The sequence below is a fragment of the Pseudomonas sp. LAM2023 genome, from assembly GCF_016620375.1.
Taxonomy (GTDB): Bacteria; Pseudomonadota; Gammaproteobacteria; order Pseudomonadales; family Pseudomonadaceae; genus Aquipseudomonas; species Aquipseudomonas anuradhapurensis.
This window is the reverse complement of sequence record NZ_JAENHV010000036.1, coordinates 115,016-230,358: the sequence shown is the minus strand read 5'-3', so window position 1 is coordinate 230,358 and position 115,343 is coordinate 115,016. Positions and strand designations below refer to the sequence as shown.

Annotated in this window: 96 protein-coding genes and 1 tRNA gene (2 of these 97 running past the window's edge); 40 read left to right on the top strand and 57 right to left on the bottom strand. The window is 63.6% G+C overall.

The annotated features are described in order from the left end of the window. Positions 1-581: the beginning of a long-chain-fatty-acid--CoA ligase FadD2 gene (gene fadD2 / locus JKP78_RS20820; protein WP_186690569.1), read on the bottom strand. The gene continues 1,108 nt to the left of window position 1, outside the view; the window shows 581 of its 1,689 coding nt (coding positions 1-581); it begins with the start codon at positions 579-581; the stop codon falls past the left edge of the window. Between the two features lie 216 nt (positions 582-797). Here fadD2 and JKP78_RS20815 point away from each other — a divergent pair, with 216 nt between their 5' ends. Together JKP78_RS20815 and JKP78_RS20810 are read left to right on the top strand one after the other, a co-directional pair. Then, positions 798-1,742, top strand: coding sequence for an alpha/beta hydrolase (locus JKP78_RS20815; RefSeq protein ID WP_186690567.1), 945 nt, complete (start codon positions 798-800; stop codon positions 1,740-1,742). 34 nt (positions 1,743-1,776) lie between these two features. After that, positions 1,777-2,247, top strand: a complete 471-nt coding sequence (locus JKP78_RS20810; RefSeq protein ID WP_170031341.1) for a MaoC family dehydratase — start codon at positions 1,777-1,779, stop codon at positions 2,245-2,247. A 124-nt stretch (positions 2,248-2,371) separates the two neighbouring features. Here JKP78_RS20810 and JKP78_RS20805 read toward each other — a convergent pair whose 3' ends face one another. The 7 genes from JKP78_RS20805 to JKP78_RS20775 all read right to left on the bottom strand — a co-directional run bounded on the left by JKP78_RS20805 (position 2,372) and on the right by JKP78_RS20775 (position 6,740). Continuing rightward, complete coding sequence (locus tag JKP78_RS20805; RefSeq protein WP_186690565.1) at positions 2,372-3,610, bottom strand: RNA polymerase sigma factor; 1,239 nt, start codon at positions 3,608-3,610, stop codon at positions 2,372-2,374. Continuing rightward, complete coding sequence (locus JKP78_RS20800; RefSeq protein ID WP_200627466.1) at positions 3,610-4,095, bottom strand: SRPBCC family protein; 486 nt, start codon at positions 4,093-4,095, stop codon at positions 3,610-3,612. Before JKP78_RS20800 ends, JKP78_RS20805 begins: the two co-directional genes overlap by 1 nt. Positions 4,096-4,115: 20 nt before the next feature. Further along, entirely contained in the window at positions 4,116-4,460 is a 345-nt protein-coding gene (locus JKP78_RS20795; protein WP_186690563.1) for a YciI family protein, read from the bottom strand. A 43-nt stretch (positions 4,461-4,503) separates the two neighbouring features. Next, the gene (locus JKP78_RS20790; protein WP_170031349.1) at positions 4,504-4,929 is read right to left on the bottom strand and encodes a YybH family protein; all 426 of its coding nucleotides are present in this window, start codon (positions 4,927-4,929) and stop codon (positions 4,504-4,506) included. A gap of 135 nt (positions 4,930-5,064) precedes the next feature. After that, a complete protein-coding gene (locus JKP78_RS20785) occupies positions 5,065-5,691 on the bottom strand; it encodes a LysE family translocator (RefSeq protein WP_170031351.1) in 627 nt (208 codons plus the stop codon). Between the two features lie 75 nt (positions 5,692-5,766). Next, a complete protein-coding gene (locus JKP78_RS20780; RefSeq protein ID WP_200627464.1) occupies positions 5,767-6,099 on the bottom strand; it encodes a type II toxin-antitoxin system HicB family antitoxin in 333 nt (110 codons plus the stop codon). Positions 6,100-6,482: 383 nt separating this feature from the next. Continuing rightward, positions 6,483-6,740: a DUF2790 domain-containing protein gene (locus JKP78_RS20775; protein ID WP_186690561.1), complete on the bottom strand. Its 258-nt coding sequence runs from the start codon at positions 6,738-6,740 to the stop codon at positions 6,483-6,485. A gap of 353 nt (positions 6,741-7,093) precedes the next feature. On the opposite strand from JKP78_RS20775, the gene JKP78_RS20770 reads away from it, so the two are divergent. Further along, on the top strand, positions 7,094-7,462 hold the full coding sequence (locus JKP78_RS20770; protein ID WP_186690559.1) for a GNAT family N-acetyltransferase: 369 nt from the start codon (positions 7,094-7,096) through the stop codon (positions 7,460-7,462). On the opposite strand, the gene def is transcribed toward JKP78_RS20770, so the two are convergent. From def to JKP78_RS20755, 3 genes are all read right to left on the bottom strand, one after another. Next, positions 7,417-7,953 (bottom strand): peptide deformylase, encoded by a 537-nt coding sequence (gene def / locus JKP78_RS20765; RefSeq protein WP_186690558.1) that lies wholly within the window; start codon positions 7,951-7,953, stop codon positions 7,417-7,419. The genes JKP78_RS20770 and def overlap by 46 nt on opposite strands. Further along, positions 7,950-8,909 (bottom strand): YihY/virulence factor BrkB family protein, encoded by a 960-nt coding sequence (locus tag JKP78_RS20760; protein WP_186690557.1) that lies wholly within the window; start codon positions 8,907-8,909, stop codon positions 7,950-7,952. The genes def and JKP78_RS20760 overlap by 4 nt, the downstream gene beginning before the upstream one ends. A 151-nt stretch (positions 8,910-9,060) precedes the next feature. Then, positions 9,061-9,240, bottom strand: coding sequence for a CsbD family protein (locus JKP78_RS20755; RefSeq protein WP_114168292.1), 180 nt, complete (start codon positions 9,238-9,240; stop codon positions 9,061-9,063). 198 nt (positions 9,241-9,438) lie between these two features. Here JKP78_RS20755 and JKP78_RS20750 point away from each other — a divergent pair, with 198 nt between their 5' ends. After that, positions 9,439-9,819, top strand: coding sequence for a hypothetical protein (locus JKP78_RS20750; RefSeq protein WP_186676182.1), 381 nt, complete (start codon positions 9,439-9,441; stop codon positions 9,817-9,819). Here the strand turns inward: JKP78_RS20750 and JKP78_RS20745 are convergent, their stop codons facing one another. After that, positions 9,820-10,656 carry a CvfB family protein gene (locus JKP78_RS20745; protein ID WP_186690556.1) on the bottom strand — a complete coding sequence of 279 codons (837 nt, stop codon included), beginning with the start codon at positions 10,654-10,656 and terminating at the stop codon, positions 9,820-9,822. A gap of 131 nt (positions 10,657-10,787) precedes the next feature. Between JKP78_RS20745 and JKP78_RS20740 the strand changes: the two genes are divergently transcribed. After that, positions 10,788-11,681, top strand: coding sequence for a DUF6279 family lipoprotein (locus JKP78_RS20740; RefSeq protein ID WP_200627462.1), 894 nt, complete (start codon positions 10,788-10,790; stop codon positions 11,679-11,681). A 95-nt stretch (positions 11,682-11,776) separates the two neighbouring features. Here the strand turns inward: JKP78_RS20740 and aceK are convergent, their stop codons facing one another. After that, complete coding sequence (aceK, locus tag JKP78_RS20735; protein ID WP_186690555.1) at positions 11,777-13,492, bottom strand: bifunctional isocitrate dehydrogenase kinase/phosphatase; 1,716 nt, start codon at positions 13,490-13,492, stop codon at positions 11,777-11,779. 247 nt (positions 13,493-13,739) lie between these two features. Here aceK and JKP78_RS20730 point away from each other — a divergent pair, with 247 nt between their 5' ends. Beyond that, positions 13,740-14,615, top strand: coding sequence for a DMT family transporter (locus JKP78_RS20730; protein WP_186690554.1), 876 nt, complete (start codon positions 13,740-13,742; stop codon positions 14,613-14,615). A gap of 13 nt (positions 14,616-14,628) precedes the next feature. Then, positions 14,629-15,087 carry a DUF4265 domain-containing protein gene (locus tag JKP78_RS20725; RefSeq protein ID WP_186690552.1) on the top strand — a complete coding sequence of 153 codons (459 nt, stop codon included), beginning with the start codon at positions 14,629-14,631 and terminating at the stop codon, positions 15,085-15,087. A gap of 12 nt (positions 15,088-15,099) precedes the next feature. On the opposite strand, the gene JKP78_RS20720 is transcribed toward JKP78_RS20725, so the two are convergent. Next, complete coding sequence (locus tag JKP78_RS20720) at positions 15,100-15,981, bottom strand: DMT family transporter (RefSeq protein ID WP_200627460.1); 882 nt, start codon at positions 15,979-15,981, stop codon at positions 15,100-15,102. 116 nt (positions 15,982-16,097) lie between these two features. Continuing rightward, complete coding sequence (locus tag JKP78_RS20715) at positions 16,098-16,262, bottom strand: hypothetical protein (RefSeq protein ID WP_225931893.1); 165 nt, start codon at positions 16,260-16,262, stop codon at positions 16,098-16,100. Positions 16,263-16,541: 279 nt separating this feature from the next. On the opposite strand from JKP78_RS20715, the gene pvdO reads away from it, so the two are divergent. Both pvdO and JKP78_RS20705 read left to right on the top strand, forming a co-directional pair. Then, positions 16,542-17,402 carry a dihydropyoverdine dehydrogenase gene (gene pvdO, locus JKP78_RS20710; protein WP_200627458.1) on the top strand — a complete coding sequence of 287 codons (861 nt, stop codon included), beginning with the start codon at positions 16,542-16,544 and terminating at the stop codon, positions 17,400-17,402. A gap of 127 nt (positions 17,403-17,529) precedes the next feature. After that, positions 17,530-19,989, top strand: a complete 2,460-nt coding sequence (locus JKP78_RS20705) for a TonB-dependent siderophore receptor (RefSeq protein WP_200627456.1) — start codon at positions 17,530-17,532, stop codon at positions 19,987-19,989. A gap of 188 nt (positions 19,990-20,177) precedes the next feature. Here JKP78_RS20705 and JKP78_RS20700 read toward each other — a convergent pair whose 3' ends face one another. The 5 genes from JKP78_RS20700 to JKP78_RS20680 form a co-directional block, all read right to left on the bottom strand. Next, a complete protein-coding gene (locus JKP78_RS20700) occupies positions 20,178-31,988 on the bottom strand; it encodes a non-ribosomal peptide synthetase (protein WP_200627454.1) in 11,811 nt (3,936 codons plus the stop codon). A gap of 12 nt (positions 31,989-32,000) precedes the next feature. Then, positions 32,001-35,345, bottom strand: a complete 3,345-nt coding sequence (locus tag JKP78_RS20695) for a non-ribosomal peptide synthetase (protein WP_200627452.1) — start codon at positions 35,343-35,345, stop codon at positions 32,001-32,003. A 1-nt stretch (position 35,346) separates the two neighbouring features. Continuing rightward, positions 35,347-43,164: a non-ribosomal peptide synthetase gene (locus JKP78_RS20690; RefSeq protein WP_200627450.1), complete on the bottom strand. Its 7,818-nt coding sequence runs from the start codon at positions 43,162-43,164 to the stop codon at positions 35,347-35,349. A 1-nt stretch (position 43,165) separates the two neighbouring features. Next, complete coding sequence (locus JKP78_RS20685; protein WP_200627448.1) at positions 43,166-49,633, bottom strand: non-ribosomal peptide synthetase; 6,468 nt, start codon at positions 49,631-49,633, stop codon at positions 43,166-43,168. A 360-nt stretch (positions 49,634-49,993) separates the two neighbouring features. Then, positions 49,994-50,977 (bottom strand): TauD/TfdA family dioxygenase, encoded by a 984-nt coding sequence (locus tag JKP78_RS20680; protein ID WP_186687810.1) that lies wholly within the window; start codon positions 50,975-50,977, stop codon positions 49,994-49,996. A gap of 181 nt (positions 50,978-51,158) precedes the next feature. On the opposite strand from JKP78_RS20680, the gene azu reads away from it, so the two are divergent. Together azu and JKP78_RS20670 are read left to right on the top strand one after the other, a co-directional pair. Beyond that, the gene (gene azu / locus JKP78_RS20675) at positions 51,159-51,608 is read left to right on the top strand and encodes an azurin (RefSeq protein WP_200627446.1); all 450 of its coding nucleotides are present in this window, start codon (positions 51,159-51,161) and stop codon (positions 51,606-51,608) included. Positions 51,609-51,635: 27 nt separating this feature from the next. Continuing rightward, positions 51,636-53,288, top strand: a complete 1,653-nt coding sequence (locus JKP78_RS20670) for a cyclic peptide export ABC transporter (RefSeq protein ID WP_200627443.1) — start codon at positions 51,636-51,638, stop codon at positions 53,286-53,288. A 154-nt stretch (positions 53,289-53,442) separates the two neighbouring features. Here the strand turns inward: JKP78_RS20670 and JKP78_RS20665 are convergent, their stop codons facing one another. Both JKP78_RS20665 and cysK read right to left on the bottom strand, forming a co-directional pair. Next, positions 53,443-54,378, bottom strand: a complete 936-nt coding sequence (locus tag JKP78_RS20665; RefSeq protein ID WP_200627441.1) for an aspartyl/asparaginyl beta-hydroxylase domain-containing protein — start codon at positions 54,376-54,378, stop codon at positions 53,443-53,445. Between the two features lie 172 nt (positions 54,379-54,550). Then, positions 54,551-55,525, bottom strand: a complete 975-nt coding sequence (cysK, locus tag JKP78_RS20660) for a cysteine synthase A (protein ID WP_186687821.1) — start codon at positions 55,523-55,525, stop codon at positions 54,551-54,553. 134 nt (positions 55,526-55,659) lie between these two features. On the opposite strand from cysK, the gene JKP78_RS20655 reads away from it, so the two are divergent. From JKP78_RS20655 to JKP78_RS20645, 3 genes are all read left to right on the top strand, one after another. After that, positions 55,660-56,733, top strand: coding sequence for a DUF748 domain-containing protein (locus tag JKP78_RS20655; RefSeq protein WP_170031397.1), 1,074 nt, complete (start codon positions 55,660-55,662; stop codon positions 56,731-56,733). A gap of 220 nt (positions 56,734-56,953) precedes the next feature. After that, positions 56,954-57,799 (top strand): AAA family ATPase, encoded by an 846-nt coding sequence (locus tag JKP78_RS20650; RefSeq protein WP_186676126.1) that lies wholly within the window; start codon positions 56,954-56,956, stop codon positions 57,797-57,799. A gap of 13 nt (positions 57,800-57,812) precedes the next feature. Then, a complete protein-coding gene (locus JKP78_RS20645; RefSeq protein WP_186687825.1) occupies positions 57,813-58,991 on the top strand; it encodes a vWA domain-containing protein in 1,179 nt (392 codons plus the stop codon). Positions 58,992-59,105: 114 nt separating this feature from the next. On the opposite strand, the gene JKP78_RS20640 is transcribed toward JKP78_RS20645, so the two are convergent. The 4 genes from JKP78_RS20640 to JKP78_RS20625 are packed head-to-tail and all read right to left on the bottom strand — an operon-like array spanning position 59,106 to position 62,778. Further along, on the bottom strand, positions 59,106-60,023 hold the full coding sequence (locus JKP78_RS20640; RefSeq protein WP_186687828.1) for a biotin-dependent carboxyltransferase family protein: 918 nt from the start codon (positions 60,021-60,023) through the stop codon (positions 59,106-59,108). Then, entirely contained in the window at positions 60,020-60,706 is a 687-nt protein-coding gene (pxpB, locus tag JKP78_RS20635; RefSeq protein ID WP_186687840.1) for a 5-oxoprolinase subunit PxpB, read from the bottom strand. Before pxpB ends, JKP78_RS20640 begins: the two co-directional genes overlap by 4 nt. Next, positions 60,703-61,482, bottom strand: a complete 780-nt coding sequence (locus JKP78_RS20630) for a 5-oxoprolinase subunit PxpA (protein ID WP_200627438.1) — start codon at positions 61,480-61,482, stop codon at positions 60,703-60,705. The genes pxpB and JKP78_RS20630 overlap by 4 nt, the downstream gene beginning before the upstream one ends. Positions 61,483-61,491: 9 nt before the next feature. Then, on the bottom strand, positions 61,492-62,778 hold the full coding sequence (locus tag JKP78_RS20625) for an MFS transporter (RefSeq protein WP_186687844.1): 1,287 nt from the start codon (positions 62,776-62,778) through the stop codon (positions 61,492-61,494). A gap of 128 nt (positions 62,779-62,906) precedes the next feature. On the opposite strand from JKP78_RS20625, the gene JKP78_RS20620 reads away from it, so the two are divergent. Next, complete coding sequence (locus tag JKP78_RS20620) at positions 62,907-63,818, top strand: LysR family transcriptional regulator (RefSeq protein ID WP_186687847.1); 912 nt, start codon at positions 62,907-62,909, stop codon at positions 63,816-63,818. A 187-nt stretch (positions 63,819-64,005) separates the two neighbouring features. Here the strand turns inward: JKP78_RS20620 and JKP78_RS20615 are convergent, their stop codons facing one another. Genes JKP78_RS20615 through JKP78_RS20605 form a run of 3 tightly spaced genes read right to left on the bottom strand, consistent with a single transcriptional unit; the run spans position 64,006 to position 65,822 of the window. Then, positions 64,006-64,527, bottom strand: a complete 522-nt coding sequence (locus JKP78_RS20615) for a DUF2937 family protein (RefSeq protein WP_186687850.1) — start codon at positions 64,525-64,527, stop codon at positions 64,006-64,008. 9 nt (positions 64,528-64,536) lie between these two features. Next, the gene (locus tag JKP78_RS20610; RefSeq protein WP_186687852.1) at positions 64,537-65,310 is read right to left on the bottom strand and encodes a class II glutamine amidotransferase; all 774 of its coding nucleotides are present in this window, start codon (positions 65,308-65,310) and stop codon (positions 64,537-64,539) included. A 14-nt stretch (positions 65,311-65,324) separates the two neighbouring features. Then, on the bottom strand, positions 65,325-65,822 hold the full coding sequence (locus JKP78_RS20605; protein WP_186687855.1) for an MFS transporter: 498 nt from the start codon (positions 65,820-65,822) through the stop codon (positions 65,325-65,327). 92 nt (positions 65,823-65,914) lie between these two features. On the opposite strand from JKP78_RS20605, the gene JKP78_RS20600 reads away from it, so the two are divergent. After that, a complete protein-coding gene (locus JKP78_RS20600) occupies positions 65,915-67,957 on the top strand; it encodes a S9 family peptidase (RefSeq protein ID WP_200627436.1) in 2,043 nt (680 codons plus the stop codon). A 94-nt stretch (positions 67,958-68,051) separates the two neighbouring features. Here the strand turns inward: JKP78_RS20600 and JKP78_RS20595 are convergent, their stop codons facing one another. Then, positions 68,052-68,330 carry a hypothetical protein gene (locus JKP78_RS20595; RefSeq protein WP_186687859.1) on the bottom strand — a complete coding sequence of 93 codons (279 nt, stop codon included), beginning with the start codon at positions 68,328-68,330 and terminating at the stop codon, positions 68,052-68,054. Positions 68,331-68,462: 132 nt separating this feature from the next. Between JKP78_RS20595 and JKP78_RS20590 the strand changes: the two genes are divergently transcribed. The 3 genes from JKP78_RS20590 to JKP78_RS20580 all read left to right on the top strand — a co-directional run bounded on the left by JKP78_RS20590 (position 68,463) and on the right by JKP78_RS20580 (position 69,779). Then, the gene (locus JKP78_RS20590) at positions 68,463-68,834 is read left to right on the top strand and encodes a YajD family HNH nuclease (protein ID WP_003259546.1); all 372 of its coding nucleotides are present in this window, start codon (positions 68,463-68,465) and stop codon (positions 68,832-68,834) included. Between the two features lie 70 nt (positions 68,835-68,904). Further along, a complete protein-coding gene (locus JKP78_RS20585; protein ID WP_028693028.1) occupies positions 68,905-69,375 on the top strand; it encodes an RNA methyltransferase in 471 nt (156 codons plus the stop codon). Between the two features lie 62 nt (positions 69,376-69,437). After that, complete coding sequence (locus JKP78_RS20580) at positions 69,438-69,779, top strand: YgaP family membrane protein (protein ID WP_170031429.1); 342 nt, start codon at positions 69,438-69,440, stop codon at positions 69,777-69,779. A gap of 70 nt (positions 69,780-69,849) precedes the next feature. Here the strand turns inward: JKP78_RS20580 and JKP78_RS20575 are convergent, their stop codons facing one another. After that, positions 69,850-71,055: a hypothetical protein gene (locus tag JKP78_RS20575; RefSeq protein WP_170031433.1), complete on the bottom strand. Its 1,206-nt coding sequence runs from the start codon at positions 71,053-71,055 to the stop codon at positions 69,850-69,852. A gap of 39 nt (positions 71,056-71,094) precedes the next feature. Next, positions 71,095-71,544 carry a YcgN family cysteine cluster protein gene (locus JKP78_RS20570; protein ID WP_170031436.1) on the bottom strand — a complete coding sequence of 150 codons (450 nt, stop codon included), beginning with the start codon at positions 71,542-71,544 and terminating at the stop codon, positions 71,095-71,097. Positions 71,545-71,688: 144 nt separating this feature from the next. Between JKP78_RS20570 and JKP78_RS20565 the strand changes: the two genes are divergently transcribed. Then, on the top strand, positions 71,689-72,282 hold the full coding sequence (locus JKP78_RS20565; protein ID WP_186687861.1) for a nitroreductase family protein: 594 nt from the start codon (positions 71,689-71,691) through the stop codon (positions 72,280-72,282). Positions 72,283-72,350: 68 nt separating this feature from the next. Here JKP78_RS20565 and JKP78_RS20560 read toward each other — a convergent pair whose 3' ends face one another. The 5 genes from JKP78_RS20560 to JKP78_RS20540 all read right to left on the bottom strand — a co-directional run bounded on the left by JKP78_RS20560 (position 72,351) and on the right by JKP78_RS20540 (position 77,104). Next, positions 72,351-73,283, bottom strand: a complete 933-nt coding sequence (locus tag JKP78_RS20560; RefSeq protein WP_186687863.1) for a D-2-hydroxyacid dehydrogenase — start codon at positions 73,281-73,283, stop codon at positions 72,351-72,353. A 2-nt stretch (positions 73,284-73,285) separates the two neighbouring features. After that, positions 73,286-73,579, bottom strand: a complete 294-nt coding sequence (locus tag JKP78_RS20555) for a YcgL domain-containing protein (protein ID WP_170031445.1) — start codon at positions 73,577-73,579, stop codon at positions 73,286-73,288. Further along, positions 73,576-74,709 carry a ribonuclease D gene (rnd, locus tag JKP78_RS20550; protein ID WP_186687865.1) on the bottom strand — a complete coding sequence of 378 codons (1,134 nt, stop codon included), beginning with the start codon at positions 74,707-74,709 and terminating at the stop codon, positions 73,576-73,578. The genes JKP78_RS20555 and rnd overlap by 4 nt, the downstream gene beginning before the upstream one ends. A gap of 228 nt (positions 74,710-74,937) precedes the next feature. After that, entirely contained in the window at positions 74,938-76,575 is a 1,638-nt protein-coding gene (locus tag JKP78_RS20545; RefSeq protein WP_186687868.1) for a phosphoethanolamine transferase, read from the bottom strand. Positions 76,576-76,738: 163 nt separating this feature from the next. Continuing rightward, positions 76,739-77,104 (bottom strand): 5-carboxymethyl-2-hydroxymuconate Delta-isomerase, encoded by a 366-nt coding sequence (locus tag JKP78_RS20540; protein WP_186687871.1) that lies wholly within the window; start codon positions 77,102-77,104, stop codon positions 76,739-76,741. A 115-nt stretch (positions 77,105-77,219) separates the two neighbouring features. On the opposite strand from JKP78_RS20540, the gene JKP78_RS20535 reads away from it, so the two are divergent. Beyond that, entirely contained in the window at positions 77,220-77,456 is a 237-nt protein-coding gene (locus JKP78_RS20535; RefSeq protein WP_170031457.1) for a YdcH family protein, read from the top strand. Positions 77,457-77,595: 139 nt separating this feature from the next. Here JKP78_RS20535 and JKP78_RS20530 read toward each other — a convergent pair whose 3' ends face one another. Next, entirely contained in the window at positions 77,596-78,780 is a 1,185-nt protein-coding gene (locus JKP78_RS20530; RefSeq protein ID WP_186688135.1) for a trans-sulfuration enzyme family protein, read from the bottom strand. 92 nt (positions 78,781-78,872) lie between these two features. Between JKP78_RS20530 and JKP78_RS20525 the strand changes: the two genes are divergently transcribed. Next, entirely contained in the window at positions 78,873-79,331 is a 459-nt protein-coding gene (locus JKP78_RS20525) for an Lrp/AsnC family transcriptional regulator (RefSeq protein WP_186688134.1), read from the top strand. An 89-nt stretch (positions 79,332-79,420) separates the two neighbouring features. Here JKP78_RS20525 and JKP78_RS20520 read toward each other — a convergent pair whose 3' ends face one another. Further along, positions 79,421-81,751, bottom strand: a complete 2,331-nt coding sequence (locus JKP78_RS20520) for an FdhF/YdeP family oxidoreductase (RefSeq protein WP_186687874.1) — start codon at positions 81,749-81,751, stop codon at positions 79,421-79,423. 214 nt (positions 81,752-81,965) lie between these two features. On the opposite strand from JKP78_RS20520, the gene moaA reads away from it, so the two are divergent. Both moaA and JKP78_RS20510 read left to right on the top strand, forming a co-directional pair. Continuing rightward, a complete protein-coding gene (gene moaA, locus JKP78_RS20515; RefSeq protein ID WP_186687877.1) occupies positions 81,966-82,970 on the top strand; it encodes a GTP 3',8-cyclase MoaA in 1,005 nt (334 codons plus the stop codon). 20 nt (positions 82,971-82,990) lie between these two features. Next, positions 82,991-83,890, top strand: coding sequence for a bestrophin family protein (locus JKP78_RS20510; RefSeq protein WP_186687880.1), 900 nt, complete (start codon positions 82,991-82,993; stop codon positions 83,888-83,890). Positions 83,891-84,050: 160 nt separating this feature from the next. On the opposite strand, the gene moaB is transcribed toward JKP78_RS20510, so the two are convergent. Next, positions 84,051-84,590 (bottom strand): molybdenum cofactor biosynthesis protein B, encoded by a 540-nt coding sequence (moaB, locus tag JKP78_RS20505; protein ID WP_170031469.1) that lies wholly within the window; start codon positions 84,588-84,590, stop codon positions 84,051-84,053. A gap of 140 nt (positions 84,591-84,730) precedes the next feature. Between moaB and JKP78_RS20500 the strand changes: the two genes are divergently transcribed. Then, entirely contained in the window at positions 84,731-85,618 is an 888-nt protein-coding gene (locus JKP78_RS20500; protein WP_186687882.1) for a LysR family transcriptional regulator, read from the top strand. Positions 85,619-85,760: 142 nt separating this feature from the next. After that, on the top strand, positions 85,761-86,663 hold the full coding sequence (locus JKP78_RS20495; protein ID WP_186687883.1) for a DUF6216 family protein: 903 nt from the start codon (positions 85,761-85,763) through the stop codon (positions 86,661-86,663). Here the strand turns inward: JKP78_RS20495 and JKP78_RS20490 are convergent. After that, entirely contained in the window at positions 86,629-87,399 is a 771-nt protein-coding gene (locus JKP78_RS20490) for an AraC family transcriptional regulator (RefSeq protein WP_186687884.1), read from the bottom strand. The two genes, JKP78_RS20495 and JKP78_RS20490, sit on opposite strands and share 35 nt — an antisense overlap. Before the next feature lie 344 nt (positions 87,400-87,743). On the opposite strand from JKP78_RS20490, the gene JKP78_RS20485 reads away from it, so the two are divergent. The 5 genes from JKP78_RS20485 (at position 87,744) to JKP78_RS20465 (ending at position 94,311) form a co-directional block, all read left to right on the top strand. Then, the gene (locus JKP78_RS20485) at positions 87,744-89,354 is read left to right on the top strand and encodes an APC family permease (RefSeq protein WP_200627434.1); all 1,611 of its coding nucleotides are present in this window, start codon (positions 87,744-87,746) and stop codon (positions 89,352-89,354) included. A 23-nt stretch (positions 89,355-89,377) separates the two neighbouring features. After that, a complete protein-coding gene (locus JKP78_RS20480; protein WP_200627432.1) occupies positions 89,378-90,304 on the top strand; it encodes a 4-hydroxyproline epimerase in 927 nt (308 codons plus the stop codon). Positions 90,305-90,347: 43 nt separating this feature from the next. Further along, positions 90,348-91,295 carry a dihydrodipicolinate synthase family protein gene (locus JKP78_RS20475; protein WP_186687887.1) on the top strand — a complete coding sequence of 316 codons (948 nt, stop codon included), beginning with the start codon at positions 90,348-90,350 and terminating at the stop codon, positions 91,293-91,295. Positions 91,296-91,483: 188 nt separating this feature from the next. Further along, complete coding sequence (locus JKP78_RS20470; RefSeq protein WP_200627429.1) at positions 91,484-93,061, top strand: aldehyde dehydrogenase (NADP(+)); 1,578 nt, start codon at positions 91,484-91,486, stop codon at positions 93,059-93,061. A gap of 2 nt (positions 93,062-93,063) precedes the next feature. Next, the gene (locus JKP78_RS20465) at positions 93,064-94,311 is read left to right on the top strand and encodes an NAD(P)/FAD-dependent oxidoreductase (RefSeq protein WP_200627427.1); all 1,248 of its coding nucleotides are present in this window, start codon (positions 93,064-93,066) and stop codon (positions 94,309-94,311) included. Between the two features lie 123 nt (positions 94,312-94,434). Here JKP78_RS20465 and xenA read toward each other — a convergent pair whose 3' ends face one another. Then, entirely contained in the window at positions 94,435-95,526 is a 1,092-nt protein-coding gene (gene xenA / locus JKP78_RS20460; RefSeq protein WP_200627425.1) for a xenobiotic reductase XenA, read from the bottom strand. A 50-nt stretch (positions 95,527-95,576) separates the two neighbouring features. Here xenA and JKP78_RS20455 point away from each other — a divergent pair, with 50 nt between their 5' ends. Continuing rightward, the gene (locus JKP78_RS20455) at positions 95,577-95,912 is read left to right on the top strand and encodes an ArsR/SmtB family transcription factor (protein ID WP_186687896.1); all 336 of its coding nucleotides are present in this window, start codon (positions 95,577-95,579) and stop codon (positions 95,910-95,912) included. A gap of 167 nt (positions 95,913-96,079) precedes the next feature. On the opposite strand, the gene mqo is transcribed toward JKP78_RS20455, so the two are convergent. Together mqo and JKP78_RS20445 are read right to left on the bottom strand one after the other, a co-directional pair. Further along, positions 96,080-97,717, bottom strand: a complete 1,638-nt coding sequence (mqo, locus tag JKP78_RS20450) for a malate dehydrogenase (quinone) (protein WP_186687899.1) — start codon at positions 97,715-97,717, stop codon at positions 96,080-96,082. Between the two features lie 328 nt (positions 97,718-98,045). After that, complete coding sequence (locus tag JKP78_RS20445) at positions 98,046-98,237, bottom strand: YhfL family protein (RefSeq protein ID WP_046616491.1); 192 nt, start codon at positions 98,235-98,237, stop codon at positions 98,046-98,048. 461 nt (positions 98,238-98,698) lie between these two features. Between JKP78_RS20445 and JKP78_RS20440 the strand changes: the two genes are divergently transcribed. The 3 genes from JKP78_RS20440 to JKP78_RS20430 all read left to right on the top strand — a co-directional run bounded on the left by JKP78_RS20440 (position 98,699) and on the right by JKP78_RS20430 (position 101,054). Further along, on the top strand, positions 98,699-98,962 hold the full coding sequence (locus JKP78_RS20440) for a hypothetical protein (protein ID WP_200627423.1): 264 nt from the start codon (positions 98,699-98,701) through the stop codon (positions 98,960-98,962). Positions 98,963-99,100: 138 nt separating this feature from the next. Then, on the top strand, positions 99,101-99,373 hold the full coding sequence (locus JKP78_RS20435) for a DUF3077 domain-containing protein (protein ID WP_186676016.1): 273 nt from the start codon (positions 99,101-99,103) through the stop codon (positions 99,371-99,373). A gap of 178 nt (positions 99,374-99,551) precedes the next feature. Continuing rightward, the gene (locus JKP78_RS20430; RefSeq protein ID WP_065759246.1) at positions 99,552-101,054 is read left to right on the top strand and encodes a tyrosine-type recombinase/integrase; all 1,503 of its coding nucleotides are present in this window, start codon (positions 99,552-99,554) and stop codon (positions 101,052-101,054) included. Between the two features lie 120 nt (positions 101,055-101,174). Here JKP78_RS20430 and JKP78_RS20425 read toward each other — a convergent pair whose 3' ends face one another. Next, complete coding sequence (locus JKP78_RS20425) at positions 101,175-101,792, bottom strand: recombinase family protein (protein ID WP_065759245.1); 618 nt, start codon at positions 101,790-101,792, stop codon at positions 101,175-101,177. Positions 101,793-102,079: 287 nt separating this feature from the next. Next, positions 102,080-102,337: a helix-turn-helix domain-containing protein gene (locus JKP78_RS20420; RefSeq protein WP_200627421.1), complete on the bottom strand. Its 258-nt coding sequence runs from the start codon at positions 102,335-102,337 to the stop codon at positions 102,080-102,082. Positions 102,338-102,439: 102 nt separating this feature from the next. On the opposite strand from JKP78_RS20420, the gene JKP78_RS20415 reads away from it, so the two are divergent. Both JKP78_RS20415 and JKP78_RS20410 read left to right on the top strand, forming a co-directional pair. After that, on the top strand, positions 102,440-102,658 hold the full coding sequence (locus tag JKP78_RS20415; RefSeq protein WP_125862923.1) for a hypothetical protein: 219 nt from the start codon (positions 102,440-102,442) through the stop codon (positions 102,656-102,658). Positions 102,659-102,693: 35 nt separating this feature from the next. Then, positions 102,694-103,524, top strand: coding sequence for a TonB family protein (locus JKP78_RS20410; protein ID WP_200627419.1), 831 nt, complete (start codon positions 102,694-102,696; stop codon positions 103,522-103,524). Positions 103,525-103,627: 103 nt separating this feature from the next. On the opposite strand, the gene JKP78_RS20405 is transcribed toward JKP78_RS20410, so the two are convergent. From JKP78_RS20405 to dapA, 8 genes are all read right to left on the bottom strand, one after another. After that, positions 103,628-104,233 carry a YagK/YfjJ domain-containing protein gene (locus JKP78_RS20405; protein WP_065759242.1) on the bottom strand — a complete coding sequence of 202 codons (606 nt, stop codon included), beginning with the start codon at positions 104,231-104,233 and terminating at the stop codon, positions 103,628-103,630. Positions 104,234-104,710: 477 nt separating this feature from the next. Further along, positions 104,711-105,844 carry an HAD family hydrolase gene (locus JKP78_RS20400; RefSeq protein WP_065759241.1) on the bottom strand — a complete coding sequence of 378 codons (1,134 nt, stop codon included), beginning with the start codon at positions 105,842-105,844 and terminating at the stop codon, positions 104,711-104,713. A 16-nt stretch (positions 105,845-105,860) separates the two neighbouring features. After that, a complete protein-coding gene (locus JKP78_RS20395; protein ID WP_176717417.1) occupies positions 105,861-106,943 on the bottom strand; it encodes a DNA-processing protein DprA in 1,083 nt (360 codons plus the stop codon). 247 nt (positions 106,944-107,190) lie between these two features. Next, positions 107,191-107,280 (bottom strand) — tRNA-Ser (locus JKP78_RS20390). 91 nt (positions 107,281-107,371) lie between these two features. Then, positions 107,372-108,082 carry a phosphoribosylaminoimidazolesuccinocarboxamide synthase gene (gene purC, locus JKP78_RS20385; RefSeq protein WP_004375217.1) on the bottom strand — a complete coding sequence of 237 codons (711 nt, stop codon included), beginning with the start codon at positions 108,080-108,082 and terminating at the stop codon, positions 107,372-107,374. A 30-nt stretch (positions 108,083-108,112) separates the two neighbouring features. Beyond that, positions 108,113-108,871: an MBL fold metallo-hydrolase gene (locus JKP78_RS20380; protein ID WP_170031508.1), complete on the bottom strand. Its 759-nt coding sequence runs from the start codon at positions 108,869-108,871 to the stop codon at positions 108,113-108,115. After that, positions 108,872-109,993: an outer membrane protein assembly factor BamC gene (gene bamC, locus JKP78_RS20375; RefSeq protein ID WP_170031511.1), complete on the bottom strand. Its 1,122-nt coding sequence runs from the start codon at positions 109,991-109,993 to the stop codon at positions 108,872-108,874. It abuts the gene before it with no gap. 15 nt (positions 109,994-110,008) lie between these two features. Then, complete coding sequence (gene dapA, locus JKP78_RS20370; RefSeq protein ID WP_170031514.1) at positions 110,009-110,896, bottom strand: 4-hydroxy-tetrahydrodipicolinate synthase; 888 nt, start codon at positions 110,894-110,896, stop codon at positions 110,009-110,011. Positions 110,897-111,155: 259 nt separating this feature from the next. Here dapA and JKP78_RS20365 point away from each other — a divergent pair, with 259 nt between their 5' ends. Next, the gene (locus JKP78_RS20365; RefSeq protein ID WP_013973793.1) at positions 111,156-111,716 is read left to right on the top strand and encodes a glycine cleavage system protein R; all 561 of its coding nucleotides are present in this window, start codon (positions 111,156-111,158) and stop codon (positions 111,714-111,716) included. Positions 111,717-111,725: 9 nt separating this feature from the next. Further along, the gene (locus JKP78_RS20360) at positions 111,726-112,199 is read left to right on the top strand and encodes a peroxiredoxin (protein WP_170031516.1); all 474 of its coding nucleotides are present in this window, start codon (positions 111,726-111,728) and stop codon (positions 112,197-112,199) included. 116 nt (positions 112,200-112,315) lie between these two features. Here the strand turns inward: JKP78_RS20360 and JKP78_RS20355 are convergent, their stop codons facing one another. Next, entirely contained in the window at positions 112,316-113,386 is a 1,071-nt protein-coding gene (locus tag JKP78_RS20355) for an AI-2E family transporter (protein ID WP_170031519.1), read from the bottom strand. Positions 113,387-113,406: 20 nt separating this feature from the next. Beyond that, positions 113,407-113,646, bottom strand: coding sequence for a sulfurtransferase TusA family protein (locus tag JKP78_RS20350; protein WP_012273752.1), 240 nt, complete (start codon positions 113,644-113,646; stop codon positions 113,407-113,409). Positions 113,647-113,768: 122 nt separating this feature from the next. On the opposite strand from JKP78_RS20350, the gene JKP78_RS20345 reads away from it, so the two are divergent. Next, complete coding sequence (locus tag JKP78_RS20345) at positions 113,769-115,205, top strand: M48 family metalloprotease (protein ID WP_186687913.1); 1,437 nt, start codon at positions 113,769-113,771, stop codon at positions 115,203-115,205. A 120-nt stretch (positions 115,206-115,325) separates the two neighbouring features. Here JKP78_RS20345 and nadA read toward each other — a convergent pair whose 3' ends face one another. Next, positions 115,326-115,343: the 3' end of a quinolinate synthase NadA gene (gene nadA / locus JKP78_RS20340; RefSeq protein WP_200627417.1), read on the bottom strand. The gene runs 1,041 nt beyond the window's last position; only the last 18 of its 1,059 coding nucleotides appear in the window; the start codon falls outside the window, past its right edge; the stop codon is at positions 115,326-115,328.

The window sequence follows — 115,343 nt, the reverse complement described above, 5'->3', positions numbered from 1 at the left end:
CCCTGGCGCAACACCTGCTTGAACGGTACCGCCTGCGGCAGCCGGTAGGCCGGTACCATTTTCTTCAGTTTGTCGACCACGGTGTTGACCAGCCAGCCCTTGGCGGCGGGCAGCATGTCGCCCATCTTGGCCTCGATCAGGTAGTCGATGCCGGTATCCGGCAGTACCTCCTGGACGTGCTTGCCGAACATGTTCAGGTATACCAGCGCGCGCGCGCCGCTGTCGGTGAACTGGTGACGCATCTCACGCGCGGTGTACAGCGGGTTGGTGTTGACCACGATCAGGCCCGCCCGCAGGGCGCCGAACACGGCGATGGGGTACTGCAGCACGTTGGGCATCTGTACCGCGATGCGGTCACCCGGCTTGAGGTCGGTGTGCTGCTGCAGCCAGGCGGCGAAGGCCGCCGAATGGCGCTCCAGAGCCGCGTAGGTCAGGGTCACGCCCAGGTTGCTGAAGGCCGGGCGATCGGCAAAGCGCTTGCAGGAGCGCTCGAACACCTCGACAACCGAGGTGTAGGCGTTGATGTCGAGGGTGGATGGCACGCCCGCTGGGCGCTTGTCGTTCCAGAAATCGGCTTGCATTTATTATTGTTCCTCTGCCTGGACCCGCTGAGTGTCCTGTCCTTTTACCTGCCCGCCCAAGAGCGAAAAGGCGTTGGCCCGACGTTAACAGGTAAGCCCGAGGTGGCATATACGCCAAGTGCCGCCATTAACATTGTGAATCTTATTTGTGCCCTTCCTGCAATCCGGCCGGTTGTGCATACACTGTTCGGGTACCCGTGCGCATAAGGACCCGCCATGCCTCACGACGCCTTCTGGCTGCCTGCCAGCGAGCATTGCAGCCTGTACGTACACCAATGGCTGCCGGCCACGCCGGTCAAGGCCGTGGTGCTGCTGGCCCACGGCATGGCCGAGCATGCCGGGCGCTACCAGCCGCTGGGCGAGGCCCTCAGCGCGGCGGGCTTTGCCCTGATCGCCGCCGACCAGCGCGGCCACGGGCGCACCGCCGAACTGGGCAGCCTCGGCCTGTTCGCCCGCCATCATGGCTGGGATGCCGTGGTCAATGATCTCGGGCTGCTGGCCCAGCACATCGGCCAGCAGTACCCATGCACGCCTTTATTCCTGTTCGGCCACAGCATGGGCAGCTACATCGCCCAGGCCTACCTGCTGCACCACAGCGGCAGCCTGCATGGGGCGATCCTCAGTGGCTCCAACTACCAGCCGGCGATGCTCTACCGCGTGGCTCGGCTGATTGCCCGGCTGGAAGCCTGGCGCCAGGGGCCGTTGGGCAAGAGCGCGCTGCTTGAATGGTTGTCGTTCGGCTCGTTCAACAAGGCCTTCAAGCCCAACCGCACGGCATTCGACTGGCTCAGCCGCGACCCGGCGCAGGTCGACCTGTACCTCAACGACCCATTATGCGGCTTTCGCTGCAGCAACCAGTTGTGGCTCGACCTGCTGCAAGGCTTGGCGCAGATCAGCCAGCCGGGTAACCTCGCGCAGATCGATCCAAACCTGCCGCTGCTGGTGATCGGTGGTGAATGTGATCCGGTCAGTGCCGGCAAGCGTCTCACCCACCTGGCCGACGCCTTGCGCGCGACCGGCAATCGACATGTACAGCTGCGCGTCTACCCCGAGGCGCGGCATGAAGTGCTCAACGAACTCAATCGAGACGAGGTCACTGGCGATATTCTCGCCTGGCTCGAACAGGCGCTGGCCCTTGGCCGGCCTGCCCGCAGCGAATGAAAGGCGCCCTCGCCCGCCCCTTAAGGAAGCCCCGATGACCCAGGTCAGCAACACGCCCTACGAAGCCCTCGAAGTCGGCCAGAAGGCCGAATACCAGAAGTCCGTTGAAGAACGTGATATCCAGCTGTTCGCCGCGATGTCCGGCGACCACAACCCGGTGCACCTGGATCCCGAGTTCGCCGCCAAGAGCATGTTCCGCGAGCGCATTGCCCATGGCATGTTCAGCGGCGCGCTGATCAGCGCTGCAGTGGCCTGCACCCTGCCCGGCCCGGGCACCATCTACCTCGGCCAGCAAATGAGCTTCCAGAAGCCGGTGAAGATTGGCGACACCCTGACCGTGCGCCTGGAAATCCTCGAGAAGCTGCCCAAGTTCAAGGTGCGCATCGCCACCAATGTGTACAACCAGAACGATGAGCTGGTGGTCGAAGGTGAAGCCGAGATCCTGGCACCGCGCAAGCAGCAGACCGTCGAGCTGGTATCGCCGCCGAACTTCGTGGCTAGCTGAAGTCGAATGTAGCCAGTACGGCCCTGTCGCCGGCCAGCCAGCACCCACAGCACCGCCACAGGCTTGGGCACTGTGGTGATTCTGTTAGAGCTGGCTGGCCGACGACAGGGCCGGTGTAGCAAAATCATTCGATCGCCTGCAGGCGCCGCTCGATATGCCTGCGCTCCGGCTCCTGCCGGGTCAGCGCCAACGCCTGCCGCCAGGCCGCACGCGCTCGCTCCACCTGCCCCAGCTGAAAATGCAGCTCGGCCCGCGCCGCATGCGCCAGGTGGTAATCCTGCAGTTCTCCCCGCGCCAGAATCCGTTCGATTTCCCGCAGGCCAACCGCCGGCCCATCCCGCTTCGCCAGCGCCACCGCGCGGTTCAGCGCCACCACGGCTGACGGCCAGTGCCGCTGCAGGACATCATACAGCCCGACAATCTCGGCCCAGTCGGTGTCCTCGGCCGTGGCCGCTTCGGCATGCACCGCGGCAATCGCCGCCTGCACGGTATAGGCACCGAATGCCCGGCTTTGCAGGGCCTGGCGCACCAGTTGGCAGCCTTCGGCAATGCGCTGCCGGTCCCACAGGCTGCGGTCCTGCTGCTCCAGCACCACCAGGTTGCCTTGGCCATCGGTACGCGCGCGCTGGCGGGACGCCTGTAGCAGCATCAAGGCCAACAGGCCGACCGCCTCCGGGTCAGGCAGCAACTGCACCAGCAGCCGCGCCAGGCGAATGGCCTCGTCACTCAGCGCCTGCTGCAACAGCGCTTCGCCCGACGACGCCGAATAGCCTTCGTTGAACACCAGGTAGATCACCCGTAGCACGCTTTCCAGGCGCTCAGGCAACTCGCTCAGCTCCGGTACCTGGTAGGGGATGCCGGCATCGCGGATCTTGGCCTTGGCACGCACGATGCGCTGGGCGATGGTGGCCGGGCTTTGCAGGAAGGCACGGGCGATCTGTTCGGTGGTCAGGTCACAGACTTCGCGCAGGGTCAGCGGTACCTGGGCATCGGCAGACAACGCCGGGTGGCAACAGGTAAAGATCAGCCGCAGGCGGTCGTCCGCCAGCAGTTCTTCTTCGCTGGGGTCCTGCGCCTGGCCGTCGAGGAGCATGCTCAGGTCTGCCTGGGAGCGGTCGAAACGGGCCCGCCGGCGCAGCGCATCGATGGCCTTGAAGCGCCCGGTGGAGACCAGCCACGCCCGTGGGTTGACGGGTATGCCGTCGCGCTGCCAGCGCTCCACCGCGATGAAGAAGGCATCGTGCATGGCCTCCTCGGCCAGGTCGAAGTCGCCCAACAGGCGGATCAGCGTCGCCAGGATGCGGCGCGACTCCTGCAAGTAGACCGCCTCGACCTCGGCGCGCACCTGGGCCATGGCCAGCATCAGTCAGGCATCCGCTGGGTCACCACCTCCACCAGCCGCTCCAGGCTTTCTCCCCACCCCTGATGGAAGCCCATCTCCTCATGGGCACGGCAGTCGGTGGCGCTCCAGTGCCAGGCACGGGCGGTGTAGCGGGTCTTGCCCTGTTCCTCGTCGAAACTGATCACGGCGGTCATGAAGGCCTTGTCCGAAGGCACCCAGCCCGGGCCGAAGGCATCGGTGAATACCAACCGGCGCGGCGCGGCAATTTCCAGGAACACGCCCTGGTTCGGGTACTCGCTGCCGTCCGGTGCCCGCATCAGGGTGCGGAACAGGCCACCAGGCCACAACTGCATTTCGCATTCCGGGGTGGTCATGCCGTGCGGGCCCCACCACTGCATCAACCACTGGGGTTCGGTCCAGGCGCGGAACACCTTGGCCGGTGGCGCGTCGATCAGGCGGCTGATGGACAATTCGTGTTGCGCTTGCGCAGGCAGTGCAAGGGTCATGCTCAGGCTCTCCGTCGCTGTCAGGGTTGCAGTTCACGCACTGGCCGCACCTCGACACTGCCAACCCGCGCAGCGGGGATGCCCTTGGCGATGTTCAGCGCCTCGTTCAGGTCGCGGGCTTCCACCAGGTAGAAGCCGGCCAGTTGCTCCTTGGTCTCGGCGAACGGGCCATCGGTCAGGCTCATCTGGCCGTTGCGCATGCGTACCGTGGTGGCGGTCTGCACCGACTTCAGCGCTTCGGCCGCCAGCATTCGCCCGGTGCCCTGGATGGATTCGGCGTACGCCATGCATTCGGCGTCTTCCGGGCTGTCGGGCAGGCTGTGCAGCAGCCCCTCGTCACAATAGACCAGGCACAGGTATTTCATGGTCGCCTCCAGGCATTGGCAACGTATGTTTGGCGATAACCGCTCAGGGTTTGAGATCGAACAGCGCTTTCTGGGTCTGCATGTCGAATGGCGCCGACCAGTGTTCATGGATGACCTGCCACTGGCCGCCCTGACGACGATAGCCTACGGTGGCACGCATGAAGCCGCACTGGCTTTCGTTGTCGGCCGGGCCACAGCGGTTCAGCCAATGGGCCAGGGCCAGGTCGCCAGCGGCATGCACGGTGAGTTCGGCGAGTTCGAAGACCATCGGGCCGGTACACAGGCCCATGCACATTTCCCAGTGCGCCTGGTAATTGGCCTTGCCTTTGAATTGCAGGGCCTGGATGGCATCGAAGGCGACGATGTCGTCGGCATAAGGGGCGATGATGTTGGCGATGTCGCGGTCGCGCACGGCCTGCATCCAGCGCGCGATCAGTTGGCGGATCTCGGTTTCGGCTGTAGTGCTCATCGGGGGTTGCTCCGACAGGTCATGGGTGGTGGCAACGCCGGCAGCGTGCCTTCACCTATGGTCGAACCGAGGGCGGGGGAATCGACAAGGCCTGGAAATATTTCTGCCAGCGAAGCCGGCAACGGGCCGACCTGCTCAAACGAATTCCCGATACCCCGACACGATCACATACACCGCGAAATAACAGAAGATCGCCGCCGACAGCAGATATGACCAGGTCAGCAGCCGGTCACCCAGCAAGCGCCCGCCATGGCTGGCAATGCCACACAGGCCAACGCACCAAACCAGCCCGGCCGCGAAGAAGCCACCGAGGAACAACCCGGCCTCCACCAGGCTGCCGCCGCCGGAACGGGAAATCAGCACGCCACCCACCGCGGCAAACCACAAGATGGCGCTGGGCGACGACATGGCCAGAAAGATACCGCGCAGGAATTCGCGCCACCCCGACTCCACCACCACCTCGCCCCGCGCCTCCATGTGCCCGCCGCGCCACGCGGCCAGGAGCATTTTCAGCGCGAACCACACCAGCAACACCGAGCCACCCAACCACAGCGCCCAGCGCACGCTTTCGAACTGCAGCAGCACGGTCATTCCGGCCAATGCGGCAATGGCATACAGCAGGTCGCCGACGCAGGTACCGAGGCCCAGCCAGAAGCCCTGGAGGAAACCACGCTGCATGGCCAAGGTAATCATGGCGATATTGGCAATGCCGATATCCAGACACAGGGAAAGACTGAGGAGAAAACCATTGGAGAAAGGCATGCAAGGCTCGGCTGCGGCTCAAGAAAGCGGCCTAGAGCGTGCCATGACTGCGCAGCGGATGGGAAGTGCGTGGGCTCAGGCCATGGCGGCTTGCTCGAAGACTTCGTCCGCCCATTGGTTCAAGCTCTTGCCGGCGGCGCATGCGGCGATACTCGCCGCGGCATGGACTTCGGGGCGGATGCGCAGCATGATTTTGCCAGAGGCAGGTTTTTCTGGCGTTATGCCCTGCTCTGCACAATCGGCCAGGTAATCCTCCAACGCATCGCGGAAAGCCTCATGCAGCTCCGGCACCGACCCCGCGTGAAAACTGATGATGTCACGCATACCAAGCACTCGGCCGACGAAGATATCGTCACGCTCGTCATACTCGATACGGGCAGCGTAGCCTTTATAGCGCATGCAACTCATATCCTGACTCCTGCCCGCAAGAGGAATTCGCGAGCCTCTTCAATTGATACCGCTTGGCTTCCTTACCAGGATGAGACCGGTGGCCTCGCCCGCATTGGCCAGCCAGCACAAGCTTGACCCTGGATCCTTGCCGCTCCAATACCTGGCCACCCAAGTGGAGCGTCAATGCCTCGATTTCGGAAAAAGCCAACGACACCGTAGTCGGCGTGCGGAAAATTGCATCGAGGATCTTGCGGTATCGAGTATTCATCGAAAAATGCTATCAAAATAAGATAGCACTTTTTCCTCGATATTCATTCAGGATTTTTCTATCGCTCGAAGAGCATGCGCGGCTGGCCCCGGGGCAGATCGCCGCAGGGGCCACCCATCAGGCAACGACCTGATCAACCCTGCTGGCAACCCTCACCCATGGCACGGTACTGGATGGTATGCACCTGCCCCTGGTGATCCTCGTAGGTCATGGTCGCCGGGACCACTTCGCACACGTTGGGGATGGTCGAAAGGTTGATCACCCGCTTGATATCCAGGTTCATGGAGTAGTCGTATTGCTGGGTCAGGGGTTCGCTGTTGACGGGTTTGGCCTCATCGGCGAGGGCGAACGAGGACATACCGACCAATGCAAGAATCAGTAGTGGTTTCATGTGAGTCTGCCTTTCACGCGTTCAAGCTGATCGATTGACTTCTATTGCCGTGACGGCGCGGAGAAGTTGCCATCTACGCTGAAGATGGCACGAAGTACCGATCCCGCTTCGTACTGCCAGGGGGGATGAGTGAAAGTCTACTCCCGACCCTGAATAGTTGAACCCCACGGTCGGATATTCAGCCTTGCAGTATTTGCAACAATCTGCGACAACGTGGCCGCAAATAGTCAGGCCAGAGCGTTTGGTCACTTTTCAGGGCGGGCCCCACCATTTCTCTCAATCTGCAGTGTTCGCCACTGTCGGCCAGCGAACGCCGGCTACTGGACCATTTTTACCGCCAGCATGGCACGCGCATGCGTGCTGCGGGCGACGGGCAACTATGGGTGGCCAGGGCGCCTGGGATCATCGCCGGGTTGAGCCTGAGCCCGGTAGACAACGGCTTCTGGCTGACCGGACTGTTCGTCGCCCCGCAGCACCGCGGCCAGGGGGTAGCCGGGCGTTTGATCGAGGCGGCGCTGGCGCAGGCAGGCGGCCCGACCTGGCTGTTCTGCCATACGGACCTTGCAGCCTTCTATCAGCGCCTGGGCTTCGCCACTGCCGGGCACTTGCCGCAAGCCCTGGCTGGCCGCCTGCAGCGCTACCAGCGCAGCAAACGCCTGGTGGCCCTGCAGCGGGGTCAGTCGTCGCTGGGGTCAAGCCCGGGAAACAGCACCTCGGTGTAGCCGAACCGGGAGAAGTCCTGGATGCGTGACGGGTACAGGCGGCCGATCAGGTGGTCGCATTCGTGCTGCACCACCCGGGCTTGGAAGCCTTCGGCAAAGCGCTCGATCGGCTTGCCCTGGGGGTCGAGGCCGGTATAGCAGATATGCTTGAATCGCGGCACCACGCCGCGCAGGCCAGGTACCGACAGGCAGCCTTCCCAACCATCCTCCAGTTCGCTGGAGGTTGGCGTGATCACCGGGTTGAGCAGGATGGTCTGCGGCACCGGCTCGGCATCCGGGTAACGCTCGCTGCGCTCGAAGCCAAAGATCACCAGCTGCAGGTCGATGCCCACCTGCGGCGCCGCCAGGCCGACACCGCCGACGTGATGCATGGTTTCGAACATGTCGTCGATCAGTTGCTGCAACTCGGCGCTGCCGAACATGTGCTGGGGTACGGGCGGCGCGATGCGCAGCAGGCGTTCGTCACCCATCTTGAGAATGTCGCGGATCATCGGGAGTTCGGCTCGGTAGGTTGGTGCTCGCTGGGTACCGGGTGTTCATGGCCCAGCACGGTAATGGTGGCGTGGGGGGTGTGCTCGGCAGCTTCCTTCTCGCCCGGGTTCTTGCCCTCGCTGGACATGTGCTCGATCACGGCGTTCATTTCCGCGCCCAGCAGCAACACCGCAGCGGAAATATAGAAGTACAGCAACAGCACGATGATTGCACCAATACTGCCGTACATGGCGTTGTAGTCGGCAAAGGTCTTCACGTAGTAGGCAAAGCCCAGCGACGCCACGATCCACACCACCACCGCCAGCACCGAGCCCGGGGTGATGAAGCGAAACTCCTGTTTCACATCCGGCATCACGTAGTAGATCACCGCCACTGCAACCATCAGCAGAATCACGATCACCGGCCAGCGCAGCACGGTCCACAAGGTGACGATGAACTCCTGCATGCCAACCTGCGCCGCGATCCATTCCATTACCTGCGGGCCCAGCACCATCAGCGCCGCCGCCACCAGCAGCATGCCGGCCAAGCCTACCGTGTAGATGATCGACAGCGGCATGCGCTTCCAGGCCGGGCGCCCCTCGGGCACGTCGTAGGCGGCGTTCATCGCGCTCATCATCAGGCGCACACCGGCCGAGGCGGTCCACAGGGCAATCACGATACCTACCGACAGCAGCCCGCCCTTGGACTGTTGCAACTGGTCGATCACCGGGTTCACCTGCTCCAGCGCCTGGGGCGGCAGCACCAGTTCCGACTGCAGGCGCAACCAGGAGAAGAAGTCCGGCAGGTGCAGGAAGCCGATCAGCGCTATCAAGAACAGCAGAAAAGGAAACAGCGAGAACAGCGCCTGATACGCCAATGCCGAGGCGTAGGTGGACATCTCGTCGTCAAGGAATTCCTTGACCGTACGTACCAGCACGCGGTGCAAGGGCAGGCCGCGCAGGTCGGGGAAAATCATAGCGTCTCCTTTCGCCGCTTGATCGGTTCAACGGACAAGTCTAATAGACCCTGTCGGCGCTGTGCTGCTCCCGGCAAAACTGCAAGAATTTTCTTACAGCAGTATCAGCCTCTTCGCGGGCCAGCGCGAAGAGGCTGCTTGGCGAATCACATCAAGGCTTTTTCACTGCATCCTTCACATTGCCCTTGATCTGTTGCCCTTCACCTTTCAACTCCTGCGCCTCGCCCTCGGCGCGCAGCCTGTCATTGTCGGTGGCTTTGCCAACCCCCTGCTTGACGTTACCGATCGCTTCGTTGGCCAACCCTTTCGCTTTGTCTTTGGTACCGCTCATGGCAAAACTCCTGTAACTGGAGACACGTGGACCGTGTCGACAGTCGGTGGACCCGGGCCCTTCGCCAGGAGTTTCAATGAATCACCCGCGCATGAGCCAAGCGGCAACCTTGCAGGCATGGCAGACGGCAAGCCTTGCCGCGCCCGGTGCCACCCCTCACAATGCAGGCCTTCGTAGCGTCAACCCGCAGGAACCTGCATGAAACTCGACAAACCCGCCGCCATCGCCCGGCGTAACCAAGCATTGGCCCGGCCGGTGCTGACCAGCGCCAATACCCTGTTCGCCATTCTCGACCGCAAACGCAACCTGTGGTGGTTCGAGGTGCCGGTGGCGCTGCTGCGCAAGGGCCAGCCCGACTGGGTCAACCTGCTGCTGCACACCCCGGAAAGCGATGAGCTGCAGCACCTGAAGGTGCCGACCAACTTCCTGCGCGCCCACCAGGAGCAGATGGAGGTGCGCAACCCCGGCAAGCGCCGCTCGACCATCAGCCTGGCGCTCAGTGCCGACCGCGACTCGCTGCTGCGCGACACCCGCCCGGGTGGCGAGCAGCTGGACTTCCGTACCTTCGTGCAGGCCTGATCAGGCCTTCTCGATCCGATCGTCATGGATGACGATGCGGCCCTGCTTGAACAGGCCGCCAATGGCCTTCTTGAAGTTGCCCTTGCTGACGTTGAACAGCTTGCTGATCAGCGCCGGGTCGCTCTTGTCGCACACCCCCAGCACCCCGCCTTCGGCCTCCAGGCGGGCCATGATCTGCTCCTGCAGGCTGTCGGCCAGGGCCGCGCCCACCGGTTGCAGGCTGAGGGCGATCTTGCCGTCGTGGCGTACTTCCTTGATGAAGCCCTTTTCGTGCATGCCGGAACGCAGGAACTTGAACACCTCGTTCTTGTGGATCAGGCCCCAGTGGCGGTTGTTGATGATGGCCTTGAAGCCCATCGGCGTTTCGCCGGCCACCAGCAGCTCGACCGGCTGACCAGCCTGGTAGTCCGCCGGGGTGCGGTCCAGGTAGCGGTCCAGGCGCGAAGTGGCGGTGATGCGGCGGGTGCGCTTGTCGAGGTACACGTGCACCACGCAGTAGTCGCCGATCTTCAACGGCCGCGCCTCTTCCGAGTACGGCATCAGCAGGTCCTTGGACAGGCCCCAGTCGAGGAAGATGCCGGCGCCGTTGATGTCCTTGACCTTGAGGCTGGCGAATTCGCCGACCTGCACCTTGGGCTTTTCGGTGGTGGCGATCAGCTGGTCTTCGCTGTCCAGGTAGATGAACACGTTCAGCCAGTCATCGACTTCGGTTTCGGCGTTTTTCGGGATGTAGCGCGCGGGCAGCAGGATCTCGCCGTCGGCACCGCCATCCAGGTACAGGCCGAAGTCCACGTGTTTCACGATTTGCAAACTGTTGTAACGCCCAAGCAGAGCCATTTCCGATGATCCTCAAGACAAGGCGGCTATTCTACACCTGAAGCCAGCGCGCCGCCCGACCGCTGATGCAGTGGAACCGCCAGCCGCGCCCTTGCGTCTACCGTCTGGCAAGCCTCAGCAAGGAACAGCCCATGCCGCTACGCCTGTCCAAAGCCCTGCTCATCGCCATCGGCTTCGCCCTGGCCATGGCCGCCTGCAGCCGCATCGACCTGGCCTACCGCAACCTCGACCGCCTGGTGCCATGGTCGCTGGGCGACTACCTGGACATGAACCGCGAGCAGAAGGCCATGCTCGACGACCGCCTGCGCGAGCACCTGGCCTGGCATTGCCAGACCCAGTTGCCTGGCTACCTCGACTGGCTGGACCGGGTACGTGACATGGTGGCCGACGACCAGGTAACCGACCAGGCCCTGCAGCAACGCACCCGCGAAGCGCGCGAGGCGATTGGCCGGGTGGCGGAGGAGATCACCCCGTCGGCCATTGAACTGCTACGCGGCATGAGCGACGCCCAGGTGGCGGAGATGCGCGAGGCGTTCCGCGACGACATCGCCGAACGGCAGAAACAGTATGTCGATACGCCGCTGTCGAAACAGATTGCCCGCCGCGCCGAACGCATGGAAAAACGCCTCACGCCCTGGTTTGGCGAGCTGACCCCGGTGCAGCAGCAACGGGTACGGGCCTGGTCCGAGGCGCTGGGCGACCAGAACCGCGCATGGATCGCCAACCGCGCCCACTGGCAGCAACAACTGCTGCTGGCAATGAACCAGCGTAACGACGCCAGCTTCGAGCCGCGCCTGGCGACCTTGCTGCAGCGCAAGGAGAGCTTGTGGACGCCGGAATATCGCGCGGCATTCCAGAATACCGAGCGGCAGGCGCGTAGCCTGCTGGTCGACCTGGTGCAACAGAGCACCCCGCAGCAGCGGCGGTTCCTGCAGGAGCGGCTGGGCCAGGTGCGGACGAATTTCAGTGACTTGAAGTGTTTGAGGGGTGAAGGTGAAAAGCAGGCCCGGCCTCTTCGCGGGTAAACCCGCTCCCACAGGCACCCCACTGGTTTCGCGTACTGTGCCGTATCTGTGGGAGCGGGTTTACCCGCGAAGAGGCCGGGCCTGCCAAAGCACAGTCACCGCCCCTTGCGCCGATACGGAAACACATCGATCACTTTCCCGTCGCGTATCGCCGCCTGCAGCCGCTTCCAGTAATCCGCGTCGTACAGCTCACCATGCAAGCGGCTGAACAACCGGCGCTGGCCGATATCGGCGAACAAAAACGGCGGAAATTCTTCGGGAAACACATCATGCGGCCCGATCGAGTACCATGGCTCGCCCGACATCTCGTCTTCGGGATAGCGCGGCGGTGGAATGTGGCGGAAGTTGACCTCGGTCAGAAAGCTGATTTCGTCATAGTCGTAGAACACCACCCGGCCATGCCGGGTAACGCCGAAATTCTTCAGCAGCATGTCGCCAGGGAAGATATTCGCCGCCGCCAGCTGCTTGATGGCCAGGCCGTAATCCTCCAGCGCCTCCAGCACCTGGGCCTCGCTGGCATGCTCCAGGTACAGGTTCAGGGGCGTCATGCGCCGCTCGGTCCAGCAGTGGCGAATCAGCACCGTGTCGCCCTCCAGCGCCACGGTCGAGGGTGCCACCTCCAGCAGTTCGGCCAGGCACTCCGGCTCGAACTTGCTGCGCGGAAAGCGAAAATCGGCAAACTCCTGGGTATCGGCCATACGCCCCACCCGATCGACACTCTTCACCAGCCGGTACTTGTCGATCACCGTGGCACGGTCGACCGTCTTCGATGGCGAAAAACGGTCCTTGATGATCTTGAACACGGTATTGAAGCCCGGCAGGGTGAACACGCTCATGACCATGCCACGGACCCCGGGCGCCATGACGAAGCGGTCGTCGCTGCTGGCCAGGTGGTTGATCAGCGCCCGGTAGAACTCCGACTTGCCGTGCTTGTAGAACCCGATCGAGGTGTACAGCTCGGCAATGTGCTTGCCCGGCAGAATGCGCTTGAGGAAGTTGACGAATTCCGCAGGCACCGGCACGTCGACCATGAAGTACGAGCGGGTGAAGGAAAAGATGATCGATACCTCGGCCTCGTCGGTGATCAGCGCATCGGCCTCGATGCCGTGCCCTTCGCGGTGCAACAGCGGGATCACCAGCGGCCACTGCTCGTCGCTGTTGTATAGCCGGCCGACCAGGTAGGCCCCCTTGTTGCGGTACAGCACCGGCACGAACAGCTCCAGGGCCAGGGCCGGGTCCTTGCAGACCCAGTCCGGCAGGCAGTCGCGCAACTGCTCCTCCAGGCGCGCCAGGTCGCCTTCCAGGTCGCCATACGGCACATCGAACGGGTAATCGGCAAATACCGCCCGCAGCAAGCCCTTCAGGCCACCGTCAGGTCGATAGGTGCGGGTTTGCGCGGCCCGTTCGCGGCCGCGCATCGAGGGCCGGGTGGTGTGGATGAACATGCAGCCGTCGCTGATCAGGTCGTGGCTGAACAGGCTGCAGAACAGCGAGTTGTACCAGGTCTCGGCCAGCTCGTCGTCCAGACGCGGGTCGATCAGGTGGATGTAGGCGTCCTTCACCAGCGGCCATTGCGCCACGTCCAGCAACACATCCTCGGCAAACCCTTGGCGCAGCCAGCCGTTGACCTCGGCGACCTTTTCTTCATAGAGGTTGATGCGGGCGGCAGCGGCACGCTGGATATCCTGCCAGCGCGCTTGTTCGAAGCGCTCGCGGGCGCCGAGGGTGATGCGCTGGAAATGGTCGCGGTAATCGTCGAAGCCGGCGAGGATCATCCGGGCGATTTCGACGGCGGGCCAGGGCTGGGGCATGCGAAGACCTCGATGCGGTGTTGAGTTACAGAGCTTAGTCGCCTCTTGGTTTTTGCGGAGCCTGTGCCGGCCTCTTCGCGGGTAAACCCGCTCCCACAGGTTCTCTGCAATGCTCGGCCCGGTGGCAACCCTGTGGGAGCGGGTTTACCCGCGAAAGGGCCGACACAGGTTTACAGCGCAAGAAAGCACAAGAATCCCCCCGCCCCCTGGCGTACACTCGCGCCCTGCCCTGCCGCCGGAGACCGTTGTGAGCCCCATCGCCCTAGCCCGCCTGCTGACCCTTGCCGCCGTCTGGGGGGCGAGCTTCCTGTTCATGCGCATCATCGCCCCGGCGCTTGGCACGGTACCGACCGCGTTTTTCCGCGTGTCCATCGCCTGCCTGGGCCTGGTCGCGCTGTTTGCTGCCGCCCGGGTGCGCTGGGACTTCCAGGGCAAGCTCGGCGCCTGCCTGGTGCTGGGCATGATCAACTCCGGCATTCCGGCCACCTTCTATTCCGTGGCCGCCCAGGTGTTACCGGCCGGTTATTCGGCCATCTTCAACGCCACCACGCCGCTGATGGGCGTGCTGGTCGGCGCGCTGTTCTTCCGCGAACCGCTGACCCTGGCCAAGCTGTGCGGCATCTTCCTCGGCCTGTTCGGCGTCGGCATCCTCAGCGGTGCCGGCCCAGTGGCCCTCGACCTGGCCCTGCTGCAGGGCGCCCTCGCCTGCCTGGCAGCCACCACCTGCTACGGCTTTGCCGGTTTCCTCGCCCGCCGCTGGGTCAGCGGCCTGGACAGCCGCCTGTCGGCACTGGGCAGCATGCTCGGCGCTACCCTGATGCTCAGCCCGCTGTTCGCCTGGAGCGCACTGAGCCAGCCACCGGCCAGCTGGGGCGGCTGGCAGGTGTGGCTGTCGCTGCTGGGCCTGGGCTTGCTGTGTACGGCATTCGCCTACATCCTGTACTTCCGCCTGCTGGAGGAAATCGGCCCGGTCAAGGCCAGCACCGTGACCTTCCTGATTCCGGTGTTCGGCGTTTTGTGGGGGGCGTGGCTGCTGGACGAACCGCTGTCGATGGCGCACCTGTACGGCGGCGTGCTGATCGGTGCGGCGTTGTGGCTGGTACTGCGCCCGGCGCGCAGGTGAAGCGGAGCAGACTGTGAACAGCGCATACAAGAAGGTCTTGTTCCGCCTGGAACAGGACGCCAACGGCTATCCACCGGCCTCGGTCGAGGGGCTGTGGGCCAAGGCCGTGGACGGTGGCTATGCCGTCGACAACATTCCCTTCCATGTCTACGGCATTGCCCCGGGCGACGTGATCGCCACCCGTGAACAAGCCGGCGAAACCTGGTTTGCCGCACTACGCCGCAGCGGCGGCAGCTCGGTGTTCCGGGTTATTGTCAAGCCCCCGGAAACCTTGGACCAGGTACGCGCGGCGCTGCAAGACTTCGGCTGCAACTGCGAGACCGAGCAAGCGGTGAAGATGCTGGCGCTCGAGGTCCCGCCGCAGCGTTCGCTCGATACCCTGCTCTACTACCTGCTCACCCAGCGCGACGCCGGCCTGCTGGACTTCGAGGAAGGCGTGCTGCGCCACGCGATCCCCGAAGAATTCCGCTAGGACCGCCAGGGCCTAGGCCTCGGCCAGGCGCGCGGCGGGCTTGCGAAACACGAACAGCAGGCCCACCACGATCAGCCCCATGCCCAGCAGGCCAAGCGGAGCCAGGCGGTTACCGAAGATCAGCAAGTCCATCACCGCAGTCACGGCCGGCACCAGGTAGAACAGGCTGGTGACATTGACCAGGTTGCCCTTGGCGATCAGCCGGTACAGCAGCAAGGTCGCCAGCAGCGAGACCACCAGGCCCATCCACAGCAGCGCGCCGACGAAGCTGCCGCTCCACTGCACATGCAGTGGCTGCAGCGGCGCGAACAGTGCGCACATGGCAAAGCCGGCCAGGTACTGCAGCGGCAGGGTGCCCATGGGGTTGTCGGTGATGCGCTTCTGCAGGATCGAACCGAAGGTCATGCAGGCCAGCGCCAGCAGGGCGAACAGCATCCCGGCCAGCGATACCCCACCCAGGTTGATGCCCTGGTAGACCACCATGACCAAGCCCGCCAGCCCCAACCCCAGGCCGAACAGACGGCTCCACGAGCGTTGGCGCTCCATCAGCACCACGGTCAGGATCGGTTGTACCCCCATCACCGTGGCCATGATGCCCGGGGTGACCTGGGTGTCGAGCGCCAACAGGTAGAAGATCTGGTAGGCGCCGAGCAGCACGCAGCCGGTGCCCAGGGCCCGCAGCACGGCACCACGACTGCGCGGCCAGCGCAGCCCCAGCAGCGGCCCGACCAGCAGCACGCCGGCCAGGGCCAGCGCCGAGCGCAGCAGCAGGAAGGCGAACGGGCTGGCCTGCGCCAGGCCCAGCTTGGAAACGATCGCCCCGCTGCTCCACAGCAGGACGAACAGGCAGGTAGTGGCCGCCGAGGCCACGGAGGTTTTGCTAAAGACAGACATGGATTGCCACCTGATATAAGGCAAATAAGCCAGACGGACGACGTGCGCTTCAGCGAGGGAAGTCGCCGACCGTGTTCAGTAGGTTGCGTGTGCGAAGGGCAGCGGCCAGCAGCCGATCAGCCCAGCACGACCACGCAGCGAGGCGGAGCTACGCCGCCCACGACGCCACTGACAGGTGGTGGTGGATAGTGACTGATCATGACCGGCTGCTGGCTGCCACGCACGACCATGCCCGCGACTGGCGCGATGGCAAAGCAAGTGGTGGAAGGGCTGGCTGACATGAGCAGGTCTTCGGGAAGAGGGCAATGGGCTGGACTATAGCCCGGGGTTTGCTGGCTGGCAACCACCCCGCCGCCCACGCTCCCGTTGTAGGAGCGGCCTTGCGTCGCGATGGGCTGCGAAGCGGCCCCATTTCTTTGCATTCACGCCGATATTGCCGGGGCCGCTTCGCGCCCCATCGCGACGCAAGGCCGCGCCTACAACGACTGGTTAATTTTTCACCGCCTCGGCTCGTCTGAATGCGAAACGCAGCCCGCATTCACCCGTTCCGAGGACCGCTGATGAACGTCTCCACCTGGCTCTGCCGGCCAGCCCAGATCACCTGCCTGCTGCTGGTCAGCGCCCATGCCCACGCCGCCAAACCCGGCGACGTGTTCAAAGACTGCAAGGACTGCCCGGAAATGGTCGTGCTGCCCGCCGGCAGCTACCTGATGGGCGCCCCCGACGACGAAGTCGGTCGCCAGCCCGACGAGGGCCCGCTGCACACCGTGACCTTCACCAAACCCTTCGCCATGAGCCGCTACCAAGTTACCGCCGGCGAACTGGACGCCTATATCAAGGCCACCGGCACCGTGATCAAGAGCGGCGACGATCGCCCCGGCCGCTGGTGCCAGGCGAGCAAGCCCAGCTACCCGCAAGGCCCCCGCCAACCCGCGGTGTGCGTGGACTACGACGAAGTGCAGGCCTACACCCGCTGGCTGGCGAACACCACCGGCAAAGCGTACCGCATGGTCAGCGAAGCCGAACGTGAATACGCCGCCCGTGCCGGGTCCAGCGGCCCGTTTCCGTTCCCCTTCGACGAACCGGGCAAGTACGAGATCAGCAAGCACGCCAATACCTATGGCCCCAAGGATGGTTACACCTACACCGCCCCGGTGGGCAGCTACCCGGCCAATGCCTTCGGCCTGTACGACATGCACGGCAACGTCTACGAGTGGGTCGCCGACTGCTACCACGACAGCTACCAAGGCGCCCCCAGCGACGGCAGCGCCTGGGTCCAGGACCCCCAGTGCATTCGCGCGCACATGCGTGGCAACGACTGGGGCGAGCCGCCGATCTTCTCTCGCTCGGCCAACCGCAACGACCGCCTCAAGACCACCCGCGGCGACTTTCTCGGTTTCCGCGTAGCACGTGAATTGTGAAGTTGTGACGCGGTTGACGCAGCAGCCTGGAAAAAAAATCGGCAATAAGAATCGTTCCGGTTTTTACCAGGTGCTGCGTCCTATTGCTGACACCGATAAAAACCCTCTGCCAACGAGACCGCAATAGATGTCCAAGCCCCTGCCCGGCCCGCTCAACCCACTGGCCAAAGCGTTACTGATCCGTCACTCCTTTCGCCCCCGGGATGCGTTGACACGCGTCGGCCTGGGCCTGGCAATGTGCACCGCCATGGTCGCCCAGGTGCAGGCGCAGGAATGGACCCTGGACATTCCCGCGCAGTCGATGAACTCGGCATTGCAGGCACTGGCCAGACAGACCGATACCCAGTTGCTGTACAGCCCGGAGGACATCGGCGGGTTGCGCTCCAGCGCCCTCAAGGGCCAGCACGACCTCGCTTCGTCACTGGCCATCCTGCTGGGTGGCAGCGGGCTGCGTTACCAGATCGACGGCAACACCGTGACCGTCAGCGCAGCTACAAGCGCAAAGGACGGCCAGGTCGAGCTTTCGGCGACCAACGTCAGTAGCACGGGCCTGGGGGCCACCACCGAAGGCACGGGGTCGTACACCACCGGGGTGACCAGCACCGCCACCAAGATGAACCTGTCGATCCGCGAAACGCCGCAAACCATCAGCGTGATCACTCGCCAGCGCATGGATGACCAACACCTGGCGACGATGACCGAAGTGCTCAACCAGACGCCCGGCATCACCATGTCCCAGGACGGCGGTGAGCGTTTCAACATCTACTCCCGTGGCAGTGCGATCAACACCTACCAGATCGATGGCGTGACCACCAACCAGGAAAACCAGACCCGCAACATGCCCAGCACCCTGCTGGACATGGCGCTCTATGATCATGTCGAGATCATCCGTGGTGCCACCGGTCTGATGACCGGGGCGGGTGACCCGAGCGGCGTGGTGAACCTGATCCGCAAGCGGCCAACCCGCGAGTTCAAGTCGCACATCCAGGCCGGGGTTGGCTCGTGGGACTACTACCGCGCCGAAGCAGACATCTCCGGGCCGCTGACGGCAAACGGCAACGTTCGCGGCCGCTTCGTCGCAGCCAAGCAAGACAACGACACCTTCATGGACTGGTACAGCCAGAAACGCGACCTGGTCTATGGAGTTGTCGAAGCAGACCTGAGCGACAGCACCGTCGGCCGTTTCAGCATCGACCACCACAAGTACCGGGCCGATGGCGCCCCGGGCGTCCCGGTGCTGTTCAGCAATGGCCAACCCACCGATTTCTCCCGCTCGAAAAGCGCCGGCGCGCGCTGGATGTACGACGAAATCGAAACCACCAACTACACCTTCGGCCTGGAACAGGCACTGGCCAATGACTGGCAGTTCAAGATCGCCGCCAACTACATGGACGTCGACCGCGATACCGACTCGGCCTACCTGCGTACCACCACCAACGTGGCCTATATCAACCAGGCCACCGGTGCGATACCGATCATCCCGGCCAAGGCCAAGGCAACCCAGACGCAGAAAGGCGTCGATGTGACGCTCCAGGGCCCGTTTGAACTGCTCGGGCAGAGCCATGAGCTGATCGTCGGCTACAACTTCCAGGAGTACGAAAACCAGCACGACGAAGCCGATGCGCCGTCGACCACGATCGACTATTACAACTGGGACAACCAGATGGCCCGGCCAGCGGACGACAGCTACGTCCCGTTCCTGGATTACAACGTCGCTATCCGGCAGAGCGGTTACTACCTGGCCGGCCGCTTCAACATCACCGACGAACTGCACTTCATCCTTGGCGCCCGGGTCTCGAAATACAGCTACGACTACAACCTCAGCATCCTGCCCACCCGCGCCCCGACCACCAAGATGCGCGAGAACGGCGTGGTCACGCCCTATGCCGGGATCGTCTACGACCTGACCCCGGAGCAGTCGGTCTATGTCAGCTATACCGACATCTTCAAACCGCAGTCCGCCCAGGATGTTTCCGGCAAGACCCTGGAACCTGTGGTGGGCAAAAACTACGAGCTGGGTTGGAAAGGTGAATTCTATGATGGCCGGTTGAATGCCAACGCTGCCCTCTATCTGATCCAGCGCGACAACCTTGCCGAAGAGGATGGCGATAACCTGACACCTGGTCGTACCCAGGCTTACCGCGCTGTCGATGGTGCGGAAACCAAAGGTATCGACCTGGAACTGTCCGGTGAGGTATTGCCCGGTTGGAACCTGCAGACCGGCTATAGCCACTCGCGTACCGAGGACGCCGATGGCAACCGCCTGACCACGCAATTGCCCATGGACACCTTCCGCCTCTGGACCACCTACCGTCTTCAGGGTGACTGGAACAAGCTGACCATTGGCGGCGGTGCAAGCTGGAACTCCAGTTCGTCGCTCACCTACGCCCGCCTGGGTGCACGGGTCACGCAAGACGACTATACCGTCGCCAGCCTGATGGCTCGCTACCAGATCAACGACAACCTGTCGGCCACCGTCAACGTCAACAACCTGTTCGATGAGAAATACTACGCAGGCATGGCCGGCAGCTACGCCCACTACGGCGCCCCGCGCAACACCATGCTGAACCTGCGCTACGACTTCTGACCTGACAGCAATCCCGCCACACTTGCCGCAAGCCGGCTAACAGAACGGCGCTTCCCACACGGGAGCGCCGTTTTTCATTGCCCGGCCATGCCCGGGCGAGCCGTAGTCATGAAAAAGCCCGTTGCCACCCCAAGGGGTACGCAACGGGCCCTCATGCAGGCAGCCGCCCCACAACGGGGCGGCCAGCTTCAGCCGCCGACCAGGTCCCGCCGTTGCAGCAAGGCGACCACGCCGTCGAGCACCTCGGGATGCCTGAGGATGTCGTAATGCCCGGCATCCACAGAGGTATGCCGGGCAGGGCCGGCAATCCGTTCGTCGAAGTTGCCGGTACCTGCCCACCAGCACGCAGCCTCTGCAAGAGTAACCGGCAACGCGGCCATCTGCTGCGACAGTGCCTTGAGCTTCATCGCGACGACAAAAGTGTGGGCCAGCTCCGCGCTGCCGATCTCGGCATAAGCTGACTGCCCGGCCTGGGACGCGCGCACCGCGTCAATGATCTGCGCCAACCCGTTGCTGTCGCAATCGGCCGCTATTGCAGGCACAACCAGACGTTCTCTGTCTGCGCCAAGCATCACCCCCAGGAAGCCGTGCAGGTCGTCACGCCAATCCGTGTCTGGTGCCACCTGGCCCGGCTGAGGAATGAAGCTGTCCACCAGGCTCAGCATCGCAACCTGCTGCCCTTGGCTTTCCAGCTCATGGGCCACCAGCACCGCCAGCGCGCCACCGAGCGACCACCCGAGCAACTGGTAAGGCCCCTGCGGCTGTTTCTGGCGGATGTACTGGGCATAGTCGATCGCCATTGCCTGCAGGGAATCATCCTCCCAGGCATGCTCCAGCAGCATGCGACACTGGATGCCGTAGACTGCACAGCGGCCGTCCAGACGGCGCGCCAACGGCTCGTAGTCGAACACCGTACCGAAGCCGGCGTGCAGGCAGAACAACGGTGGCGCCCCGGCCACACGGCTGTTGAGCAGCAGCAGCGGATCCAGGCTGGCCTCGTTGTCGGCGTAACCAGACAATTCGGCAATGGTCGGCCTGGCAATCACATCCCGCAGTTTCAGTTCGATGGGCAACGCCTCGCAGGCGCGGACCTTGGACAGCATCTTGAGCACCCGCAGCGAATCGCCGCCCAGCTCGAAGAAGTTGTCTTCGACCCCCACGCTGGGCACATCCAGCACTTGCTGCCAGATGTCCGCCAACGCCCGCTCGATCGCGTTGCGCGGTGCAACCTGCACACGCTGGCCGACGAATTCGGGCGCCGGCAGCGCATTGCGGTCGACCTTGCCGTTTGGCGTGAGCGGCAATGCCGGCATCAGCACCAGTTGCGCAGGCACCATGTAATCCGGCAATTCGGCAGCCAGGGCCTCACGCAATGCCTGGGCGCAGCCGTGGTGGTCGCGGGTAACCACGTAGCCGATCAGCTGTTTGCCTGTGGCTGTGTCGCGTGCGACCACCACGGCATCCCGCACCTCGCTCAGGTCACGCAGGCGCGCTTCGATTTCGCCGGGCTCGATGCGGAAACCACGCACCTTCAACTGGTTGTCCATGCGCCCGATGAAGTCGATCACCCCATCGCTACGGCGCCGCACCCGGTCACCGGTGCGATACAGGCGCAAGCCCTGGCCAGATGGGTCGGCAACGAAACGCTCGGCAGTCAGGGACGGCCGCTGGTGATACCCGCGCGCCACCCCTTCGCCGCCAATGTACAGCTCGCCCGCGACACCATCAGGCAACGGATTGAGATGCGGGTCGAGTACGTACAGGGTACGCTCACCGACACGCGTACCGATCGGTGCGAACACCGCCTCGCATGCCTGCTCGCGGGAGACCTTCCACAACAGCGGGGTAACCACCGTCTCGGTCGGGCCATAGCCGTTGGTCAGCCACTGCGGCCGCAAGCTGCGCTTGACCTGCTCGAACAGGGCATTCGGTACCGCGTCCCCGCCAAAGCAGTACACCCGCACCGGGGGTGCGGCCTGGTCCTGGCCCTCGGCGAATTCTGCCAGTTGCTGAAGGTAGGCCGGTGGGAAGCAGGCAATGTCGATGCGCTGCTCGTGCAGCACCTGCCAGGTTTCTTCTGCCGTCCACAGACGGTTTTCACGCACTACCAGACAGCCACCGGACGACAAGGTCGACAACCAGCGTTCCTGGGCACCATCGAAGGCGAATGACATGAACAGCAGCTCGCGGGTGGTTCGATCCATGTCATACAGCGAGGCAATCGCCTGGCAGTGCATGCGGATCTGCTCGTGGCTGACCGCTACCCCTTTGGGCTTGCCGGTAGAGCCGGAGGTATAGATGAGGTAGGCCAGGTTGTCCCGCTGCAGGTTCACTTGCGGCGGCGTCAGCGGCAAGGCGTCGAGTACCTGTGTGTCCAGCTCGACACAGCACTGCACCTGGGCGAAACGCGGCCTGAGCTCGCGGGTGGTGATCAACGCGTGCATGCCGGCGTCAGCGACGATCCATTGCAGGCGCTCCTGGGGGTAATCGATGTCCAGCGGGACATAGGCCGCACCGGTCTTCATCACGGCGAGGAACGCCACGATGACGTCGACCGAACGCTCCAGGGCGATGCCGACGGTGGCCTCTGGCCGCGCCCCCAGGGCGATGAGCCGATGCGCCAGGCGATTGGCCCTTTCCTCCAGCTCGCGATAGGTCAATTGCTGCCCTGCGCAGACCACCGCGACGGCATCGGGGCAAGCCGTGGCATGTACGGCAATCTGCTCGGCCAGCAGCGGCTCACGCTGCGGGCTGCCGGCCAGGCGGTTACGCGTGGCGGCCTGTTGCAACTGCGCCGGGGTCAGCATATCCAGGCTACCGAGCGTAGCCTGCGGGTCATCCAGCATCGCATTCAACAAGCGCTCGAAGCTACCACGCAATGCCTCGGTGGCGGCCTCGCTGAAGCAGCTGCGCAGGTACATGAACTCCACCACCAGGGTGTTGCCCAGCTCCACGCACAAGTCCATGGCGTAGTTGGTAACGCCGCGCGCACTGACCTCACCGAACTGCAGGGAGTCGCTACTGTTTTCCGCCAGGCGCTCATCGACCGGGAAATTCTCGAACACGACGATACTGTCGAACAACGGCTGGCCCGGGCGCCCGGCCCAGCGCTGGACATGGGCAAGGGCCGCGTGCTCATGGTCGCGCATCTCGACGTTGTACGCCTGCAGCTGCTGCAACCATGTCTCGACCCGTTGCCCGGGCTCGGGCGCCTGCACCACCGGCAAGGTATTGATGAACAACCCCAGCATTTCATCGGCGCCCGCAAGGCTCGGTGGGCGCCCTGCCACCGTCGCGCCGAAGCACACCGTGGACTGCCCGGTGTAGCGTTGCAACACCAGCAACCAGGCCGCCTGTATCAGGGTGTTCGGGGTCACCCGCAGCTTTTGCGCCTGCTCACGCAGGCGTCGGGTCCTGGGCATGTCCCAGCGCAGGTACAGCGCTGCATGGCCGTCCAGCTCAGGCGCAGGGCGCGGCAGCACGCTGCCAGTCAGCAAGGTCGGGGTTTCCAGACTGCCGAGTGTGGCGCTCCAGAACCGTTCGAGTTGTTCCTGGGGTTGCGCGCCAAGCCAGCGGATGTAGTTGCCGAACTGCACCACCGGGCGCTCCGGCACTTGCCCGTGATAGGTCTGCAGCACCTCGCCCAGCAGGCGCGAATCGCTCCAGCCGTCCATCAGGATGTGATGGCGCGTCCAGATCAGGTGCACGCCGCCATCTTCCAGGCGCACCAGCGTCAGGCGCATGAGCGGCGCACTCGCCAACTGGAAGCCTCGGGCAGCGTCTTCTGCCGCCAATGCCTTGAGTGCCTCCGGCGCGCAGTCTCGCTGCCGCCAATCGAGCACCTGCAACGGCAAGGCCACGTCGTGCAGCACCAGTTGCATCGGCTCGTGCAGTTGCGGGTCGGACCAGAAGGCCGTGCGCAGAATGTCATGCCGGGCAATCACCTGCCGCCAGGCATCGGCGAAGCGGTCAATGTCCAGCCCGGCAACCGAGACTGCGGTCTGGTTGATGTAAAGGCCGGCTTCTGGCCCTTGCAGGGTATAGAACAGCATGCCCTGCTGCATCGGCGAAAGCGGATAGAGGTCAGCGATCTGCTCCATCGGAACCGGCAGTCGCTGCCGTTGTGCCGGGGTCAGCGCCGCCAACGCATCCGCTGCCGAAGCTGCAGGCGGGTCGCCATCCTGCGCGGTGCGGTGTTGCCGTGCGACCGAGGCCAGGCGCTGTACGGTCTGATGCTCGAAAAGCTCCCTGGGGGTAAACTCGAGCCCGGCCTTGCGCGCTCGGCTGACCAGTTGCAAGGATGCGATCGAATCACCGCCCAGCTCGAAGAAGTTATCGCTCAGGCCGACCCTCTCCAGCTTCAGTACCTGTGCCCAGATCGCCGCGATCTGTTGCTCCAGCGCGCTCTGCGGGGCGACGTACTCGCCCTGCAACTGGCTGGCATCCGCCTGCGGCAGGGCCTTGCGATCGAGCTTGCCATTCGGCGTCAGCGGCAGCTGGTCGAGCAGCAGCAGGTGCGCCGGCACCATGTAGTCCGGCAAGCCAGCCTTGAGCGCAGCACGCAGGCCGTCGCGCAACGCGCCCTGCTCTTGCGTGCTGTCGGCGGGCACCACGTAGGCCACCAGTTGCTTGCCGCTCGGCCCGTCCTGGGCCAGCACCACTGCCTCCTGCACGCTCGGCAGCTGCAGCAGGTGCGCTTCGATCTCGCCCAGCTCGATGCGCAGGCCGCGGATCTTCACCTGGTGGTCGATACGCCCGGCGTAGTCGATCACCCCGTCGGCGCGGTAGCGGGCCAGGTCGCCGGTGCGGTACAGGCGCCCGCCAGCGGTGCTGAACGGGTCTGGCACGAAGCGTTCGGCGGTCAGCGCCGGGCGCTGGTGATAGCCACGGGCCAGGCCCACGCCACCGAGGTACAGCTCACCGGCACTGCCGCGTACTGCCGGTTGCAGGCTGCCATCGAGGATGTGGGCCTTGAGGTTGTCGATCGGCTGGCCGATCGGCACGCTGATATTTTCGTCCGGCTGGCAGGTCCAGTGGGTGACGTCGATGGCCGCTTCGGTCGGCCCGTACAGGTTGTACAGGCTCGCCGCCGGCAAACGTTGCAGGGCCTGGCGGGCCAGTTCGGCCGGCAGTGCTTCGCCGCTGCACACCACGCGCCTGAGGCTGACGCAGCGCTCTACCGCCTGGTGGGTCATGAACGCCTGCAACATCGACGGCACGAAGTGCAGCGTGCTGATGCCGTAGTGGTTGATGGCCTCGACCAGCAGTTGCGGGTCGCGGTGCGCCCCTGGCTGGGCGATGACCAGCCGCGCGCCGGTCATCAACGGCCAGAAGAACTCCCACACCGACACGTCGAAGCTGAACGGGGTTTTCTGCAGCACGCTGTCGCTGGCGTCCAGGCCGTAGGCCTTCTGCATCCAGCACAGGCGGTTGACCAGCGCCCGATGGCTGTTGCCAGCGCCTTTCGGGCGACCGGTGGAGCCAGAGGTGTAGATCACGTAGGCGAGGTTCAGCGGCGCTACATCGGTGTCCGGGTTGGCATCGCTGTAGCCGCTCAGGTCTTCGCTATCGAGCTCCAGGCAACGCAAGCCGGCCGGGATCGGCAGGGTGTCGCGCAGGTGCGACTGGCTCAGCAACAAGGCGATGCCGCTGTCGTCGAACATGTAGCGCAGGCGCTCCTGCGGGTACTCCGGGTCCAGCGGCACGTAGGCGCCGCCGGCCTTGACGATGCCCAGCAGGCCGATGACCATTTCCAGGCTGCGCTGCATGGCGATGCCGACCAGCACGTCCGGGCCCACGCCCAACTCGCGCAAGCGGTGCGCCAGCTGGTTGGCACGGCGGTTGAGTTCGGCATAGCTCAGGGCCTGCTCGCCGAATACCAGCGCCGGGGCGTTCGGGGTGGCGAACACCTGGGCTTCGATCAACTGGTGAATGCTGCTATCACTCGGGAACACCGCATCTGTGGCGTTCCAGTCCAGGAGCAGTTGGCGCTGCTCATCGGGGCCCTGCATCGGCAGCTCGGCCAGTGCCTGGCCGGCATCTGCCAGCATGGCCCTGATGAGGTTGCCCAGGTGCTGCGCCACCTGCTCGATCGCCTGGCCAGACCAATGGCTGCGATCGTGGCTGTACTGGATCGACAAAGTCGCCCCCGGGCTCACCAACAGCGTCAACGGGTAGTTGGTCTGCTCGCGATTGGTCACCTCGCCAAAGCGCAGGCCATCGGGCGCGCCCTGTTGCAGCGCTTCGGCCACCGGGTAGTTCTCGAACACCAGCAAGCTGTCGAACAACGCGTCACCGGCCTGCCCGGCCCAGCGTTGCACGTCATACAGCGGGGAATGCTCGAATTCGCGCGCCGCCAGGTTGCTCGCCTGCACCTGGGCCAGCCACTGCGCGACGGTCTGTTCCGCACGCGGCGTGCCGACCACCGGCAGCGTGTTGATGAACAGGCCAATCTGCTCTTGCACCCCTGGCAGGTCAGTCGGCCGCCCAGCCACCGTAGCGCCGAAGCAGACGCTGGGCTGGCCGCTGTAGCGATGCAGCAACAGCAGCCAGACAGCCTGCAGCAAGGTATTGACCGTGACCCGATTAGCCCTGGCGAAGGCCTCGATCTGCCGGGTTTGCTGGCGGTCGAAGCGCTGCTGGTACTCGCCCTGGCCACACGCTGAACCGCCCAGGCCAAGGCCAGGGATGCTTTGCGCCAGACAGGTCGGTGCCTCCAGGTCTGCCAGTTGGCCCTTCCAGAATGTTTCAGCGGCGCCCGCATCCTGACGCTGCAACCAGGCGATGTAGTCGCGGTAATGCGTTGCCTGCACCGGCATCGGTTGCCCGGCATAACGCTGCAACACCTCCCCCAGCAAGCGCGAGGTACTCCAGCCATCCATCAGGATATGGTGGTTGGTATAGATCAGGTGGTGCCGATGCCTGTCGGTACGCACCAGCACCAGGCGCAGCAATGGCGCCTCGGCCAGGTCGAAGCCACGCTGGCGCTCGTCATCGGCCAACTGCTGCAACGCGGCTTCCAGCTGCTGGGTGTCGCGCCAGTCCAGTTCGGTGAACGGCGAGCCGACGGTGCGGTGCACGATCTGCACCGCTCGCTCCAGCTCTGCCTGCCATACGAAGCCGGTTCGCAATATGTCGTGGGCTGCCAGTACATCCAGCCAGGCCTGCTTGAAGCGCTGTGGGTCGAGGTGATCGACATCGACCCGCATCTGGTTGATGTAGTTACCGCTGCCTTGCTCGTACAGGCTGTGGAACAACATGCCTTGCTGCATCGGCGACAACGGATAGACATCGGCAATTTGCGCGGCAGCCACCGGCAGGTTGTCCAGTTGCGCCTGGGTCAGCCCGGCCAGCGGGAAGTCCGAAGGGGTCACCCCGCGATTATGCGCCTGGCAGCAGTGCTCGATCAGGGCCTTGAGCTCATCTGCGTAGGCATCGGCCAGACGCTGGACGGTCGACGGCTTGAAGCGTTCGCTGCTGAATGTCCAGTTGAGCTTCAGTTCCCCGGCAAAGACCTGGCCATTGATGGCCAGCTGGCTGCTCAGGGACGCAGCGTCATCGTGGTTCTGGCCAGCGCTTTCCGGCGCCGGCGTCAGCAGCCCGGTTGCCGCGTCGAAACTGCTGTCGAACTGGCCCAGGTAATTGAAGACGATCTCGCCTGCCGGCAGTTGGCCAAGCAGCTGACAAGCCTCGCTTCCGCCAAGGTAACGCAATACGCCATACCCAATCCCTTTGTCGGGAACGTCGCGCAACTGTTCCTTGATGGTCTTGATCGAACCCGCCCATTGCGCCTGTGGGCTGAGCTTGAGCGGATACAGGCTGGTGAACCAGCCTACCGTGCGGGTCAGGTCGATGCCGTCGAACAGCTCTTCCCGGCCATGCCCCTCCAGGCGCACCAGCACCTGTGCCCGCCCGGTCCAACGCGCGATCACCCGTGCCAGCGCGGTCAGCAGCAGGTCATTGATCTGGGTGCGATAGGCCGCCGGCGCTTCATGTAACAGCTTGTGCGTCCAGCTTGCGTCCAGGCGCGTCGCGACAGAGGCCGCGCAACGCTGCAGGTTGGCACCTTGCGGGTTGTCACAGGGCAGCGCATCGTCAACGCCTTGCAACTGCTCGTGCCAGTAAGCCATTTCATGCTGCAACGCGGGCGTTGTCGCATAGCCCTGCAACTGCTCTGCCCAGGCCTTGAACGCGCTGGTCTTGGCGGGCAATACCGGGATCTGGCCGGCGGCCAGGGACTGGTAAGCCTGTTGCAGGTCTTCGAGCAGCACCCGCCAAGACACCCCGTCAACCACCAGGTGGTGGATGACCAACAGCAACCGCTGGCTGCCATCGGGCAGCTCGCCCAACACTGCCCGCAGCAGAGGCCCTTGCTCCAGGTTCAGGCTGCGCTGGGCTTGGTTGCCGGCCTGCTCCAGTGCTTCGGCATGTTCAACCTGGCGGCACCACAACAGTTCATGCTGCGCGGTGCCGAACACGGCCTGCCAGGCACCTTCGGCGTGGCTGAAGCGCAGGCGCAGGGCGTCGTGATGGTCGACAACGCAGCGCAACGCCGCTTGCAGGTGATGTTCATCGAGCGCCTCGCGGGTGTGCAGCATCAGCGACTGGTTCCAGTGATGCCGCGCGACCACGTCTGCTGCGAAGAACCACTGCTGGATCGGTGTCAGCGGCATGCTGCCCTCGACCTGCCCCTGGTCGATTGCGGTGCCGGTTTCTTGCCGGGCGATCGCAGCCAACCCTTGTACTGTCTGGTGCTGGAACAGCTCCTTGGGAGTGAAGCGGATACCCAGCTGGCGGGCACGGCTGACTACCTGCAACGACATGATCGAATCGCCGCCCAGTTCGAAGAAGTTGTCGGCAAGGCCGACTTGCTCCAGCTTCAGCACGTCGGCCCAGATGGCTGCGATCTGCTGCTCCAGTTCGGTCTGCGGCGCAATGTACTCACCCTGCAGCACGCTGGCATCTGGCACCGGCAAGGCCTTGCGGTCGAGCTTGCCGTTGCCGGTAAGGGGCAGCAGCTCCAGGAACAGCAGATGCGCGGGCAGCATGTGCTCAGGCAGGCTGGCCTTCAGTTCGGCACGCAGGCTGTCACGCAGTTGCGCCTGCCGTTCGATACTGTTCAGCACACCAGCATCGGCAGGCACCACATAGCCCACCAGCTGCTTGCCACTGGCGCCATCCAGCGCCAGCACCGCAACCTGGCGCACGGCAGGCTGTGCGAGCAGGCGCGCTTCGATCTCGCCCAGCTCGATACGGAAACCGCGAATCTTAACCTGCTGGTCGATACGCCCGATGTATTCGATGACCCCGTCGGTACGGTAACGGGCCAGGTCGCCAGAGCGGTACAGGCGCCCGCCCTGGTCATCGAAGGGATTGGGTACGAAGCGCTCGGCTGTCAACCCGGGGCGGCCGTGGTAGCCCCGCGCCAGGCCCGCCTGGCCAATCAGCATTTCCCCCGTGCAACCCGGCAGGATCGGGTTCAGGTTTGCGTCGAGCAAGTACCACGACAGGTCGGGGATGACCTCGCCGATCGGGCTGCTGGCGCCGTGGTGCAAGTCGTCCAGGGTGATCGGCCGGTACGTCACGTGTACGGTGGTTTCGGTGATGCCATACATGTTGATCAGGCGCGGCTGGTGGTCGCCAAACACGTCCAACCAGGGTTTCAGGCTGCTGACCTCCAGGGCCTCGCCACCAAACAGCACATGCCGCAGGGCCAGTTGCTGCCTTGCCTTCGCGGCCTCGCAGGCAACCGCAACAAGCGGTTTGAACGCCGAGGGCGTCTGGTTGAGCACGGTAACCTGCTCGCGCACCAGCAAGGCGTAAAAGTCTTCGCTGGAACGCGCCACATCTGTGGGCACGATGACCGCCTTGCCGCCATGCAGCAACGCGCCGTACAGTTCCCATACCGAAAAGTCGAAGGCGTAGGAGTGGAACACCGTCCATACGTCACTGGCAGCGAAATGGAACCAGTGCCGGGTGGCGGCAAACAGGCGCACCACGTTCCGATGCGGCAGCAGCGTACCTTTGGGCTTACCGGTGGAGCCCGAGGTGTAGATCACATAAGCCAGGTTGTCGGCATTCACCTCGCAGGCAGGGTTGACCTCGCTATAGCCGCCGAGGCCGGTATCGCCGTCCAGTTCCAGCACATGCACACCTGCCGGTATTGGCAGCGTGTCACGCAGGTGCTGCTGGGTCAGCAACAGGCGGATACCGCTGTCCTCGAACAGATAGGCGAGGCGGTCCTGTGGGTACGCCGGGTCCAGCGGCACGTAGGCAGCACCGGCCTTGAGAATGCCCAGCAGGCCAACAACCATCTCCAGGCTGCGCTCGACGGCCAGGCCGACCAGTACATCCGGCCCGGCCCCCAGCTCCAGCAGTTTGTGCGCCAGCTGGTTGGCCCGGCGGTTGAGCTCGGCGTAGCTCAGAGTCTGCTCGCGGCAGACCAGCGCTATCGCATCCGGTGCAGCTTCGACCTGGGCCTCGATCAGGCGATGAAGCGGCTGTTCGGCGGGGAACTGCATCGGTGACGGGTTCCAGGCCTGTACGGCCTGGTCCTGTTGCGCCTGGCTGAGCAGCGGCAGGTCGGCCACGCGCTGCCCGGGCCGGTGCACGATCGCCTCAAGCAGGTTGACCCAGTGAAGTGCCATCCGTTCGATGGTTGCGGCATCGAACAGGTCAGTCGCGTAGCTCAGGGCGGCGTCGAGGCCATGCTCGTATTCGAAAGTGTCCAGGGTCAGGTCGAACCTGGCCGTATCGTGGGCCCAGGTCAACCCCTCCACCTGCAGCCCTGGCACGCTGCGCTGCCCACCCTTGGCCTGCACCTGGTGGTTGTACAGCACCTGGAACAGTGGGCTGTGGCTCAGGCTGCGCTCGGGCTGAAGGGCCTCCACCAGTTGCTCGAACGGCAAGTCCTGATGGCTCTGCGCCCCCAGCACGCGCTGCTTGACCTGCTGGAGCAGGTCGCTGAAGGTCAGCGGCAGGTCGAACTCGGCGCGCAATACCTGGGTATTGACGAAAAAGCCGATCAGCCGTTCGGTCTCCACCCGGTTGCGGTTGGCCACCGGTACCCCGACGCGGATATCCGACTGCCCGGAATAGCGGTGCAGCAAAGCCTGGAAACTCGCCAGCAACACCATGAACAGCGTCGCTCCCTGACGCTGGGCCAGCTGCCTGAGCGAATGCACCAGGGCTTGCGGCAGGCGAACCTCATGCCGGGCGCCGCGGTGGCTGCTGGACGCAGCACGCGGGCGATCGCTGGGCAGCTCGAGTACGGGCTGCTCATCGCCAAGCTCGGCCTTCCAGTACGCCAGTTGCCGCTCGCGCTCACCCGCTTCCATCCACTGCCGCTGCCAGATCGCGTAGTCGGCATACTGGACCGGCAACGCCGGCAGCTGCGGCGCCTGGCCTTGGCTATAACCGGCATACAGCTGCATCAGCTCATCGATCATCAGCGGCATCGACCAGCCATCGGAGACGATGTGATGCAGTGTCACCAGCAGCACATGCTCGTCCTGCCCAAGGCGCAGCAAGCTGACCCGCAACAGTGGCCCGTGCTGCAGGTCGAACGGGCGGCGTGCCTCGGCCTCGACGTGCTCGCGCACGCTGTGTTCATCGACGCCGGCCAGCGTCTGGATCACCAACGCCACGCTGTGCTTGGGATGAATGACCTGGACGGCGCCCTGCCCGTCATCGCTGAAGGTGGTGCGCAAGGTTTCGTGGCGGACCACCAGCGCGTCGAAACTGCGCTGCAACGCCTCGACATCCAGATGGCCCTGCAGGCGCAAGGCCGCCGGGATGTTGTAGAGCGGCGCGGCAGGCTCAAGTTGCCAGAGAAACCACTGCCGCTGCTGGGCGTATGAAAGGGGGACAGGGGCTGCAGGCTCGCGCCTGAAGATCGGGGTGAGCCCATACAGGTTCACCCCCTGCTGCTTGAGCAAGGCTGCCAGGGCCTGGCGCTCTTTGGTGGACAGTAGCTTTACAGACTCAAGCAGCTCTTGCACAGTCAAAATCTCCTAAGAAACCAGCTTTTCAATTTCCTCCGTAGTTAGACGTTTCAGGGCCTCCAGGGATTTAGCCAGCTCATTCTGCACAGGGTCCGCCTGTGGCGTGAGCTGCTCAAGCTGCGCGCAGTAGCCGCCCAGATCGGGGCTTTCGAACAGCGCTTTCAGGCCGACCGCCAAGCCGAGCTGCTCCTGCACGCGGCTGGTCACCTGGGTGGCGATCAGGGAGTGGCCACCCAGCAGGAAGAAGTTGTCGCCCAGGCCAACCCGGTCGACTTTCAGCACATCCACCCAGATCGCCGCCACCTGCTGCTGCAAGGGCGTACGCGGTGGCACGTGGGCCTCCTCCGCCAGGGCAAGGTCCGGGCGCGGCAACGCCTTGCGGTCCAGCTTGCCATTCGGCGTCAGGGGCAGCTTGCCCAGCAGCACCAGGTAAGAAGGCAGCATGTATTCCGGCAACTGCCTGCGCAACGCACTGCGCAGTTGCTCACGCAGGGCTGCCTGCGCAGCGGCATCGGCCATCACCCCAGGCTCGTCAGGGACTGCATACGCCACCAGCTGCTGGCCACCGGGGCCATCAACGGCCATGACCACGGCTTCGCGCACCGCCTGCTGTTGCAGGCGCACCTCGATCTCGCCCAGTTCGATGCGGAAGCCGCGAACCTTTACCTGATGGTCCACCCGGCCGACATACTCCAGCACCCCGTCAGGCCGATAACGGGCCAGGTCACCGGTACGGTAGATGCGCCCGCCGTGGGCATCGAAGGGGTTGGGGAGGAAACGCTCGGCGCTGAGCCCCGGGCGCTTCAGGTAACCACGGGCCAAGCCGGCACCGGCCAGGTACAACTCACCGACGGCACCCACCGGCACCGGCTGCAGGGCAGCGCTGAGCACGTAGGCAGCACTGTTGTGCAAAGGTCGGCCGATGTTCGCCTGGCCACCGGCCACCCTCAGCGTGCAGGTGGAATAGGTGGTGTCCTCGGACGGGCCATACAGGTCGTACACCTCGTGTACGTGCGCCAGGCGGTAGAGGTCATCGACAAGCGATTGCTTCAGCGCTTCGCCACACAGGTTGATGGTGTTGACCGACGCGGGAATATTGCCGGTTTCGCACAGCTGCCTGATTGCCGATGGCACGGTGTTCACCAGCCGCACCCGGTCCTTCGCCGCCAGGTTCGGCAGTTCGAGGGCATTGCCGGCCAACACCGCATAACCACCCGCCGAGAGGGTGACGAACAGTTCCCACACCGACAGGTCGAAGCAGATCGAGGTGGAAAACAGCACGCCACACAGGTCTGCCTGGTCGTATACCGATAGCGACCAGCCGATCAGTGCCGCCACACTGCGGTGCTCGATCTGCACGCCCTTGGGCTTGCCCGTCGAGCCTGAAGTGTAGATGCAGTAGATGAGGTTGCGGGCACTGCTCACGCAGGCCAGGTCAGTGTCCGGGTAGCCGTCCAGCGGCACCTGGTCCAGCAGCAGCGCGCGCGAGCGGAACTGCTCCGGCATGCGGTCAAGCACGCTGGTCTGCGACAGCAACAGGATCGCCTGGCTATCCTCGAGCATGTACTCCAGGCGGTCCTGCGGATATTCCGGGTCCAGCGGCACATAGGCGCCCCCCGCCTTGAGAATGGCCAGCAGGCTGACGACCATCTCCAGGTTGCGCTGCATGGCGATGCCCACCAGCACATCCGGGCCCACACCCTGCTCGCGAAGCTTGTGCGCCAGCTGGTTGGCCCGGCAGTTGAGCTCGGCATAGCTCAGCGTCTGCGCGCCGAAGATCAGTGCCGGGGCGTCCGGGGTTCGCGCTACCTGCGCCTCGAAAAGCTGGTGAATGCAGCTGGCATCCGGGTAGCTGGCCTGAGTCGCGTTCCATCCTGCAATGATCTGCTGGTGCTCGGTGTCGTCCAGCAGGGCCAGCTCGGCGATACGCTGGTTGGGCAGCTCGACGACGGCGTGCAGCAGGTTCTGCCAGTGCCGGGCCAGAGAGCGGGCCGTCGCGGCATCGAACAGGTCGGTGGCGTAGACCAGCGCAGCACCGATACCGGTCTCGTGCTCAAAGGTTTCCAGGGTCAGGTCGAACTTGGCGGTGTGGTTGTCCCACGCCACGGCGCTCACTTCCAACCCCGGCAGCGTGTGGCGCTCGCCCCTGGCCTGGGTCTGGTGGTTGTACATCACCTGGAACAATGGGCTGTGATTCAGGCTGCGCTCCGGCTGCAGGGCCTCTACCAGTTGTTCGAAAGGCAGGTCCTGATGGGCCTGGGCCTCGACCACCCGTTGCCGGACCTGGCCGAGAAAGTCGGCAAAGGTCAGCGGCAGATCGAACTCGGCCCGCAGGACCTGGGTGTTGACGAACAACCCGACCAGGCGCTCGGTTTCCACCCGATTGCGGTTGGCCACCGGCACACCGACGCGGATATCCGCCTGCCCTGAATAGCGGTGCAGCAGGACCTGGAAGCTGGCCAGCAGCAGCATGAACAGCGTCACCCCCTGTTGCTGGGCGAACCGCTTGAGCGCTCGCGCCTGGTCTGCCGGCAAATCGATGGCCAGGCGTGCCCCCCTGAGGCTGCTGACCGTTGGCCGCGGGCGGTCCAGCGGCATCTCCAGCAGCGGATCCTCGCCGCCCAGCTGGCCGGTCCAGTAGGCCAGCTGGCGCGCCTGCTCCCCGGCCTCCATCCAGCTCCGCTGCCAGATGGCGTAGTCGGCATACTGAATGGGTAGCGCGGGCAGCTGTGCATCCCGGCCCTGGCTGCAGGCCTCATACAGGCGCACCAGCTCTTGCACCATCAATGGCATGGACCAGCCATCGGCGATGATGTGGTGAACAGTCAGCACCAGCACGTGCTCGTGCGCATCGAGCGCCAGCAGCCTGACCCTCAGCAGCGGCCCTCGCTCCAGGTCGAAGCCTTGGCGCGCCTCACGCTCCACCTGCTCGCGCAAGGCTTCCTCGCCCGGCGTATCCAACGGCTCAGGGGCCACCGGCAACACCAGGCGTGGGTGAACCACCTGCTGCACCTGCTCCCCTTGTTGATGGAAGGTGGTACGCAGCGCATCGTGCCTGGCCAGCAGGCCATCGAAGGCACGCTGCAGGGCTACAAGGTCCAGCTTGCCCGTGAAGCGCAGGGCCGAGGAAATGTTGTATACCGCGCTGTCCGGGTCCAGTTTCCAGAGAAACCACTGGCGTTGCTGGGCATAGGAAAGCGGCAACTGCGCGAAGTCTCCGCACACCTGCGGAATGGGCAGTTGCGCCAGGCTGCTGCCCTTGGACGCCAACTTTTCCAGAAACAGCTTGCGCTGCTCCAGCGGCAGCCGAATGAAGCGCTGGACCAGGTCGGTATTGCGGGTATCGGTGCTCATTTCAAACTGCCTCAAGCTCATTCATGAAGTCGTGGAACTCGTCCAGGTCTGCCGTGCGGTCGCGGGTTGCAGCGCTGACAGCGGTGGCGTAATCGCGAAGGTTTTCGGTCTGGAACAGCAGTGCCAGTGGTATGTCCGCAGCCAGTTCCATCTGCAAGCGCGCAACCACTTGCGTGGCTAGCAGGGAATGCCCGCCGAGCTGGAAAAAGTTGTCCGCCAGGCCGACCTGTTCCAGCTTCAGCACCTGCGCCCAGATCGCCGCGATCTGTTGCTCCAGCGCGCTCTGCGGGGCGACGTACTCGCCCTGCAACTGGCTGGCATCCGCCTGCGGCAGGGCCTTGCGGTCGAGCTTGCCATTCGGCGTCAGCGGCAGCTGGTCGAGCAGCAGCAGGTGCGCCGGCACCATGTAGTCCGGCAAGCCAGCCTTGAGCGCAGCACGCAGGCTGTCGCGCAACGCGCCCTGCTCTTGCGTGCTGTCGGCAGGCACCACGTAGGCCACCACTTGCTTGCCGCTCGGCCCGTCCTGGGCCAGCACCACTGCCTCCTGCACGCTCGGCAGCTGCAGCAGGTGTGCTTCGATCTCGCCCAGCTCGATGCGCAGGCCGCGGATCTTCACCTGGTGGTCGATACGCCCGGCGTAGTCGATCACCCCGTCGGCGCGGTAGCGCGCCAGGTCGCCGGTGCGGTACAGGCGCCCGCCGTCGGTGCTGAACGGGTCTGGCACGAAGCGTTCGGCGGTCAGCGCTGGGCGCTGGTGATAACCACGGGCCAGGCCGACACCGCCGAGGTACAGCTCACCGGCACTGCCGCGCACCGCCGGGTGCAGGCTGCCGTCGAGGATGTGGGCCTTGAGGTTGTCGATCGGCTGGCCGATCGGCACGCTGATGGTTTCATCCGCCTGGCAGGTCCAGTGGGTGACGTCGATGGCCGCTTCGGTCGGCCCGTACAGGTTGTACAGGCGCGCCGCCGGCAAACGTTGCAGGGCCTGGCGGGCCAGTTCGGCCGGCAGCGCTTCGCCGCTGCACACCACGCGCCTGAGGCTGACGCAGCGCTCTACCGCTTCGTGGCTCATGAACGCCTGCAGCATCGACGGCACGAAGTGCAGCGTGCTGATGCCGTAGTGGTTGATGGCCTCGACCAGCAACTGCGGGTCGCGGTGCGCCCCTGGCTGGGCGATGACCAGCCGCGCGCCGGTCATCAGCGGCCAGAAGAACTCCCACACCGACACGTCGAAGCTGAACGGGGTTTTCTGCAAAACGCTGTCGCTGGCGCCCAGTGCATAGGCCTTCTGCATCCAGCACAGGCGGTTGACCAGCGCCCGATGGCTGTTGCCAGCGCCTTTCGGGCGACCGGTGGAGCCAGAGGTGTAGATCACGTAGGCGAGGTTCAGCGGCGCTACATCGATGTCTGGGTTGGCATCGCGGTAGCCGCTCAGGTCTTCAGTATCCAGCTCCAGGCAGCGCAAGCCGGCCGGGACCGGCAGGGTGTCGCGCAAGTGCGACTGGCTCAGCAGCAAGGCGATGCCGCTGTCGTCGAACATGTAGCGCAGGCGCTCCTGCGGGTACTCCGGGTCCAGCGGCACGTAGGCGCCGCCGGCCTTGACGATACCGAGCAGGCCGATGACCATCTCCAGGCTGCGCTGCATGGCGATGCCGACCAGCACGTCCGGGCCCACGCCCAACTCGCGCAACCGGTGCGCCAGCTGGTTGGCACGGCGGTTGAGTTCGGCATAGCTCAGGGTCTGCTCGCCGAATACCAGCGCCGGGGCATCCGGGGTGGCGCACACCTGGGCCTCGATCAGTTGATGAATGCTGCACTCGTCCGGGTAGGCTGCCTGGGTGGCATTCCAGCCTTCGACCATCCGTTGCTGCTCCGCCTGATCCAGCAGCGGCAGCTCACCGATGAAGGCATCCGCATTCTCCACCAGCGCCCGCAACAGGTTGGCGAAGTAACCCGCCAGGTGGCCAATGCTGTCATCGCTCCATAGCGCACGGTCGTGGCTATAGTGCATCGATAACGTCGCGCCCAGTTCCACCACCAGGGTCAGCGGATAGTTGGTCTGCTCCTGCACCGCGACATCGCCGAAACGCAGGCCAGCGGGCGCACCCTGTTGCAGCGCTTCGGCCACCGGGTAGTTCTCGAACACCAGAATACTATCGAACAGGGCGTCACCGCCCTGCCCGGCCCAGCGCTGCAGGTCGTACAACGGCGTATGCTCGAACTCGCGCAGGGCCAGGTTTTCAGCCTGCACCTGGCCGATCCACTCGGCCACGCGCTGCTCGGCACGCGGCGCCCCGATCACCGGCAGGGTGTTGATGAACAGGCCGATCTGCTCCTCTACCCCTGGCAGGTCTGCCGGGCGCCCGGCGACAGTGGCGCCGAAGCACACGCTGGCTTGCCCAGTGCAGCGCTGCAACAGCAGCAGCCAGGCCGATTGCACCAGGGTATTGACGGTGACCCGGTTGGCCCGGGCAAAGGCTTCGATGCGCGCAGTCTGCTCGCGGTCGAAGGCCAGGCGGCGCTCGCCGTAGCCGCTTGCGCCGCTGCTACCGACAATGGCCTGGGCCAGGCGGGTTGGTGCGTCCAGCGCCGCCAGGCGCGCCTTCCAGAAGGCTTCGGCAAGCGCCGCGTCCTGGCCTTGCAGCCAGGCGATATAGTCGCGGTAAGGCCTGGCCTGCGCTTGCGGCAGGTGGCCGGCGTAGCGCTGCAGCACCTCCCCGAGCAGGCGCGAGGTGCTCCAGCCGTCCATGAGGATGTGGTGGTTGGTGTAGATCAAGTGGTGGCTGCTATCGCTGGTGCGCACCAGTACCAGGCGCAGCAGCGGCGCGCTGGCCAGGTCGAAACCGCGCTGGCGTTCAGCCTCGGCCAGGGCCTGCAAGGCCTGCTCCAGTGCTGGCTGGCCACGCCAGTCGTGCTCGCTGCACGGCAACGTGACGGTCTTGCATACCACCTGCACGGCCTGCTCCAGCGCGCCCTGCAGGACGAAACCGCTGCGCAGGATGTCATGCGCCTGCAAGGTAGCCTGCCAGGCCTGCCGGAAACGCTGCACATCCAGCCCGTGCACATCCACCCGCAGCTGGTTGATGTAGTTGCCGGCCTGCGCGTCGTAAAGGGTATGAAACAGCATGCCCTGCTGCATCGGTGACAGCGGGTACACATCGGCGATCTGCTGCGCCGGCAGCGGCAGGCTGTCCAGCTGCGCCTGGGTCAGTGCAGCCAACGGGAAGTCCGCCGGGGTCACCCCCTGGTGCCGGCCATCGCAACAGTGTTCGACCAGCTCCACCAAGGCCTGCTGGTAGGCCTGGGCCAGCTTTTCGAGGGTGGCCGGGTGGTACATGTCGGCGCTGTAGGTCCACTCCAGGAACAACTCGCCGCCGTATACCTGGCCGGTGATGCTCAGCCAGTTGCCCAGCGCTGCACCGGCACATTGGCTGCGGCCTGCGCTTTCCCCGCTTGGGGTGAACAGGGCGCCGGCTTCGGCATCGAAGCTGGTATCGAACTGGCCAAGGTAGTTGAAGGTAACCCGCGCCTGGGCGGCACGCCGCAGCTGGTCACGGACATCGGCATCGCCAAGGTAGCGCAGCAGGCCATGGCCGAGGCCTTTGTCCGGCACCGCGCGCAGTTGCTCCTTGATCGTCTTGATCGACTGGCCCAGGTCGTGGCCGGGCGTGAGGCGCACCGGGTACAGGCTGGTGAACCAGCCCACGGTGCGGCTGAGGTCGAGGTCGTCGAACAGGTCTTCGCGGCCGTGGCCTTCCACCTGCACCAGCACCTCGGCGTGCGTACTCCACTGGCACAAGGTCCGTGCCAGCGCAGTCAGCAGCAGGTCGTTGACCTGCGTGCGGTAGGCGGCCGGGGCCTGCCTCAGCAGCTTGGCGGTGCACTCGGCATCCAGCCGGGTGGTGGCGGTGCGGGCATGGCTGTTGGCCAGGCTGCCCTGGGGGTTGTCCCGCGGCAGTTCGGCGTGGTCGCCGGCCAAGGCCTGCAGCCAGTAGTCGCGCTGTGCCTGCAGCGCAGGGCTGCTGGCATGGCTGGCCAGGCGTTCGGCCCAGGCCTGCACCGAGGTGGTCTTGGCCGGCAGGCTCACGGTCTGGCCGGCCAGCAGCTGCTGGTAGGCGGTTTGCAGGTCTTCGAGCAGCACGCGCCATGACACGCCGTCGACCACCAGGTGATGCACCACCAGCAGCAGACGCTGTTGGCCATCGGCAACGTCGAACAGTTCGCCACGCAATAGCGGCCCGTGCTCCAGGTTCAGGCTGGCTTGCAGCTGGTTGCCAGCGGCGTCCAGTTCACTCAGGGCATTGAGGTTGCGCTGCTGCAACAGCGGTGCATCGTCCAGCGGCTGAAAGCGCGCCTGCCATTGCTCGGCGGTGCGAGTGAAGCGCAGGCGCAGGGCGTCGTGCTGTGCGACCACGGCGCGCAGGGCGGCCTCCAGGTGCTTCACCTGTACCGGGCTGGTCGGCTTGAGCAGTACCGACTGGTTCCAGTGCGCCGGTTGGGCGATCTGCATTTCGAAGAACCGCGCCTGCGCTGGCAACAACGCGGCCTCGCCGCTGCTAGCGGCGTCTACGCCTGCCGCTGCAGGCGCTGGCTTGGCCTCGCTGCGCTTGGCCACCTGCGCCAGCTGGGCGATGGTCTGTTGTTCGAACAATTGCTTGGGGCTGATCCGGATGCCCTGACGCTTGGCCCGGGCGATGATCTGCAGGCTGAGGATCGAATCGCCGCCCAGTTCGAAGAAGTTGTCACTGCTACCGACCCGCTCCAGCTTGAGCACATCGGCCCACACCGCCGCCAGCGTTTCCTCGATATCCCCCTGCGGCGCCACATAGCCACGGCTGACTGCACCGGGTACCGGCAACGCACGCTTGTCGAGCTTGCCGTTGGCGGTCAGCGGCAAACGTTCCAGCAATACGATCTGCGCCGGCACCATGTAGTCCGGCAAGCGTGCCAGCAGCAGCGCCTGCAACGCTTCAGCGGTCACCCCCGCTGCGGCGACCACGTAGGCCACCAGCTGCAGGCGCTCGGCGTCACCCTCCAGCGGCAAGGCCAGCACCACGGCCTCGCTGACAGCGGGCAGGCCGGCCAGCATCCGGCCGATTTCGCCGGGTTCCACGCGATAACCGCGGATCTTCACCTGGTCATCGGCGCGGCCGATGAACTCGATCAGGCCATCGGCCGTAAGCCGTGCGCGGTCGCCGGAGCGGTACAGACGGGCACCACCCTCGGCCGGCACGAAGCGCTCGGCAGTCAGCGCTGGCTGGCCCAGATACCCTTGGGCGATACCCTGCCCGCCCAGGTACAGCTCACCGGTCACCCGCGCTGCCAGCGGGTTGAGGTAACCGTCCAGCAGCTGGGCGCAGGCGTTGCCCAGCGGGCGTCCGACCGGCACCGTGCGGCAGCCTGGCAATGGCTGGCCCGGCTCGAAGGTGAGCACGCCGACGGTGGTTTCGGTCGGGCCGTAGTGGTTGATGACCCGGCAGCCCGGGCGCAGCGCGCGAACCTGTTCCAGCAGGCCCCAGCTGCACGCCTCGCCGCCGAGGATCAACGCTTCGGCCGGCAGCACGTCGGCAGCGCGCTCTGCTTGAAGCAAGCCTTGCAGATGGCTCGGCACCAGTTTCAACACGCCGACCTGGTGCTGCGCCATGTAGCTGGCGAAGCCGTCCGGGTCGAACGCCAGTTCCTGCGGCAGCAGGTGCAGCAGGCGGCCCGAGGCCAGGGCACCGAACAGTACGGTGTGGCCCAGGTCGGCGGCAGTGGTGGAGACCATCGCCATGCTCGCTGCAGCTGGCAGTTGCAGGCGCTCGAGCAGCGCCTGGATGTAGCTGGCCAGCGCCCCATGGCTGACCACCACGGCCTTGGGCTGCCCGGTCGAGCCCGAGGTGTAGATCAGGTAGGCTGGCTGTTCAGCGGCAATGGCCAGTTCTACCGGGCGGTCGCTGCAGATTGCCCATTGGGCATGATCGCAGGCGATTACCTGTACGCCATCAAGGCCGGCGAAGCGCTGGTCGCCCGGTTCATGCAACAGCACGGCAGCGCCACTGTCGGCAAGCAGTTGCTGCAAGCGCTCCTGGGGCTGTTGGGGGTCCAGCGGCAGATAGGCGGCGCCGGTCTTGAGCACCGCCAGCAAGGCACTGACCCACTCGATGGAGCGCGGCTGGCACAAGGCAACGATGCTGCCGGTACCGACACCGCGCTGGCGCAGGTAATCGGCCAGGCGGTTGGATGCCGCCTCCAGCCCGGCCTGGGTCATGAACCGTTCACCGGCGCGCACACCGCCATGCGCCTGACCTCGCACCATGGCCTGGCGCCACAGGGCAAGTACATCGCCGTGCGGGTAGGCATGCGCGGGCGCCGGCGTCAGCGCCGGCAGCTCCGGGCTATCGACAATTGCCCGCTGCAGATCGCCGGTCAGTGCATCCAGCACCCGCCACAGCGAACCGGCCATGCGTTCGATGGTGGCCTGTTCGAACAGCTCAGTGGCATAGGTGAAGTAGCCTTCGATGCCGTCGGCCTTGTCGGAAAAGTCGAATGCCAGGTCAAAGCGGGCATCGCCATCGTTCCGCGCGAAACCTTCCACCTCCAGCGTCCCCAGGCGCTTGCGCCCCGCGTCGCGGGCGGCCACGTGCTGGTTGATCTTGAACTGAAACAGCGGGTTGTGGGCCAGGTTGCGCTCCGGCAGCAAGGCATCGACCAGCTGCTCGAACGGCAGCTCCTGGTGCGACTGGGCCGCGCCGATCACCGCCTGTACCTGGTCGAGCAAGGCGGCGAAGGTGGCGCGCTCATCCACTTGCACACGCAACACCTGGGTATTGATGAAGAAGCCGATCAGGCCCTCCAGCTCCTTGCGGTTGCGCCCGGCGTTAGGGGCGCCGATGCGGATGTCGGCCTGGCCACTGTAGCGCGACAGCACCACCGCCATGGCCGCCAGCACCAGCACGAACACGGTGTAGCCGCCTTTGCGCGCCTGGCTGCGCAGGGCTTCGGCCTGCGCGCCTGCGATGTCCACGCGCAGCACCGCCCCGCGCTGGCTGGGCGTGGCCGGGCGCTCGAAGTCCAGCGGCAGGCTCAGCACCGGCTGCTCATCGCCCAGTTGCGCCTGCCAGTAGGCCAGCTGGCGCTGCGCCTCCCCGGCTTCGAGCCAGGCGCGCTGCCAGATGGCGTAGTCGGCGTACTGGATCGGCAAGTCTGGCAACTGCGCCTGGCAGCCCTCGGCCAGGGCGCTGTACAGCTGGACGAACTCCTGCACCAGCACATCGCTGGACCAACCGTCGGCGATGATGTGGTGCATGCTCAGCGCCAGCACATGGTGTTCGGCCTCCACGCGTAGCACGGTCACCCGCAGCAGCGGGCCGGCCTGCAAGTCGAAGGGCTGCTTGAGGGCAGCGTCAACGGCTTCGCTCAGCGACGCTTCGCTGGGCGTCTCGGCGAATTCCACCCACTCGATCGGCAGCGGGCAGTGGTCGAGGATGTCCTGGTAGAACTCGCCCTCCTGCGCGGCGAAGCGCGTGCGCAGCGACTCGTGGCGTTGCACCAGCGCATCCAGCGCCTGTTGCAGCAGCGCCGGGTCCAGCGCGCCTTTCAGGCGGACGGCCAGCGGCACGTTATAGGCCGGGCTGTCGGGTTCCAGCTGCCAGAGGAACAACAGGCGCTGTTGGGCGTACGACAGCGGAATACGGGTCAGGCCCTGACGCGCCGGCACGATGGGCAGCAGGCGGAAGCTTTGCCCGCTGGCCTGCATCTGCGCCAGGATCTGCTGGCGTTGCTCCACGGAAAGGCCAACGAAACGTTGGGCGATGCGTTGTGCTGCAGTGAATTCCATGTCAGGCCTCGGTGAATGCGTTCATCATGTGTTCGATATCGCTCAGGCCGTCATCAGTCAGCGACAGGCCCTGCTCGTCCAGTGCCTGGGCGAACGCGCGCAACTCGGGGTGGGTGAAGATCAACTGCAGGGGCATGTCCAGCCCCAGCTCCAGGTTGATCCGCGATACCACCTGGGCAGCCAGCAACGAGTGCCCGCCCAGTTCGAAGAAGTTGTCGTTCAGGCCAACCCGGTCAACGTTCAGCAATTGCGCCCAGAGGCTCGCCAGTTGCTGTTGCCGCGCGGTCTGCGGCGCCTCGTAGGCGTGTTGCGACTGGCCCAGGTCAGGCAGGGGCAGCGCCTTGCGGTCGAGTTTGCCGCTGGGGGTCAGCGGCATGTCCGCCAGGGTCACCAGGCAGGCCGGGACCATGTAGTGCGGCAGGCTGGCCCTGAGGTGCTGCTGCAACGCCAGGCGCAGGTCACCGTCGTGGCCATCGGCCGGCACGGCATAGGCGCACAGTTGCTTGCCGCTGGGCAGGTCGATGGCCACCACGGTGGCTTCGCGCACGCCCGGGTGCGCCCGCAGGCACTGCTCGATCTCGCCCAGTTCGATACGGAAACCGCGCACCTTCACCTGGTGATCGACCCGGCCGCGATAGGCCAGCTGGCCGTTCTCGTCGTAGTAACCAAGGTCGCCGGTGCGGTACAGGCGGCCACCGCCGAGCGGGTCGAACGGGTCGGGGATGAAGCGCTCGGCGGTGAGCGACGGCTGCTGGTGGTAGCCACGCGCCAGGCAGCCAGCGCCGCCAATGAACAACTCGCCAGGCACGCCGGTCGGGGTCGGTGCCAGGCACTCGTCCAGGGCATACAGGGTGCGGCCCGGCAAGGCGCGGCCAATGGGCACACCACCCTGGCCGATCTGCGCCGCAGTCATCTGCGAACAGTCGTAGGTGGTGGCGACCACGGTGGCTTCGGTCGGGCCGTAGGTGTTCAGCAGGCGCACCGCTGGCGGGCCATCGGCCAGCCAGGCGCGCAAGGCATCTTCCGGCACCGCCTCGCCGCCGACATGGATCTGCCTCAGTGGGCCATAGGCCTCGGGGCCGTGGCGCTCCAGGGCCAGCAGGCGCCAGTAGGCAGCCGGCAGGTCGGCCACGGTCACGCCGTGGCGGTTGATCTCATCCAGCAGGGTGGCCGTGCCCCATATCCGCGCATCGCGCAGGACCACACAGGCACCCTGGGCCAACGGTGGGAAGAACTGCTCGATGAAGCCGTCGAAGCTGATGGTGGCGAACTGCAGCACGCGGTCGTCCGGGCCCAGGCGCGAATACTGCGCAGCCACCTGGCAGAACAGCGCCAGCGCGTGATGGTCGATGGCCACGCCCTTGGGCATACCGGTGGAGCCGGAGGTGTAGATCATATAGGCCAGGTTGTGTGGTGCAGCCAGGTTGGCCAGCGGCTCGGCGGGCCAGGCCTGCAGCCACTCGCTACCGGGCTCCAGCAGCACGCAGGGCAACTGCTTGCCCGCTTGCAGGCGCTCACGCGAGGGCGCGTCGGCCAGCAGCAGGCCGATGCCACTGTCTTCGATCATGCAGGCCAGGCGCTCTTGCGGGTAATCCGGGTCCAGCGGCACGTAGGCGCCGCCCGCCTTGTGAATGGCGATCAACGCCAAGGCCATGCCCAGGCCACGCTCGACGGCCACGCCCACCAGGCGCTCCGGCCCCACGCCCATGGCGCGCAGACGGTGCGCCAGCTGGTTGCTGCTGCGGTCCAGTTCGGCGTAAGTCAGTTGCTGGTCGCCGCAGATCAATGCTGGCGCATCGGGCCGCGCCCGCGCCTGGCGCTGCAGCAGTTGGTGCGCGCACAGGCCGCCAGCGGCCTGCTGTGGCGGGTTCCAGCCGTAGATCAGTTGCTGGCGCTCGGCAGCGCCGAACAAACCCAGCTCACCAATGCAGCGCTGTGGCTCGGCGCAGATAGCCTCCAGCAGCGCCAGCCAGTGCCCGGCCATGCGTTCGATGCGCGCTGCGTCGAACAGGTCGGTCGAGTAGTTGAACGATGCCGTCACCCCGTCGGATCGCTCCAGGGTGTTGAGCGAGATATCGTATTGCGCGCCCGGCTCCTGCAGGTCCACTTCCCTGACCTGCAATCCGTGCAGCGCATCGCTGGCCACCTGCTCGCCGAGGTCGCGCAGGTGGTTGTAGAGCACCTGGAAGAACGGGTTCACGCCCTGCTCGCGTTCCGGGTACAGCGCCTCGGCCACCTCGAGGAAGGGCACGTCCTTGTTGGCCTGGGCCTGCAAGGTGGTTTCCCTGATCGCCGCCAGCAATTGTGCGAACGGCTGGCTGCCATCGACATCGATGCGGGCCACCACCACGTTGATGAAGAAGCCGATCAGGCCTTCCAGCTCCTGGCGGTTGCGATTGGTGACCGGCACGCCGATGTTGAGCGTGCCCTTGCGGCTGTAGCGCGCCAGCACGATGGCATAGGCCGCCAGGAACACATGGAACAGCGTGGCATTGGCTGCCAGCGCCAGTGCCCGCAAACGCTCGCTGAGGGCCTGCGGCAGGCGCACGTCGAAGCGGCTGCCACGGTAGCTTTTGAGCGGTGGCCGAGCACGGTCGGCCGGCAGCTCGAGCACCTCGAAGTCGTCTTCCAGCCGCGCCTTCCAGTAGTCGATCTGGGCCTGCATCTGCCCTTCGGCCAGGCACTGGCGTTGCCAGGCGGCGAAGTCGGCGTACTGCACCGGCAGCGGCTCGGGAGTGTACGCCTGGCCGCTTGCTGCGGCGTTGTAGGCGGCGGCGACCTCACGCACCAGCAGGCTCATCGACCAGCCGTCGGAGACGATATGGTGCAGGGTCAGCGACAACAGGTGCTCCTGCTCATGCACCTTGAACAGGCGCGCACGCAGCAGCGGGCCGTGCGCGAGGTCGAACGGCACAAAGGCCTCGGCCTCCAGCTTGCGCAGCTGCGCGGCGTGGTCCTGGCCGCCGAGGTCTTCGAAACCGATCACCACCGAGGCCGCTGGCAGGATGCGCTGCCAGGGGAGGCCTTCGGCTTCAACGAATACCGTACGCAGCGATTCGTGGCGGGCCACCAGCGCATCCAGCGCTGCCTGCAGCGCCGCACGGTCGAGGTTGCCCTGCATGCGCACCGCCATCGGCGTGTTGTAGGCCAGGCTGTGCGGGTTGAGCTTCCAGAACAGCCACTGGCGGTGCTGCGACCGGGACACCGGCAGTGGTTGCTGGCGATCGAGGATTTCGATGTCCAGGCCGGCGCCCTGTTCGCCCTCGGCCACTGCCTGGGCGAAGCCTTGCAGGTCGACGGTGTCGAACAAGCTGCGCAGCGGAATCTCCAGGCCCAGTTGCTTGCGTACCCGCGACACGGCCTGGGTGGCCAGCAGCGAATGCCCGCCGAGGGCGAAGAAGTTATCGCTCAGGCCTACCTGCGGCACGTGCAGCACCTCGGCCCAGATCCGCGCCAGCTGCAGCTGCAGCGGGGTCTGCGGTGGCTGGTAGGCCTTCTGGCTGGCGACCGGCTCCGGCAACGCTTTGACGTCGACCTTGCCATTGGCAGTGACCGGCAGGTGTTCCAGCACCATCAGGTGGCTCGGCACCATGTGTTCGGGCAACAGGCCTGTGAGGGTGGCACGGATCGAGTCTTGCCAGGCCAGGCTGTCTTTCGGTGACCGGGTGGGCACCAGCCAGGCGGCCAGCTGCAGGTGCGGCGCCTGGCCATGGACCCGTACCAGGGCGTTGGCGACACCGTCGAGTGCACGCAGCTGGTTTTCGATTTCGGCCAGCTCCACGCGGTAGCCACGGATTTTCACCTGGCCGTCCATGCGCCCGGCAAATTGCAGCTCGCGGCCTTGGCGCACCCAGTCACCGCTGCGGTACAGGCGCTGGCCATGGCTGCCGTTCGGGTCGGGGACGAAGCGTTCGGCGGTGAGTGCGGGGCGGTTCAGGTAGCCACGGGCCAGCCCGGCGCCACCGATGTACAGCTCGCCCTTGGCTTTGGCCGGCAGGGGTTGCAGGCAAGGGTCGAGCAGCGCAACGCGGGTGTTGGCCAGCGGTTGACCGAGGCTGGCTTGCCCGTTCAGTTCGGCCACCAGTACGCCGACGGTGGTCTCGGTCGGGCCGTAGTGGTTGAACACGCTGAGCGCCGGCGCCAGCTCACGGACCTTGGCCAGCAGGCCCGGGCCGCTGGCTTCGCCGCCGAGTACCAGGCACTGCGCCGGCAACGCCGAACGGCCAGCCACCAGCATCGCCTCCAGGTGCGACGGCACGATCTTCAACGCATCCACCTGGTGCTCGACCAGATAGGCCGCGAAGCCTTCGGCATCCAGCACCTGCTGACGAGACAGCAGATGCAGGGTATGGCCACCGCACAGGGCGCCGAACAGCATGGTGTGGCCAAGGTCCGCGGCCGGGGTCGAGACCTGCGCCATGCTGCGGATACGCTCGACCGGCAGGCGCGCGCTGATACCATCGACATAGTTGGCCAGGGCCGCGTGGCTGATCGCCACGCCCTTGGGCTGGCCGGTGGTACCGGAGGTGTAGATGACATAGGCGAGGTTGCCCGGGGCCGGGGCGACACGGCTGCCGCTGCCGCTTGCGGATTGCGTCCAGTCCAGGTGCTGCACAGCGTCGGGAAGTTCCGCCTGCCAGTCACCATACGCCAGCAGCAGCTGCGTGCCACTGTCGCGGAGCAGGTAGGCCAGGCGCTCGGCGGGTTGCTCGGGCTCCAGTGGCAGGTAGGCGCCACCGGCCTTGAGCACACCGAGGATGCTGGCGAGCATGCCGACGCTGCGGTCAGCCAGTACGCCGACCAGCGTGTCCGGCCCGACCCCGACTTCGACCAGCCGGTTGGCGACGGCCTCGGCGCGGCTGTCGAGCTCAGCGAAGCTGGCCTGCTCGCCCGCGGCCATTACCGCCTGGCGCTCGGGGTGACGGCTGGCAGCGGCGGCAAAGCGCTGGTGGACCAGCAGGGTTTCGCCAGCCTGCACAGGCGCGTCAACGGCAGCGGCCAGGCCGGGCAATGGCAGCTCGCCGACTGCGCCAGGCGCTTCGTCAGCCAGGCCCTGCAGCAGGGCCAGCCACTGCTCGCCGAGGGTTGCGATGGTGGCCGCATCGAACACATCGGTGGCATAGGTGAACGCCGCATGGAGTTGCCCCGCTCGCTCGTGCGTATCCAGCGCCAGGTCGAAGCGCGCACTGTGCCTGGCCAGCGCGATCGGCGCCAGGCTCAGGCCGCTGCGGGTTTCGATGGCCTGCACATCGGCCACCTGCGCCTGGTGGTTGAACAACACGCGGAACAGCGGGCTGTCGCTGCTGCGCGGCAGGTCCAGGGCCTCCACCAGCTGTTCGAACGGCAGGTCCTGGTGGCTTTGTGCGCCCAGCGCAGTTTCGCGCACGCGCCGCAACAGGCCGGCAATGTCCAGCAATGGGTCAATCTCGGTGTGCAGCACCTGGGTATTGATGAAGCAGCCGATCAGCCCCTGGCTTTCCGCTCGGTTGCGGTTGGCGATGGGCACGCCGACGCGGATCGCCGATTGGCCGTTGTAGCGCTGCAGCAGCAGCTTGAAGGCTGCCAACAGGACCATGAACAGGGTGACATTGTGTTTGCGTGCCAGGCCGCGCAGGCGGTCGGCGACATCGGCGGCAATGACGAACTCGTGGCGCGCACCGCGATAACTGGGGCGGCCCTGGCGGCTGCGGTCCAGTGGCAGCTCCAGCGGCGCATGGTCGTCGCCCAGGTGTGCCCGCCAGTAGTCCAACTGGTGTTCCTGCTCGCCGGCCTGCAGCCAGCAACGCTGCCACAGGGCGTAGTCGCGGTACTGGATCGGCAGCGGCTGCAGGCCGGCATCGGTGCCGGCCACGGCGGCGTCGTACAGGCGCAGGAATTCGTCGATGAGCACATTCATCGACCAACCGTCGGCGACAATGTGGTGCAGGGTCAGCAGCAGGACGTGTTCCTGCTCGGCCAATTGCAGCAGGCGCACGCGCAGCAGCGGGCCGCTGGCCAGGTCGAACGGGGCCAGGGCTTCGGCTTCGGCGATGGTCTCGATGGCAGCTTGGCGGGCGTCCTCGTCCAGCTCGGCCAGGGCATCCTGGTGCAGCTGCAGCGGGGCTGCAACGGCGTCCACCTGCTGGCGTACGTCATCGCCGTCGGCGACGAAGCGGGTGCGCAGGGTTTCGTGGCGGGCCACCAGGGCATCGAAGGCCTGCTGCAGGGCAGCCAGCTCCAGTGGGCCGTGCAGGCGTACGGCTAGCGGCAGGTTGTAGGCCGCGCCCTGTGGGTCGAGCTGCCAGAGGAACCACATGCGCCGCTGGGCGTACGACAGCTGGTCACGCTCGGCTACCTCGACGCCGGGTGCGATCGGCAGCACGGAGAAGTCCATGCCCTCGCCCTGCAGTGCCTTGAGGAACAGGCGGCGCTTGTCGGGAGCGAGCGCGATGAAGCGACGGGCGAGCTGGAGGGTTTGATCAGCATTCATGTCGAGCGGTGTCCTGGCAGTCGAGCGGTAACTGTCAGACGAAGGCATCGGGGGCTGATTTAGGGGCGGCGGGTGATCGTCTTGAGGGGTGTGGCGCCAGGGAGATCGAGCGCCGCCCGCGCGGCGCATCGCGAGCTACGCTCGCTCCTACGTTTGTTTCGGGCCAATTATTCCTGTGAGATTTACGCACGTACGCCTTGGCGCCCGACGGGATATCGCGTCGTATACGCCAGGCGGTCGCGCGCACCTGTCACAGGCGTTACTGGCCCGAAACAAACGTAGGAGCGAGCGCAGCTCGCGATGCGCCGCGCGGGCGGCGCTCGATCGCCCAGGCACCACAAAACCCCAACCATGCACCTGTCAGCCCAACCCCTCACGATGCCCCTGCGCCATCGCTACCACCACCTTGCGCTTGCCGGTAAACGGCGACCGCGCATGCGCCGCGAGCATGTTGTCGAGCATCAGCACATCGTTTTCCAACCATGGGAAGCTGATGGTGCATTCATCCAGCACCCCGCGCACCTCATCGAGCAACGAATCCTCGATGGCCGTGCCGTCGCCGTAATACACGTTACGCGGCAGGTCCTCCTCCTCGACAATGTCCATCAACGACTCGCGCACCTCTGGCTGCAGGTTCGATACATGGAACAGGTGCGCCTGGTTGAACCACACGTCCTCGCCGGTCGACGGATGCCGCGCCACCACCTGGCAGCGCTGGCGGGTGCGCAATTCACCGTCGTCCTTCCAGATGCACTCGATGGCATGCGCCCGGCAGTAGGCCTCGACCTGGCGCGGGTCTTCGCTGTTGAACACCTGCGACCATTCCACGTCCAGGCCGTTGCCATAGTTGCGCACGTATATCAGCCCTTTCTCCACCAGCCGCTCACGAATGCGTGCCGGCATGCGCCGGTACACCTCGCGGCTGTCGGCGATCGGTGTCTCGCCACCGGTCTCGGCGGGGATCACGCTGTAGAACCAGATCTTCATCGGCCATTCCCGGGTGTAGGCCTGCTCGTTGTGCAGGGGGATGCGCTGGTGCGCCGGGTACTCGGTGGAGGTGTACACACCCTGGGTCACGTTGCTGCGCGGGGTAGACCCGAACTCGTAGTTGAGCAGCGGGTGGCCAAAGGCCGCGGCGAACTGGCGGAAGGCTTCGGCGCCCGCCACCTCGAAACCACGAAACAGGATGCCGCCGGCCTGCAGCAGATGGCGGTCCACCAGCGGCTGCAGCTCGGCAAACGCTTCCAGCAGGTCGATGCCCGGCTCCGGCGCGCGTACCAGCAGCGGCAGGTTGCCGCGTGCGGCGTCCAGGGGTTCGATCGCGAAGCTCAGCAGTTCACTCATGTCCGGTCACCTCAAGCCAGGGCCGCGTTGGCGGCGAAATCGGGATGTGCGCCATGGCAGCGCCTGACTAGATGAACGAGCGGCCCTGAGGGAAATTCACCGGCGCCCCAGCCGCAGGTAAAGCCAGGGCGCGCCGGTTCGTCTGAACGATGTGCACCCTTTTATCGCCCAGGAACCGTACATGACTCGCCAGCTCCTGCTCCTAACCCTGCTCGCCGCAGCGCCGACCGCCTGGTCGGCGCAACAATGCGCCGTGGAAATCCATGGCACCGACCAGATGACGTTCGACAAGGCCGCCATCAGCGTGCCGGTGGCCTGCAGTGCGTTCACGGTCACCCTCACCCACCCTGGCGCCATGCCGAAGAACGTGATGGGGCACAACTGGGTGCTGAGCACCCAGGCCGAAATGCAGGGCGTACTGGATGACGGCCAGAAGGCTGGCGAGGTGCAGGACTACATCAAGCCTGGCGACAGCCGGGTGATCGCCCACACCCGCCTGATCGGCGGCGGCGAGCAGGACAGCGTCACCTTCGATACCAAGCTGCTGAAAGCCGGTAGCGCCTACAGCTTCTACTGCTCGTTCCCGTTCCACAGCACCTTGATGAAGGGCACCCTGACCTTCGGCAGCTGACCCACTCCACCAGCGAGATCACGCTTCATGAAAACCTCTTCTCCCGGGGCCATCCGCGAACTGCTGGGCCTGCTTCAACCCTACCGCACGGCGGTGCTCGCCTCGGTGTTGCTGGGCATGCTCGGCGGCCTGGCAGTGACCGCCCTGCTGGCCACCGTCAACCAGGGCCTGCATGCACCGGGCGGCATGAGCCAGGGCCTGCTGCTGGCCTTCGCCGGCTTGTGCCTGCTGGCCCTGGTCAGCAGCGTGGCCGCTGACAGCGGCACCAATTACGTCGGCCAGAAGGTCATCGCCCGGCTGCGCAAGGACCTCGGGGCGAAGGTACTGTCGGCCCCCATCGAGCAGATCGAACGCTACCGCAGCCACCGCCTGATCCCGGTGCTGACCCGCGACGTCGACACCATCAGCGACTTCGCCTTTGCCTTCGCCCCGCTGGCCATTTCGCTCACCACCGTGTCCGGTTGCCTGGCCTACCTGGCGTGGCTGTCGTGGCCGATATTCCTCATTACCCTGGCGGCGATCGGCATCGGCAGCGGCGTGCAGTACATCGCCCGGCAAAAAGGCGTGGCCGGCTTCAACGCCGCGCGCGATGCCGAGGACAACCTGCAGAAGCACTACACAGCCATCGCCGAAGGCGCCAAGGAGCTGCGCATCGACCGCCGCCGCCGCCACGCCATGCTGACCCGCAACATCCAGGGCAGCGCCGATTTCATCGCCAGCACGCATATCCGCGCCATCAACATTTTCGTCGTGGCCAAGAGCCTGGGTTCGATGCTGTTCTTCGTGGTCATCGGCCTGACCCTGGCGTTGCAGTCGCTGTGGCCAAGCAACGACCCGGCGGTGATGAGCGGCTTCGTGCTGGTGCTGCTGTACATGAAAGGCCCGCTGGAAACCTTGATCAGCAACCTGCCGATCCTCGGCCGTGCCCAGGTGGCGTTCCGCCGTATTGCCGACCTGGCCGAGCGCTTCTCGTCGCCCGAGCCACACCTGCTGCTGGAACCACCGGCCAGGCGCGCCGCCCCGGCCAGCGCGCACCTGGAACTGCGCAACGTCGAGTACGCCTACCCACCAGTGGACGGCCACGAACCGTTCCGCGTAGGGCCGGTGAACCTGAGCATCGAGCCGGGCGAGATCCTGTTCATCGTCGGCGAGAATGGCTGCGGCAAGACCACGCTGATCAAGCTGCTGCTGGGCCTGTATACCCCGCAGCGCGGCGAAGTGCGCCTGAACGGCAAGGCCGTCGGCCCGCAAGGGCTGGATGACTATCGCCAACTGTTCACCACGGTGTTCGCCGATTACTACCTGTTCGACGACCTGCCCGAGCACGAACACAGCCTGCCTGGTGATGCCACGCGCTACCTGGAACGGCTGGAAATTGCCCACAAGGTGAGCGTACGCGATGGCGCCTTCACCACCACCGACCTGTCGACCGGGCAACGCAAGCGCCTGGCGCTGGTCAACGCCTGGTTGGACGGGCGGCCGGTGCTGGTGTTCGACGAATGGGCGGCGGACCAGGACCCGACCTTCCGCCGGGTGTTCTACACCGAACTGCTGCCGGACCTGAAGCGCATGGGCAAGACCATCATCGTGATTTCGCATGATGACCGCTATTTCGATACGGCGGACAAGCTGGTGCACCTGAGCAGGGGTCAGATAATCGAAGCGCTTGAGCCGGCATGAACCGGCAGCAGAAGCTGTAAAGCCGTGGTCAACGACTTCTATAGCCTCTCTCTAATCGCTCTATAATTCGCTATAAACCGCTTTCCTGCAGGGCCTTGCCTTGGGATAGCCGCATAGCGTCAGGGGGCTGCGAAACAGCCCCATCAGGCAGGATTCAGAACAACCAGCGATACAGCAGATAGGCCACCAGCACCGCCAGCACTGGCCGTAGCACGCGGTAGGCCTTGGGGTTGGCGCGCTTGAACTGCTTCACCTGGGCACTGATGCGGTTGCTGAAACGCTTGCTCCAGGCATAGGCCTGGTTGATCCCGCCCACGCGCTCGTCGTCGGTGTTCTGCGGTGCGGTGGCACGGCCGAGGAAGGCGCTGACCTTGCGGTTGATGCGGGTCATCAGGGGGCTGCTCAGCGGGCGTTCGATGTCGCAGAACAGGATTACCCGGGTAACGTCGGTCTCGTTCTTGACCCAGTGCACGTAGGTCTCGTCAAACATCACATCTTCGCCATCACGCCAGGCGTATTCCTCGCCATCGACGTAGATGCGGCAGGCGTCGGAGTTAGGCGTGGACAGCCCCAGGTGGTAGCGCAAGGAGCCGGCGAACGGGTCGCGGTGCGGGTTCAGGTGGCTGCCACCCGGCAGCAGGGCAAACATCGCGCCCTTGACGTTGGGGATGCTGCTGACCAGCTCGACGGTACGCGGGCAGAGGGCTTCGGCCGAGGGCAGCGGCTTGTCGTACCACTTCAGGTAGAAGCGCTTCCAGCCTTTCTTGAAGAACGAACCGAAACCGGCGTCGTTATCCTTTTCGGCGGCGCGGATATAGCCCTCGTCAAACAGGCGCATGGCCTCTTCACGAATTTCCTGCCAGTTGTCCTTGAGCACATCCAGTTCGGGGAAGCGCTGGCGATCCAGGTAAGGCTTGGATGGCACCTTGGAAAACAAGTACATCAGGCTGTTATAGGGGGCGAACAGCGCCGAATGGTTGACGAACTGGCGCAACACCGGCAGGCGAGCCTTGCCGCGCAGGTGCACGAACAGCACACTGCCGAAAAACACCAGCAAGACACCCGCCTTGGCTGCAAAGGAAACGGTCATGCTTTCACTCCTTGAGGAAGAGACAGCGCCAGGGCCCTGCACTCCGGTAAATCATCCTGCCATCATAAACCGCTGCCGCCGGTGTAAAAACAACCCGGGCGGCAACTCATTGATGAAGATTTTGCAATGAACCCGGCCAGCGAACGTTGCGCCGGGTCAGCGACAAGGCCAATTACTGCTGGTTTTCCTGCTCGCTGAACATGTCGGCGAACAACATGCTGGACAGGTAGCGCTCACCGGAGTCGGGCAAGATTACGACGATGGTCTTACCCTGCATCTCCGGTTTTTCGGCCAGGCGCACGGCCGCTGCCATCGCCGCACCACAGGAAATACCACAGAGGATGCCCTCTTCCTGCATCAGGCGGATGGCCATGGCCTTGGATTCCTCATCGGTCACCGTCATCACCTGGTCGACCATCGACAGGTCGAGGTTCTTCGGCACGAAGCCGGCGCCGATACCCTGGATCTTGTGCGGGCTGGGCTTGAGTTCCTCGCCGGCCAGGGTCTGGGTAATCAGCGGGGATGCCAGGGGTTCCACGGCCACCGACGTGATCGCCTTGCCCTGGGTCTGCTTGATGTAGCGCGACACACCGGTGATGGTGCCACCGGTGCCCACGCCTGCCACCAGCACATCGATCGCACCATCGGTGTCGTTCCAGATTTCCGGCCCGGTGGTCTTCTCGTGGATGGCCGGGTTGGCCGGGTTTTCGAACTGGCCAGGCAGGAAGTACCGGGCCGGGTCCGAGGCGACGATTTCGTTGGCTTTCTCGATCGCGCCCTTCATGCCCTTGGCCGGGTCGGTCAGCACCAGCTCGGCACCCAGCGCCTTCAACACCTTGCGCCGCTCCAGGCTCATCGAGGCGGGCATGGTCAGCATCAGCTTGTAGCCACGGGCAGCGGCGACGAAGGCCAGGCCGATGCCGGTGTTACCGGAGGTGGGCTCGACGATGGTCATGCCGGGCTTGAGCTTGCCGCTGCTCTCGGCGTCCCAGACCATGTTTGCGCCGATGCGGCATTTGACCGAGTAACCCGGGTTGCGCCCTTCGATCTTGGCCAGGATGGTCACGCCGCGTGGGGCGATGCGGTTGATCTGCACCAGCGGCGTATTGCCGATGGAATGGGCGTTGTCTGCAAAGATACGGCTCATGGCAGGGGTCCTTGGCATGAAAGACAGCAGGGAAAGACCTCAAGGGTAAGCCCGCCCCGGTAGCCCGTAAAGCCCGTTCGAACTCAGCGAGCCGCGTTGCGGTCAACCGCACATGCTGCCTTGGAGACACGCTGATGAGAGCCCGTTACCGCTGGCCGTTGATCGGCCTGGCCAGCCTGATCGTGCTGTTGCTGGCGCTGCACCTGGCCCTGCCCTACCTGGTGCGCGACTACCTCAACGACAAGCTGGCCGACATGGGCGATTACCGTGGCCAGATAACCGACGTCGACCTGGCCTGGTGGCGCGGCGCGTACCAGATCAACGGGCTGAAGATCGTCAAGACCACCGGCAAGGTGCCGGTGCCGTTCCTCGACGCCCCGCTGATCGACCTGTCGGTGAGCTGGCATGCCCTGTGGTACGACCGCGCGGTGGTAGCCGAAGTGGTGTTCGACCGGCCTGAACTGAACTTCGTCGACGGCGGCAACAAGCAGAACTCGCAGACTGGCCAGGGCACCGACTGGCGCCAGCAACTGGAAAAACTGCTGCCGATCACCCTCAACGAGGTACGCATTGATGATGGCGTGCTGACCTTCCGCAATTTCAACTCGAAGCCACCGGTCAACCTCAAGGCCACCCAGTTGAACGCCAGCATTCGCAACCTTACCAACATTCGCGACGAACAAGGCCGACGCGACGCCAGCTTCGATGGCACGGCGCTGATCGTGGGCGATGCCAAGGTGGAAAGCCGCGCCACGTTCGACCCGTTCAGCAACTTCGACGACTTCGAGTTCCGCCTGCGCGCCACCGGTATCGAGCTGCGCAAGCTCAATGACTTCGCCAGCGCCTACGGCAAGTTCGACTTCAACGCCGGCCACGGCGACGTGGTGATAGAAGCCGAGGCCACCAACGGGCGCTTGACCGGGTACATCAAGCCGCTGTTGCGGGATGTGGATGTGTTCGACTGGCAGCAGGACGTGCAAGAAAAGGACAAAGGCTTCTTCCGCTCGATCTGGGAAGCGCTGGTGGGCGCGACCGAGACAGTCCTGAAAAACCAGCCGAAGAACCAGTTCGCCACCCGGGTGGAATTGCATGGCAGCGTACGCAAGCAGAATATCAGTGCGTTCGAGGCGTTCCTGCAGATCCTGCGCAACGGGTTCATCGAAGCGTTCAATGCGCGCTATGAGCGTGACGCGCCGGATTCCGACTGAGATGGCGTGACGGGGCATTCAGGGACTGAATACCCGGTCTGCGTTTCCAGTCGGCGAACCCCGCGTTATAGTCGGTGACAAATCGAAAACAGGTATTGGGCTTTCGCGGGCACGCCCGCTCCCACAGGTACCCCACAGATCCGCAAGGTTGTGCAATACCTGTGGGAGCGGGCGTGCCCGCGAAGAGGCCCTGACAGGCATACGGCAGAGGACAGACCCCATGAAGTTCGAAGGCACCCGCGACTACGTCGCCACAGACGACCTGAAACTGGCGGTAAACGCGGCCATCACCCTCGAACGCCCCTTGCTGGTCAAGGGCGAACCCGGCACCGGCAAGACCATGCTCGCCGAGCAGCTGGCCGCCTCGTTCGGCGCACGGCTGATCACCTGGCACATCAAGTCCACCACCAAGGCCCACCAGGGCCTGTACGAGTACGATGCGGTCAGCCGCCTGCGCGACTCGCAGCTGGGCGTGGACAAGGTCCACGACGTGCGCAACTACCTGAAGAAAGGCAAGCTCTGGGAAGCCTTCGAGGCCGATGAACGGGTGATCCTGCTGATCGATGAAATCGACAAGGCCGACATCGAGTTCCCCAACGACCTGCTGCAGGAACTCGACAAGATGGAGTTCTACGTCTACGAAATCGACGAGACCATCAAGGCCAAGCAGCGCCCGATCATCATCATCACCTCGAACAACGAGAAGGAACTGCCAGACGCCTTCCTGCGCCGCTGCTTCTTCCATTACATCGCCTTCCCCGACCGCACCACCCTGCAGCAGATCGTCGACGTGCACTACCCCAACATCAGCCAGGCGCTGGTCAGCGAAGCGCTGGATGTGTTCTTCGACGTGCGCAAGGTGCCAGGCCTGAAGAAAAAACCGTCCACCTCCGAGCTGGTCGACTGGCTCAAGCTGCTGATGGCCGACAACATTGGTGAAGCGGTACTGCGCGAGCGCGACCCGACCAAAGCCATCCCACCGCTAGCCGGGGCCCTGGTGAAGAACGAGCAGGACGTACAGCTGCTCGAACGCCTGGCCTTCATGAGCCGGCGCGGCAACCGCTGACAGGAGCCGGGCCATGCTGCTCAACCTGTTCAATGAAATGCGCGCGGCCAAGGTGCCGGTGTCGGTGCGCGAACTGCTCGACCTGCACCAGGCCCTGCAGAAGCACGTGGTGTTCGCCGACATGGACGCGTTCTACTACCTCGCCCGCGCCATCCTGGTAAAGGACGAACGCCATTTCGACAAGTTCGACCGGGCTTTCGCGGCCTACTTCAAGGGCCTGGAAAACCTCGACCGGCACATCGAGGCGCTGATCCCCGACGACTGGCTGCGCAAGGAGTTCGAGCGCTCGCTGAGCGACGAAGAGCGGGCGCAGATCCAGTCGCTCGGCGGCCTGGACAAGCTGATCGAGGAATTCAAGAAGCGCCTCGAAGAGCAGAAGGAACGCCACGCTGGCGGCAACAAGTGGATCGGCACCGGCGGCACCAGCCCGTTCGGCTCGGGCGGTTTCAACCCCGAGGGCATCCGCGTGGGCGAGGCCGGCAAGCGCCAGGGCAAGGCGGTGAAGGTGTGGGACCAGCGTGAATACAAGAACCTTGACGACCAGGTCGAGCTGGGTACGCGCAACATCAAGCTGGCGTTGCGCCGGCTGCGCAAGTTCGCCCGCGAAGGCGCCGCCGAGGAACTGGACATCGACGGCACCATCGACCACACCGCACGCGATGCCGGGCTGCTGAACATTCAGATGCGCCCCGAGCGGCGCAACACGGTCAAGCTGCTGTTGCTGTTCGACATCGGCGGTTCGATGGATGCCCACATCAAGGTCTGCGAAGAGCTGTTTTCGGCGTGCAAGACCGAATTCAAGCACCTGGAGTACTACTACTTCCACAACTTCGTGTACGAGTCGGTATGGAAGAACAACCTGCGCCGCACCTCGGAGCGGTATTCCACCTTCGACCTGCTGCACAAATACGGCGATGACTACAAAGTGGTGTTCGTCGGCGATGCGGCCATGGCGCCCTACGAAATCACCCAGCCAGGTGGCAGCGTCGAGCACTGGAACGAAGAAGCCGGCTACGTGTGGATGCAGCGCTTCATGGAGAAATTCCGCAAGATCATCTGGATCAACCCGTACCCGAAGCAGGCCTGGGACTACACCGCATCGACCCATCTGGTGCGCGACCTGATCGAAGACAAGATGTACCCGCTGACCTTGCAGGGGTTGGAAGAAGGGATGCGTTACCTGTCCAAGTGATGTTGCCAGTGCTGGCCCTTTCGCGGGTGAACCCGCTCCCACAGGTATTGCGCAAGCCTTGAGGCCTGTGGGGTACCTGTGGGAGCGGGTTCACCCGCGAAGAGGCCGGAAGCCTTAACGCCAACGGTCCAGGTATGCCTGCTGCTCCCGCCACGCCTCGTCCTGCACCACCGCCCTGAAGCGCACCACCGCTCCCGGCATGCACTGCGCCAGCTGTGCCAGCGCCAGCGGCGTCAACGCCCCCAGCCGCGGATAGCCGCCAATTGTCTGCCGGTCATTGAGCAGCACGATCGGCTGCCCGTCCGGCGGCACCTGTACCGCGCCCAGCGGAATGCCCTCGGAAATCATCGGCGCCCCCTGATGGACCAGCTGCGGCCCCAGCAGGCGGATGCCCATGCGGTCGGCGCGGCTGTCCAGGGTCCACTCGCGATTGAACGCCTCGAACAGGCTGGTACCGCTGAACTCGCCAATCTGCGCGCCCATCACCAGGTCGAGCACTGGCTTTTGCAGGTATTGCGGCCGCAGCGCTGGCGGCACCTCGCGCAGCGTCGTTGCGCTGCCGGCGAAGGTCAACAACTGGCCCTTGCCAAGCGCAGCCCCGCGGCCATCGATGCCGCCCAGTGCTTCGCGTACCACCGTGGCACAACTGCCCAGCACGTCCGCCCCGAGGACCCCCCCAGGTGCCGCCAGGTAGGCCCGCACGCCCTGCTTCGGCTGCTGCAGGGTCAACCGCTGCCCCTTGGCCAAGACAAAGCTGCGCCACGGCGCCAGCGGCTGGTCATCGACCCGCGCGTCCAGGTCGGCACCGGCCAGCGCCAGCACGCAATCCTGTTCGGCCACCACGCAGAAACCACCCAGCGCCACCTCGGCCACCGGCGCCGCCAACGGGTTGCCCAGCAGCCAGTTGGCCCAGTGCATCGCCACCCAGTCCAGCGCCCCGCCCTGGGTCACGCCCAGGTGGCGCACGCCGAAGCGCCCGGCATCCTGCAGCTGGCACAGCGGCGTACTGGCCTCGATCATCAATTGCTTCATCCTTGCGCCTCCACATCACCGCCCAGAGCCAGGAACTCGCTGCGCGAAACCGGCACGAAGCGCACCCGGTCGCCGGGTTGCAACAGGCTGTAGCCCTCGCGCTCGCGGTCGAACAGGCGCACCGGGGTACGCCCGATCAGGTTCCAGCCACCCGGCGACACCGCCGGATAGGCTGCGGTCTGGCGTTCGGCAATGCCGACACTACCCGCCGCCACACGCTTGCGCGGGGTGCTTAGGCGTGGGCTGGCCAAGCGTTCGTCGACCAGGCCCATGAAGCCGAAACCAGGGGCGAACCCCAGGGCGAACACCGGGTACTCACGCGCGCTGTGCAAGCGGATCACCTCGGCTTCACTCAAGCCGCTGCGGGCCGCCAGCAGCGGCAGTTCCGGGCCGACGCTGGGGTCGTACCACACCGGGATCTCATGGCGGCGCCCAGCGCTGCCCGTGTCTGGCTGCACGCCTTCCAGCGCACCAAGGATCAGCGCCCTCGCCTCCCCCGGTGGCAGGTCGAACTGCACCATCAGCGTGGTGTAGGACGGCACCAGGTCCAGCAGGTGCTCGCCGAATGCCGCGCGCAAGCGCTGGCTGGCGGCGAGCAGCCAGGGCATGTTGGCCTCGTCGATGCGTTCGAACAGGCGCACCATCAGGCTGTCGACGGCCACCACCTCGATCCGTGGGTTCATGGCGACTCCAGCGCTTCGAGGGCCTGGCGAATCTGCCGTACCGCCGCCACCGAGCTGTCGTTGTCGCCGTGCACGCAGAGGGTGTTGGCCTCAAGTTGCAACGCGCTGCCATCGTCCGCCACCAGCGTTTCGCCACGGGCAAGGCGCACGGCCTGGTCCACTACCAGTGCCGGGTCGTGGTGCACCGCACCGGGCAGGCGCCGCGACACCAGGTGGCCACTGGCGGTGTAGGCGCGGTCGGCGAACGCCTCGAACCACAGCGGCACGCCAATTTCATCGCCCAGCGCCTGGGCCGCACGATTGTCGGCGGTGGCCATCAGCATCAACGGCAGGTCGTCGCCGTAGGCCGCCACAGCCTCCAGCACGCTGCGCAGCTTGAGCGGGTCGGCCATCATGTCGTTGTACAGCGCGCCATGGGGTTTCACATAGGCCACGCGGCCACCCTGAACTTTGCAGATACCGTCCAGCGCACCGATCTGGTAGTGCAGCAGGTCGCGGATTTCCTCCGCGCTGCAGGCCATGGAACGGCGACCGAAGCCGACCAGGTCCGGGTAGGCCGGGTGTGCGCCAATGGTCACCCCGTGCTCCAGCGCCAGGGCCACGGTGCGGCGCATGGTGCCAGGGTCGCCGGCGTGGTAGCCGCAGGCGATGTTGGCGCAATCGATAAACGGCATGACCTCGGCATCCAGGCCCATGCGCCAGCTGCCGAAACTCTCGCCCATGTCGCAGTTGAGTAGCAGGCGTTTCACCGCTCGGCCTCCCATGTGGTTGTTCATATGCCTACCTTACCGCGCCTGCAGCTGTTTGCCGCGGGTTTCCGGCAGGCTCAATGCGGCCAGGATCACCACGCCGTAGGACACCGCGGAGAACACGCCGATGCCCAGGCCCAGCGGCACCTTCTGGCCGAGCACGCCGATCAGCAGTGGGAACAGCGCCGCCACGACCTTGCCGATGTTGTAGCAGAAGCCCTGCCCCGAACCGCGGATACGGGTGGGGAACAGCTCGGTGAGGAACGCGCCCATGCCGCTGAAGATGCCCGAGGCGAAGAAGCCCAGCGGGAGCCCCAACCACAGCATCACGTCATCGCTGACTGGCATTTGCGTGTACAGCAGCACGATGACGAACGAGCCCACCGCAAACAGGATGAAGTTCTTCTTGCGCCCGAGCAGGTCGGACAGGTACGCGCTGACCACATAACCGATGTAGGAACCGACGATCACCATGGCCAGGTAGCCACCGGTGCCCAGCACACTCAGGCCGCGTTCGCTCTTGAGGAACGTCGGCAGCCACGAGGTGATGGCGTAGTAGCCGCCCAAAGCACCGGTGGTCAGCAGCGACGCGCGCACGGTGGTCCAGAGCATGCCCGGGGCGAAGATCTCGTAGAAGCGCGAAGGCACCTCGGCGCTTTCCACGGCCTTGGCCTCGCGATACACCTCGGGGTCCTTGACCAGGCGGCGGACGAAGATCACGAAGATCGCCGGCACCAGGCCCAACAGGAACAACGCACGCCAGGCCTGCTCTGCCGGTAGCCAGGAAAACAGCAGCGCGTAGAGAATGGCGGTGAGGCCCCAGCCAAGCGCCCAGCCGGACTGCACCATGCCCACCGCCTTGCCACGGTCCTGGGCACGGATCACCTCGCCGATCAGCACTGCGCCGGCGGTCCATTCCCCCCCGAAGCCAAAGCCCATCAGGGTACGGGCGATCAGCAGCTGCTGGTAGTTCTGGGCGAAGCCGCAGAGGAAGGTGAAGAAGGCGAACCACAGCACGGTCAGTTGCAGGGTGCGCACCCGGCCGATGCGGTCGGAGAGGATGCCGGCAATCCAGCCGCCGGCGGCCGAGGCGATCAGCGTGCTGGTGTGGATCAGCCCGGCCTCGGTGGTGCTGATGCCCCACAGCATGATCAGCGTGGGGATGACGAAGCTGAGCATCTGCGTGTCCATGCCATCCAGGCCATAGCCGATCTTGCAGCTCCAGAAGGTGCGTCGTTGCTGGGAATCGATATCGCGGTACCAGGCGAATGGCCCGGTCGATGAGGAGGGACTGACCTGCTGCTGCACGCCGGTGGGGTTCATGGTTGCCTCGGCTTGTTGGTATTGTTTTACGGGCGACACAGGGTCGCGGCCTGGGCATCATTGTTCAGAGGCCACGCCAGCTGCGTCCAACGAGAAAAACCGCCGGTCTGGAACAAGAAAAACTGATCATGAACCTTCGTTTCCTCGAAACCTTCGTCTGGGTTGCCCGGCTCAAGAGCTTCCGCCTGACCGCGGAAAAGCTGTTCACCACCCAGGCCTCGGTGTCCAGCCGTATCGCCGCACTGGAGGCCGACCTGGGGGTGAAGCTGCTGCTGCGCGACTCGCGCGGGGTCAGCCTGACCCCGGAAGGGAGCAAGGTGCTGGAGTATGCCGAGCGCATGCTGGACACCGCCAAGGCCATGAAGCAGTCACTGGACAGCGACCGGGCCAAGGTCGGGCGCATCCGCATCGGGGTGATGGACACGGTGATCCATACCTGGATGAGCGCGCTGGTGGCCGAGCTGAGCGAACGCTACCCGCAGGTGGAGATCGAACTGGTGGCCGACACCGCACTGAATCTGCGCGAGCAGTTGCAGAAGGGTTTTCTCGACGTGATCCTGCAGACCGACCTGGTGCGCGAGCAATCGATCCGCAGCCTCGACCTGGCGCGCTACCCGATGGGCTGGATCGTGGCGGCAGGCTCGCCGCAGCACCGCGACTATGCCTCCCTGGCCGAACTTGGGCGTGAGCGCATCATCACCTTCTCGAAGAACTCACGGCCGCACCAGGAGGTGCTGAGCCTGCTACAAGGCGCGGGTGCCGAAACGCCGCGCTTGAACTGCGTGAATTCGGTGGCGGCGATTACCCGGTTGCTGCGCGACGGCTTTGGCATTGGCGCGTTGCCGCCGGCGCTGGTGGATGCCGAGTTGAGCCGCGGTGAGCTGGTGTTGCTGCAAGGGCTGCAACCGCCGCCAAGCCTTGAGCTGGTAGTGGCCTGGCAGACCGGGGTGGCGTTGGTGGATGAGGTGGTCGGGGTGTGCCGGCAAGTGCTGCAAGGGTATGCGCGGGATGTGGGCGGGCAGCGGATTGTATTGGTCTGAGCGTTTGGCTTTCTCGCGGCCGGCTGACGCGGTCCCTGTAGGAGCGGCCTTGTGTCGCGAAAGGGCTGCAGAGCAGCCTCGGCAATTGCTGCATCGCTGCTGAACCCTGGGGCCGCTTTGCGGCCCTTTCGCGACACAAGGCCGCTCCTACAGGGACCGCGTCAGGCCACGGATGAGTGCAGGTGAATCAGCGCCAGCTCTCTTTCACCGCCCTGCGCCGCCCACCCAGGATCAGCCAGCCAATCCCCAACAGCAGGCTTTCCACCACGAAAGCCAGGACGAACCCTGCACCCAGCCCCCAGCCAACCGCCTCGGGTACCAGCAATATCTGATAGCTGTAGCTGTTCAGGGTCTCTTCCCGCATTTGCGGGTCGGCCTGCACCAGCACGTGCCAGGTACGTTCGGCCCATGAGCCTTGCAACGCCTGCCATTCGCTTTCCAGCAGATCGTTACGAATCATCAGGCTTTCGATGCTGTTGGCATCACTGAGGAATACCGGGTCGTCGCTGCTGCGGTAGTGCCGCAGCAGCGCCTGCAAGTCACCGTTGAAGAAGCGCTCGGCCGTCTGCCGGAAACCATCCAGTGCCTCGCGCGATTCGAACAGGTGCGCCTCGACCCGCTGGCTGTAATCCTTAACCAGCCCCGGGACCTGGATGCCGGCCAGCAGGCCGAAGGTGAACAGCAGCAACCGCAGGTAACTTCTGAACATGCAGCGTCCTTAGCTCTGGCCGTGCGCCACGCATTCGCCGTGCCGCCACAGGGCCCATTGTCCCGGCGCGTAGCGCTGCCAGGTCTCGTTCTCGGTCAGGGCCTCGGTAGCGATGACCGTGACCACGTCGTTGGGGGTGGTTTCGGTGTGAAAATCAACGATCAGGTCGACATCCTTCAACCGCGCCGCACCAAAGGGTGCACGCCGCGTGATGTGCACCAGCTTGGTCGAGCAGAAGCAGAACAGCCAGTCGCCGTCGCTGAGCATGCAGTTGAACACGCCCAGAGACCGGTAGCCGGCACAGGCTTCGACCAGCACCGGCAGCAGCTGTTCAACCGCAACCGGCTCGGGAAAGCTGCTACGAATGCGGTTGAGCAGGTCGCAGAAGGCCGCTTCGCTGTCGGTGTCGCCCACCGGCCGGTAGAAACCGGCCTGGCCCTTGAAGTCGCCCAGCTGGCCATTGTGCGCGAAGCACCAGTTGCGGCCCCACATTTCCCGCACGAAGGGGTGGGTGTTGGCCAGGCACACCTTGCCGACGTTAGCCTGGCGGATGTGGCCGATGACCACTTCGCTCTTGATCGGGTAGCGCTGCACCAGGTTGGCCACTTCCGACTCGCTGCTGGCGGCCGGGTCCTGGAACAGGCGCAGGCCACGCCCTTCGTAGAAGCCGATGCCCCAGCCGTCGCGGTGCGGGCCGGTGCGGCCACCGCGCTGCATCAGGCCGGTAAAGCTGAAAACGATATCGGTGGGAACGTTGGCACTCATGCCCAGCAGTTCGCACATCGGCGTGTCTCCGCTTACAGACGGGGCTCGACCCGGCCACCGCCACGCAAGGCGGCAGGGCGTGGGTCGTCAAGGTAGCGGTCGCGGCGCTCGGCGGCCAACGGCGCCTGGGCAGCGAGCGCGTCGTCTTCGGCAGCCTGGCGCTGGGCCGCGGTCTCGGCCTGGGCGCGGCGTTCGCGGGCGCGTTTTTCCAGCGGCCAGCGCAGCGCCACGAAGAGGAAGTACAGGCTGAAGGCGAACATGCCGTACATGGCAAAGTCCGACACCGCGCGCCAGGCGTTGTTGCCGACCTTGAAGGCGATGTCCAGTGCGGTAATGGCAATGGCCGGGGCAAAGCTGTCCTTGGCCGGGTCGACGATGGTCGGGGTCAGCAGCAGCACCGCCAGCACCACCCGCAACGGTTCGCGCAGCCAGCGCCACATCCAGCCGGTGAGTTTGAAGCCCACCAGCAGGCAGCCCAGGGCGGCAACCGCGTATAGGCCCCAGGCCAGGGTGTAGTCGTTCTCGGTCATGGTGATCGTGCAAGCCAGGCAAAGAGATGCCTATGATAAACACTTTTCCAGGCGCAGACAGCGTCTCCCTGTCCCCAGCCAAGAGTTCCCCGATGCCGAACAAGCCTCAGCCACCCATCGCCCATGCCGACAACGCCACCGACCCCTATGCCTGGCTGCAACGGCGCGACAGCCCCGAGGTGCTGGCTTACCTGCAAGCCGAAAACGCCTACCAGGAAGCCTGCCTGGCCGACCAGGCCGCGCTGCGCGAGCAATTGTTCGAAGAGATCAAGGGCCGTATCCTGGAAACCGACCTGTCGCTGCCGACGCCCTGGGGCCCCTACCTCTACTACACCCGCACCACCGCCGGCGACGAGTACCCGCGTCACTACCGCTGCCCGCGCCCGGCCGACGACTCCAACACCGTCGATGCAAGCCAGGAGCAATTGCTGCTCGACCCCAACGCCCTGGCCAATGGCGGCTTCCTGTCGCTGGGCGCGTTCAACGTCAGCCCTGACCATCGCCTGCTGGCCTACAGCCTCGACACCAGCGGCGACGAAATCTTCACCCTGTACGTCAAGGACCTGGCCAGTGGCAACGTCACCACCCTGCCCTTCGACGACTGCGACGGCAGCCTGACCTGGGCCAACGACAGCCAGACGTTGTTCTTCGCCGAACTGGACGACACCCACCGGCCCTGGCGCCTGCGCCGCCACACCTTGGGCAGCGCTGGCGCGCAGACCGTGTTCGAAGAGCCCGACGGGCGCTTCTTCCTGCACTGCTACCGCACCAGCTCCGAGCGCCAGCTGGTGCTGCTGCTCAACAGCAAGACCACCAGCGAAGCCTGGGTACTGGATGCCGAAACGCCGCTGGCGCCCTTTACCTGCCTGGCGCCACGGGTCGAGGGCCACGAGTACTTCCCCGACCACGGCCAGCTCGACGGCCAGTGGCGCTGGTTCATCCGCACCAACCAGGACGGCATCAACTTCGCCCTGTACCACGCACCGGCCACACCGGTGCCAAGCCGCGCGCAATGGCAGGTGCTGGTGCCGCACCGTGAGGCGATCATGCTCGAAGGCCTCAGCCTGAATGCCACGGCACTGACCCTGAGCCTGCGCGAAGGCGGCCTGCCGATCATCGAGGTACGCCCCCAGGGCCTGCCGGCCTACCGTGTCGAGCTACCCGACGCGGCCCACAGCTTGTACGTGCAGGACAGCCTGGAGTTCGCCAGCCCGCGCCTGCGCCTGCGCTACGAAGCGCTCAACCGCCCGGCCCAGGTGCGCCAGCTGGAACTGGCCACTGGCGCCCAGGTGGTGCTCAAGCAAACCCCGGTACTGGGGCCGTTCGACGCCGATGACTATGTCAGCGAGCGCCTGTGGGCCACGGCAGCGGACGGTACCCAGGTGCCGATCAGCCTGGTCCGCCGCCGTCAGGACCTGGGCCAGACCGTGCCGCTGTACCTGTACGGCTACGGCGCCTATGGCGAAAGCCTCGACCCGTGGTTCTCGCATGCGCGCCTGAGCCTGCTGGAGCGCGGCGTGGCCTTTGCCATTGCCCACGTGCGCGGCGGTGGCGAGCTGGGCGAAGCCTGGTACCGCGCCGGCAAGCAGGAGCACAAGCACAACAGCTTCGGCGACTTCATCGCCTGTGCCGAGCACCTGATCGCCGTGGGCGTGACCGCCGCCGATCGCCTGGCCATCAGCGGCGGCAGTGCCGGTGGCCTGCTGATGGGCGCGGTGCTCAACCTGCGCCCCGAGCTGTTCCGTTGCGCGGTTGCCGAAGTGCCGTTCGTCGACGTGCTCAACACCATGCTCGACCCTGAGCTGCCGTTGACCGTGACCGAGTACGACGAATGGGGCAACCCTGAAGAACCAGAGGTGTACGAGCGGATCAAGGCCTACGCGCCGTATGAAAACGTGAAGGCGCAGGCCTACCCGGCGATGCTGGTGGTGGCTGGTTACAACGACAGCCGCGTGCAGTACTGGGAAGCGGCCAAGTGGGTGGCGCGGCTACGCACGCGCAAGACCGACAGCAACCTGCTGCTGCTCAAGACCGAGATGGGCGCCGGGCACGGCGGGATGAGCGGGCGCTACCAGGGGCTGAAGGACGTAGCCCTGGAATATGCGTTCGTGTTTGGCCAGCTGGGTGTAGCTTGAGCTGGCTGGGGGCGCTTTGCGCCCCTTCGCGACACAAGGCCGCTCCTACAACCGATCGCAATCCTGAGCTGCGCCCCAGGCTCGCCCCCCCAAGTCAATCATCCGGTACCACCGGCTTCTGCGGCTCCTGCCGCAACCCCGGCAAAGGCTGGTCTTTCGGCGGCCCAGGCACCGGCATGGGCGGCAACAACGGTGCCCCGGGCTGGCTGTCGTAGGCCTTGGGCGGTGTACTCGGGGTGATCTGCGGGTAGGGCGTGGGCGTTGGTGTACCCGGTGCACCGGGCACTGGCGTGGTCAACCGGGGCGGTGTGCTGGCAGCTTCGGCCATGGGCAGGCCAGCCAGCACCAGCACGGCGAGGATCGCGCGAAACATCAGCAACCTCCTGTCGGGAACCTTCCTACAGGCTACGCCGATATTCCGGTTTTCGCCTGTCCGCCAGCCGTGCAAGCGCGCTAGACTCAGGGGCATAACCGTCATTCGCCTGACCAGAACGAAGGAAACACCATGAGCTCCACCTCTTCCGCCGCCGCTACTGCGCGCCTGGACCGCATTCTGGCCGATGCCAAGCGCGACAAGGAAATGGGCTACCGCGACAAGGCCCTAAAAATGTACCCGCACGTGTGCGGCCGCTGCGCCCGCGAGTTCTCCGGCAAGCGCCTGAGCGAGCTGACCGTGCACCACCGCGACCACAACCACGACAACAACCCGCAGGACGGCTCCAACTGGGAGCTGCTGTGCCTGTATTGCCACGACAACGAGCATTCGCGCTACACCGACCAGCAGTACTTCAGCGAAGGCTCCACCAGCACGCCGAGCATCGCCAAGGCCACCCACAACCCGTTCGCCGGGCTGGCAGGCATGCTGAAGAAGGACTGACCATCGATTGGCCCCCCGCTGCTACCGGGCAGCCCGTATAATCGCGCTTTTTTGCGAAGGGCCCCGGTACGTGGCAAACAAACGATACAGCTGCATCGGCCTGTTCAACCCCAAGTCGGCGGAAAACGTCGGCTCGGTCATGCGCGCCGCGGGTTGCTACGGTGTCAACTCGGTGTTCTATACCGGCAAACGCTACGAACGCGCCCGTGACTTCGTCACCGATACCAAGCGCGTGCACTACGACATCCCGCTGATCGGCATCGACGACCTGCAACGCATCATCCCGCTGGGCTGCACGCCGGTGGCGGTGGAGCTGGTGGAAGGTGCGCGGCCATTGCCGGAATACACCCACCCGGACCGGGCCATCTACATCTTCGGGCCCGAGGATGGCTCGTTGAGCGAGGATGTGCGGGGCTGGTGTGAAGAGACCATCTACATTCCGACCGAAGGTTGCATGAACCTGGCGGCGACAGTGAACGTGGTGCTGTATGACCGCATGGCCAAGGGCCTGAATACCCGTTCGGGGCCCAAGTTCAAATAGCCGACTGAACGATGGCGGCAGCCGGCAGGTCAGCTGCTTACACGTCACACGGAGGCCTCGCCATGCTGGATATCCATTCGGCTGCAACATCGCAGGACAACAACGTTCATGGGCTTGAGCGCGCCAGTTCGCTGGCGGGCGGCGCCTTGATGGTCAGCAAGGGGCTGCGCCACGGCGGCCTGGTCGGCCTGTTGCAGGTTGCCGTGGGCGGCCTGGCGCTGGCCCGCGGCTTCACCGGGCACTGCGCGACCAAGGCCTGGTGGCAGCGCCACCGGCAGGAATATCACCGCTTGCGCTCGGACATCGAGCGCAGTGCCTCCGAACTGCAGGCCTTGAAGGCCAGTGCCGAGGCGGCGACGCGCGGGGTGACGGTGACCGGGAAGGACCCGTTGGCTGGCAGTTGATCCTGCATTGCCTGTGCCGGCCCTTTCGCGGGCGCGCCCGCGAAAGGGCCGGCACAGGCAATGCAGAGGCCTAGCGCAACGCCTTGCTCTGCAACACCTCCGACTGCCGCCCCAGCACGTTCTCGCTGATCTGCACGAAGTCTTCGGTGCTGACACCGGGCAGGCGCATCAGCCCGCGCACCACATCGTCGAGCGAGCGCCTGGCCTGGGTGTGGATGCGAATTTCCGTGTCCAGCGCCTGCAACAGCATTACCCCGCGCGCCACCTGCGCCGGGCTGGCATGCTCGCCTTTGAGCCGGGTGACCTTGGCGCCCTGCTTGCTCAGACGCGCCTGCCAGGCCTGGTAGCGGTCATCGCTTATCCCGCCCGAACGGCGCAGCAGCTCGCTGGCGTAGTAGTCGGTCAGGCTTTCCACCAGCCAGTCGCTGCCGTCGCGCCCATGGATCTGCGCAAACAGTTGCACCACTTCGCGCAGTAGAGGGCTGCTGCCGTTCTCGCTCACCATCGGCCGGCCGCTGTGCAGGTACAACGACCCGTGTGCCGCCGCGGCGCCGCGCCACATGCCATCACGGGCGCCGACCAGCAGCAGTTTTGGCGGGTTACGCGGGAACAGCGCCTGCAATTGCGGCCAGACGAAGGTGAGCAAGGTCAGGCTGTCCATGCGCCGCATGCCCTGCCCCACCGGCGCGGCCACCGTCACCTCGGTATCGCCCAGGCGCGCGCGGCGGCTGCCCAGGTCGCCGGCAAGCATCCAGCCGGTCGGGCGGTCGAACAGGCGCGATACGTTGTCGATGCGGAACTTGTCCTTGCCGATGCGTGGCCAGGCGGTTTCGACGCTGTTCCAGCCCTCGGGCAGGTCGAACGCCAGGCGCGCCACCAGTTCGGTGCCATCCTGCTGGTCGAGGTGCGCCGGCGGTACCAACTGGTCGCCGAGGAACAGCGCCCAATGCGGGTTGATGCGCGACGAATAGGCACCGCCGCGCTTCTGCTCCAGCTGCACACGGTAGCTGAGGCTGGTCTTGCCGGCAGCCGGCTGCCACACGCCACGCTGGCCCTGCGCCTGCCACTTGCCGTCAGCCTGGAAACCGCTGTAGGCCCCGGCCTTGCCCAGGTCGAAATCGAGGCTGCGCACGGCACTGCCGTCGGCCAAGGTAAGGCGGACTTCCGCCTGGCCGGTGGCCGGCAGCAGGCGCACCTGGTAGTCCAGGTCGACCTTCTTCGCCCAGGCTGGCGAGCAGGCGACAAGGCCCAACAGCAACAACAGCTGGCAACGCATAGCGAAACTCCTTGTATCCCGCACAGCGGGCAGCGCCGGTCAGCTGGCGCGGAAAATCAGGTGGTCTTCCCAGTCGTCTTCGTGCACCTCGTGCTCGCTGAGCATACGCCCAGCCTGGGAAATGCGCTGTTCATGCACCTGCTGGCGGTCACCACAAACCAGGTGATGCCAGGCCGGCAGGTCCTTGCCTTCGCTGACCAGGCGGTAGCCGCAGGTGCTCGGCAGCCACTTGAACTGGTCGGCCTTGCCCGGGGTGAGCTGAATGCAATCTGGCACCTGGGCGAAACGGTTGGGGTAATCGCTGCACTGGCAGCTGTTCAGGTCCAGCAGCTTGCAGGCGATGCGGGTGTAATAGACGCTGTTGTCGTCCTCGTCCTCGAGCTTCTGCAGGCAGCACAGGCCGCAGCCGTCACACAGCGACTCCCATTCCTGCGGGCTGAGTTGCTCAAGGGTCTTGCGCCGCCAGAACGGTGCGTTTTCAGCGATCATGACACGGATATCCTGCATTCATCTTGGCGCCGCGGCGCGCGGCGGCGCCAGTCTAGAGCCTGGCCCGCGGCAAAGCCAGACCGCTTGTCAGTGGCGACGCAAGGCAGTAGCGTGCGGGTTTCCCGTCCGTTTGCAGGAACCGCCATGAGCGCCAACCCTCGCGTTGCCGATTACGCCATCAACGAACAATTCATCAACCGCTGGTCGCCACGCGCTTTCACCGCCGAGCCAATCAGCGAAGAGACCCTGCTGAGCTTCCTCGAAGCCGCACGTTGGGCGCCGTCGGCGAACAACTCGCAGCCCTGGCGCTTCCTCTATGCCCGCCGTGACACCCCGCACTGGGAGCGCTACCTGAGCCTGCTGGTGCCGGCCAACCGCAATTGGGCGCAGCGCGCCTCGGCGCTGGTGCTGATCATGTCCAAGACCACCTTCGCCGCCCCCGGTGCCACGGAAGAAAAACCAGCGCTGTGGCATACCTTCGACACCGGTTCGGCCTGGGGTCACCTGGCCCTGCAAGCCAGCATCAGCGGCTGGCACACCCATGGCATGGCCGGCTTCGACCAAGCCCTGGCTCGCCAAGAGCTGAAAGTGCCGGAAGGCTATGTGCTGCACGCTATGGTGGCGATCGGCAAGCTGGGCGACAAGGCCAGCCTGGACGAGGCCCTGCAGGCGCGCGAAGTGCCAAGCCCGCGCAAGCCGCTGAGCGAGCTGGCGGCCGAGGGTGATTTCAGCCTGTAAGGCCTGCTTTTTGCGATACCGGCCTCTTCGCGGGCTTGCCCGCGAAGAGGACGTACAGGTATTACCAATCAGTAGCCACGTGCAAAGTCCACTTCGCCCCGCAACCCTTGCCCCGCCACATACGCCTGCAGATTATCGACAAACAACCGCACCATCGCCGTCGGCGAGGTGGGTGCCGAGCTGTGCCCGGTCAGCAACAGGCCCCAGGCGGTCCAGAACGGGTGCTGCCTGGGCAGTGGCTCCTGGCGGCAGACATCGATCACCGCCCCGGCCAGGTGGCCGTCCTTTAACGCCGCGACCAGGTCGGCGTCGACCACCGCCGCCCCACGCCCGGCATTGATGAACAGCGCGCTGGGCTGGAAGCACTTGAACAGCGCCGCGTCATACAGGTCGTGGGTGGCCGGGGTGTCCGGCAGCAGGTTGAGCACATAGTCGACCTGGCCAACCAGGCGCGGCAGGTCGGCCAACGCGGCCACTTCGACAAACGGCGCCTGTTCCCGCGCGCTGCTGGCGACACCGTACAGGATCACGCCAAACGGCTGCAGGAACTCGGCCACCCGCTGGCCAATGTCGCCGGTGCCGACGATCAGCACCTTGCGCCCTTCCAGGGTCCGCCCCGGGCGGTCGTCCCAACGCCGTTCGACCTGGCTGACCAGGCGCGACAGCACCTCGCGCTCGTGGCCAAGCATGTAGGTGAGCATGTACTCGGCCATGACCTGGCCAAAGATGCCCACGGCGCGGGTCAGGCGATAGTCGCGCGGCAGGCCCTCGGCCAGCAGCGGAGTGATGCCGGCCCAGGTGGATTGCATCCAGGCCGGCTTGTGGCCCTGGCGCAACAGGCTGGCCAGCAGGTCGGGCTGGCCCAGCCACACCGGGCACTGCGGTGCCTGGCGGGCCAGTTCGGCGGAGTCGCCGCTGGTCAGCACTTCCAGCTCAGGCGCGGCGGCACGCAGGATCTCGGCGTAACGAGCATGATCATGCTCAGCAATCAGTACACGCATGATCAGGCCGGGTCGTTACGGCGCAGCAACTCTTCGGGCAGGTGCTCGATGTAGTCGTCTTCGGGGGGCGGCATTTGCAGGTGGTAGCCCTGGTTGTCGAGGTTTTCCAGTACCTTGGCGATGTCTTCGCGGGCCAGCTTGCGCTCGGGGGTCAGCACCAGGTCGAAGGCGTGCATGGGGGTGCCGAAGAATGGCAGCAGGCCTTCGGGCACGCGCTGCAGGCCATCGGCCTTGAGCACGTACAGGTACATTTCGTTCTTGCGTGGGCTCTTGTAGATCGAGCAAATGCGTTTCATCGGGTCTCTCCGGCGCCTGCCAGGCTGTCCAGCAGGGCCTGGCCCATGCGCTCACGGCGCCAGCCGCGCAGCGAATCGGGCAGTTGATAAGGGCCATTGGGGTAGCCGCTCTTGAGCAGCGCTTCCAGGGCTTTCTTGCGCAGCATCAGCTCGGGGGCGATGCCCAGCCGCTCGCCTTCGGCCTGGCCGATGGCACGCAACTGCTTGAGGATGCCGGCAGCCTCGATCGGCAGCGGCTCGGGCAAGGCCGGCGGCCACTGCTCGGGTGGCAGGCTGGCGGCACGCTTGATCAGCTGGATGAGGAACTCACCGTCCTGGCGAATGGTGCGCGGGTGCATCTCGTCGATCTTGGCCAGCGCCGACAGGTTGTTCGGCTGGCTCTTGGCCATCGGCCACAGCGAGTGCTCCTTGAGGATGCGGTTGCGCGGCACATCGCGGTTGCGCGCCTCGCGCTCACGCCAGGCGCACAGTTCGCGCAGCACCGCCAGTTGCTGGGGCGCCAGCTTCCAGGCCAGCTTGACGTCGCGGTACAGGCTTTCGGGCTCGACTTCGCGGCGCAGCTGGGCGACCAGCTCGGCGCCGTCTTCCAGCACCCAGGCGTACTTGTCGTCGGACAGGCGCGGGCGCAACACGCTGAACAGCTCGGCCAGGTGCACGGCATCCTCGGCGGCATAGCTGACCTGGGTGTCGGAGAGCGGGCGCTGCAGCCAGTCGGAGCGGGTTTCACCCTTGGGCAGATCGATGCCCAGCACTTCCTGCACCAGGCGCGAATAGCCCATGGAGAAGCCCAAGTTCAGGTAGCCGGCTGCCAACTGGGTGTCGAACAGCGGTTGTGGCAGCTTGCCGGTCAGGCGCAGCAGCACTTCGAGGTCTTCGCTGCAGGCATGCAGCACCTTGACCACGCTGCTGTCCTCGAGCAGCTCGGCCAAGGGTTGCCAGTTACCGATCAGCAGCGGGTCGATCAGGAACGCACGCTGGCCGTCGCCGATCTGGATCAGCCCGGCCTTGGGGTAGAAGGTGTCGACCCGCATGAATTCGGTATCGACGGCGACGAAGGGCAGTTCGTGCCAGTTCCGGCAGTGTTCGGCCAGGCTCTGGTCGTCACGGATCCAGTGTATTTCGATGGCCACGAGGCTCTCCCACTAACATTGGCGCGCAGTATATACGGCGCGGGCACTGCTGGTGAAACCCGGGCCATCCTTGATATCGATCAGTGGTGCTGTTGTGCATACTCAGAAGATCGCGCGATCACTGTGGGAGCGGGCAAGCCCGCGAAGCAGGCATCACGGTGGCTGGCACGGGCTTCGCCCGTGTTCGCGGGCACGCCCGCTCCCACAGGGCCGCAGCCACCTCCCCGATCACTGCTTCGCCGCCAACCACGGCCGGCAGCTGGCGAACAGGTCCAGCGACTGCTGGTAGACCTCGGTGTGCACCTGCAACAGGCCGAGCATCGAGTGGAACAGGTTGTCCTGCGACAGCGGGGCGTCGCTGAGCTTGGCCAGGCAGTCGGTATCGATGCCGAAGTCGTCCTTGTAGCTGTCGGAGAACCAGGTCAGCAATGGCACGTGCTTCTGCTGCTCGGGGGCGATGGCGTAGGGCGTGCCGTGCAGGAACAGGTTGTATTCACCCAGCGACTCGCCATGGTCGGACAGGTAGATCATCGCCGTGTCGACCTTGTCCTGCTTGCTGCGCAGGGTGTCGATCAGCGCGGCCAGCACCTTGTCGGTATAGGCCAGGGTGTTGTCGTAGCCGTTGACGATTTCCTGCTGGCTGCACTGGTCCAGGGCATTGCTCTGGCACACCGGGGCAAAGCGCTGGTCGGCAGCCGGGTAGCGTTTGAAGTATTCCGGGCCATGGCTGCCCATCTGGTGCAGCACCAGCACGGTGTCCTTGTCGAGGTTGTCGATCAGCTCGCCCAGGCCCTGCAGCAGGATCTGGTCATGGCACTCACCGTCCGCGCACAGTTGCGCGTCCTTGAGGTTGCTGACGTCGATGAATTGCACGCGATCGCAGGTGCCCTTGCAGCCCGACTGGTTGTCGCGCCATTGCACGGCCAGGCCGGCACGCTGGAGGATGTCCAGCAAGCCTTCGCGGTTCTTCGCCACGCGGGCATCGTAGTCCTTGCGCGGCATGCCGGAGAACATGCACGGCACCGAAACGGCGGTTTCCGTGCCGCAGGAGTGCACATCGGAGAACGCCAGCAGGCCCTGCTCGCGGGCAAGGTTCGGCGTGGTGTCGCGGTCATAGCCCAGCACCCCGAAATGGTCGGCCCGCGCACTTTCGCCCACTACCAGCACCGTCAGCGACTTGCGCTCATGTTTTTGCCAGGCGGCATCGCGCCTGGCATCTTCGCCGTAGTGCTGGAATGGCTGCGCAGCACTACCGACGCGCTCGCTGACATAACCGAAGGACGCCCCGACGATGTTGCTGGGGGTCAGCATCAGGCGCAGTTCGTGGTGATTGCGGAACAGCGACGCCAGGCCCTGGTAGTTGACCAGCGCCACCGACCCCAGGGCCACGACACAGGCACCGCCGACCACCAGCTTGCCGAACAGCTCGCGGTGCCAGGCGCGGTAGGCGATCGGCGCTTTCCATACCAGGATCGACGGCAGTACCCCCAGGCCGAGGATATACAAGGCGAATTTCAGCGAGAGCAAGTCACGCACTTCCGCCACATTGGTTTCGGCAATATTGCGGAACATGCCCGCATCAATAAGTACGCCATACTGGTTCATGAAGTAGGCAACACCGGCGCCACTCAGGAACAACACAATGAGTACCGGCTTCAATATGAAGCGGAAGGCCAACAGGGTCAGAATCAGGTTGAATGCGAACAGCATCATCACGGCAAACGCCAGGATCAGCCATAGGCCCGGCAGACCGGGGGGGACGACCTGTTCAAGATGTTGCCAGAGGAAGACATTGAAGCCGATCAGCAGGTAAAGGCTGGCCAGCAGCGTGACCCATTCAGTCCGCAGGGATTTGAAGTTCGGCATCAGTGTTCGCATTCAAGGGTAAGGACCAGCCCGAGGGCCTGGGCGGCACCGCGGAAACTTGGCCGAACTCTAGAAAGCGCACCATCAATTTTTTGTGAAAAAGACGCCAACAAATCCGTTAGCCGGCGCCTTGAACATTAAAAGAAGTTCATGAAAGCGCGGTTCAGCCTGGCAGGCGCAGCTTGGCGTAAGGTTCCCGATCGATGTCCAGCACTTCCACGCACAGCTGGATATCCACCCCTGGCCGCCCGGGGAGGGCTTCGCGCAGTACCTCGAGCAGGCTGCTGGACAACAGCGCCTTCACTTCCGGCGAACGCCCGCTGAGGATGGCCAGGCGTACATGGACAAAGGCCCGCTCGCCCGGCGAGGTACCTACCCGGAAGTGCCGGAAGGCTTCGGCACGGCTCTTGATGTCCGCCTCATCGGCGAACTGGCCACTGCCGACCAGGGCGTGGTTCAGGCGCAGCAACAGCACATCGACATTGAGCTCGCGCAGGTTGTCGCTGTATTCCAGGTTGAGGTGAGGCATGGCGCAGGTTCCGGGTCACGGGGAGATGCGACAGCCTACCCCAGTCCCCTACCTGCGCAAAGCCGACTATCCTCAAAGGTCAGGACCATTCGCCAACCCCGACAGAGGTGAAGAAATGCCAGTTCCGCATGATCTGCTCGCTGACCTGCACGTTACCGCCGATGCATTCCAGGCGCTCATGGACAAGGACCAGACGCTGCATTCGCTGCACAAGGAATACAACGCCAAGGACAAGGAGGTGTTGGCCGCCGAAGGCAACGGTACCAACGACGAGGCCGTCAACCGCTTGCGCAAGGAGCGGCTGCTGATCAAGGACAAGATCGAACGGATCATTCATCCGCCCAAATCCTGACCGGCCTCCACGGGCCCGTGTAGGAGCGGCCTTGTGTCGCGATGGGCTGCGTAGCAGCCCCAAATTTACCGCGAAGGCATAAGTTTTGGGGCTGCTGCGCAGCCCATCGCGACACAAGGCCGCTCCTACACTCTGTTCATCACACGCCAGCAACCAGCGCGTTCAACGCACCATCCAGGTCCTCGACCAGGTCGCGGTAATCCTCGATGCCCACCGACAACCGCAGCAGGTTCTCGCTGATGCCCATCACGCTCTTCTGCTCCGGGCTCAGCGAGCAGTGCGACATGCTCCAGGAGTGGTTGATCATGCTTTCCACCCCGCCCAGCGAGTCGGCCAACACGAAGATCTGCAGCGCCTCCACCAGGCGGTTGAGCGCAGCCCGGTCGCCCTTGACCTTCATCGCCACCACTGCCCCGCCACTGCGCATCTGCCGCTTGCACAGCTCATGCTGCGGGTGGCTTTCCAGCCCTGGGTAATACACCTGTTCGACCTGCGCGTGGCCTTCAAGGAAGCGCGCCACCTGCAGGGCATTGGCGCACTGGCGTTCCATGCGCACATCCAGCGTCTTCAGCCCACGCAGGGCCAGGTAGCAGTCGAACGGCCCCTGCACGCCGCCAATGGCCATGCTGATACGGCGCAGGCGCGCCAGCAGTGCATCATTGGCGGCTACCACCACGCCACCGGTCAGGTCGGAATGGCCGCCGATGTACTTGCTGGCCGAGTGCATGACCAGGTCCACGCCCAGGGTGATTGGGCGTTGGTTCCATGGCGAACAGAAGGTGTTGTCGATGCAGGTGAGGATGCCCCGCGCCTTGGCCAGGTCGCACACGGCCTTGATGTCGACCAGGTGCAGCAACGGGTTGGTCGGCGATTCGATCCAGATCAGCTGGGTTTCCGGCCGGATGGCAGCGGCCACGGCCTCGAGGTCGTTGAGGTCGACGTAGGTGGTGGTCAGGCCCGAGCTGCGGCTACGGTAGTCTTCGAGGATACGGAAGGTGCCGCCATACACGCCGTTCATCACCACCACATGGGCATCCTTGGGCAGCAACTCCAGCACCGTGGCAGTGGCGTTAACACCCGAGGCACAGGCCACCGCGCCTACACCTTCTTCAAGGGCGGCGACACAGGTTTCGTAGGCATGCCGGGTGGGGTTGCCCACCCGGCTGTAGGAATATTCTGGCTTGTCATCCAGGCTGCGTTTGGTGAACGAGCTGGCGGTGACGATCGCCGGGAAAATGGCATTGTCAGCGACGCTGAACTGCTCGCCGGCATGAATGGTACGGGTGGCGAAGTTACGCGGCTTGTCGGACATGGTCAGGCCCATTGGCAGAGTGAAAGTTGCCACTATCGCACAACCCAAATCGTCTGGCCTTGGGGTAATCTGTGAAAAATTTCCCTGCACGGCCCGCACGCGACATGGACAGCTTCGACCAGCACATTCTCACCCTGCTTCAGCACGACGCCGCAATCTCGCTCAAGGACCTGGCCGAGGCCGTCAATCTGTCCACCACCCCCTGCTGGAAGCGGGTCAAGCGCCTGGAAGAAGAAGGCTACATTGTTGGCCGCGTGGCCTTGCTCGACCCGCAACGGCTGGGGCTCGGGCTGACGGTGTTCGTCCAGCTCAAGACCCAGCGCCACGACAGCGCCTGGCTGGAGCAGTTTGCCGCAACCGTGACCGGGTTCGAGGAAGTGATGGAGTGCTATCGCATGTCGGGGGACTGGGACTACATGCTGCGGGTGGTGGTGGGCGATATTGCAGCGTACGACCGCTTCTATAAAAAGCTCATCACCCGCACCGAGGGGCTTTCCAACATCACCTCCAGTTTTGCCATGGAACAGATGAAGTACACCACGGCGTACCCGGTATCTCGCTAACTGGATGGGGCTGCTGTGCAGCCCTTTCGCGACGCAAGGCCGCTCCTACAGGGATCGCACCGTCCTGCAGGCGCGTGCAAACGAGCCAATCAGCTTGCAGTGTTGAGCGCTGCGATCCGGTTCCCGGCCTGGGCCTTCTCGACCTTGATCGCGACGAACTTCGAGGTTGGCGTATAAGTGCCCTCGCCATAGCTGTCCAGCGGCACCAGCGGATTGGTTTCCGGGTAATAGGCCGCCGCCTGCCCTTGCGGCACGTCGTAAGCCACCAGGCGGAAGCCCGACACGCGCCGCTCCACGCCATCCTCCCACAGCGACACCAGGTCCACATGCTCGCCCGGCTCGAAGCCCATCCGGCGGATGTCGACCTCGTTGACGAATACCACTTCACGCAGGCCGAACACCCCGCGATAACGGTCGTCCAGGCCATACAGGGTGGTGTTGTACTGGTCGTGCGAACGCAGGGTCTGCAGGATCAGGTCGGGCTTGTCACCGCGCGCCAGCACCTTGGCATTCACCAGTTGCTCCGGCAACGACTGCGGGCTGAAGCGCGCCTTGCCGGTGGCCGTGCGCCATTTGCGCTCGGCGGCATGGTTGCCCAGGTGGAAGCCACCCGGGTGCTGCAGACGCTGGTTGAAATCGCTGAAGCCGGGGATCACATCGGCGATCATGCTGCGGATACGACCGTAATCGGCAACCGCGTATTCCCAGTCGATCGGCCGCTTGCCCAGGGTCGCCTGGGCCATGCCGGCGATGATCCACGGCTCCGAACGCAGGTGTGGCGAACGCGGGCGCAGTTGGCCGTGGGAAAGGTGCACCATGCTGAACGTGTCCTCCACGGTCACGCCTTGCGGCCCGCTGGCCTGCAGGTCGATTTCGGTACGCCCCAGGCAGGGCAGGATCAGCGCGTCGCGGCCAGTGACCAGGTGCGAGCGGTTGAGCTTGGTGGAAATCTGTACGGTCAGCGCGCAATTGCGCAGCGCCGCATGGGTGCGCGGCGTGTCCGGCGTGGCCTGGGCAAAGTTGCCGCCCAGGCCGATGAACACCTTGGCCCGTCCTTCTTCCATGGCCTTGATCGCCAACACCGCGTTGTGCCCATGGGCGCGCGGCACGCGGAAGCGGAAGCGCTTTTCCAGAGCGTCGAGCAGCGCCGGCCTGGGTTTTTCATCGATGCCCATGGTGCGGTCGCCCTGCACGTTGCTGTGGCCACGCACCGGCGACAGGCCGGCACCGGGTTTGCCAACGTTGCCGCGCAGCAGTTGCAGGTTGACGATTTCCTGTACCGTCGCCACCGAGTGGCGGTGCTGGGTCACGCCCATGGCCCAGCACATGATCACCCGCTCGGCCTTGCGATACATGCGCGCAGCCAGCTCGATCTCGGCCTGGGTCAGCCCCGATTGCTCGACGATGTGCGCCCACGGCGTAGCGTCCAGGGTGGCCAGGTAGGCGTCGATGCCACTGGTATGCTCGGCAATGAAGGCATGGTCGAACACCGCCGGTTCGCCGTTGGCCTGGGCTTCGCGCTCCCATTGCAGCAAGTACTTGGCCATGCCGCGCAACACCGCCATGTCGCCGCCCAGGGCCGGGCGGAAGTAGGCGGTATTGGTCGGTTCGGAGCCATTGCTGAGCATCTCGAACGGGTGTTGCGGGTGCTGGAAGCGCTCCAGGCCGCGCTCTTTCAGCGGGTTGAAGCAGACCACCTGGGCCCCACGCTTGACCGCTTCACGCAACGGTTCGAGCATGCGCGGGTGGTTGGTACCGGGGTTCTGGCCGATGACGAAGATCGCATCGGCCAGTTCCAGGTCGTGGAACACCACCGTGCCCTTGCCCACGCCAAGGGTTTCCGCCATGCCCACGCCACTGGCTTCGTGGCACATGTTCGAGCAGTCGGGGAAGTTGTTGGTGCCGTAGGCACGCACGAACAGCTGGTAGAGGAACGCCGCCTCGTTGCTGGCCCGCCCCGAGGTATAGAACTCGGCCTGGTCGGGCGAGTCGAGCGCGCGCAAGTGTTGGGCGACCAGGGCGAACGCCTCTTCCCAGCTGGTTTCAACGTAGTGGTCGGTGGCCGCGTCGTAGCGCATCGGGTGGGTCAGCCGGCCTTGGTATTCCAGCCAGTAGTCGCTCTGCGCGGCCAGCGCGCTGACGCTGTACCTGGCGAAGAACGCCGGGTCCACCGAGCGGCCGGTGGCCTCCCAGTTGACCGCCTTGGCGCCGTTTTCGCAGAACTTGACCATGTCGTTTTCCGGCGACTCGCCCCAGGCACAACCGGGGCAGTCGAAGCCGCCGTTCTGGTTGGTCTTGAGCATGGCGCGCAGGTTCTTGAAGGCATTGTCACTGCCCAGCCAGCTTTTGGTCACGCTCTTGAGCGCCCCCCAGCCGGCGGCGGCGCCCTTGTAGTCGCGGATATGTCGGTCCTGGCTCATGCGCTGAATCCTCACGCTTCGATGCTTTTTTTCAGCCTATGGAGCGCGGGGTAGAGCCGTCCAATCGAAAGATCTTACGGCGTGATAAGCGCTTTCGATCATGCGCCGGGGGTGATGATAGAAGCAGTCGATCAAATGGTCGGGCAAAGCAATTTGACGGCCTTGCCCCCAGGTTATAGCTTGGAGTGCAGTCCCAACCCATTCGAGCGCGAACGTGGAACAGAACAGCCGGGCCCTGATCGACGGCTTCAACCGGAAAATCGACTACCTGCGGATGTCGGTCACCGATCGCTGCGACTTCCGCTGTGTGTACTGCATGGCCGAAGACATGCAGTTTCTGCCACGCCAGCAAATCCTCAGCCTCGAAGAGCTGTTCGCGGTGGCCGAGCGCTTCGTCGCCCTCGGCACCCGCAAGATCCGCCTGACCGGTGGCGAACCGCTGGTGCGCCAGGGCATCGTCGACCTGTGCGGGCGCATCGCCGCCCTGCCCGGTTTGCGCGAGTTGTGCCTGACCAGCAATGGCTCGCAACTCGGGCGCCTGGCCCAGCCGCTGTTCGACGCTGGCGTGACCCGCCTGAACATCAGCCTCGACAGCCTGGATGCCGAGCGCTTCAGGCAGCTGACCCGTACCGGTGACCTGCACCAGGTGATCGCCGGCATCGACGCTGCGCGCCACGCCGGTTTCCAGCGCACCAAGCTCAACTGCGTGGTGCTCAAGGGCCGCAACGACCACGAACTGGTCGACCTGGTGCGCTTTGCCATCGACCGCGAGCTGGACATCACTTTCATCGAGGAGATGCCGCTGGGCGTGATCGACGAGCATGAGCGCGGCGAGTCGTTCTGCTCCAGCGACGAGGTGCGCGCGCGCCTGGCCGAGCACTTCACCCTGGTCGAATCGACCGAATCGTCGCAAGGCCCGGCGCGCTATTGGCGCCTGGCCGAAGCCGGCAACACCCGCATCGGTTTCATCTCGCCGCACAGCCACAACTTCTGCGCCACCTGCAACCGCGTGCGCCTCACCGTCGAGGGCCGCCTGCTGCTGTGCCTGGGCAACGAACATTCGGTGGACCTCAAGCAGGTGCTGCGCGCCCACCCGGGCAACGCCGAACGCCTGGAACAAGCCATTCGCGATTCGCTGCACCTCAAACCCTACCGCCATCACTTCGAAGTCGGTGGCGACGTGCAGATCCTGCGCTTCATGAACATGACCGGCGGCTAGGCCGCCGTCTCTGGATTGCCATGATCGTCCACCCCACTCCTGATGTGCTGCGCGTGCTGTTCACCCTCAAGGGCTCGATCGTCAAGCGCATTGCCCTGCGCTGCCTGATGATCACCTTGCTGGCCGCGCTGATCGTGCTGGTCGAGCGGCATTTCCCGGCGTTTTTCTACCCGGTCAGCGCCACCCCGTTCACCCTGCTCGGCCTGTCGCTGTCGATTTTCATGAGTTTTCGCAACAACGCCTGCTACGACCGTTGGTGGGAAGGGCGCAAGGCCTGGGGCAAGCTGATCATCGAAACCCGCTCGTTCGTGCGCGAGAGCCAGGTCATCGCCGACCCGGCCCTGCGCGTCGAGCTGTTGCGCAACCTGTGCGGCTTTGCCCATGCGCTGAATGCGCACCTGCGCAACGAGGACGAACTGGCGGCTGCCCGGCCCTGGCTGGCCCGGCCCGAAGCGCTCGGCAGCCACAATGTGTGCGACGCCATCCTGCGCGAAGTGGGCGAGCACTGCTCGCGGCTGGCGGAACAACAGCACATCAGTGACTGGCGCTACAGCCTGCTGGAACAGCGCCTGGTGGGCCTGACCGAGGTGCAGGCCACCTGCGAGCGGATCAAGGGCACGCCGTTGCCGTTCCCCTACACGCTGCTGCTGCACCGCACCATCTATATCTTCTGCCTGCTGCTGCCGTTTGCCCTGGCCGAGCCACTGGGCTGGCTGGCGCCGCTGTTCACCACCATCGTCGGGTACACCTTTTTCGGGCTGGATGCGATTGGCAACGAGCTGGAAGACCCATTCGGGCGCGATGAAAACGACTTGCCGACCGATGCCATGGTGCGCACCGTGGAGCGCGATGTACTGGCCGGATTGGGCGAACGACAGCTGCCGCCGGCGTTGTTGCCGGTGGGGTATGTGTTGAGCTGAAACTGCCATCGCAGGGCCGATGTAGGAGCGGCCTTGCGTCGCGAAAGGGCTGCGCAGCAGCCCCGGCAATCTTTGCATCAATGCGCAGGTACTGGGGCTGCTGCGCAGCCCTTTCGCGACGCAAGGCCGCTCCTACACGCGTCAGCCAGCCGTGAGTGAATCAGCCCCGGCTGGCGCAGGCCTCGATCGGCAGCAGGTGCTTGACAAAGTTGCACGGCCGGTGCCGCGCATCCAGCTGTTCCGCCAGGATCCCTTCCCAGGCCGTCCGGCAGGCCCCGGTGGAGCCTGGCAGGCAACACACCAGGGTGCGGTTGGCCAGCCCTGCGAACGCGCGGCTCTGCACGGTCGAGGTGCCGATATCCAGGATCGACAAGGCCCGGAACAACTCGCCAAACCCGTCGATGCGCTTGTCCAGCAGGCACTCGACCGCCTCCGGCGTGCTGTCGCGCCCGGTAAAACCGGTACCACCGGTGACCAGCACCACCTGCACCTGGTCGTCGGCAATCCAGGTAGCCACCTGGGCGCGGATCTTGTACAGGTCGTCCTTGAGCAGCGCCCGTGCCACCAGACGGTGGCCGACCTCCACCGAACGGCTGGCCAGCAGCTCGCCGGAGGTGTCGTTGTCAAAGGTTCGGGTGTCGCTGACAGTCAGCACGGCGATGTTGAGCGGTACGAAGACCGCGTCGGCTTGGACGCGCACGGCGAAGCTCCTTCAGTGGCATTGCAGCCACGCTAGAGGCATGGCCCGGGGGCGTCCAATCGATATGGCGTACCGGCTGATCAATGACATCTATCGCAAACGTGGGTTAAGGTCTGCACAACCCGATACCAGGCACTTCCATGGACATCAAGCAGCTCAAGTTCCTCATCGCCCTCGACCAGACCCGCCACTTCGGCCAGGCCGCGGCGCTGTGCCATATTACCCAGCCAACGCTGTCCATGCGCCTGCGCAACCTGGAGGACGAACTGGACCTGGTACTGGTCAAGCGCGGCCAGCGTTTCGAAGGCTTTACCGAAGCCGGCGAGCGCATCCTGGCCTGGGCCCGCACCCTGCTCGCCGCCCACGACGGCCTGCAGGCCGAGGCCGCCAGCTGCCGTGGCCAGGTGGTCGGCAGCCTACGCCTGGGCACGGTGCCGCTGGCCAGCTTCAACCCCATGCACCTGCTGCTGCCGCTGCGTGAGAAATACCCCGAGCTGCACTTCCAGCTCAGCTCGCTGAGTTCGGAGCAGGTCATCGACGGGCTCAGCCGCAACCAGCTCGACCTGGGCATCTGCTACCTGGACCAGGTCAACACCAGCTTCTTCGAAGTGATCGAACTGGGCACCACCACCATGGGCCTGTTGCACGATACCCGGCACTTCCAGTTCGCCAGCGACACCCTGCGCTGGGACGAGCTCGGTGGCATTCCGCTGGGCCTGTTGAGCAAGGGCATGCACTACCGCCAGTCGCTGGACCTGAGCTTCCGCAGCCGCGGCCTGGAGCCGAATGCGGTGCTGGAAAGCGACTCCAGCTTCCAGCTGATCCAGGCCATCAACACCGGCATGTGCTGCGCGATCATGCCGCTGGACTGCGGCCTGGAAGACCTCAGCGAGCACCTGCGCATCCTGCCGGTGGCCGACGCCGCCATCCACAGCCCGGTAGGCCTGCTGCTGCGCCGCAGCGAGCCACGTTCGGCGATTGCCGAGCAGTGCTTTGCCGAGGCGCGGGCGTTGTTCGCTACCTGTTAATCGCTCAACAGCGAATTGTCCTACTGCACCCTAGGACTTTTCGCTAGCGACAGGCCGCTCCCGCCGCTTTTATCCTCCTTCACTCACCAGGCAGTGCGACAACGCGCAGCCATTTCTCATCCCATTTGTCCAAGGATCTGACATGACGACACCTTCAGCCGCTTCCACGCCATTGGTATGGAGTGCCGAAAACTTGGCCCCGCTAGGCGGCCTCGGCCTGTTGGTGATGGTGCTCTTGCTGGTGTCGTTTATCCACAGCAGGGCCGGGTCGCTGTACTTTCTGCGCGACCTGATCTGGCGCAGTTTCGGTGGAAAAACAGAGTTCGACGACCTCTCAGAACTGAACGAGATGCGTAAGGAGCTGCGTGAAATCGAATTTTTCAGATACGAGTTCAACATTCCTGCAAACAACTTGCGCGATGCAAGGCTCGCTCATCGCTGGATCGTGGACAATGGCTTTGCCCCAAGCGATATAGGCCGCAACCGCAAATATATGGATTGGAGCAATTTTGCTGCACCCACATTTGCAGTCAATCGATTCAGCCGATGGAAATTGGGGCTGACATTTGTCGCAATGCTTGGGCTCATTGGCACCTTTATGCCATTTTCGTTTTTCGGCGATTCCAAGTATTTGCTGGTGCATTTGAAAGACGCCCCCGACACGCCCTCGTTCTACCTCTCTACGGACAACATCAAGTTTGAAATGTGGCCAGACAAGGTCCTGACGCCGGAGCAATGCCGCTCAAACCAAACCCTGAAACCCTTCACAAAAGGCTTTCCTGAAAAGGACTTGGACACCGTTTGCTCATTTTTTATGGACCCCAACTACGAATCACACGTGGTGAATGGGCTCAAGGCGCAGCGTTCATTACTGGCAGGCATCGCGTTCGGCAGCATGGTGGGGTTGGTACTGCTGCTATTGAAACTTGCCCGTATGCATAGGGCACGATCGCTGTACCAGCAGTGGCAAAAACGCGCTCAATGCGGACTGCAGGCAACGCCATCGGCCACTACGTCGTCGCCTGCCGATACTGCCGCGGCGTAAAACCGGTCAGCTGCTTGAACTGGCGGCTGAAGGCGCTGTGGTCGGTATAGCCGCAGCGCATGGCCACTTCGGTGATCGGCAGGTCCGAGTGCAGCAGGCGATGGGCATGTTCGAGGCGCGCCTTGTGAATCATCTGCCGTGGCGTGAGGTGGAATACCCGCTTGCAGTAGCGCTCCAGCTGGGCCACGGAAATACCAGCTATCCGGGTCAGCTCGCGCATGCTGATCGGTTGGTGGAAATGCTGGCGGATGTGCTCGTCCACCGCCGCCAGGCGCTGGTAGGCCGGGTGGGTGTCGGCGGCTGACTGCAGGTCGACCGAGATGCCGACCAGGCCGATGATCTCCCCTGCCAGGTTGTACAGCGGGCGCTTGTGGGTCAGGCACCAGCCGGGCTCGCGGCTGCCATACAGGTGCAGTTCCAGCTGGTCTTCCAGCACCAGGCCTTCCTTGAGCACACGTCGATCCTGCTCGGTATAACCGGGGCCCAGCTGTGCCGGGAACACCTCGGCACTGGTCTTGCCCAGCAACGGTTGCAGGCGCTTGAGGCCGCAGCGCCGGACCAGGGTGTCGTTGGCCAGCACGTAGCGGGCAGCCGGGTCCTTGATGAAGATCGCCGCGTTGGGAATGGCATCGAGGATCGGTAGCAGCAAGGCCACACCGGCGAGCAGGGCCTCGAGGCTGGCGGGGCGGTGCTGGTCGAAGGACTGATACAGGGTTGCCAGGGGGGTGTCGCTCATCTGCTCTGTCTCGGTTTGCTGTGCCGGCCTCTTCGCGGGTAAACCCGCTCCCACAAGGGGCTTCACAGATCTTGAAGGCGGTGGGGTCCCTGTGGGAGCGGGTTAACCCGCGAAAGGGCCGGCACCGCCACTGCAGTTCTCAAGCCCTTGCCCTGTATGGCTTACAGCCTATCCAGCCGCCTTTCCCCAAGCCACTGCTTTTTTCCAACTGTGCCGATTTCGTCATCCACCCTGCAGAAAACCATCAAGAACCGCCGCCTTGATCGGTCCACTCTATGCCCCACGCAAGCCGCATCACGTGACATCAGAACTGCCTATCCAATAACCAACAAAAAGGCGCCCCCATGTCAGGCAAATTCAAGAAACAGTTGTCATTGCTGGACCTCACCTTCATCGGCCTAGGTGCCATCTTCGGCTCCGGCTGGCTGTTCGCCGCCAGCCACGTTTCGGCCATCGCCGGCCCGGCCGGTATCCTGTCCTGGTTCCTCGGCGGCTTTGCCGTGCTCTTGCTGGGCATCGTCTATTGCGAGCTGGGCGCCGCCCTGCCCCGCGCCGGTGGCGTGGTGCGCTACCCGGTGTACTCGCATGGCCCGCTGCTGGGCTACCTGATGGGCTTCATCACCCTGATCGCCTTTTCCAGCCTGATCGCCATCGAAGTGGTCGCCTCGCGCCAGTACGCCGCCGCCTGGTTCCCCGGGCTGACCAAGGCCGGCTCCAGCGACCCGACCGTGCTCGGCTGGCTGGTGCAGTTCGCCCTGCTGGGGCTGTTCTTCTTCCTCAACTACCGCAGCGTGAAAACCTTCGCCAAGGCCAACAACCTGGTCAGCGTGTTCAAGTTCATCGTGCCGCTGCTGGTGATCGGCGTGCTGTTCACCTTCTTCAAGCCGGAAAACTTCGAGGTCCAGGGCTTTGCGCCGTTCGGCCTGTCCGGGGTGGAAATGGCGGTCTCGGCCGGTGGCATCATCTTCGCCTACCTGGGCCTGACGCCCATCATTTCGGTCGCCAGCGAGGTGAAGAACCCACAGCGCACCGTCCCGATCGCGCTGATCCTCTCGGTGCTGCTGTCGACCGCCATCTATGCCCTGCTGCAACTGGCCTTCCTCGGCAGCGTGCCAACCGAAATGCTGGCCAACGGCTGGGCCAGCGTGGCCAAGGAACTGGCCCTGCCCTACCGTGACATCGCCCTGGCCCTGGGTGTCGGCTGGCTGGCCTACCTGGTGGTGGCCGACGCGGTGATCTCGCCCAGCGGCTGCGGCAACATCTATATGAACGCCACCCCACGCGTGGTCTATGGCTGGGCGCAGACCGGCACCTTCTTCAAGTACTTCACCCGTATCGATGCCGAGTCGGGCATCCCGCGCCCGGCGTTGTGGCTGACCTTTGCCCTGTCGGTGTTCTGGACCCTGCCGTTCCCGTCCTGGGAAGCGCTGATCAACGTGGTTTCCGCGGCCCTGGTACTGAGCTACGCCGTGGCCCCGGTCACCGTCGCCGCCCTGCGCCGCAATGCCCCTGACATGCCGCGCCCGTTCCGGGTCAAGGGCATGGGCGTGCTCGGCCCACTGTCGTTCATCATCGCCGCGCTGATCGTGTACTGGTCCGGCTGGAACACCGTGTCGTGGCTGCTGGCGCTGCAGATCGTGATGTTCGTGCTGTATCTGCTGTGCGGTCGCTTCGTGCCGACCCAGCACCTGTCGCTGGCCCAACAGGTGCGCTCGTCGGCGTGGCTGATCGGCTTCTATGCAGTGACCATCCTGCTGTCCTGGCTGGGCAGCTTCGGCGGCCTGGGGGTACTCGGCCACCCGTTCGACACCGTGGCCGTGGCCGCCTGCGCCCTGGGCGTCTACTACTGGGGCGCAGCCACCGGTGTACCGGCCCACCAGGTGCGCCTGGAAGGCGAGGATGAAAGCGAAGTTGGTGTTGAAACCTACAGCAGCCGTCCCGCTGTCGCTTCCTGAATCTCTAGCCAATGGACAAGCCCATGAAACACATCCACGTCATCGACTCGCATACCGGCGGCGAACCGACCCGCCTGGTGATGAAAGGCTTCCCGACACTGCACGGGCGCAGCATTGCCGAGCAACGCGACGAACTGCGCGAACTGCATGACCAATGGCGCCGCGCCTGCCTGCTGGAACCCCGCGGCAATGATGTGCTGGTCGGCGCGCTGTACTGCCCGCCGACCTCGGCCGACGCCACCTGCGGGGTGATCTTCTTCAACAACGCCGGCTACCTGAACATGTGCGGCCACGGCACCATCGGCCTGGTCGCCTCGCTGCAGCACCTGGGCCTGATTGCCCCGGGCGAACACAAGATCGACACCCCGGTCGGCCAGGTCATTGCAACCCTGCATGAGGACGGCGCCGTCACCGTCGGCAACGTGCCCTCCTACCGCTATCGCCAGCAGGTGGCGGTGGACGTGCCCGGGCACGGCGTGGTGCACGGCGACATCGCCTGGGGTGGCAACTGGTTCTTCCTGGTTTCCGAACACGGCCAGCGCATCGATCTGGACAACCGCGAGGCGCTGACCGACTACACCTGGGCCATACTCAAGGCCCTCGAAGCCCAGGGCATCACCGGCGAGCACGGGGCGCCGATCGACCATGTCGAGCTGTTTGCCGACGACGCCACTGCCGACAGCCGCAACTTCGTGATGTGCCCCGGCAAGGCCTACGACCGCTCGCCGTGCGGCACCGGCACCAGCGCCAAGCTGGCCTGCCTGGCCGCCGACGGCAAGCTCGCTGAAGGCCAGACCTGGGTGCAGGCCAGCATTACCGGCAGCCAGTTCCACGGCCGCTACCAGCGCGACGGCGAACGCATTCGCCCGTTCATCACCGGCCGCGCCTACATGACCGCCGACAGCACCCTGCTGATCGACGAACAAGACCCGTTCGCCTGGGGCATCTGAGCCCCGGTTTTTTCCCAGACTGAATACCGCCAGGAGCAACACCATGACCAGCAACATCTTCACAGGCACCATGCCCGCCCTGATGACCCCGTGCACCGCCGAGCGCAAGCCGGACTTCGACGCCTTGGTGCGCAAGGGCCGCGAACTGATCGACCTCGGCATGAGCGCCGTGGTGTACTGCGGCTCGATGGGCGACTGGCCGCTGCTGACCGAAGCCGAGCGCCAGGAAGGCGTGGCCCGCCTGGTCGCCGCCGGCATCCCGACCATCGTCGGCACCGGTGCGGTGAACACCCGCGAAGCCGTATCCCACGCCGCCCACGCGGCCAAGGTGGGCGCTGCCGGCCTGATGGTCATCCCGCGCGTGCTCAGCCGCGGGGCCTCGCTGATTGCCCAGAAGCACCACTTCTCGGCGATCCTCGCTGCCGCGCCGAAGCTGCCGGCGGTGATCTACAACAGCCCGTACTACGGTTTCGCCACCCGCGCCGACCTGTTCTTCGAACTGCGCCGCGAATTCCCCAACCTGATCGGCTTCAAGGAGTTCGGCGGTGGCGCCGACCTGCGCTACGCCGCCGAGCACATCACCTCCAAGGATGACGACGTCACCTTGATGGTCGGCGTCGATACCCAGGTGGTGCATGGCTTCGTCAACTGCAACGCCACTGGCGCCATCACCGGCATCGGCAATGCCCTGCCACGCGAAGTGCTGCACCTGGTGAAGCTGAGCAAGCAAGCGGCCAAGGGCGATGCCAAGGCCCGGCGCCTGGCACGCGAGCTGGAAGCGGCGCTGGCGGTGCTGTCGTCGTTCGACGAAGGCTGCGACCTGGTGCTGTATTACAAGCACCTGATGGTGCTGAACGGCGACCGCGAATACAGCCTGCACTTCAACGAGACCGACGCCCTGACCGACGCCCAGCGCAACTATGCCGAACAGCAGTACGCGCTGTTCCGCAGCTGGTATGCCAGCTGGTCGGCCGAGCAGAACCTGGCCTGACTTATGCCCTGCGCGGCCCCTTGTAGGAGCGGCCTTGTGTCGCGACAGGGCTGCGAAGCAGCCCCGGGATTTCCGCGCAGGTACATGAATTGCCGGGGCTGCTACGCAGCCCTGTCGCGACACAAGGCCGCTCCTACAGGGGACGCGGTTTGCCTTGCTACCCGAACATGATTTCCCAAGGAGGCTCCATGACCCTCACAGGTAACCTGCTGATCGGCCAGACGCCGGTAACCGGCAGCCGCGTAGCCATCCGTGCCATCGACCCGGCCACTGGCCAGGCGCTGGAGCCGGCCTACCTCGGCGGCAGCGGCGAACACGTGGCCCAGGCCTGCGAACTGGCCTGGGCCGCGTTCGATGCCTACCGCGAAACCTCGCTCGAACAACGGGCGCAGTTCCTCGAAAGCATCGCCACGCAGATCGAAGCGCTGGGCGATGCGCTGATCGACCGCGCCGTGGCCGAAACCGGCCTGCCCCAGGCGCGGATCCAGGGCGAACGTGGCCGCACCTGCACCCAGCTGCGCACTTTCGCCCGCGTGGTACGGGCCGGTGAATGGCTGGACGTGCGGGTCGACAACGCCCTGCCCGAGCGCCAGCCCCTGCCCCGTGCCGACCTGCGCCAGCGCCAGGTGGCACTGGGGCCGGTGGCGGTGTTCGGCGCCAGCAATTTCCCCCTGGCCTTCTCGGTAGCCGGCGGCGATACCGCCTCGGCCCTGGCCGCCGGCTGCCCGGTGGTGGTCAAGGCCCATGGCGCGCACCCGGGCACCAGCGAACTGGTCGGCCAGGCGGTAGCCCGCGCGGTACAGCAGTGCGGCCTGCCAGCCGGCGTGTTTTCACTGTTGTACGGCTCTGGTCGGGAAGTGGGCATCGCCCTGGTCCGCGACCCGCGAATCAAGGCCGTTGGCTTTACCGGCTCGCGCAGCGGTGGCATTGCGCTGTGCCAGGCCGCGCAAGCGCGCCCGGAACCGATCCCGGTGTATGCCGAAATGAGCTCGATCAACCCGGTGTTCCTGTTCGACGCCGCCTTGCAGGCGCGCGCTGAGACGCTGGCGCAAGGCTTCGTCGCCTCGCTGACCCAGGGCGCCGGCCAGTTCTGCACCAACCCGGGCTTGGTCATTGCCCGCCAGGGGCCGGCGTTGCAGCGCTTCATCACCGCCGCCGGCGAGCAGGTAGCCAAGGCCGCTGCGCAAACCATGCTCACCCCTGGCATCTTCGCGGCCTACCAGGCCGGCGTCGCAGCCCTGGCTGCCAACGCCAATGCCCGCGTCGCCGCCACTGGCCAGGCCGGGCAAGGCCCCAACCAGTGCCAGGTGCAGCTGTTCGTCACCCAGGCCGAAGCGTTCCTCGCCGACCCGGCGTTGCAGGCCGAAGTGTTCGGCGCCGCATCGTTGGTGGTGGCCTGCGCCAGCGACGAGCAGGTCCGCCAGGTAGCCGAGCATCTGGAAGGCCAGCTGACCGCCACCCTGCACCTGGACGATGGCGACATCGACAGTGCCCGCAAACTGTTGCCAACCCTCGAGCGCAAGGCCGGGCGCCTGCTGGTCAATGGCTGGCCGACCGGCGTCGAGGTGTGCGACGCGATGGTCCACGGCGGGCCGTTCCCGGCCACCTCCGATGCCCGCAGCACCTCGGTGGGCACGGCGGCGATCCTGCGCTTCCTGCGCCCGGTGTGCTACCAGGACTTCCCCGATGCCCTGTTGCCGCAGGCGTTGAAGCAGGGTAACCCGCTGCACTTGCGGCGCCTGCTCGACGGTAAACGGGAAAGCTGAGCATGCTCGATAACCGTGAAAGCGATATCGCCGTGGTCGGCGCCGGCATTGTCGGTGTCGCCTGCGCCTTGCAACTGGCCCGCCAGGGGCGCCGGGTCATGCTGATCGACCGCCAGGCACCCGGCCACGGCGCGTCCTACGGCAATGCCGGGCACCTGGCTACCGAGCAGGTGTTCCCGATTGCCGACCTGTCGATCCTCAAGCGCCTGCCACGCATGCTGCTGGACCCGATGGGCCCGCTGCGCCTGGACTGGAAGTACCTGCCCAGGGCCATGCCCTGGTTCACCCGGCTGCTGCTCAACCTGCGCCCGGCGCCGTTCCAGCGCAGCGTGGCCGGTATCCGCCAGTTGAACGAAGGCAGCCTGGCCGCCTGGCAGCGGCTGCTGGGCTCGATCGGGCGCAGCGCGCTGTTCCGCGAAGATGGCTCGCTGCTGGTGTTCGAGCGGCCCGAATCGCGTGCGGCACTGGAGGCCCTGCGCGCCCGCATGCAACAGCAGGCGGTGCCGGTCGACTTGTGGTCGGCGCAAAACGTGCGCGCAGCGGCGCCACAGCTCAACTCGTCGCTGCTGGGTGGGTTGTTCTTTCCGCGTACCGGGCACTTCATCGACCCTTACCGGGTGGTGTGCGAGCTGTTCGAAGCGGCCAAGGCCAGTGGCGTGCGTTTTGTCCAGGCGCAAGTCGAGGGTGGCCAGTTGCACAGCGGCGGGGTCAACCTGGCCAGCGACCAGGGCGCACTCAGTGCGCGCCAGGTGTTGATCAGCTGTGGCGCGCATTCTGCGCGGCTGACCGGCGCGCTGACCGGCAAGCGCGTACCGCTGGATACCGAGCGCGGCTACCACCTGATGCTGCCGGGCGAGCAGCAGCGCCTGCCGTTTGCGGTCACCTCACTGGAGCGCAAGTTCATCATGACGCCCATGGCCGAGGGCTTGCGCCTGGCGGGCACGGTCGAGTTCGCCGGGCTGGAGGCACCGCCGAGCATGCAGCGGGCCTGGCAGTTGCACCGCTTGAGCAAGGGCTTGTTCCAGCGGGAACTGAATGCCGAAGGGGCGACGCCGTGGATGGGGTTTCGGCCTTCGCTGCCAGATTCGTTGCCAGTGATCGACCGGGTGTGCGATGGGCGGGTGCTGCTGGCGTTCGGGCATCAGCACCTGGGGCTGACCCAGGCGGCGCTGACAGCGGAATGGGTGGGAAGGTTGGCTGAGATGGCCGGTGGACCGGAGATGGTGGCTTACCGGTTGGATCGGTTTTAGCCCGTGCTGGCCTCTTCGCGGGTGAACCCGCTCCCACAGGGATCGCACAGGCCTTGAGGGCAGTGGAGATCCTGTGGGAGCGGGTTTACCCGCGAATGGGCTGCAAAGCAGCCCCTTCATGCCTCAGCGATAACGCTCAAGCCAGTGCGCATAAGGCGCCGGCAAGGTCCAGGAGGCTTTCTCCACCCCCAGCTCCTTGGCGGCGAAATAAGCCCAGTGCGGGTCCGCCAGATGCGCCCGGCCTACCGACACCAGGTCCAGCTGGTTGGCCTGCAGCGCCGCTTCCGCCAGTTGCGGCGTACCGAAGCCCCACGCCGACGTTACCGGCAGCTTCGCCTCACGGCGCACGCGCTCGGCAATCGGCCCCATGAACGCCGGGCCCCACGGGATATTGGTCTCGGGAATGGTGAAACCGACACTCACGCTCAGCAAATCAAGGCCACCAGCCTTGAAGCGGCGCGCCAGCTCGATCGATTCTTCCAGGGTCTGCTCATCGCGGCCATCATATTCCAGCACCCCGAAGCGCGCGGTCAGCGGCAGGTTCTCCGGCCACACTTCGCGCACTGCCGCCAGGGTTTCCAGGAGGAAGCGGCTGCGGTTGTCGAAGCTGCCACCATAGGCGTCGGTGCGCTTGTTGGAATGTTCGGAGAAGAAGCTCTGGCCCAGGTAACCATGGGCAAAGTGCAGCTCGATCCACTCGAAACCGGCCTCACGCGCACGCCGTGCGGCATCGACGAAGTCCTGCCTGACCCGGGCGATGTCGTCCAGGGTCATCTCCCGTGGCACTTTCGGCAGGTGCGCGCCGAAGGCAATGGCAGACGGGGCGATGGTTTCCCAACCGCGCGCGTCGTCGGCGGCAATGTGGTCGTCACCTTCCCACGGGCGGTTGGCGCTGGCTTTGCGCCCGGCGTGGGCAATCTGGATACCCGGCACGGCACCGGCGGCCTTGATCGCCTGCACCACCGGCACGAAGGCCTGGGCGTGGGCATCGCTCCAGATCCCGGCGCAACCGGGGGTGATACGCCCTTCCGGCGCCACCGCAGTGGCTTCGACTACCAGCAGGCCGGCACCGCCGCGGGCAAGGCCGGCCAGGTGCACATGGTGCCAATCGTTGATCATGCCGTCCTCGGCCATGTACTGGCACATGGGCGGAATGGCGATGCGGTTGCGCAGGGTGACATCCTTGAGGGTGTAGGGTTCGAACAGAGCGGACATAGGCAAGCTCCAGGGCTATGTGATTACGATTGTTCGATCATAATCGAACTATGGCAATTAATGATAGCCCCGTTATCATGATGCTCATGCGAGCCTACCAACATCCCAATTCCGAAGACCTGACCCTCGAACGCCTGCTCTATGCCCTGAGCGACCCGGTGCGCCTTGGCATCGTGCGCCACCTGGCGGGCGTGGCCGAAGCCAGCTGCGGCGAGCTGGACGGCGGCCGGCCGAAGTCGAGCATGTCCCACCACTTTCGCGTGCTGCGGGATGCGGGGCTGGTGCATACCCGCAATGTCGGGACGACCCACATGAATTCGCTGCGTAGCGAGATGCTGGCAGAGCGCTTCCCCGGGTTGCTGGACTGCATTCTGCGGCAGCAATGATTTTCCTGTGCCGGCCTCTTCGCGGGTAAACCCGCTCCCACACGGACCGCGTTGGCCACAGGCTTGGCGCTATCCCTGTGGGAGCGGGTTTACCCGCGAAAGGGCCCGAACAGGCAACAAAAAAGCCACGAGGTTTCCCCCGTGGCTTCTTTGACAACGATGGCCGCTTACAGCGCCATGTCGTTCTCAGGCTTGCTTTCCGCCGGCTGGCTCGGTGCAACCGTGGTACCGACGCTGGCGTCGATCACCGGTGGTTTCTCCAGCTGCAGCACTTCTGCGGTGTAGTTCCACTCTTTCTGGGTGGCCGCTGCCGAGTCGTTCAGCTTGGTACCGTAGCTTGGCACGATCTGCTTGATCTTGGCCTGCCACTCTGGGGTAGCGACCTTGTCCTTGAACACGGTTTCCAGCACGTTCAGCATGATCGGAGCTGCAGTCGAAGCACCTGGCGAAGCGCCCAGCAGGCCGGCAATGGTGCGGTCTTCGGAGGCAACCACTTCGGTGCCCAGCTTCAGCACACCGCCCTTCTCGGCATCACGCTTGATGATCTGCACGCGCTGGCCGGCCTGCCACAGTTTCCAGTCTTCCTTCTTGGCGTTCGGGAAGTAGGTACGCAGGGCTTCGAAGCGGTCATCGTCAGACAGCATCAGCTGGCCAGCGAGGTACTCGACCAGCGGGTACTGGTCGATACCGACCTTGGTCATCGGCCACACGTTGTGGGTGGTGGTGCTGCTCAGCAGGTCCAGGTACGAGCCGTTCTTCAGGAACTTGGTCGAGAAGGTGGCGAATGGGCCAAACAGGATCACCCGCTTGCCGTCCAGCACACGGGTGTCCAGGTGCGGTACCGACATGGGTGGCGCGCCGGTCGAGGCGATGCCGTAGGCCTTGGCCATGTGCTGCATGGCGATGGTCGGGTTCTCGGTCACCAGGAACGAGCCGCCCACCGGGAAGCCTGCGTATTCCTTGGCTTCAGGAATGCCCGACTTCTGCAGCAGCTTCAGTGCGCCGCCGCCGGCACCGATGAACAGGAACTTGGCGTCGGTGGCCGACTCGGTACCGTCCTTCAGGTTCTTGTACTCGACGTGCCAGGAGCCATCCTTGTTGCGGGTGATGTCCTGCACTTCGCTGGACAGCTTCAGGTCGAAGTTGTCCTGGGTTTTCAGGTGGCCGACGAACTGGCGGGTGATCTCGCCGAAGTTGACGTCGGTACCGATCGGGGTCCAGGTCACGGCTAGCTTCTGGTTCGGGTCGCGGCCTTCCATCATCAGCGGGACCCATTTGGCGATCTGCGCGTGGTCCTCGGAGTACTGCATCGGGCGGAACAGCGGGCTGGCTTGCAGCGCGTCGTAACGCTTCTTGAGGAACTTGATGTTGTCATCGCCCCACACGAAGCTCATGTGCGGCGTGGTGTTGATGAACGAGTGCGGGTTCTTCAGCACGCCCTGGCGCACCTGCCAGGCCCAGAACTGGCGGGAGATCTGGAAGGCCTCGTTGATTTCGATGGCCTTGCTGATGTTGACGTTGCCGTCTTTGTCTTCCGGGGTGTAGTTCAGCTCGGCCAGTGCGGAGTGGCCGGTACCGGCGTTGTTCCAGCCGTTGGAGCTTTCTTCGGCCACGCCGTCCAGGCGCTCGACCATTTCCATCGACCAGCTTGGCTCCAGCTCGTGCAGCCACACGGCCAGGGTGGAGCTCATGATGCCGCCGCCGACCAGCAGCACGTCTACTTTCTTGGTTTCTGCGGCGTACGCTTGCATGCAGCTTGCAGCGACAGCCAGGCCCAGCAAGGTCTTGCCAGCTTTCTTGAACATTGATCAATTCCAGTCAGGAGAACGGAGGGCGGGCCTGTGGCTGGCCCAGGTAACGCGTGTTCTTCAGCGCAGGCTTGTTGTGATCATTGTTCAGCAGCCAGAGAACCAGAAAACGACCCGGCCTTTCGTCGAATTGACCGACAGCGCTGAATCGTTTTTCCGGATTGTAACCGAATTGCCAGCACAAACAAATTGCCGCCCGGCGCGTCAAGGCGGCGGGTTGCCCCAGTGACGGATTGCCGCGCCGGCAAACAAAAACCCCCGGCCATGTACATGACCGGGGGCCTTGGATCACGCCGCAAGCGTCGCGATCAGGGTACCGCCAAGATTACTGCTGCTGAGGCAGTTTATCGATCGGGCCGCAGCCACCGATGATCTTGGAGATGGAAACCGAAGGGTGGAACAGGTAGTCGTAGCTGCAGTTTTTCGGCTGGTTGTAAACCTGGCCAGTGCAACCCGACAGCAGGGCAACACCCGAAACGACAGCAACGGCTACGGTAGCCTTGAACAGCTTTTTCATACTAAATCCTTTATATGAAATCATTTTCGGCCATCATTCTGATGGCGCCGGGATGATACAGAACCCGAGCCTTGGATCCAAGTCGCAATGTGCGCTCGCTAGTTGCTGTTGTAGGAGCGGCCTTGTGTCGCGATGGGCCGCAAAGCGGCCCCCGGCCTACAACCGAAACTCAGAATAATCCCCTTCCATGTAGGCAATTTCCCAAACATACTGCCAAACCGCTCAAACGGTTGCGACGGATTAAGTCGCGCTCTAGTCTCGGCTTGTCGTTGCGAATTCAACGACCGGCTTTGACAGGCCGACAATTTCCCGCACACGTGCACTGTTTATGGCGGCTGTACGTGGGGCACCTCGTGTGCGCCGAGTTACTCCGGGATCCTCGGTCTGTCAACCCATGTACAGCTGCCACCCTCTTGTTTGACAGCAAGTTCGCGGCGGCTCCAATGATCCTGGAGATGTGTATGCGCAAGATGGTCCCCGATCCACCCCACTCCCTCGACTCCACCCAGGCGCTGCAAGACACCCTGGTCCAATCCACAGAGTACGTACTCTGCGCGCTGTTCGTCGCTCGCCAATCCGTGCAACTCAAACCCGCTGCGCCAAGTTCGATTGTGATGCAGGCCGTTATTCATGAAATGGAAGCGGTACAGGGGCTGGTCGAGTCGGCATTGATGCAATTGCAGATGCAGGCCCATTTACCGGCTGAGCCACGCACCTTGCACTAAGCAGGTCTGGCCTCTTCGCGGGTAAACCCGCTCCCACAGGAGGTAATCATTGCCCTCAAGTACTGCGCCGTACCTGTGGGAGCGGGTTCACCCGCGAAGAGGCCGGCCCAGACACCCAAGATTCCAGGGAGAAAAACAATGCCCACCGACGACACAAAGCAACCCACCACAGCCGGCAAGACCTGCTTCTACCAAGGCGAAAACAACACCCACCCGCTATTCCGCATCGCACCCGGCATCCCCTGCCAGGACGCCCGCGAACAGGCCTCCGAACTGATGGGGTATGTCCACGACCTGATCATCACCGGTCTGATGGACGGCGACCAGAAACTGATCTGGGCATCGCATTACCTCAGTGCGATGGCGAAGGCGCTGCTGGACGATGCCGAATTGGGGATGATGAAAAAATAAGCCACAACGAAAAAGCCCCTGGAAACTTGCGCTTCCAGGGGCTTCATCTTGTATGGCGGAGAGATAGGGACCCTCAGCCAAGTGAAACCCACCCCAGCAAACCTATAGAAAATAGGTCTCACAGCTACAAAGTAGTACAAATGAGTAGTACAATTCAGCTTTCAATTTCGGCGGCACTATGGCGGATTTCATCTTCAGAAAGCGGGGCGAATCGACTTGGTATGTACGCCTGGCCGTTCCCGTGGATGTTCAAAAGCCCATTGGGAAAAAGGTTTTCGTACAGTCATTGAAGACTGCGTCACGCACTGAGGCAGTGCATGCCAGTCACGCACATCTAGCCCTTTGGCGACACCAAATCCAACGCGCCCGTAAGGCGCAGGAAGCACCTGAAGGGTGGCAGGAAGCTATCGTTGCTGCGACGACCGAAATTGATACGCTAACCCAGAGGCAGAAGCGTGCAGCGATTGGCGAGACTGTGCCCCCTGTTGCAGTCTCCGATGCAGACGTTCAGGCATTCAAACAAGCCAACCCTGACTTGGTGGCCCGGCTTGAAGGATGGGAGAGCATGCAGGCTGACAATGACATTGCGAGTGATCTGCACTTACAAGATGCATTGAACGCCGGTTTCAAAGTGATGCTTGAACGTGCATTCAGCAAAAAGCACAGCCTGACCATGGATCAACAGCAGGAACTGATATCACTGATTGACTCGCCAGCGAGTTACCGGAAAAAATCTCCACTGACGAAAGCTAGGCTGAATTCGTTTCGGGCTTATAGGCTCGGCAAGAACATCGCCCTGAAAACCGTTGATCAGCAAGAGTCGAAACTACAAAAACTGTCGGATTACCTTACAAGCAATCAAGCCCCTCTGGACACCGATACGGTAGCGTCCTGGTTGAGCTCGCTTGATTTGGCAAGCAAAACCCTGACACAGTACCTATTAGCGGGAAGTGTATTTTGGAAATGGGCTAATCGTTACGACGAACCTTGGCGAGCCGATTATAAAGATAGGGTAAACCCTTTCGAAAACCATGATCTTCCCAGGGTGCGCGGCAAGGCCAAGGCTGCCAGCAAACGGAAAGATTTCAGCGTTGATGACTTGGGAATGCTACACGAAGCTGCCACAAAACGTGGACTGCACGTTCTAGCAGACCTAATCCTTTTAGGGGTATATACAGGGGCTCGCATAGAAGAATTATGTAAATTGACCACAGAGAACGTTATAAACGTCGAGGGTGTTCAATGCTTTGATATACCTGACAGCAAAACGTTTGCCGGCATTCGATATGTCCCAATACATCCCGCGCTCAAACCAATCGTGAAGCGATTGCAGAGGGATTCAGTTGACGGTTTCTTGATAAATTCTAAGAGCCGTAACAAGTACAAGAATAGGTCTGATCCATTTTCAAAAGCATTCGGTCGGCTCAAGACAGCCCATGGGTTTGGCAAACAGCATGTCTTTCACAGCATCCGGGGGACTGTGGTCACACAACTACTGAGGGCTAATGTCCCTGGCACATTGATCGCAGAAATCGTCGGCCACGAGACGGGCACAGTGACGTTTGATGTTTACAGTCAAGGTGCAAGTCCACAACAGAAATTTAAAGCAATTTCCAAGCTACCACGACTGAAACCGCCCCACAACGCCAGCGCGACAAATCCACAAGGACTAACTGACTAATCATTGAAGTCGGCAATACACGCCATCCCAACAAGAGAACCGGGTACATGTACCCACTAGTCTCTACCAGTGATATATGGAACCTTTGAAATTCTACCCTCCCCCGGCCATAGGGGGGGGTTAGCTCCCCCGCTTGATTCGATAAACCGTTGCAACGCCTACATCAGCCAGCTTGGCTATATCCGCCGCAGACATTGTTGGATGCCTAGACATGAGCATCTGAACCTTTGTCCATTTTTCGACATTCTTCCCCTTACCCTTCGGTGTCCAGCTTGGGTCCGTAAGGCGTTTGTTTTCCAAACCTTGTTTAATTCGTTCGACACGCTTTTCTTGATCAAGACGAGCCATCGTCGCCATGAGGTCCAACAGCATGCTGTTGATTACCTCCATGATCTGACCTGTCATCCCCTTGTCTTCAATCAGCATGTGAGTTGTTGGTAAATCTGCAATCACCAATCGCAACCCCTTGGCTTTGATCTTGACCTTCAGCGCTTCCCAATCCGACTGAGACAGACGACTGAGACGGTCAACGCTTTCACAAACGATGCATTCACCAGCCTGAGCCTTATCCAGCAACCGCATCAGTTCAGGACGATCTAACGTTGTCCCACTGACGTTCTCGGAATATACGCCAGCAACAGTAAGGCCTTTCTCAGCCACGAATGCTTCTAGGCTAGCTCTGGCCCTCAATGCATCCTGGTCTTTGGTGCTGGCTCGAAGGTAAAGATGTGATTTCAATTTTATTATCCTTTATGGTTGAATTTGATAGACCTATGATAATTCGATCATATAGCTATCTGCAATAGGCTTTCGATAGGTCGAAACGAGAGGGTGCCGGACTACTAGAAAAGTAGACCTATGTGATAATCAGAGTGACAGCCTTCGGATCGGTCATGACGATGTATGGCGTTGCGTGCTTTGCGGAGACGAGATCGCGAGGGCGGAGACACAAACTCGCAGACGACAAATGTTCAATTGCAGGACGGGACGCGCGTCAGCCACTGGTCTTCTTGGAGAGACTTAAGCTATTTCTGAGTGGCGGCAGAAACTGGAGTCGATTGAGCCATCAGCAGTTCCACCTCACTGATAAATGAGGCCGGGGTACAGTTCAGGGCGCGTGCCAGCTTGAACAGCACTGCTACCGTAGGCTGGTGTACTCCACGCTCGATCAGGCTGACGTAATTCCTCTGAATGTCAGCTTCGTATGACAGTTGTTCTTGGGTAAGCCCTGCTGCCTTGCGTTTCTGACGTAGAACTGTCCCAAAGGCTAGGCCAATTTCCACCTTTCTGACTCCGACTGAAAAGTCAGTCAATGTCAGCGATGGATGCTAGATCGTCTTCACAGTATACTGGTAATTTCTTGCCTGATTCCGTGGAGACGTACGTTGAAGACCTACATGGCTCTGTTTCTAGCTTCTTCCAGCTTACCGCTTGCTGCAATTGGCGGAATTTTTGCTTTCCAGTTTGGCATGGTGTGGAACGTTCGGCAGGCGCTTGCAGTTGGTGTCCTGATTTGCTCTGTGGTTTGGTTGATAGCCTTTGTGGTTTTTTTGTTGGGAATGCCGAAAACCCTAAAACGTCTTCGTACACAAGCTGCTGTCTGAATTTAAATGTTGATTTGTTGAGCTAGGGAAATCTCATGAAAGTTAGGGTACTGGTGTTGTGCGCCTTGTTCTCGGGTGTAGCGTACGGTGAGGGCTTTACACCTGGGGATGTATCTGTTTTCAATGATAGACTACAGGAAATGATAAACACCACAGGCTGGAATTTCAAAACCGCCATTAACACAAGGACGATTGTTGATGACTGGAGAAATAACCAAGCAGGTGCTCGGTTGGCGTATGATTCTCCCCGTGTTTACTATGGTCGAGTTGATAAGGTTCTAGCTGATAACATGGGGGTGTATCTTGTTGTTGATCAAGGCACAAGTTACGCAGTAACCATGATTTTAGACCGTTTTCAGCCCTGGCCTTGGAAGCAAGTTGGTTACAATATAGAAATTGCCGGAATGCAAAGTAGCCTTCAGTTCGCAGCGCATGTCAAACCGGGCTCTACTATGTACTTCCAATGCAGGCGAGTAGAGTTCGGCCTGGGTGTATATGCGAACAATTGTCTGGCATTTCCACAACTCGCTGCAATGATCGGCGCAGAACCTAAAACACCAAAGACTGCGGATATGTCTGGTGATTTTGAGCAGCTAATCAAAATGCAAGCTGCCGAAGGTTGGGTTCGCCCGGCATCCGCTCGTAAAGACATGTCGGTTAGACTACAAATCTCAATAAGGGATGACGGTAAAATCACATCGGTTGTCGTTTCAAAAACCAGCGGCGACCAAGCTTATGATCAATCCGCCGTTAATGCAGTTGAAAATATCGGAACATTGCCAGAACTGCAGGACTTGAGTAGTGATGCACGCGCTCGATATGCCTCATTCAGCATGGATTTTACAACATCTGATTTGACACTGTAACTATCACCACACTAACCCATCGAAGATATTTTTAGGAGCCCCCTGTTAGCCCCTATAGGGCCGTTACAGGGGGATTCACATCTAGCCGCTGGGTATGCCTTGGTTAGTCGATAAAACTGCTCAAATCACCTCTCCGGACGCTTGCGTGACGTTCAATTATGCACACTCGGCGAGGGTCAGATTTAACAAGTGTTTTTCGCTTCAATCGTGACAAGGCATAGTTTTTAGCTGTGAGGCCTGAACCAAACTGTTTATCTCGCTTCTTTGCAAGATAACTAAGGCGTTTCACACAACTATGAATCTGAGACACATTCGACCTATTAACAGTATGGGATCCAGCAATTTGTATATGACCGCCCACAATGCGTTCCCAGCAATCTTTAACAAGACCCCATATGCCGGTATAGACCCCACCATAAAAACCACCCAGGCGTAGATACAGAGCCTCAAAACCCATAAAGAAATGGTAGTGCCCGCGCTTCTCTTTACTACCAACTTCGTAGGCCCACCCAGAAATCAGTTTGTCGTGCCCCAACCATTCCTTGGTACGCAGTTTCGATTTAAGCATCTTGGTGAAATTAGACATCAGATCATTTTCTAGCTTACGATCAATTTTCCAGCCCTTCGGAAAATGGCAGTCGATTCGGATGACGGTAACCCTAGAATACCAACTGAGCAAAGCCTCGACTTGGTCAATGATTCGCCCCATTATGTCTGTGACAATACCCCTTTTACGGTGTTTACATGCGTTTATCGGATATCCTCTGTACGCATCAGAATAAGTTACAGTAATCGTCAATCGTTTAAATTCAAAACGTGAATCCTCGCTTTTCGTTATTTTAAAGAATGAAACACTACCCAAGACCACCAATACCCAAACGTCTAACCCGCCCCTATCGCCCACACAGAAAGGAGGACCGGACAGCATCCATACTTAGATAGTAATTATATACAGGACGAAAATCCAGCAAGGCTCACGGCTTGCCAGGTCTACGCTCGATTATCTGATGGAGAAAACAGGGGTAGCGATGTGAAAAAATTTAGCACATTTTCTCCACAAACTAAACATTCGAGCCCCCTTAATTAAAGCCCACCTGAAAATGATACAAACCGATTACCGCTATACGAACCTACGGCATCAATCAAAGAGCTCAGGTTTGATAGAATCAATACCGGGAGCGCTGCACTAAGAAATTATCGCCTGCAGCACTGCCTGAGCATTCGGGTCATTAGTTTCACGAAAACCTTCCCTCGAAACTATTTGATAACCACCACGAGAAACCACCTCGAATGGACTAGTCGCAATACTGATGGTCGCATGCTCTAGTCGATTCCCGAATTTACCCAATGCTATACCGACTACTTTTTTAACACCGGCAGCGTACAAGAACGCAGCGGCAACAGCAAAAGAAACACCATACGTAGTGCAATCATCCACAACAATAACATTGCGTCCCTTGAGTTGCGATTTGTAAGCTGGATTAAGGTGCAATGTTTCGATTTGGTTGCTGGGATCGGTACGATCCCCAACATTCGAAGTAGAACGCTTCACGGAATGCGTATGGCGGATAAACAGGGGTTCGCCACGTTTAGCAAAATGAACACTGGAAGCCGCTGTACGAAGCCGCTGTACGAAATCACTTAGAACTTCCGTATCATCATTAGAACTCGCAGAAGATGGAAACACACCCCAAAATAACTTTCCATCAAGAACATTATCCATTTTCAGAGATCGACAAGCGATAGCGAGCAGAGCAGTTAATCTCGCACCACCGCTCTTAGCAGTATTGGTGACCTTCCGTGCAAAAGCGGCCTGATCATCACTTACATAACGATTACTGGAAAGATCAACCAAAGCCCGCACGTCGTAAGCACTACCCTCACCCTTGTACCACCATTGACTAGTCCAACCCCGTGTAACATCAATAACTTCACGCAATTGGTCTATGGTATCAACTTTAATACCGAGGCCTGCAACACGCTTATCAGTAGACCATGCCCCTTCGATTAGAATAGCCCCTCCAGTCTTGGCCATCTGCATATCAACCTCATTGACAGCAAGAACCATGACGTCATGCGGATTAATTTTGAGCGACTGCGCTATTTCCCGAACCGGATTTCCTGTCTGACGTGCCTTAGCATGCACATAAACAATATGAAGACCATTCAAAATCTTAACTAGACCATCTGGCACCCCCTGATTTGTAACAACATACACAGGGGTCCCCTGAGCTCTAATGCCCCCCAGCGTATCTAGGGCCTTTTGGGAAAAGTTTCCGCGTTCATACAAGGCTGCGGGAGAAACAATCAGAGCGAGCATATCTTGTCATCCTTGATCAAATTAGTGGGAGCTGGCCAGACTTCTCGACTTCTGTCTGATCATCTACTTCACCTGGTTTCTCAACCACAGTTACATCCGCGCTAGAGGAGACCTCATATTCAACCAGCACATGTTCTGGTGCGGGAACATCCGCTGGCTCGGAGATAGAGCTCTCCGACAACGTCCCAATTATGTGACACATCACATCAGATTGATTTGGAAGAACAAACAAAGCACCGTGACATTCATCAATGATGAATGCAGACTCAGGCGTACGATTATCCTGATACGGCAGTGAAACGCTGAAGACACGCTTCCCATATGCCTTGGCGTAACGGACAGTGTGTGCCGTACCGCTCTTTATCTTCCACTCGACAGGAATCAGGACATCGGACAAAGCAGCCTGAATTCGATTACGACGAACAAAATTTTCCGCACTATGACTTTGATACGGAAGATACTCAGTGACAACCGTACCGCCGTTACTCAGAATTGTGCTACGTAGTGCTTGAGAATTCTTGGGGTAATTTTCCAATATACCCGTGCCAAGCACAGCAATCGTTGGAATTCTACTATTCAAGGACTCCACATGGGCAGCCTGATCAATCCCCAGGGCTAAACCACTTACGGTAGATATCTCAATGCCGTACAAAGACGCCACTGCCATCCGAGTTAGAAAAATACCCTGCGGCGTTGGTTCACGGGTCCCTACAATACCTACGGTTGGCCCATATAAGTTATCAATTTTCCCCTGTACAAACAGCCAAGCGGGTGGGTCATTGATCTCACGTAGCCTTACCGGAAAATCTGGCTCATCCCTAAAAACAAGCATCGCATTGATAGATGCAAGCTGACGAGCAAGAGACAGGCCCGATGCCCACACGTTGTTGAGCGCATCGTTGAAGCTAGGAACCAACGAGTCAGGGGAGATGGACGAAACTGATTTCTCGAAGCCGTATCGGACAGGATCACGCAGAACGTCTTTGAAGCTGAGACCCGCATCAGACCATTTCCGCAACGTCCAATAGCCTATCCCCTTCAACTGACACAGTGCGAGAAACGCAACCTTTTCAGATCGCCAGTAATCCTTCTCATCCATGGGTGGGCATGCCTTCAGTGCTGATGCCAACCTGATTCCTAGGTTAGCCGGACGTTTGCGCAAACATATGAACCATACCATACCGCTATGCACCGACGCTGCAGAGGCGGCACATGAGGCCCAGCAACATCTTGCCATATACCAACAGAATGCCCAACAAGGGTCCTGCACGAGTGGTACAAATTAGTAGTACAACGGAAAAGAAAAAGCCCTCGAAACTCATTGAGTTACAAGGGCTTTTCATATATGGCGGAGAGATAGGGATTTGAACCCTAGGTACTGTTGCCAGTACAACGGATTTCGAATCCGTCCCGTTCGACCACTCCGGCATCTCTCCAATGCCGCGCATCATACCAGCGTTCTTTTGAAAGGCAAATCTTTTTTTCAAAAAAATCGCGTGGTATCAGGCGCTTGCGTGAACGTAGCGCTTACAGCGGCACGCCCAGGCGCTTGGCAACTTCTTCGTAGGCTTCGATCACGTCGCCCAGGCCCTGGCGGAAGCGGTCCTTGTCCATCTTCTTGCGGGTCTCTTTGTCCCACAGGCGGCAGCCGTCCGGGCTGAACTCGTCGCCCAGCACGATCTGGCCGTGGAATACACCGAACTCCAGCTTGAAGTCGACCAGCAGCAGGCCGGCGTCATCGAACAGCTTGCTCAGCACTTCGTTGACTTTCAGCGACAGCTTTTTCATTTCCGCCAGTTGCTCGGCGGTGCCCCAGCCGAACGCGACAACGTGGGATTCGTTGATGAAGGGGTCGCCCTTCTCGTCGTTCTTCAGGAACAGTTCGAAGGTGGACGGCTCCAGCTTGATGCCCTCCTCCACGCCCAGGCGCTTGACCAGGCTGCCGGCGGCGTAGTTGCGCACCACGCACTCGACCGGGATCATGTCCAGCTTCTTCACCAGGCACTCGTTGTCGCCCAGCAGCTTGTCGAACTGGGTCGGCACGCCGGCTTCTTCGAGTTTCTGCATGATGAAGGCGTTGAACTTGTTGTTCACCATGCCTTTGCGGTCGAGCTGTTCGATGCGCTTGCCGTCGAACGCCGAAGTGTCGTTACGGAACAGCAGGATCAAGCGGTCGGCGTCGTCGGTCTTGTAAACCGATTTGGCCTTGCCGCGGTAGAGTTCGTCGCGTTTTTCCATGATTGGGCTCCGCTTGCTTGAGGTGTTGGGCTAGGCGATTTCACGCCAGTCGAGCCCGTGTTCCTGATTCGCCACCTGGAGCCAGTCCGGGTCGCACCCGAGGGTGTCGACGAAGCACTGGCGAGCCAAGTGTGGCAGGTTGTTCTTGCTGCTGAGGTGGGCCAGCACCAGGTGTTGCAGGTTGCTCCAGCCCAACTCGTGCACCAGGCGCGCGGCCTGGTGATTGTTCAAATGCCCTTGCAGGCCACCCACCCGCCGCTTGAGGAAGGCCGGGTAGTGGCCACGCGCCAACAGGTCGCGGCAGTGGTTGGCCTCGATCAGCAGTGCATCCAGGCCCTGGTAACGCTCCAGCAGGCGGGCGTCGTACGAGCCCAGGTCGGTCAGCATGCCGAAGCGCCGCTGGCCGTCGCCGACCACGTATTGCAGTGGTTCGTAGGCATCGTGCTCGACGCGTGCCGCGCTCACCTCCAGGCTGCCGATACGCAGGCTGTCGCCACAGGCGAGAAAACCGGCCACCTCCACCGGTTTGCGCAAGCCGCGCAAGGTCCCTTGGCTGAGGTAGACCGGTACATTGTAGCGCCGCGACAGCAAGCCGACCCCATGCACGTGGTCGGCATGTTCGTGGGTGACCAGTACCGCACTGAGCTGGGCCGGCAACACGCCGAGCAGCGCCAGGCGCCGCTCGGTCTCGCGCAGGGAAAAGCCGCAATCGACCAGGATGAACGTGTCACCACTGGCGATCAGCGTGCCGTTTCCCTGGCTGCCGCTTCCGAGTACCGCGAAGCGCACTTAGCCCAGGTGGTCCTGAATGGCGCTGAGCACGCGGCGGGCGACATCGGCCGGGGCCACGGTGTTGATGTTCTTCTCGACCGTGACCTGCACGCTGTCACCCACCTTGCTCAGGCGTACCTGATAACGCTCGGCACGGGCTTCACGCTCTTCCTTGGTCGGTTCGCTGCCGAACATGCGACCGAAGAAGCCAGGCTCGTTCTGCTTGTCTTCGGGCTTTTCCGACAGGTTGATGTAGTACAGGCCCAGGCTGCGGTTGATGTCCTCGACGCGCCACTGGCCGCCCTGCTCCAGGGCACGGCCCACGCTGGACCAGGCACGGTCCAGGTCGGCGCCCAGGTACAGCACCGGGTTGCCACTGCCATCTTCGCTCAGGCTGACGCGGCTGGGGGCGTCGAAGTCGCGCGCGGCCAGCAGCGATACCGAACCGCCCTTCTCGGCGCTGCGGTTCATGCTGGCGAGCATTTCGTCGACCAGCAGGGCATCAGCGGCGGTATTGCTGGAGCTGGACGGGAAGTCCGGCTCGGCGGTGCTGCCCGCCGGGCGCTCGACGCTGACCACGTACACTTCGGAGGTGTTGCGCTGCACGCCAGGTTCCATGCGCACCCGCACGCGCACTTCGCTGTCACTGCTGCTGGCGGTGCTGGCCAGGCGCTGGCCGAGGGCGGCCGACAGTTCGTCGAAACGCTGCCAGGTGGTGTTGAATTCACCGGTCTGCGGGCGCTCTTCGGCGATGCGGAAGCCATTGTCCTCGAAGAACTGGCGCGCCACCGGCCACACTTCGGCCGGCGAGTGCTGGGCCAGCACCCAACGGCTGCTGCCGCTGCGCTGCAGGCTGTAGTCGGTGACCTGGGCGGCGCCGCCGGTCAACGGTTGCGGGCGCGGCACCTCGAACTCGCCCGTGGCGTTGTCGTCGGCGACGTTACGCGGAATCGGCAGCAGCGGGTCAAGGCGCTTGATGTTGCTGGCGTCCGGCGGCAGCTGCATCGGCGCGGTCGGGTGCGCCTGCAGGTAATCGCTGCCGCGGTCGCGGAAATAGCCATCCTCGCCCCACAGCCAGCCACACCCACTGGTGCTGGAAATGATCAGGGCAAGGGCGGAAAGACCAGCCAGTCGCTTCATGCGGTGTACTTCCTCTTAAACCAGTACGCCGGACTGGCGCAAGGCAGTACGGACTTTTTCGTGGCAGCCTTCGCTCAGCCAGGTCAGCGGCAGGCGAATGCCTTTTTGCATCAGGCCCATTTCGACGAGTGCCCATTTCACCGGGATCGGGTTGGACTCGCAGAACAGGTCTTTGTGCAGCGGCATGAGTTTTTCGTTGATTGCGCGGGCCTTCTCGGCATTGCCCGCAAGGGCGGCCTCGCACAGGTCGGCCATTTCGCGCGGGGCGACGTTGGCGGTGACGGAAATGTTGCCCTTGCCGCCCATCAGGATCAGCTCGACGGCGGTCGGGTCGTCACCGGACAGGACGATGAAGTCGCTGTCGACGCCATCGAGGATGGCCTTGGCGCGGGCCAGGTCGCCGGTGGCTTCCTTGATGCCGATGATGTTCTTGACCTTCGACAGGCGGATCACGGTCTCGGCCTGCATGTCGCAGGAGGTGCGGCCGGGTACGTTGTAGAGGATCTGCGGGATGTCGACGGCTTCGGCAATGTGCTTGAAGTGCTGGTACAGGCCTTCCTGGGTCGGCTTGTTGTAGTACGGCACGACCAGCAGGCAGGCGTCGGCACCGGCGCTCTTGGCGTTCTGGGTCAGGTGCACGGCTTCGGCGGTGGAGTTGGCACCGGTGCCGGCAATGACCGGGACGCGGCGGCTGCTGCGCTTGACCCGCTCGACCACGTGCTTGATGACCAGGATGTGCTCTTCGACATCCAGCGTGGCCGACTCGCCAGTGGTGCCGACAGCGACGATCGCGTGGGTGCCGTTTTCCAGGTGGAAGTCTACAAGTTTGTCGAGGCTGTCCCAGTCAAGACGCCCTTGTGCATCCATGGGAGTGACCAACGCCACCATACTGCCCGCAATCATGTAACTGCTCCTGCCGGAAAAAGAGAGCGGTAATGGTACTGGGGGCATCGACCTTGCACAAGCGAAGCAGGCGGGCGGAGCATTCCCCTCGGCGCCTTATTTCGCTACCCTTGATGCTTTGATCGGTGCAGCGCGGCCCGCCGGGCCGTCGACCTTGCTCCCCGCCAGCGTCCACGACCTCGCATGCGAGCCCCGGGCCCTGCCGACAGGAGGCTTTCGCCCGTCCTGTGCCGACCGCTCATCGCTTTAGGAATGCTGCATGTCCACCCCCACCGTCCGCGAACAATTCCTTGTCATCAGTGCCCTGGGCCCGAACCCCATGGAACTGGCCAACGTCCTCAGCCGCGCTGCGTTCGAGAACCGCTGCGCGGTGGTCACCTCGCGCCTGAGCCGCCACGGCGAGACCAGCGCCCTGGTACTGCAGGTGGGCGGCAGCTGGGATGCCCTGGCACGCCTCGAAGCCATGCTGCCGGGCCTGGGCAAGAAGCACGGCCTGACCCTGGACGTGGTGCGCAGCGCCGACCAGGAAGTGCGCCCGCAGGCCCTGCCCTACGTGGCCTATGTCAGCGCCGCCTACCGCCCGGACATCATCAACGAGCTGTGCCAGTTCTTCCTCGACCACCGCGTCGAACTGGAAGCCATGACCTGCGACACCTACCTGGCGCCGCAAACCGGCAGCAGCATGCTCAATGCCCAGTTCACCGTGATCCTGCCGGCCGGTACCCAGATCAGCTGGCTGCGTGACCAGTTCCTGGACTTTGCCGATGCGCTGAACCTGGACGCGCTGATCGAGCCCTGGCGCCCACAGAACCCCATGTAAGGAGCCACCATGGCCGTAGCACTCGACCAACCGGTCGCCGATTTTCAGGCCCAGGCTACCAGCGGGCAAACCGTGAGCCTGGGCCAACTCAAGGGCCGCCAGGTGGTGGTGTACTTCTACCCGAAGGACAGCACGCCAGGCTGCACCACCGAAGGCCAGGGTTTCCGCGACCAGCATGACGCCTTTGCCGCGGCCAACACCGTGGTGTTCGGCGTGTCGCGCGACGGCATCAAGTCGCACGAGAACTTCAAGGCCAAGCAAGGCTTCCCGTTCGAGCTGATCAGCGACAAGGACGAGGCCCTCTGCCAGCTGTTCGACGTGATCAAGCTGAAGAAGCTGTATGGCAAGGAATACCTGGGCGTTGACCGCAGCACCTTCCTGATCGACAAGCACGGTGTGCTGCGCCAGGAATGGCGTGGGGTGAAGGTGCCGGGGCATGTGGATGCCGTATTGGCTGCTGCCCAGGCCCTGAACAAGGCTTGAGATTGCTGTGGGCTGCTTTGCAGCCCTTCGCGGGCACGCCCGCTCCCACAGAAATCGAGCCGGAACCTGTGGGAGCGGGCGTGCCCGCGAAGGGCCGCAAAGCGGCCCCAATTACATCAAAGCATCGGCGAAACACTAGGCTCCTGCCGCGGCCAGGCATCCAGCACGGCCTTGATCAAGGTCGCCAGCGGGATCGCGAAGAAGATCCCCCAGAACCCCCACAACCCGCCAAACAGCAGCACCGCGCAAATGATCGCCACCGGGTGCAGGCTCACCGCCTCGGAGAACAGCAGCGGTACCAGCACGTTGCCGTCCAGCGCCTGGATGATCGCGTACACCGTCATCAGGTAGATGAACTGGTCTCCCCAGCCCCACTGGAACAACGCAATCAGGGTCACCGGCACGGTCACCACCACTGCCCCCACGTACGGCACCACCACCGACAGCCCCACCAGCAGGGCCAGCAGCGCGGCATAGTTGAGCCCGAGGCTGATAAAGGCGATGTAGGTGGCAATGCCGCAGATCAGGATCTCGATGCCCTTGCCGCGGATATAGTTGGCGATCTGCCGGTTCATCTCGCTGCCCACGCGGTTCAGCAGGGTGCGCTGGCGTGGCAGGTAGCCACTGACCCAACGGCCGATCAGTTCGCGGTCCTTGAGGAAGAAGAACACCAGGATCGGCACCAGCACCAGGTAGATCATGGCGTTGACCAGCAGCGGCAGGCTGGACAGCGAGAAGGTCAGTGCCCATTGGCCGAACTTGCCGATTTCCCCGCGCACCGACTCGATGGCATGCAGCACCTGCTCGTCCGACACCAGGTGCGGGTAGCGTTCGGGCAACAGCAACAGCAGCGACTGCCATTTGCCGAGCATGCCTGGCAGCTCGTTGAACAGGGTGATCAGCTGATGCCACAGCAGCGGCACCAGCACCAGCATGAACACGGCCAGCGCGCCCATGAACAGGGCGAACACCAGCAGCACCGCCAACCGGGTCGGCACCCGCAGGCGCTCCAGGGCATTGACCAGCCCCTGCATGAGGAACGCCAGCACCATGCCTGCCAGTACCGGCGCGAGCATGCCACCCAGGGTAAGCACTGCGGTAAAAGCCAGGAACAACAAGACCGCCAGCACCACCGCTTCCTCATCGGAGAAGTAGCGCTGCATCCAGTCGCGAAGCACTTTGAACATTGACGATCCTTGGGAAAGACTCAGGCCTTGCGTAGCCAGTAAGTGTAGGTGCCAGCCTCGGCCGTCTCCTGCAGCAGGGTATGACCGGCCAGCTGGGCGAAAGTGCGGAAGTCGCGTTGCGAACCGGCGTCGGTGGCGATCACCTTGAGCACCGCGCCGCTGGCCAGGCGGTTGAGCTCCATCTTGGCCTTGAGCAGCGGCAACGGGCAATTCAGCCCGCTGGCGTCCAGCTCGGCGTCACAGGTCAGGGTGTCACTCATTGCGGGGCTCTCCAAAGGCGTTGCCAGGCTGCGGCCTGGTTGGGTCGGCTAGGATAGCGCCACTGGTCGCCAACGTGTGAGCCCGCTACAGTAGGTATCTTTGACCGACGCGAGTTTCATGCATGAATCTACTGCGCCCTACCCTGCTGACGCTGGCCTGCCTGTTGGCCCTCCCTGGCCATGCAGACGACCTGCCATCACTGGGCGACGCCAGTTCCGCAATCGTCTCGCCCCAACAGGAACACCAGCTTGGCCGCGCCTGGCTGAGCCTGTTGCGTGGCCAGGTCAACCAGCTGAACGATCCGCAGCTCAAGGACTATGTTGAAACCAGCGTGTACCGCCTGGCCGAAACCAGCCAGTTGCAGGATCGGCGCCTGGAATTCATCCTCATCGACAGCCGCGAACTGAACGCCTTCGCGGCCCCGGGCGGCATCGTCGGGGTCAACGGCGGGCTGTTCCTCAACGCCCAGACCGAAGGCGAGTACGCCTCGGTACTGGCCCACGAACTGGCGCACTTGTCGCAACGCCACTTCGCCCGCGGCGTCGAGGCCCAGCAGCGCATGCAGTTGCCGATGATGGCGGCGCTGCTGGCCGGTATCGTGCTGGCAGCCGGCGGCGGTGGCGATGCCGGTATCGGCGTGATCGCCGGCACCCAGGCGGCGGCGATCCAGGAACAGCGCCGCTTCTCGCGGCAGAACGAACAGGAAGCCGACCGCATCGGCATCCAGAACCTGGAAAAGGCCGGCTACGACCCGCGCAACATGCCAACCATGTTCGAGCGCCTGGCGCGGCAATACCGCTATGACGCCAAGCCGCCGGAGTTTTTGCTGACCCACCCGGTGACCGAGTCGCGTATCGCCGACACCCGCAACCGTGCCGAGCAGGCACCCAAGGGCGGCGTCGAGGACAGCATGCGCTACCAGCTGATCCGCGCGCGGGTGGCACTGACCTACGAAGGCACCCCAGGGCTGGCGGCCAAGCGCTTCCGCGCCCAGCTGGATGAAGACCCGAAGCTGGACGCCGCGCGCTACGGCCTGGCACTGGCGCAGATCAAAGGCGGCCAGCTCAACGAAGCGCGGGAGAACCTCAAGCCGTTGCTGGCCAAAGCGCCTAACGACATCACCTACAACCTGGCGCAAATAGACCTGGACATCACCAACAATCGCCTGGCCGATGCACAGCAGCGGGCCGAGCGCATGCAGGGGCTGTACCCGGACAACTACCCACTGAAGCAGGTACGTGCCGATCTGCTGGTGAAGCAGAACAAGCCTGCCGAGGCCGAAAAGGTATTGAACGAGCTGGTGAAAAGTCGCCCGGATGACCCGGACGTTTGGTACGACATGGCAGAAGTGCGCGGTTTGTCGGGCAATACCATCGGCCTGCACCGAGCCCGGGCTGAATACTTCACGCTGGTAGGCGATTTTGACCAGGCGATCCAGCAGCTGGATTACGCCAAGCGCCGGGCTGGCGGAAACTTCCCGCTGGCCTCGCAGATTGACCAGCGCCAGCGCGAGATCATGGAACAGCAGCGCATGGTTCGGGAGATGATGGGGCGCTGAAGATGCCGGGGGCGCTTTGCGCCCCTATCGCGACACAAGGCCGCTCCTACAGGGGCTATGCGATCCCCTTGTAGGAGCGGCCTTGTGTCGCGATAGGGGCGCAAAGCGGCCCCAGCAATCTCAAGCGTTACCAGACAA

What these genes read in the sequence shown, in the direction of transcription:
- dapA (WP_170031514.1), bottom strand. Translation starts at nt 110,896, where the DNA reads ATGATTGCGGGCAGTATGGTGGCGTTGGTCACTCCCATGGATGCACAA.
- JKP78_RS20475 (WP_186687887.1), top strand. Translation starts at nt 90,348, where the DNA reads ATGACCAGCAACATCTTCACAGGCACCATGCCCGCCCTGATGACCCCG.
- JKP78_RS20365 (WP_013973793.1), top strand. Translation starts at nt 111,156, where the DNA reads ATGTCCACCCCCACCGTCCGCGAACAATTCCTTGTCATCAGTGCCCTG.
- JKP78_RS20695 (WP_200627452.1), bottom strand. Translation starts at nt 35,345, where the DNA reads ATGAGCACCGATACCCGCAATACCGACCTGGTCCAGCGCTTCATTCGG.
- JKP78_RS20410 (WP_200627419.1), top strand. Translation starts at nt 102,694, where the DNA reads ATGAAAGTTAGGGTACTGGTGTTGTGCGCCTTGTTCTCGGGTGTAGCG.
- JKP78_RS20525 (WP_186688134.1), top strand. Translation starts at nt 78,873, where the DNA reads ATGGACAGCTTCGACCAGCACATTCTCACCCTGCTTCAGCACGACGCC.
- JKP78_RS20670 (WP_200627443.1), top strand. Translation starts at nt 51,636, where the DNA reads ATGAAAACCTCTTCTCCCGGGGCCATCCGCGAACTGCTGGGCCTGCTT.
- JKP78_RS20785 (WP_170031351.1), bottom strand. Translation starts at nt 5,691, where the DNA reads ATGCCTTTCTCCAATGGTTTTCTCCTCAGTCTTTCCCTGTGTCTGGAT.
- JKP78_RS20545 (WP_186687868.1), bottom strand. Translation starts at nt 76,575, where the DNA reads ATGCCGAACTTCAAATCCCTGCGGACTGAATGGGTCACGCTGCTGGCC.
- JKP78_RS20790 (WP_170031349.1), bottom strand. Translation starts at nt 4,929, where the DNA reads ATGAGCACTACAGCCGAAACCGAGATCCGCCAACTGATCGCGCGCTGG.
- JKP78_RS20625 (WP_186687844.1), bottom strand. Translation starts at nt 62,778, where the DNA reads ATGAACCCCACCGGCGTGCAGCAGCAGGTCAGTCCCTCCTCATCGACC.
- JKP78_RS20520 (WP_186687874.1), bottom strand. Translation starts at nt 81,751, where the DNA reads ATGAGCCAGGACCGACATATCCGCGACTACAAGGGCGCCGCCGCCGGC.
- def (WP_186690558.1), bottom strand. Translation starts at nt 7,953, where the DNA reads ATGATCCGCGACATTCTCAAGATGGGTGACGAACGCCTGCTGCGCATC.
- JKP78_RS20555 (WP_170031445.1), bottom strand. Translation starts at nt 73,579, where the DNA reads ATGAAACGCATTTGCTCGATCTACAAGAGCCCACGCAAGAACGAAATG.
- JKP78_RS20405 (WP_065759242.1), bottom strand. Translation starts at nt 104,233, where the DNA reads ATGGGGCGAATCATTGACCAAGTCGAGGCTTTGCTCAGTTGGTATTCT.
- purC (WP_004375217.1), bottom strand. Translation starts at nt 108,082, where the DNA reads ATGGAAAAACGCGACGAACTCTACCGCGGCAAGGCCAAATCGGTTTAC.
- JKP78_RS20345 (WP_186687913.1), top strand. Translation starts at nt 113,769, where the DNA reads ATGAATCTACTGCGCCCTACCCTGCTGACGCTGGCCTGCCTGTTGGCC.
- JKP78_RS20440 (WP_200627423.1), top strand. Translation starts at nt 98,699, where the DNA reads ATGCGCAAGATGGTCCCCGATCCACCCCACTCCCTCGACTCCACCCAG.
- xenA (WP_200627425.1), bottom strand. Translation starts at nt 95,526, where the DNA reads ATGTCCGCTCTGTTCGAACCCTACACCCTCAAGGATGTCACCCTGCGC.
- JKP78_RS20740 (WP_200627462.1), top strand. Translation starts at nt 10,788, where the DNA reads ATGCCGCTACGCCTGTCCAAAGCCCTGCTCATCGCCATCGGCTTCGCC.
- JKP78_RS20705 (WP_200627456.1), top strand. Translation starts at nt 17,530, where the DNA reads ATGTCCAAGCCCCTGCCCGGCCCGCTCAACCCACTGGCCAAAGCGTTA.
- JKP78_RS20770 (WP_186690559.1), top strand. Translation starts at nt 7,094, where the DNA reads ATGCGTGCTGCGGGCGACGGGCAACTATGGGTGGCCAGGGCGCCTGGG.
- JKP78_RS20815 (WP_186690567.1), top strand. Translation starts at nt 798, where the DNA reads ATGCCTCACGACGCCTTCTGGCTGCCTGCCAGCGAGCATTGCAGCCTG.
- JKP78_RS20565 (WP_186687861.1), top strand. Translation starts at nt 71,689, where the DNA reads ATGAGCGCCAACCCTCGCGTTGCCGATTACGCCATCAACGAACAATTC.
- JKP78_RS20395 (WP_176717417.1), bottom strand. Translation starts at nt 106,943, where the DNA reads ATGGATGAGAAGGATTACTGGCGATCTGAAAAGGTTGCGTTTCTCGCA.
- JKP78_RS20755 (WP_114168292.1), bottom strand. Translation starts at nt 9,240, where the DNA reads ATGAGCGGTACCAAAGACAAAGCGAAAGGGTTGGCCAACGAAGCGATC.
- JKP78_RS20720 (WP_200627460.1), bottom strand. Translation starts at nt 15,981, where the DNA reads ATGTCTGTCTTTAGCAAAACCTCCGTGGCCTCGGCGGCCACTACCTGC.
- pxpB (WP_186687840.1), bottom strand. Translation starts at nt 60,706, where the DNA reads ATGAACCCACGGATCGAGGTGGTGGCCGTCGACAGCCTGATGGTGCGC.
- JKP78_RS20435 (WP_186676016.1), top strand. Translation starts at nt 99,101, where the DNA reads ATGCCCACCGACGACACAAAGCAACCCACCACAGCCGGCAAGACCTGC.
- JKP78_RS20540 (WP_186687871.1), bottom strand. Translation starts at nt 77,104, where the DNA reads ATGCCTCACCTCAACCTGGAATACAGCGACAACCTGCGCGAGCTCAAT.
- JKP78_RS20715 (WP_225931893.1), bottom strand. Translation starts at nt 16,262, where the DNA reads ATGTCAGCCAGCCCTTCCACCACTTGCTTTGCCATCGCGCCAGTCGCG.
- JKP78_RS20615 (WP_186687850.1), bottom strand. Translation starts at nt 64,527, where the DNA reads ATGTTCAGAAGTTACCTGCGGTTGCTGCTGTTCACCTTCGGCCTGCTG.
- JKP78_RS20805 (WP_186690565.1), bottom strand. Translation starts at nt 3,610, where the DNA reads ATGCTGGCCATGGCCCAGGTGCGCGCCGAGGTCGAGGCGGTCTACTTG.
- JKP78_RS20465 (WP_200627427.1), top strand. Translation starts at nt 93,064, where the DNA reads ATGCTCGATAACCGTGAAAGCGATATCGCCGTGGTCGGCGCCGGCATT.
- JKP78_RS20690 (WP_200627450.1), bottom strand. Translation starts at nt 43,164, where the DNA reads ATGGAATTCACTGCAGCACAACGCATCGCCCAACGTTTCGTTGGCCTT.
- JKP78_RS20430 (WP_065759246.1), top strand. Translation starts at nt 99,552, where the DNA reads ATGGCGGATTTCATCTTCAGAAAGCGGGGCGAATCGACTTGGTATGTA.
- cysK (WP_186687821.1), bottom strand. Translation starts at nt 55,525, where the DNA reads ATGAGCCGTATCTTTGCAGACAACGCCCATTCCATCGGCAATACGCCG.
- JKP78_RS20650 (WP_186676126.1), top strand. Translation starts at nt 56,954, where the DNA reads ATGAAGTTCGAAGGCACCCGCGACTACGTCGCCACAGACGACCTGAAA.
- JKP78_RS20510 (WP_186687880.1), top strand. Translation starts at nt 82,991, where the DNA reads ATGATCGTCCACCCCACTCCTGATGTGCTGCGCGTGCTGTTCACCCTC.
- JKP78_RS20445 (WP_046616491.1), bottom strand. Translation starts at nt 98,237, where the DNA reads ATGAAAAAGCTGTTCAAGGCTACCGTAGCCGTTGCTGTCGTTTCGGGT.
- azu (WP_200627446.1), top strand. Translation starts at nt 51,159, where the DNA reads ATGACTCGCCAGCTCCTGCTCCTAACCCTGCTCGCCGCAGCGCCGACC.
- JKP78_RS20775 (WP_186690561.1), bottom strand. Translation starts at nt 6,740, where the DNA reads ATGAAACCACTACTGATTCTTGCATTGGTCGGTATGTCCTCGTTCGCC.
- JKP78_RS20680 (WP_186687810.1), bottom strand. Translation starts at nt 50,977, where the DNA reads ATGAGTGAACTGCTGAGCTTCGCGATCGAACCCCTGGACGCCGCACGC.
- JKP78_RS20610 (WP_186687852.1), bottom strand. Translation starts at nt 65,310, where the DNA reads ATGTGCGAACTGCTGGGCATGAGTGCCAACGTTCCCACCGATATCGTT.
- JKP78_RS20760 (WP_186690557.1), bottom strand. Translation starts at nt 8,909, where the DNA reads ATGATTTTCCCCGACCTGCGCGGCCTGCCCTTGCACCGCGTGCTGGTA.
- JKP78_RS20580 (WP_170031429.1), top strand. Translation starts at nt 69,438, where the DNA reads ATGCTGGATATCCATTCGGCTGCAACATCGCAGGACAACAACGTTCAT.
- JKP78_RS20480 (WP_200627432.1), top strand. Translation starts at nt 89,378, where the DNA reads ATGAAACACATCCACGTCATCGACTCGCATACCGGCGGCGAACCGACC.
- JKP78_RS20500 (WP_186687882.1), top strand. Translation starts at nt 84,731, where the DNA reads ATGGACATCAAGCAGCTCAAGTTCCTCATCGCCCTCGACCAGACCCGC.
- JKP78_RS20795 (WP_186690563.1), bottom strand. Translation starts at nt 4,460, where the DNA reads ATGAAATACCTGTGCCTGGTCTATTGTGACGAGGGGCTGCTGCACAGC.
- JKP78_RS20570 (WP_170031436.1), bottom strand. Translation starts at nt 71,544, where the DNA reads ATGATCGCTGAAAACGCACCGTTCTGGCGGCGCAAGACCCTTGAGCAA.
- JKP78_RS20530 (WP_186688135.1), bottom strand. Translation starts at nt 78,780, where the DNA reads ATGGGCCTGACCATGTCCGACAAGCCGCGTAACTTCGCCACCCGTACC.
- JKP78_RS20745 (WP_186690556.1), bottom strand. Translation starts at nt 10,656, where the DNA reads ATGGCTCTGCTTGGGCGTTACAACAGTTTGCAAATCGTGAAACACGTG.
- JKP78_RS20495 (WP_186687883.1), top strand. Translation starts at nt 85,761, where the DNA reads ATGACGACACCTTCAGCCGCTTCCACGCCATTGGTATGGAGTGCCGAA.
- JKP78_RS20455 (WP_186687896.1), top strand. Translation starts at nt 95,577, where the DNA reads ATGGCAATTAATGATAGCCCCGTTATCATGATGCTCATGCGAGCCTAC.
- JKP78_RS20595 (WP_186687859.1), bottom strand. Translation starts at nt 68,330, where the DNA reads ATGTTTCGCGCGATCCTCGCCGTGCTGGTGCTGGCTGGCCTGCCCATG.
- JKP78_RS20645 (WP_186687825.1), top strand. Translation starts at nt 57,813, where the DNA reads ATGCTGCTCAACCTGTTCAATGAAATGCGCGCGGCCAAGGTGCCGGTG.
- mqo (WP_186687899.1), bottom strand. Translation starts at nt 97,717, where the DNA reads ATGTTCAAGAAAGCTGGCAAGACCTTGCTGGGCCTGGCTGTCGCTGCA.
- JKP78_RS20780 (WP_200627464.1), bottom strand. Translation starts at nt 6,099, where the DNA reads ATGAGTTGCATGCGCTATAAAGGCTACGCTGCCCGTATCGAGTATGAC.
- JKP78_RS20535 (WP_170031457.1), top strand. Translation starts at nt 77,220, where the DNA reads ATGCCAGTTCCGCATGATCTGCTCGCTGACCTGCACGTTACCGCCGAT.
- bamC (WP_170031511.1), bottom strand. Translation starts at nt 109,993, where the DNA reads ATGAAGCGACTGGCTGGTCTTTCCGCCCTTGCCCTGATCATTTCCAGC.
- JKP78_RS20590 (WP_003259546.1), top strand. Translation starts at nt 68,463, where the DNA reads ATGAGCTCCACCTCTTCCGCCGCCGCTACTGCGCGCCTGGACCGCATT.
- JKP78_RS20470 (WP_200627429.1), top strand. Translation starts at nt 91,484, where the DNA reads ATGACCCTCACAGGTAACCTGCTGATCGGCCAGACGCCGGTAACCGGC.
- JKP78_RS20600 (WP_200627436.1), top strand. Translation starts at nt 65,915, where the DNA reads ATGCCGAACAAGCCTCAGCCACCCATCGCCCATGCCGACAACGCCACC.
- JKP78_RS20665 (WP_200627441.1), bottom strand. Translation starts at nt 54,378, where the DNA reads ATGACCGTTTCCTTTGCAGCCAAGGCGGGTGTCTTGCTGGTGTTTTTC.
- JKP78_RS20810 (WP_170031341.1), top strand. Translation starts at nt 1,777, where the DNA reads ATGACCCAGGTCAGCAACACGCCCTACGAAGCCCTCGAAGTCGGCCAG.
- JKP78_RS20360 (WP_170031516.1), top strand. Translation starts at nt 111,726, where the DNA reads ATGGCCGTAGCACTCGACCAACCGGTCGCCGATTTTCAGGCCCAGGCT.
- JKP78_RS20655 (WP_170031397.1), top strand. Translation starts at nt 55,660, where the DNA reads ATGAGAGCCCGTTACCGCTGGCCGTTGATCGGCCTGGCCAGCCTGATC.
- JKP78_RS20485 (WP_200627434.1), top strand. Translation starts at nt 87,744, where the DNA reads ATGTCAGGCAAATTCAAGAAACAGTTGTCATTGCTGGACCTCACCTTC.
- JKP78_RS20355 (WP_170031519.1), bottom strand. Translation starts at nt 113,386, where the DNA reads ATGTTCAAAGTGCTTCGCGACTGGATGCAGCGCTACTTCTCCGATGAG.
- JKP78_RS20400 (WP_065759241.1), bottom strand. Translation starts at nt 105,844, where the DNA reads ATGCTCGCTCTGATTGTTTCTCCCGCAGCCTTGTATGAACGCGGAAAC.
- JKP78_RS20350 (WP_012273752.1), bottom strand. Translation starts at nt 113,646, where the DNA reads ATGAGTGACACCCTGACCTGTGACGCCGAGCTGGACGCCAGCGGGCTG.
- JKP78_RS20490 (WP_186687884.1), bottom strand. Translation starts at nt 87,399, where the DNA reads ATGAGCGACACCCCCCTGGCAACCCTGTATCAGTCCTTCGACCAGCAC.
- aceK (WP_186690555.1), bottom strand. Translation starts at nt 13,492, where the DNA reads ATGCCCCAGCCCTGGCCCGCCGTCGAAATCGCCCGGATGATCCTCGCC.
- JKP78_RS20685 (WP_200627448.1), bottom strand. Translation starts at nt 49,633, where the DNA reads ATGAATGCTGATCAAACCCTCCAGCTCGCCCGTCGCTTCATCGCGCTC.
- JKP78_RS20605 (WP_186687855.1), bottom strand. Translation starts at nt 65,822, where the DNA reads ATGACCGAGAACGACTACACCCTGGCCTGGGGCCTATACGCGGTTGCC.
- JKP78_RS20640 (WP_186687828.1), bottom strand. Translation starts at nt 60,023, where the DNA reads ATGAAGCAATTGATGATCGAGGCCAGTACGCCGCTGTGCCAGCTGCAG.
- JKP78_RS20630 (WP_200627438.1), bottom strand. Translation starts at nt 61,482, where the DNA reads ATGAACAACCACATGGGAGGCCGAGCGGTGAAACGCCTGCTACTCAAC.
- pvdO (WP_200627458.1), top strand. Translation starts at nt 16,542, where the DNA reads ATGAACGTCTCCACCTGGCTCTGCCGGCCAGCCCAGATCACCTGCCTG.
- JKP78_RS20560 (WP_186687863.1), bottom strand. Translation starts at nt 73,283, where the DNA reads ATGCGTGTACTGATTGCTGAGCATGATCATGCTCGTTACGCCGAGATC.
- JKP78_RS20620 (WP_186687847.1), top strand. Translation starts at nt 62,907, where the DNA reads ATGAACCTTCGTTTCCTCGAAACCTTCGTCTGGGTTGCCCGGCTCAAG.
- JKP78_RS20750 (WP_186676182.1), top strand. Translation starts at nt 9,439, where the DNA reads ATGAAACTCGACAAACCCGCCGCCATCGCCCGGCGTAACCAAGCATTG.
- JKP78_RS20800 (WP_200627466.1), bottom strand. Translation starts at nt 4,095, where the DNA reads ATGACCCTTGCACTGCCTGCGCAAGCGCAACACGAATTGTCCATCAGC.
- JKP78_RS20575 (WP_170031433.1), bottom strand. Translation starts at nt 71,055, where the DNA reads ATGCGTTGCCAGCTGTTGTTGCTGTTGGGCCTTGTCGCCTGCTCGCCA.